The sequence below is a fragment of the Pseudoduganella sp. GW821-FHT05F09 genome, from assembly GCF_059419605.1.
This window is the reverse complement of sequence record NZ_JBWKSD010000008.1, coordinates 250,188-348,218: the sequence shown is the minus strand read 5'-3', so window position 1 is coordinate 348,218 and position 98,031 is coordinate 250,188. Positions and strand designations below refer to the sequence as shown.

The 98,031-nt window shown below is 66.6% G+C and carries 79 protein-coding genes and 1 tRNA gene (1 of these 80 cut by a window edge); 26 read left to right on the top strand and 54 right to left on the bottom strand.

Annotation, left to right across the window (positions count from 1 at the left end):
- The first annotated feature begins 116 nt into the window (after positions 1-116).
- From AC07S4_RS24980 to AC07S4_RS24960, 5 genes are all read left to right on the top strand, one after another.
- Positions 117-806, top strand: a complete 690-nt coding sequence (locus AC07S4_RS24980) for a response regulator transcription factor (RefSeq protein ID WP_494989178.1) — start codon at positions 117-119, stop codon at positions 804-806.
- Positions 793-2,046: a sensor histidine kinase gene (locus AC07S4_RS24975; protein WP_494989177.1), complete on the top strand. Its 1,254-nt coding sequence runs from the start codon at positions 793-795 to the stop codon at positions 2,044-2,046. The genes AC07S4_RS24980 and AC07S4_RS24975 overlap by 14 nt, the downstream gene beginning before the upstream one ends.
- A gap of 94 nt (positions 2,047-2,140) precedes the next feature.
- Positions 2,141-3,778, top strand: coding sequence for a phosphoethanolamine transferase (locus AC07S4_RS24970; protein ID WP_494989176.1), 1,638 nt, complete (start codon positions 2,141-2,143; stop codon positions 3,776-3,778).
- Positions 3,771-4,532: a phosphatase PAP2 family protein gene (locus AC07S4_RS24965; protein ID WP_494989175.1), complete on the top strand. Its 762-nt coding sequence runs from the start codon at positions 3,771-3,773 to the stop codon at positions 4,530-4,532. Before AC07S4_RS24970 ends, AC07S4_RS24965 begins: the two co-directional genes overlap by 8 nt.
- Positions 4,533-4,628: 96 nt before the next feature.
- A complete protein-coding gene (locus AC07S4_RS24960; protein WP_494989174.1) occupies positions 4,629-5,567 on the top strand; it encodes an exopolyphosphatase in 939 nt (312 codons plus the stop codon).
- A 40-nt stretch (positions 5,568-5,607) separates the two neighbouring features.
- Here AC07S4_RS24960 and AC07S4_RS24955 read toward each other — a convergent pair whose 3' ends face one another.
- The gene (locus tag AC07S4_RS24955) at positions 5,608-6,867 is read right to left on the bottom strand and encodes a nitronate monooxygenase (protein WP_494989173.1); all 1,260 of its coding nucleotides are present in this window, start codon (positions 6,865-6,867) and stop codon (positions 5,608-5,610) included.
- Between the two features lie 94 nt (positions 6,868-6,961).
- Entirely contained in the window at positions 6,962-7,447 is a 486-nt protein-coding gene (locus AC07S4_RS24950) for a YajQ family cyclic di-GMP-binding protein (RefSeq protein WP_025595779.1), read from the bottom strand.
- Positions 7,448-7,598: 151 nt separating this feature from the next.
- Between AC07S4_RS24950 and murB the strand changes: the two genes are divergently transcribed.
- On the top strand, positions 7,599-8,627 hold the full coding sequence (gene murB / locus AC07S4_RS24945; RefSeq protein WP_494989172.1) for a UDP-N-acetylmuramate dehydrogenase: 1,029 nt from the start codon (positions 7,599-7,601) through the stop codon (positions 8,625-8,627).
- Here the strand turns inward: murB and AC07S4_RS24940 are convergent.
- From AC07S4_RS24940 to argF, 11 genes are all read right to left on the bottom strand, one after another.
- Positions 8,624-9,652: a diguanylate cyclase gene (locus AC07S4_RS24940; protein ID WP_494989171.1), complete on the bottom strand. Its 1,029-nt coding sequence runs from the start codon at positions 9,650-9,652 to the stop codon at positions 8,624-8,626. The two genes, murB and AC07S4_RS24940, sit on opposite strands and share 4 nt — an antisense overlap.
- A gap of 17 nt (positions 9,653-9,669) precedes the next feature.
- Positions 9,670-10,692, bottom strand: a complete 1,023-nt coding sequence (gene cheB / locus AC07S4_RS24935; protein ID WP_494989170.1) for a chemotaxis-specific protein-glutamate methyltransferase CheB — start codon at positions 10,690-10,692, stop codon at positions 9,670-9,672.
- The gene (locus AC07S4_RS24930; protein ID WP_494989169.1) at positions 10,689-12,995 is read right to left on the bottom strand and encodes a hybrid sensor histidine kinase/response regulator; all 2,307 of its coding nucleotides are present in this window, start codon (positions 12,993-12,995) and stop codon (positions 10,689-10,691) included. Before AC07S4_RS24930 ends, cheB begins: the two co-directional genes overlap by 4 nt.
- Positions 12,992-13,678, bottom strand: a complete 687-nt coding sequence (locus AC07S4_RS24925; protein WP_494989168.1) for a chemotaxis protein CheW — start codon at positions 13,676-13,678, stop codon at positions 12,992-12,994. The genes AC07S4_RS24930 and AC07S4_RS24925 overlap by 4 nt, the downstream gene beginning before the upstream one ends.
- The gene (locus tag AC07S4_RS24920) at positions 13,675-15,009 is read right to left on the bottom strand and encodes a CheR family methyltransferase (RefSeq protein ID WP_494989167.1); all 1,335 of its coding nucleotides are present in this window, start codon (positions 15,007-15,009) and stop codon (positions 13,675-13,677) included. Before AC07S4_RS24920 ends, AC07S4_RS24925 begins: the two co-directional genes overlap by 4 nt.
- Positions 15,006-15,470, bottom strand: a complete 465-nt coding sequence (locus AC07S4_RS24915; protein WP_494989166.1) for a chemotaxis protein CheW — start codon at positions 15,468-15,470, stop codon at positions 15,006-15,008. The genes AC07S4_RS24920 and AC07S4_RS24915 overlap by 4 nt, the downstream gene beginning before the upstream one ends.
- Positions 15,471-15,480: 10 nt before the next feature.
- Positions 15,481-17,301 (bottom strand): methyl-accepting chemotaxis protein, encoded by a 1,821-nt coding sequence (locus AC07S4_RS24910; protein WP_494989165.1) that lies wholly within the window; start codon positions 17,299-17,301, stop codon positions 15,481-15,483.
- 79 nt (positions 17,302-17,380) lie between these two features.
- Positions 17,381-19,213, bottom strand: a complete 1,833-nt coding sequence (locus AC07S4_RS24905) for a methyl-accepting chemotaxis protein (RefSeq protein ID WP_494989164.1) — start codon at positions 19,211-19,213, stop codon at positions 17,381-17,383.
- A gap of 47 nt (positions 19,214-19,260) precedes the next feature.
- Positions 19,261-21,072: a methyl-accepting chemotaxis protein gene (locus tag AC07S4_RS24900; RefSeq protein ID WP_494989163.1), complete on the bottom strand. Its 1,812-nt coding sequence runs from the start codon at positions 21,070-21,072 to the stop codon at positions 19,261-19,263.
- Between the two features lie 96 nt (positions 21,073-21,168).
- Complete coding sequence (locus AC07S4_RS24895; RefSeq protein ID WP_494989162.1) at positions 21,169-22,401, bottom strand: argininosuccinate synthase; 1,233 nt, start codon at positions 22,399-22,401, stop codon at positions 21,169-21,171.
- Between the two features lie 43 nt (positions 22,402-22,444).
- The gene (gene argF, locus AC07S4_RS24890; protein ID WP_161074867.1) at positions 22,445-23,371 is read right to left on the bottom strand and encodes an ornithine carbamoyltransferase; all 927 of its coding nucleotides are present in this window, start codon (positions 23,369-23,371) and stop codon (positions 22,445-22,447) included.
- Positions 23,372-23,634: 263 nt separating this feature from the next.
- Here argF and AC07S4_RS24885 point away from each other — a divergent pair, with 263 nt between their 5' ends.
- Complete coding sequence (locus AC07S4_RS24885; RefSeq protein WP_494989161.1) at positions 23,635-24,960, top strand: DUF4214 domain-containing protein; 1,326 nt, start codon at positions 23,635-23,637, stop codon at positions 24,958-24,960.
- Between the two features lie 87 nt (positions 24,961-25,047).
- Here the strand turns inward: AC07S4_RS24885 and AC07S4_RS24880 are convergent, their stop codons facing one another.
- The 6 genes from AC07S4_RS24880 to AC07S4_RS24855 form a co-directional block, all read right to left on the bottom strand.
- On the bottom strand, positions 25,048-25,677 hold the full coding sequence (locus tag AC07S4_RS24880) for a PEP-CTERM sorting domain-containing protein (protein ID WP_494989160.1): 630 nt from the start codon (positions 25,675-25,677) through the stop codon (positions 25,048-25,050).
- 8 nt (positions 25,678-25,685) lie between these two features.
- Positions 25,686-27,131: a pectate lyase family protein gene (locus tag AC07S4_RS24875; RefSeq protein ID WP_494989159.1), complete on the bottom strand. Its 1,446-nt coding sequence runs from the start codon at positions 27,129-27,131 to the stop codon at positions 25,686-25,688.
- Between the two features lie 316 nt (positions 27,132-27,447).
- A complete protein-coding gene (locus AC07S4_RS24870) occupies positions 27,448-30,288 on the bottom strand; it encodes an ATP-binding protein (RefSeq protein ID WP_494989158.1) in 2,841 nt (946 codons plus the stop codon).
- A 96-nt stretch (positions 30,289-30,384) separates the two neighbouring features.
- On the bottom strand, positions 30,385-31,317 hold the full coding sequence (rsgA, locus tag AC07S4_RS24865) for a ribosome small subunit-dependent GTPase A (RefSeq protein WP_494989157.1): 933 nt from the start codon (positions 31,315-31,317) through the stop codon (positions 30,385-30,387).
- Positions 31,314-31,667 carry a 4a-hydroxytetrahydrobiopterin dehydratase gene (locus AC07S4_RS24860; protein ID WP_494989156.1) on the bottom strand — a complete coding sequence of 118 codons (354 nt, stop codon included), beginning with the start codon at positions 31,665-31,667 and terminating at the stop codon, positions 31,314-31,316. Before AC07S4_RS24860 ends, rsgA begins: the two co-directional genes overlap by 4 nt.
- Before the next feature lie 11 nt (positions 31,668-31,678).
- Positions 31,679-32,947, bottom strand: coding sequence for a M48 family metallopeptidase (locus AC07S4_RS24855; protein ID WP_494989155.1), 1,269 nt, complete (start codon positions 32,945-32,947; stop codon positions 31,679-31,681).
- A gap of 47 nt (positions 32,948-32,994) precedes the next feature.
- Between AC07S4_RS24855 and orn the strand changes: the two genes are divergently transcribed.
- Both orn and AC07S4_RS24845 read left to right on the top strand, forming a co-directional pair.
- The gene (gene orn, locus AC07S4_RS24850; RefSeq protein ID WP_494989154.1) at positions 32,995-33,579 is read left to right on the top strand and encodes an oligoribonuclease; all 585 of its coding nucleotides are present in this window, start codon (positions 32,995-32,997) and stop codon (positions 33,577-33,579) included.
- Positions 33,580-33,586: 7 nt separating this feature from the next.
- A complete protein-coding gene (locus tag AC07S4_RS24845) occupies positions 33,587-34,045 on the top strand; it encodes a heme-degrading domain-containing protein (RefSeq protein ID WP_494989153.1) in 459 nt (152 codons plus the stop codon).
- On the opposite strand, the gene AC07S4_RS24840 is transcribed toward AC07S4_RS24845, so the two are convergent.
- The 4 genes from AC07S4_RS24840 to AC07S4_RS24825 all read right to left on the bottom strand — a co-directional run bounded on the left by AC07S4_RS24840 (position 34,042) and on the right by AC07S4_RS24825 (position 38,769).
- Entirely contained in the window at positions 34,042-34,446 is a 405-nt protein-coding gene (locus tag AC07S4_RS24840) for a hypothetical protein (protein WP_494989152.1), read from the bottom strand. The two genes, AC07S4_RS24845 and AC07S4_RS24840, sit on opposite strands and share 4 nt — an antisense overlap.
- Positions 34,447-34,645: 199 nt before the next feature.
- Positions 34,646-36,022, bottom strand: coding sequence for a DUF1501 domain-containing protein (locus tag AC07S4_RS24835; protein WP_494989151.1), 1,377 nt, complete (start codon positions 36,020-36,022; stop codon positions 34,646-34,648).
- 14 nt (positions 36,023-36,036) lie between these two features.
- Complete coding sequence (locus AC07S4_RS24830; protein ID WP_494989150.1) at positions 36,037-37,896, bottom strand: DUF1800 domain-containing protein; 1,860 nt, start codon at positions 37,894-37,896, stop codon at positions 36,037-36,039.
- A 174-nt stretch (positions 37,897-38,070) separates the two neighbouring features.
- On the bottom strand, positions 38,071-38,769 hold the full coding sequence (locus tag AC07S4_RS24825; protein WP_161074854.1) for a UPF0149 family protein: 699 nt from the start codon (positions 38,767-38,769) through the stop codon (positions 38,071-38,073).
- 81 nt (positions 38,770-38,850) lie between these two features.
- Here AC07S4_RS24825 and AC07S4_RS24820 point away from each other — a divergent pair, with 81 nt between their 5' ends.
- Both AC07S4_RS24820 and AC07S4_RS24815 read left to right on the top strand, forming a co-directional pair.
- Positions 38,851-39,855, top strand: a complete 1,005-nt coding sequence (locus tag AC07S4_RS24820) for a serine/threonine protein kinase (RefSeq protein WP_494989149.1) — start codon at positions 38,851-38,853, stop codon at positions 39,853-39,855.
- Between the two features lie 233 nt (positions 39,856-40,088).
- Complete coding sequence (locus AC07S4_RS24815) at positions 40,089-42,317, top strand: coiled-coil domain-containing protein (protein ID WP_494989182.1); 2,229 nt, start codon at positions 40,089-40,091, stop codon at positions 42,315-42,317.
- Between the two features lie 39 nt (positions 42,318-42,356).
- On the opposite strand, the gene AC07S4_RS24810 is transcribed toward AC07S4_RS24815, so the two are convergent.
- On the bottom strand, positions 42,357-42,731 hold the full coding sequence (locus AC07S4_RS24810; RefSeq protein WP_494989148.1) for a DUF8785 domain-containing protein: 375 nt from the start codon (positions 42,729-42,731) through the stop codon (positions 42,357-42,359).
- Positions 42,732-42,767: 36 nt separating this feature from the next.
- Positions 42,768-43,799, bottom strand: a complete 1,032-nt coding sequence (locus AC07S4_RS24805; protein ID WP_494989147.1) for a DUF475 domain-containing protein — start codon at positions 43,797-43,799, stop codon at positions 42,768-42,770.
- Positions 43,800-43,900: 101 nt separating this feature from the next.
- Here AC07S4_RS24805 and AC07S4_RS24800 point away from each other — a divergent pair, with 101 nt between their 5' ends.
- The 4 genes from AC07S4_RS24800 to AC07S4_RS24785 all read left to right on the top strand — a co-directional run bounded on the left by AC07S4_RS24800 (position 43,901) and on the right by AC07S4_RS24785 (position 50,456).
- Complete coding sequence (locus AC07S4_RS24800) at positions 43,901-44,320, top strand: divergent PAP2 family protein (RefSeq protein ID WP_494989146.1); 420 nt, start codon at positions 43,901-43,903, stop codon at positions 44,318-44,320.
- A 159-nt stretch (positions 44,321-44,479) separates the two neighbouring features.
- On the top strand, positions 44,480-45,664 hold the full coding sequence (locus AC07S4_RS24795; RefSeq protein WP_494989145.1) for an efflux RND transporter periplasmic adaptor subunit: 1,185 nt from the start codon (positions 44,480-44,482) through the stop codon (positions 45,662-45,664).
- Between the two features lie 3 nt (positions 45,665-45,667).
- On the top strand, positions 45,668-48,880 hold the full coding sequence (locus tag AC07S4_RS24790; RefSeq protein ID WP_494989144.1) for an efflux RND transporter permease subunit: 3,213 nt from the start codon (positions 45,668-45,670) through the stop codon (positions 48,878-48,880).
- Positions 48,881-49,043: 163 nt separating this feature from the next.
- A complete protein-coding gene (locus AC07S4_RS24785) occupies positions 49,044-50,456 on the top strand; it encodes an OmpP1/FadL family transporter (RefSeq protein ID WP_494989143.1) in 1,413 nt (470 codons plus the stop codon).
- Between the two features lie 61 nt (positions 50,457-50,517).
- On the opposite strand, the gene AC07S4_RS24780 is transcribed toward AC07S4_RS24785, so the two are convergent.
- The 14 genes from AC07S4_RS24780 to AC07S4_RS24715 all read right to left on the bottom strand — a co-directional run bounded on the left by AC07S4_RS24780 (position 50,518) and on the right by AC07S4_RS24715 (position 70,909).
- Entirely contained in the window at positions 50,518-50,844 is a 327-nt protein-coding gene (locus tag AC07S4_RS24780) for a hypothetical protein (protein WP_494989142.1), read from the bottom strand.
- Positions 50,845-50,939: 95 nt separating this feature from the next.
- A complete protein-coding gene (locus tag AC07S4_RS24775) occupies positions 50,940-51,872 on the bottom strand; it encodes an NAD(P)H-hydrate dehydratase (protein WP_494989141.1) in 933 nt (310 codons plus the stop codon).
- A 28-nt stretch (positions 51,873-51,900) separates the two neighbouring features.
- Positions 51,901-52,662 (bottom strand): histidine phosphatase family protein, encoded by a 762-nt coding sequence (locus AC07S4_RS24770; protein WP_494989140.1) that lies wholly within the window; start codon positions 52,660-52,662, stop codon positions 51,901-51,903.
- Between the two features lie 67 nt (positions 52,663-52,729).
- Entirely contained in the window at positions 52,730-54,142 is a 1,413-nt protein-coding gene (locus AC07S4_RS24765) for an L-cystine transporter (protein WP_494989139.1), read from the bottom strand.
- Positions 54,143-54,274: 132 nt separating this feature from the next.
- Entirely contained in the window at positions 54,275-55,612 is a 1,338-nt protein-coding gene (locus AC07S4_RS24760) for a sensor histidine kinase (RefSeq protein WP_494989138.1), read from the bottom strand.
- Positions 55,609-57,021 carry a sigma-54-dependent transcriptional regulator gene (locus tag AC07S4_RS24755; RefSeq protein WP_494989137.1) on the bottom strand — a complete coding sequence of 471 codons (1,413 nt, stop codon included), beginning with the start codon at positions 57,019-57,021 and terminating at the stop codon, positions 55,609-55,611. Before AC07S4_RS24755 ends, AC07S4_RS24760 begins: the two co-directional genes overlap by 4 nt.
- 10 nt (positions 57,022-57,031) lie before the next feature.
- Entirely contained in the window at positions 57,032-58,240 is a 1,209-nt protein-coding gene (locus tag AC07S4_RS24750; RefSeq protein WP_494989136.1) for an ABC transporter permease, read from the bottom strand.
- Positions 58,240-59,478, bottom strand: a complete 1,239-nt coding sequence (locus AC07S4_RS24745) for an ABC transporter permease (RefSeq protein ID WP_494989135.1) — start codon at positions 59,476-59,478, stop codon at positions 58,240-58,242. The genes AC07S4_RS24750 and AC07S4_RS24745 overlap by 1 nt, the downstream gene beginning before the upstream one ends.
- A 9-nt stretch (positions 59,479-59,487) precedes the next feature.
- Complete coding sequence (locus AC07S4_RS24740; protein WP_494989134.1) at positions 59,488-60,153, bottom strand: ABC transporter ATP-binding protein; 666 nt, start codon at positions 60,151-60,153, stop codon at positions 59,488-59,490.
- Between the two features lie 32 nt (positions 60,154-60,185).
- On the bottom strand, positions 60,186-61,433 hold the full coding sequence (locus AC07S4_RS24735) for an efflux RND transporter periplasmic adaptor subunit (protein WP_494989133.1): 1,248 nt from the start codon (positions 61,431-61,433) through the stop codon (positions 60,186-60,188).
- Between the two features lie 186 nt (positions 61,434-61,619).
- Positions 61,620-64,394 carry a DUF4214 domain-containing protein gene (locus AC07S4_RS24730; protein ID WP_494989132.1) on the bottom strand — a complete coding sequence of 925 codons (2,775 nt, stop codon included), beginning with the start codon at positions 64,392-64,394 and terminating at the stop codon, positions 61,620-61,622.
- A 55-nt stretch (positions 64,395-64,449) separates the two neighbouring features.
- Entirely contained in the window at positions 64,450-66,012 is a 1,563-nt protein-coding gene (locus AC07S4_RS24725; protein WP_494989131.1) for an ATP-binding response regulator, read from the bottom strand.
- A complete protein-coding gene (locus AC07S4_RS24720) occupies positions 66,009-67,148 on the bottom strand; it encodes a response regulator (RefSeq protein ID WP_494989130.1) in 1,140 nt (379 codons plus the stop codon). The genes AC07S4_RS24725 and AC07S4_RS24720 overlap by 4 nt, the downstream gene beginning before the upstream one ends.
- Complete coding sequence (locus tag AC07S4_RS24715; protein ID WP_494989129.1) at positions 67,145-70,909, bottom strand: response regulator; 3,765 nt, start codon at positions 70,907-70,909, stop codon at positions 67,145-67,147. Before AC07S4_RS24715 ends, AC07S4_RS24720 begins: the two co-directional genes overlap by 4 nt.
- 123 nt (positions 70,910-71,032) lie before the next feature.
- Here AC07S4_RS24715 and AC07S4_RS24710 point away from each other — a divergent pair, with 123 nt between their 5' ends.
- Positions 71,033-74,137: a diguanylate cyclase gene (locus AC07S4_RS24710; RefSeq protein ID WP_494989128.1), complete on the top strand. Its 3,105-nt coding sequence runs from the start codon at positions 71,033-71,035 to the stop codon at positions 74,135-74,137.
- Positions 74,138-74,155: 18 nt separating this feature from the next.
- Here the strand turns inward: AC07S4_RS24710 and sigJ are convergent, their stop codons facing one another.
- The gene (gene sigJ, locus AC07S4_RS24705; protein ID WP_494989127.1) at positions 74,156-75,043 is read right to left on the bottom strand and encodes an RNA polymerase sigma factor SigJ; all 888 of its coding nucleotides are present in this window, start codon (positions 75,041-75,043) and stop codon (positions 74,156-74,158) included.
- A gap of 167 nt (positions 75,044-75,210) precedes the next feature.
- Between sigJ and AC07S4_RS24700 the strand changes: the two genes are divergently transcribed.
- Together AC07S4_RS24700 and AC07S4_RS24695 are read left to right on the top strand one after the other, a co-directional pair.
- Positions 75,211-76,119 carry a helix-turn-helix transcriptional regulator gene (locus tag AC07S4_RS24700; RefSeq protein WP_494989126.1) on the top strand — a complete coding sequence of 303 codons (909 nt, stop codon included), beginning with the start codon at positions 75,211-75,213 and terminating at the stop codon, positions 76,117-76,119.
- A 93-nt stretch (positions 76,120-76,212) separates the two neighbouring features.
- Positions 76,213-76,647 carry a hypothetical protein gene (locus AC07S4_RS24695; protein ID WP_494989125.1) on the top strand — a complete coding sequence of 145 codons (435 nt, stop codon included), beginning with the start codon at positions 76,213-76,215 and terminating at the stop codon, positions 76,645-76,647.
- Between the two features lie 28 nt (positions 76,648-76,675).
- Here AC07S4_RS24695 and ypfJ read toward each other — a convergent pair whose 3' ends face one another.
- Positions 76,676-77,563 carry a KPN_02809 family neutral zinc metallopeptidase gene (gene ypfJ / locus AC07S4_RS24690; protein WP_494989124.1) on the bottom strand — a complete coding sequence of 296 codons (888 nt, stop codon included), beginning with the start codon at positions 77,561-77,563 and terminating at the stop codon, positions 76,676-76,678.
- Between the two features lie 39 nt (positions 77,564-77,602).
- Entirely contained in the window at positions 77,603-78,520 is a 918-nt protein-coding gene (locus AC07S4_RS24685) for a GGDEF domain-containing protein (RefSeq protein WP_494989123.1), read from the bottom strand.
- Between the two features lie 144 nt (positions 78,521-78,664).
- Here AC07S4_RS24685 and AC07S4_RS24680 point away from each other — a divergent pair, with 144 nt between their 5' ends.
- Complete coding sequence (locus tag AC07S4_RS24680; protein WP_494989122.1) at positions 78,665-79,204, top strand: PEP-CTERM sorting domain-containing protein; 540 nt, start codon at positions 78,665-78,667, stop codon at positions 79,202-79,204.
- Here AC07S4_RS24680 and AC07S4_RS24675 read toward each other — a convergent pair.
- Positions 79,192-79,494 (bottom strand): YciI-like protein, encoded by a 303-nt coding sequence (locus AC07S4_RS24675; protein ID WP_494989121.1) that lies wholly within the window; start codon positions 79,492-79,494, stop codon positions 79,192-79,194. The genes AC07S4_RS24680 and AC07S4_RS24675 overlap by 13 nt on opposite strands.
- Before the next feature lie 102 nt (positions 79,495-79,596).
- Between AC07S4_RS24675 and AC07S4_RS24670 the strand changes: the two genes are divergently transcribed.
- Positions 79,597-80,304, top strand: a complete 708-nt coding sequence (locus tag AC07S4_RS24670) for a DNA alkylation repair protein (RefSeq protein WP_494989120.1) — start codon at positions 79,597-79,599, stop codon at positions 80,302-80,304.
- 28 nt (positions 80,305-80,332) lie between these two features.
- Here AC07S4_RS24670 and AC07S4_RS24665 read toward each other — a convergent pair whose 3' ends face one another.
- The 5 genes from AC07S4_RS24665 to AC07S4_RS24645 form a co-directional block, all read right to left on the bottom strand.
- On the bottom strand, positions 80,333-80,761 hold the full coding sequence (locus tag AC07S4_RS24665) for an STY0301 family protein (RefSeq protein WP_494989119.1): 429 nt from the start codon (positions 80,759-80,761) through the stop codon (positions 80,333-80,335).
- Positions 80,762-80,764: 3 nt separating this feature from the next.
- The gene (locus tag AC07S4_RS24660; protein ID WP_494989118.1) at positions 80,765-81,181 is read right to left on the bottom strand and encodes a BPSL0067 family protein; all 417 of its coding nucleotides are present in this window, start codon (positions 81,179-81,181) and stop codon (positions 80,765-80,767) included.
- A gap of 50 nt (positions 81,182-81,231) precedes the next feature.
- The gene (locus AC07S4_RS24655) at positions 81,232-81,612 is read right to left on the bottom strand and encodes an Hcp family type VI secretion system effector (RefSeq protein ID WP_494989117.1); all 381 of its coding nucleotides are present in this window, start codon (positions 81,610-81,612) and stop codon (positions 81,232-81,234) included.
- A gap of 200 nt (positions 81,613-81,812) precedes the next feature.
- Positions 81,813-81,888: transfer RNA gene (locus AC07S4_RS24650), tRNA-Lys, on the bottom strand.
- A 50-nt stretch (positions 81,889-81,938) separates the two neighbouring features.
- Positions 81,939-82,544, bottom strand: a complete 606-nt coding sequence (locus tag AC07S4_RS24645; RefSeq protein WP_494989116.1) for an IMPACT family protein — start codon at positions 82,542-82,544, stop codon at positions 81,939-81,941.
- 55 nt (positions 82,545-82,599) lie between these two features.
- On the opposite strand from AC07S4_RS24645, the gene AC07S4_RS24640 reads away from it, so the two are divergent.
- Positions 82,600-84,558, top strand: coding sequence for a helicase-related protein (locus tag AC07S4_RS24640; RefSeq protein WP_494989115.1), 1,959 nt, complete (start codon positions 82,600-82,602; stop codon positions 84,556-84,558).
- A gap of 7 nt (positions 84,559-84,565) precedes the next feature.
- Here AC07S4_RS24640 and AC07S4_RS24635 read toward each other — a convergent pair whose 3' ends face one another.
- The gene (locus tag AC07S4_RS24635) at positions 84,566-87,883 is read right to left on the bottom strand and encodes a DUF4450 domain-containing protein (protein WP_494989114.1); all 3,318 of its coding nucleotides are present in this window, start codon (positions 87,881-87,883) and stop codon (positions 84,566-84,568) included.
- 273 nt (positions 87,884-88,156) lie between these two features.
- On the opposite strand from AC07S4_RS24635, the gene AC07S4_RS24630 reads away from it, so the two are divergent.
- A complete protein-coding gene (locus tag AC07S4_RS24630) occupies positions 88,157-88,591 on the top strand; it encodes a hypothetical protein (protein ID WP_494989113.1) in 435 nt (144 codons plus the stop codon).
- Positions 88,592-88,595: 4 nt separating this feature from the next.
- Here AC07S4_RS24630 and AC07S4_RS24625 read toward each other — a convergent pair whose 3' ends face one another.
- Entirely contained in the window at positions 88,596-89,321 is a 726-nt protein-coding gene (locus AC07S4_RS24625) for a substrate-binding periplasmic protein (protein ID WP_494989112.1), read from the bottom strand.
- Between the two features lie 181 nt (positions 89,322-89,502).
- Between AC07S4_RS24625 and AC07S4_RS24620 the strand changes: the two genes are divergently transcribed.
- Positions 89,503-92,463: a ligand-binding sensor domain-containing diguanylate cyclase gene (locus AC07S4_RS24620; RefSeq protein ID WP_494989111.1), complete on the top strand. Its 2,961-nt coding sequence runs from the start codon at positions 89,503-89,505 to the stop codon at positions 92,461-92,463.
- 4 nt (positions 92,464-92,467) lie between these two features.
- Here the strand turns inward: AC07S4_RS24620 and AC07S4_RS24615 are convergent, their stop codons facing one another.
- Positions 92,468-93,058 carry a hypothetical protein gene (locus AC07S4_RS24615; RefSeq protein WP_494989110.1) on the bottom strand — a complete coding sequence of 197 codons (591 nt, stop codon included), beginning with the start codon at positions 93,056-93,058 and terminating at the stop codon, positions 92,468-92,470.
- A gap of 131 nt (positions 93,059-93,189) precedes the next feature.
- On the opposite strand from AC07S4_RS24615, the gene AC07S4_RS24610 reads away from it, so the two are divergent.
- A complete protein-coding gene (locus tag AC07S4_RS24610) occupies positions 93,190-94,731 on the top strand; it encodes a helicase HerA-like C-terminal domain-containing protein (RefSeq protein ID WP_494989109.1) in 1,542 nt (513 codons plus the stop codon).
- 116 nt (positions 94,732-94,847) lie between these two features.
- On the opposite strand, the gene AC07S4_RS24605 is transcribed toward AC07S4_RS24610, so the two are convergent.
- Positions 94,848-95,051, bottom strand: coding sequence for a hypothetical protein (locus AC07S4_RS24605; RefSeq protein WP_494989108.1), 204 nt, complete (start codon positions 95,049-95,051; stop codon positions 94,848-94,850).
- A gap of 10 nt (positions 95,052-95,061) precedes the next feature.
- Between AC07S4_RS24605 and AC07S4_RS24600 the strand changes: the two genes are divergently transcribed.
- Together AC07S4_RS24600 and AC07S4_RS24595 are read left to right on the top strand one after the other, a co-directional pair.
- Entirely contained in the window at positions 95,062-95,748 is a 687-nt protein-coding gene (locus AC07S4_RS24600; protein WP_494989107.1) for a nucleotidyl transferase AbiEii/AbiGii toxin family protein, read from the top strand.
- Positions 95,749-95,860: 112 nt separating this feature from the next.
- Positions 95,861-96,550: a pentapeptide repeat-containing protein gene (locus AC07S4_RS24595; RefSeq protein WP_494989106.1), complete on the top strand. Its 690-nt coding sequence runs from the start codon at positions 95,861-95,863 to the stop codon at positions 96,548-96,550.
- Between the two features lie 8 nt (positions 96,551-96,558).
- Here AC07S4_RS24595 and AC07S4_RS24590 read toward each other — a convergent pair whose 3' ends face one another.
- On the bottom strand, positions 96,559-97,032 hold the full coding sequence (locus AC07S4_RS24590; protein ID WP_494989105.1) for a DUF6130 family protein: 474 nt from the start codon (positions 97,030-97,032) through the stop codon (positions 96,559-96,561).
- An 84-nt stretch (positions 97,033-97,116) separates the two neighbouring features.
- Positions 97,117-98,031, bottom strand: partial view of an AraC family transcriptional regulator gene (locus tag AC07S4_RS24585; RefSeq protein WP_494989104.1) — the 3' portion only. The gene runs 30 nt beyond the window's last position; only the last 915 of its 945 coding nucleotides appear in the window; its start codon lies beyond the right edge, outside the window; it ends in the stop codon at positions 97,117-97,119.

Sequence of the window (98,031 nt, the reverse complement as noted above, 5' to 3'; positions counted from 1 at the left end):
CGCCGATGATAGTGCTGCAACCAGTGTGAAAGTAGGTTATCGTCAGGCTAGTTATATAGAAAAACCCCGTCAGGTGACCCTGGCGGGGTTTTTCGCATTTGGAAGTAAAATACGGCATGCGCCTGCTCATCATTGAAGACAATCCCGACATTGTCGCCAACCTGTACGAATTCTTCGAGCCCAAAGGCTATGTGCTGGACTCCGCCGTCAACGGCTATGCAGGGCTGGGCCTGGCGTCGCAGAACCGCTACGACGCGGTGGTGCTGGACGTGATGCTGCCCGGCCTGAACGGCGTGGAGCTGTGCCAGAAGCTGCGCGGTGAACTGAACGACTCCACGCCGGTGCTGATGCTGACCGCACGCGACACCCTGGCGGACAAGGTGGTCGGCTTCGACGCCGGCGCCGACGATTACCTGGTCAAGCCCTTCTCCCTGGTGGAGCTGGACGTGCGCCTGAAAGCCCTGGTGCGGCGCGCCAAGGGCAGCCATGCGGCGGCGCCCGTGCTGCGCGTGGGCGACCTGACTTTCGATACCAGCACCTATACCGCCACGCGCGCCGGCCGCCCGCTGGTGCTGACCAAGACCGGCTATGTGCTGCTGCGCTGCCTGATGCGCGAAGCGCCGCGCCTGGTGCCGCGCGAGACGCTGGAGCAGGAAGTCTGGGGCGAGGACAGGCCCGACAGCGACGCGCTGCGCACCCACTTGCACGCGCTGCGCCAGGCGCTGGACAAACCCTACCCCTTCGCCATGCTGCGCACCGTGCCCGGCATAGGCTACAAACTGGTGAGCCACGATGAAACCGTTTAACTCCCTGCGGCGCCGTATCGTCATTGCCTACACCACCTACGCCTTCGGCTTTGTGCTGTTTTTTGCACTGATCGCCGCGTTCGCGGTGGAGGGCATCGAGGAGCACCTGGTCGACAACCGCCTGCGCCAGGTGGCGGCCTGGGCCGCGCCGCGCGCGGCAGGCATGCTGCCGGTGGAAATGCCCGCCGGACTGAGCTTCCACCGCGGCGCGGATATTCCCACTTCGCTGCGCGGCCTGCCGCCCGGGGTGCAGGAAAAAACCGTGGATGGCGTGGGCCTGCATATCCTGGCCGGGCACGACGCCCTGGGCGAGTACGTGGCGGTCGATCATGAAAGCGACTACGAAAAAGTGGAGCTGGCGGTGTATTCCCTGTTTGCCATCGGCTTCCTGGGTTTCCTGCTGTTTTCCTATTTCCTGGGCGGTTATGTGGCGCGCCGCCTGGTCACGCCTATCATGGATATGGCGGAGGCGGTCAGTTCCGATCAGCCCAATGTATCGCTGGAAGGGCGCAGGGACGAGCTGGGCATACTGGCGCGCGCTTACGCCGCCCATACCGCCCAGCTGCGCGATGTGCTGGAGCGCGAGCGCTTCTTCACCGGCGACGTCAGCCACGAATTGCGCAGTCCGCTCACCGTCATCATGGGCGCTGCGGAAGTGCTGATGGCGCAAGGCGAGGGCAGCGCGGGCTACGCGGCGGCGGCGCGCATTTACCGTGCGGCGCAGGAAGCCGCCGAATGCGTAACGGTGCTGCTGCTGCTGGCGCGCGCGCCGCAGCTGGATGCGCAGGCGCAGGTCGATGTCGGCCAGGTGGCGCGCGGCGAGACCGAGCGCCACCTGCACCTGGTGGCGGCAAAGCCGGTGCAGCTCGCGTTTGAAGGCGGCGAGGACTTTACGGTGCGCGCGCCGCGCGAGCTGTGCATGAGCGCGATAGGCAACCTGGTGCGCAACGCCTGCCAGTACACCGACAGCGGCACGGTGACGGTGCGCATGGGGCGCAACAGCGTCAGCGTGGAAGACACGGGACCGGGTTTGCCCGCCGCCGTGCGCGCCGCGCTTGGAGGGCAGGCGCACGGCGCGGCGGTCGACGCGGGCGCGGGCAGCGGTTCGTCCGGCACAGGCCTGGGACTGGCCCTGGTGCGCCGCATTTGCAGCTATCTGGGCGCCAGCCTGGCGCTCGAGGACCGGCCCGGCGGCGGCAGCATCTTCGTCATCCGCTTTACGCCGGCAGCCTCGATTTAGCGCGATTTCACAATTTCCTAACGCGCGGTTGACGCGGCCTTGACCGGCCGCTGGCTATAGTGGCGTACGCTTTGCCTATCTGCCTGGAAACCGAGTGACCGTTAAATTTGCCCCGCGCCTGAGTGCGCCCTTGTTCACGCTGGCCGCATCCTTTTTCCTGGTGGCCGCCTATAACTACAGTTTCTGGCAACGCTTCCTGCTAGCCACAGGCGGCTTCAGCGTCGCCAATCTGCCCTTGCTGGGGGCCACCTTCCTGCTGCTGGTGCTTCTATTCAATGCCTGCCTGAGCCTGGTCAATTTCCGCTTTGTCATCAAGCCCGTGGTCATCGTGCTGCTGCTGGCCACGTCGGCCGCGACCTACTTCATGAACCAGTACGGCACGCAGATCGACAAGGCCATGATCCAGAACGTGGTGGAAACCGATGTGCGCGAAGCCGGCGAACTGTTCAGCCTGAAGATGCTGCTGACCATAGGCCTGCTGGGCGTGCTGCCCGCCGTGCTGGTGGCGCGCACCAGGCTGACCTTCGCGCCGCGCGGACGCCACCTGCTCACCAGCGCCGGCATCGTGACCGGCTCGCTGCTGCTGGTGGCCGGCATCCTGATGCTGTTCTTCAAGACCTATGCGCCGGCCATACGCGAGCACCGCGAACTGCGCTTCCTGCTCACGCCGACCAATTATATCCAGGCCACCAACGGTTACCTGAGGCAGAAATGGGCCAAGCCACAAGTGGTGGCGCCGCTGGGACGCGACGCGGCCAAGGGCGTGACCTGGGCCGGCCAGGCGCGCCGCACCGTCACCGTGCTGGTGGTGGGCGAGACTGCGCGCGCCATGAATTTCTCGCTCAACCAATATGGCCGCAATACCAATCCGCTGCTGTCGCAGCAGGCTGGCCTGATCAATTTCAGCAATGTGTCCTCCTGCGGCACGGCCACCGCCGTTTCCGTGCCCTGCGTGTTCTCCGCGCTGGGCCGCGAGAATTATTCCGATACCAAGGCCCAGGGCCAGGAAGGCCTGCTCGACGTGCTCAAGCACGCCGGCTTCGACGTGCTGTGGCGCGACAATAACTCCGGCTGCAAGGGCACTTGCGCGCGCGTGGAGTACGAGGACTGGTCGGAACCGGTGGCGGGCGACCCGCTGTGCAACAGCGAAGAGTGCTACGACGAGAAGCTGCTCGAGCGCCTGCCCGAACTGATACGCAAGCCGGGCAAGGACCTGGTCATTGTGCTGCACCAGAAGGGCAGCCACGGCCCGGCCTATGCCAAGCGCTATCCGGCCAACTTCGGCAAGTTCGGCCCGGTGTGCAATACCAATGAGCTGGAAAAATGCACCCAGGAGCAGATTACCGCCGCCTACGACAACACCATCCTGTACACCGATTACTTCCTGGACAAGCTCATCAAGCTGCTGCAGCAGAGCAACGCGGTGGACGGCGTGGACACCGGCATGGTGTATTTCTCCGACCACGGCGAATCGCTGGGCGAGAAGAATATGTACCTGCACGGCGCGCCCTACATTATTTCGCCGCCTGAGCAGCGCCGCATTCCGATGATGATGTGGTTCTCGGACGCCTATGCGGAGCGCTTCAAGATCGACCGCCGCTGCCTGGCCGCCCGCGCCAGCCAGCCGTTCTCGCACGACAATGTGTTCCACTCCGTGCTGGGCATGCTGGACGTGAGCACGGCCGTCTACAATCCCGCGTTCGACATGTTCAACGCCTGCACCCATGGATAACAACCTGGTCAGCTGGTCCGTACTGCGGCGCGCGGCCTGGCTGCTGGCCGGGTCGGCGCTGTTGATATTGCTGATCGGCATGGGCAATATCGACCTGCTGCTGGCCGACCTGATGTTCGACTTCCACGTGCATGAATTCCCCTGGCAGCACGTCTGGCTGACCGAGGCGTTCGGCCATGGCACGCTGAAAACCATGCTGACCGTGCTGGGCGCGCTGCCGATTGCGGCCTGCGTCTGGGATCTGTGGCGCGCCGCGCGCCGCCGCCGCGCGCTGCCGGACTGGTGGCGCCTGCGGATGCGGCTGATGTCGCTGTGCGTGATCCTGATCCCGCTGGTCACTTCGCTGTTGAAACGCGCCAGCCGCTCGCATTGCCCGTGGGACCTGGAACGCTATGGCGGCTACCAGCCGTATTACCGCCTGCTCGAGCATATGCCGGGCTGGGTGGAGGCGGGCCACTGCCTGCCGGGCGGGCATGCGTCCAGCGCCCTGTGGCTGGTGGGACTGGCCGTGTTCTGGCTGCCTCACAATCCGCGCAAAGCGGCCGACGTGGCGTTGTCCGCGCTGGCCTTCGGCGCTGCCGTGGGCTGGATGCAACAGATGCGCGGCGCCCACTTCCTCACCCATACGCTGTGGTCGGTGTGGATCGCATGCGCGGTGCTGGCCGCCTTGCTGGCCGCGAACAAAGCCCTGCGCGCGGCACGGCGCGGCGCAGCCGAGACAGAAAATACCGCCTCCGGCCAGGCCCCCGCATAAGTACTGGGCAAGCCGGGGAGTTGAGTTGTATTATTCATCATTGCATCTTTTCCCATAGGATGCGCTGGTGAATGTCACTCTACGAAAAGGTATCCCATGTCAGCTGAAGCAAAAAAATTTCGCCTCGTAACCCGCAGCGACTTTGACGGCCTGGTGTGCGCTGTGCTCTTGAAACACCTGGACATGATCGACGATATCCTGTTTGTCCACCCCAAGGACATGCAAGACGGCAAGATTGCGATCAGTGACAAGGACATCACGACCAATCTGCCCTATGTGGCCGGGGCGCATCTGGCCTTCGACCACCATCTGTCCGAAACCATCCGCAATACCGGCGAACGCAGCAACCACATCATCCATCCGGAGGCGCCGTCGGCTGCGCGCGTGGTGTACGACTACTACGGCGGCCTGAAAGCCTTCCCGGCGTCGTGGGAGGGCATGATGGCGGCGGTGGACAAGGGCGATTCGGCCCAGTTCAACCGCGAGGAAGTGCTCAATCCGGAAGGCTGGGACCTGCTCAATTTCCTGATGGATGCGCGCACCGGCCTGGGCCGCTTCCGCGAGTTCCGCATCTCGAACTACAACCTGATGATGGACCTGATCGACTACTGCAAAAACCATACGATCGAACAGATCATGGAATTGCCGGACGTGAAGGAACGCAAGGAGCTGTACTTCGAGCACAGCGAGAAGTGCAAGGACCAGATCAAGCGCTGCTCCACCATCCATAAAAACCTGGTGGTGCTGGACCTGCGCAATGAGGAAACCATTTACGCGGGCAACCGCTTCATCATCTACGCCATGTATCCGGAGACCAATATCTCCATCCATGTGCTGTGGGGCCTGAAGAACCAGAACACCGTGTTTGCCACCGGCAAGTCGATCCTGAACCGCACGTCCAAGACCAATATCGGCGCGCTGATGCTGGAATACGGCGGCGGCGGGCATGAGAACGCCGGCACCTGCCAGGTGGACAATGAACGTTCGGAAGACGTGCTGGGTGCGCTGATCGCGCGCATTACGCACGAGGGCTGAGTGCCCCGGATGTGAAAAAGGCGCCTGGGGCGCCTTTTTTTTATGCTTCTTTTTCCGGCAGGGCGACTTCGTTGCCCGTGCTGAACTGGTAGTCCTTGAAGACGTGCTCGGCGGTGAGCAGCTGGTAAGTGCCGTCTTCCTTCTTGTGCGTGGTGTCCTTCAGGCGGTAGGTGTAGTGGCCGCAGGTCCAGCAGTTGAAGTTGCGCATGTGGGTGCACAAGCAGGTCTTGTCCATCACCGAAATGCCCTTGTCGCTGCCGCCGTTGGCGGTGACTTCGCGGTTGTAGGCATTGATGTAGGAGCAGTTGCCGGTGGCGTCCAGCAGGTAGCCGTAGGACTCGCAGCCCGGACGGATGCCGGCGCCGATGGCGGGCGTGTTCTTCAGCATGCGCATCGGGTAGCCGGTCGGCGACACGCCGTTGACGATGATGTCTTCCTCGCTGGCCTTGTAGTATTCCTGCTTGACCTTGTCCGGCAGGCCGCATTCCTTGGTCACCGTGAAGCGCGTGGCCACCTGCACGCCGGCCGCGCCCGCTTCCAGGAAGGACACGGCGTCGCCGCCGGTGAACACGCCGCCCGCCGCGATGACGGGAATGGCCAGGTTCTCGCCCTTCAGGTATGCCAGCACCTCGGCCACGATGGTGTGCAGGTCATAGTTTTTCCAGTCTTCCATGCCGAAGCCCAGGTGGCCGCCGGCCAGCGGGCCTTCCACGATCACGTAGTCCGGGGCGCGGTCCAGCTTGGCGTTCTTGCGCAGGAAGATCTGCAGCGCGCGCACCGAGGACACGATGATGCCCAGCTTGGCTTCACGGAAGCGCGGGTTGTCCGCCATCAGCGCGAAGGAGCCGAAGTGCAGGCCGGCCGACAGGGTGATGCCGTCGATGCCCGCGTCCAGCGCCGCGTTCAGGCGGGTGCGCAGGGTTTCCTTGGGGCCGTTCATGGTCAGCTTTTCCATGCAGTTCACGAAGATCAGGCCGGGGCCTTGCTTCGCCGCCATGGTGGCGCCGATGTGGCGGCGCTGCGCGTCGGCCAGGCGTTCGAGGTCGAACTGCACCACGGCCTTGTCCATATTGAAGATGTTGTACTTGTAGAGCTTGGTCTTGTCCTTGACGAAGGTGGTGTCGAACTTGCGGTCCGACACGTCTTCCACCATGGCGTCCGAAATATGGCCGATGCCGCCCAGGCGCGCCGCCTCCAGCGCCAGCTCGGACGTGGAAATGTCCACCCCCATGCCGCCTATCATGATGGGTACGTATTCCTTGTCGCCGAAGCGCAGGCGGAAGTCGTCTACTCGTTTCATCTGCAGTCCTTAACTACGTGGCGCCGCCGGGCCGGAACGGCCCGCGGCAGGGTGCGGCATGCGCACCGGGTCGGGATGTGGTGGCTGGGGTCGCTTAGTCGCGGAAGTTGTTGAATTCCAGCGGGGTGTCTTTGACTTCCTTGCGCAGCATGGCCATGGCGGCTTGCAGGTCGTCGCGCTTGGCGCCGGTCACGCGCACGGATTCGCCCTGGATGCTGGCCTGCACCTTCATCTTGCTGTCCTTGATGATGCGGGTGATTTTCTTGGCCGCTTCGGTTTCCAGGCCGTTCTTGATCTTGATGACCTGCTTGACCTTGTCGCCGCCGATTTTCTCGATCTTGCCTTCGTCCAGGAAGCGCACATCCACGTTGCGCTTGCCCAGCTTGTTGATCAGCACGTCCTTGACCTGGGTCAGCTGGAAGTCCGAATCGGCGTAGGCGGTCAGTTCGGCTTCTTTTTGTTCGACATTGGCGCTGCTGCCCTTGAAGTCGAAACGGGTGGTGATTTCTTTCTTTGCCTGATCGACGGCGTTGCGCACTTCGATCATATCGGCTTCGGAGACTACATCAAACGACGGCATGTTACTTTCCTTTAGTTAGTGCGGTGGGCGCGTGCTGCAGCGCCGCGTAAAAAGATGTGCCATTTTAACGGACAACGGACCGAACGCTCGGTCGTTTTTGACGCGATTTTCCCACTTTCACACTATAATCCCCCAAAATACTTACACGCCTATGCACTCGAACCCAGCCCTCAGCCACGACTACTCCCTCCGTTCGCTTAACACTTTCGGCATAGACGCCAAGGCGGCGAACTATTTGCGGGTGGCGTCGGCGGAACAGCTGCAGGCCGCGCTGGCCGATCCGGCGCTGGCCGCGCTGCCGCGTCTGGTGCTCGGCGGCGGCAGCAATCTGCTGCTGACGGGCGATTTTTCCGGCCTGGTGCTGCATATCGCCATCCAGGGCCGCAAGGTGCTGGAGGGCACGGCCACGCACCACCACGTGCGCGCGGCGGCCGGCGAGAACTGGCACCAGTTCGTGCAGTGGACCTTGTCGCACGGGCTGGACGGGCTGGAAAACCTGTCGCTGATCCCCGGCACCGTGGGCGCGGCGCCCATCCAGAACATAGGCGCTTACGGCGCCGAGACCAAGGACTTTTTCCATAGCCTGACCGCATACGATCCGGCCAGCAGCGCACTGCTGGAAATGAGCGCGGCCGACTGCCGCTTCGGCTACCGCGACAGCGTGTTCAAGCAGGAAGCGCAGCGCGGCCTCATTATCGTGGACGTGACGTTCGCGCTGCCGCGCGCCTGGCAGCCCAATCTGCGCTACGCCGAGCTGGCGCAGGCGCTGGAGGAGCAGGGCGTGGATGCGCCCAGCGCGCAGCAGGTGGCCGATGCGGTCATCGCCGTGCGGCGGCGCAAGCTGCCGGACCCGGCCGATATCGGCAATGCGGGCAGTTTTTTCAAGAATCCGGTGGTCAGCGGCGCGCAGTGCGAACGGCTGCTGGCGCAGTTTCCGGCGCTGGTGCACCACCGCCAGGCCGACGGCAGCGAGAAGCTGGCGGCCGGCTGGCTGATCGACCAGTGCGGCTGGAAAGGCCGCAGTCTGGGCGCGGCGGGCGTGTATGAGAAGCAGGCGCTGGTGCTGGTGAACCGGGGCGGCGCCAGCGGCGCCGACGTGCAGCGCCTGGCGCAGGCGATACAGGCGGACGTGGAGACGCGCTTCGGCGTGCGCCTGGAGCCGGAGCCGGTGTTCGTCTAAGCCTTGGCGGCTAAGGCGGACACGACGCGGTTGCGGCCGGCCTTCTTGGCCGCGTACAGCGCGCGGTCGGCGCTTTCTATCAGCTGTTCGATGCTGGAGTGCGGCGACGGCACCACGCTGGCCACGCCGATCGACATGGTCACCACGCCGAACGGCGCCGCTTGCGGACTCTCGATGGCCAGCTTTTCCAGGTGCTGCACGCAGGAATTGGCCAGCTTGAGCGCGCCTTCCAGCATGGTGTCGGGCAGCACGATGGCGAACTCCTCGCCGCCGTAGCGCGCGGCCAGGTCGGCCGGGCGCTTCAAGTGCTCGGTCAGCACGGCGGCCGTCTTCTTCAGGCACAGGTCGCCGCTCAGGTGGCCGAAGCTGTCGTTGTAGATCTTGAAGAAATCCACGTCGCACAGCAGCAGCGACAGCGGCTGGCGCTCGCGCTGGCCGCGCTGCCATTCCACCGCCATGTACTCGTCGAAGCGGCGCCGGTTGGCGATGCCAGTCAGGCCGTCCAGCGCGGCCAGCTTTTGCAGCTCGATATTGGCGTCGGCCAGGTTCTTCTGGCTCTCGCGCAGGAAGCGGAAGGCCTGGTCGCGCTGCAGGCGGCTGATGTGCGCGGCCGAGTGGTAGCGCACGCGCGCCAGCAGCTCCAGCTTGTCCGGCAGCTTGACCATGTAGTCGTTGGCGCCCACGGCAAAGCTGTGCGCTTTCAGTTTGGGGTCGTCCTTGGCCGACAGCACGATCACCGGCACGTTGCGCACCAGTTCGTCCTCGCGGTAGGACTGGATCAGCGCGAAGCCGTCCACCGACGGCATCACCAGGTCCTGCAGGATCACGGTGGGCTGCAGCTGGCCGGCGGTCTGCTGCGCCAGCGTGGCGTCGGTCACGTAGTGGAACTCGATGTCCTGCTGGTCGCTCAGCATGCGGCGCACCGCTTCCACGATGATCAGCTGGTCATCCACCAGCAGCACGCGCACCTTGAAGATGGTGAGGGCCGGTTCCAGTTCGGCTGGAACGGAAAAGCTTTCGGACATTGATGCTCTCTAGGTTGCTAGCCCCGGCTGCCGGTGGTGCTGCGCAGCATGGGGCCGATTTTATCTAACGGCAGTATCAGCTGCGCCGCGTCCAGCTCGGCCGCCGCGCGCGGCATGCCGTACACCGCGCTGCTGGCCTGGTCCTGCGCGATGGTGGTGTGGCCCGCGCGGCGCATTTCCAGCAGGCCCTCGGCGCCGTCGCGGCCCATGCCGGTCAACAGCACACCCACCGCTTCGCCGCGCCAATGCTGCGCCACGCAGCGGAAAAACACGTCCACCGAAGGCCGGTAGGCATAGTCCTTCGGTGTGGCATCGTAACCCAAGCGGTAGTCTTTATCCAGTACCAGATGGTCGTTGCTCTTGGCGATAAGGACGGTGCCGGGCGCCAGTTCGTCGCCGTGCTCGATGGCGCGCACCGGCATCTGCAGCTGCTCGCCCAGCCACTTGGCGAAGTGCTCGGCGAAGTTTTCGTCGATGTGCTGCACCACCACGATGGCGCAGCCGGGCGGCGGCAGCCAGCCGGCCAGGATCTTGGACACCGCCAGCGGCCCGCCGGTGGACGCGCCTATGGCCACCAGTTTGGTGGTTTTCGCTTCCCGGCGTTCGGGCGCGGCCGCGCTGCGCGGCAGCATGGCCTGGCTGCCGCCGCTGTGGCGTATCAGCTTGTCCATGGTCTTGATCTTGGCCAGCAGCTCCACCGCGCCGTCGGCCTTCCCCTGCAGCATGGGGGTGGCGGTCACATCGAGCGCGCCGGCGCCCAGCGCGCGGAATACCTGGTTGACGTTGTCCTGCGGGCGCCCGGTCACCACCAGGATGGCGCAGGGGCTTTGCTCCATGATCTGGCGGGTGGCCTCCACGCCGTCCAGTTCCGGCATGTTCAGGTCCATCAGCACCAGGTCGGGCCGGTTTTCGGCGCACATGCGCACCGCCTCGCTGCCGGTGCGGGCTATCCACAGTACCTGGTGCTCGCTGGTGCTGGCCACCACGCGGCGCAGCGCTTCGGCCGCCATGGCGACGTCGTTGGCTATGGCGATTTTCATTTGTGCGCATCCCCTATCAGGTCGGCCACCGCGTCCAGCAGGGTCTCGTCGTGGAAGCTGCCCTTGGTCAGATAGTAGTCCGCTCCGGCGGCCATGCCGCGCGCCCGGTCTTCCGGACGGTCTTTGTAGGAGACGATCATGACGGGCAGCTTGTGCAGGTGCAGGTCTTTCTTGATCAGGTTGACCAGTTCTATGCCGTCCATGCGCGGCATGTCGACGTCGGTGATGACCAGGTCGTATTCGCCGCTGCGCACCACGTTCCAGCCGTCGATGCCGTCGATGGCGATGTCGACGTCGAAGCCGCGCCCGACCAGCAGCTTGCGCTCCATTTCGCGCACCGTGAGCGAGTCGTCCACCACCAGGATGCGCTTCATGCGGCGTTTCTCGCCGCCGGCGCCGCGCGCCAGCTGGTGCAGGCCGCCCTCGTGCAGCAGCTTGTCGATCGACAGCAGCAGGTCGGGCACGTCCAGTATCAGCACCGGTTCGCCGTCGTCGAGCAGGGCGGCGGCGGAGATGTCGCGCATTTTGCCGAAGATGGGGTCGATGGCTTGCACCGCCAGGCTTTGCTCGCCGCGTATCGCGTCCACCACCATGGCGTAGCGGCGCGCGCCGCTGCCGATCAGCACCACGGGCAGTTCGGCGGCGGTGGCGCTGCTGTCGCCCAGCTCCAGCACCTGCGCCGCCGACACCAGCCCCAGGTGCTCGCCGCCGTGCTCGAAGAACTGCTTGTTTTCCAGCGTGTGGATATCGGCCTGCGCCACCTTGATCACGCGCTCGACCTTGACGATGGGGACGGCGTAGGCCTCGCCCTTGATGTCGACCACCAGCGCGCGCACGATCGATTGCGTCAGCGGCAGCGTGATATAGCTGCGGAAGCCCACGCCCTGTTCGGACTCCAGCCGCACGGTGCCGTTCTGCTGGCGCATCACGTCGTGCACGATGTCCAGGCCCACGCCGCGCCCGGAAATCTCGGTGGTGTTTTCCTTCAGGCTGAACGCGGGCAGGAACAGGAATTCGAGCAGCTCGGCCTGAGACATGGCGGCCGCCATGGCGGCGCTGGCCATCTTGCGCTCGACCACGGTGCGGCGGATTTTTTCCAGGTCCACGCCGCGCCCGTCGTCGCTGATCTCGATGCTGAGCATGCCGGCCCGGTGGCGCGCTTCCAGCACGATGGAGCCGCAGGCCGGTTTGCCCAGCGCCACGCGCTCGGCGGGCGGCTCCATGCCGTGGTCGATGGCGTTGCGCAGCATGTGGTTGAGCGGGCTTTCGATCTTGGCCAGGATGTCACGGTCGACCAGCGTGTCTTCGCCGTCGATGCGCAGCTGGACGTCCTTGCCCAGGCTGCGCGCCAGGTCGCGCACCATGCGCGGGAAGTGCTGCACGCCGTCGCGGAAGGGACGCATGCGCAGCGCCAGCACTTCGTCCACCATGTTTTGCGACACCGTGAGCAGGCGGCGTTCCCAGTTTTCGAAGTCGGTGATCTGCTCCAGCACGAATTGCTTGAGCGGCTGGGCCTTTTGCAGCGCCAGCAGGGATTTCTCCTTCAGGCCGGCGTCGGCGCTGCCGGACACCGCTTCGTGCAGCTGCTCGATCACCGTGAACAGGCTGGCCTGGTTGCGCTTGAAGCGCTGCATGGCCTGCAGGAAGGGATGCATCTGGTGCGCGTTGATGCGCGATTCGCTGGCCAGCGACAGCAGGCGGTCGAAGTTCTGCGCGGTCTTCATCGGCGCCATGCCGCGCGCGCCGGGGACGGGTGCGGCTTCCTCCGGCTCGGCCAGCAGGGCGGCGACGTCGGCCGGCGTCGGGATGGCGGGCGCGGGGGCGGCGGCAGGCTGGGACGGCGGCGGCGGGGGAGGCGGCGGGCTGTAGCTCTCCAGCGGCTCGGGCAGGAAGGCGATGGAGGCGATGCTGTCCATGGTCTGCCGGATCTGCGTTCCGTTGGCGGCCAGCCACGGCGCCACGCCGTTGTCGTCCAGGCGCGAGACCTGCAATATCAGGTCCACGCCGGCCAGCAGCACGTCCACGCGGTTGGGCGTGAGTTTCAGCTTGCCGTTCTGGGCGGCGACGAAGGCGTCCTCCATGCCGTGCGCCAGCTGCACCACCACGTCCAGGCCCACGATGGCGGCCGCGCCCTTGATCGAGTGCGCCGCGCGCATCATCGCTTCCACCGCGCCGGCGTCGCCGCCGTGGCGCTCCATGGCCAGCAGGCCGTCGGTCAGGATCACGGTCTGCGCGTCCGCCTCCATGCGGAACAGCTCCTGCATGGAGAACTGGCTCAGGTCGCCGTTATGGTCTTGGCTCATCGCAGTGTCCTCGCCAGCTGGTAGCCGAGCAGGCCGGCGTCAAGGCAGCCGATCTGCATGCCGTCGTGGCTGACCACGCCGGTCAGGTAGCGCGACAGGCCTTTGTTGATGGTGGCGGCGGGCGTTTGCACGCTGGCCGCCGCGTAGCGCAGCAGGCCATGCAGGTCCGCCACGGGCAGCGCGTAGGGCTGGCCTTCCCACTGCACCAGCAGCAGGCGGGCGAAGGTGTGGCGGCCGGTGCGCACTTCGGTTTCCGCTTCGTCGATGTCGAGCAACGCGCCGAGCGCAATGCAGGGATAGAGCTTGCCGCCCACATTGACCACGCCGGCCAGGCCGCGCGCATTGCGGTGGGGCAGGCGGTGCGGCTTGGCCTGCGGCGCCACCGACAGGAAGGCGGAGGTGGGCAGCGACAGCCATTCGCGGCCGATGCGGAACACCAGGCAGGAGTTGTCGAGCTGCGCGCTGTCGTCCGCCGGCTTGCGGAAATGGGCGGCCCATTCTTCCTTGTAGGCGGCGTCCACGGGGCGCTGCAGATTGCGCTGGGCGGCGCCGGCGTAGACGTCGCAGTTGCGGCAGTGGACGAATTGCTGCAGTTTTTCGCAGCTATGGTCGCCGGAGACGCCGATGCGGTTCCAGCAGTCGTGGATGCCCTGGATGGTTGGTGCGGCGGTGGTGGTGGTCATGGTTCAGCTCTCGCGGTGCCGGCGTTTTGCTGGCGCTGGTAGATGCGGGCCGCGCGCGCCTTGAGCGTGGCGGCGCCGCTGCTATTGCCGGACTGCTCGGCCAGCAGGGCCAGGTGGCATAAGGCTTCGTAATGGTCGGGCCGCAGGTAGATGCAGCGGCGCCAGTGTTCTTCCGCTTGCGCGGCCTGCCCGGCGTGCTCGCTCAGCATGCCGAGGATGAAGTAGGCTTCGGCGGTTTCGGGCGCGCGCGCCAGCACTGCGCGGCAGGCTGCGGCGGCGTCCTTGTTCTCGCCGCGGTCGGCCAGCTTGCGCGCCTGCGCCAGCAGGTCCGCGGCGGATGGGGCTGTGGCCTTGAACGCTGCGCCGGCCTGGTCGCGTCCCGCTGTGGGCACGGGCGCTGCGGCGCGCGCGGCTGCGGACGTTGCAACAAGTGCCGCGGTGCGGTTGGCCTTGCGCCGTTCGGCCTCGAAAGCCGGCCGCGCGGCGGGCGGCGGCAGGCGCAGGTCCATGGGCGAGCGCGGCGGCGCAAGGCCGGTCTTGGGCGCGGCCGTGGGCGCGGGCTGGTTATCCTTTTTCAGGCCGAAGGCTTGCCGGTGCTGCAGCGGCGTGAAGCCGTGCTGCGTGAACGACGGCACTTCAGCGTAGCCCGCGAACAGGATGCCGTCGTCCGCCAGCAGCGCGGACAGGCGTTCAATGGCGGCCTTGGTGGTCGGCTTGTCGAAGTAGATCAGCAGGTTGCGGCAGAAGATGATGTCGTAGCGGCGCCCGCCCGGATCGAGCTCCAGCAGGTTGCCCTGGCTGAAGCGCACCTGCGCGCGTATGGCTTCGGCTATCAGGTATTCATCCTTGCCAAGGCTGGTGAAGAAGCGGTCGCGGAAGGCCAGGTCCTGCGCGCGGAAGGCGTTGCGGCCATACACACCGCTGCGCGCGCGCGCCACGCAGCCGGGGCTCAGGTCATAGGCCTCGATGCTGAAGGCGCTGCGCGGCACGCCCGCGTCGCACAAGGCCATGGCCATGGAGTAGGGCTCCTCGCCGCCTGCGCAGGGGACGGACAGGATGCGCACCGGGCGCAGCGACGCACCCTGGCGCGCCATCCGCTCCTGCACGAACTCCACCGCCACATGGAAGGCCTGCGCATCGCGGAACAGCCACGACTCGGGCACCACCACCAGCTCAACCAGCTCGGTCAGCTCGGCCGGACACAGCTTGGCCAGGTACTCTTCGCGGTTGACTTCCCCGGTCAGCGCCATGCGCTCGCGGATGGCGCGGTCGGCCGCCGTCTTGGAGACGGTCAGGCCGGTCACCCGGCGCAGCATGGCCTGGGCGCTCATGGCGCGGCGTCCCCTGCCTGGGCCTGGAACAGCGTTGCGCGCAGGTCGGCCGGCAGCAAGCGGGCCAGCTCCACCAGCTGCACCATGCCGTCGCCGTCGCCCGCCACCTGGCCCAGGAAGGGCGCGGCCTGCACGCCGCTGCCGGCCAGCGCGCGTTCGTCCACCTCCTGCACGCCCAGCACCCGTTCGGCCAGCAGGCCAAGCGCATGCACGCCGCCTTCGGGGCTGACGTAGTCCACCACCACGATGCGGGTGTCGACGTGTTCAGCGCTGGCGGCGCCGCCGCCCAGGCGGGCCAGGTCGATCACCGGCACGGCGAGGCCGTGCAGATTCATCAGCCCGGCCACGGCCTGCGGCGCCAGCGGCAGGCGCTTGAGCTCCATCAGCGGCAGCACGCGCTGCACCGCGCCCAGGCGCAGCCCGTAGCGGTCCTGGCCGATGTGGAATACCAGCAGTTTCATCGCGTCCGCCTCAGACCGCGACGGCGAAGGTGGCCACGCTGGCCTGCAGGTCGCCGGCCGCGTACTGCAGCTGGTGCACCGCTTCGCTGGTGGCCCTGAGCGATTCGACGGTCTGCTGGGTGGCGTCGTTCAGCTGCATCATGGTCTCGGTGATCTGCTGCGCGCCCACGGCCTGCGACTGCATGCCCTGCAGCACGGCGTCGAACTGCGGCGCCAGCTTCTGCACCTGGTCCATCACGCCGGACAGCTGGTCCGTCACCTGGCGCACCTCGCCCACGCTGCGGCGCACCTCCTCGGAGAATTTGTCCATGCCCATCACGCTGGCCGACACCGCCGACTGCATCTCCTTGAGCATCTGCTCGATGTCCCAGGTCGAGACCGAGGTCTGGTCGGCCAGGCGGCGGATCTCGGTGGCCACCACCGAGAAGCCGCGCCCCGCCTCGCCGGCCTTCTCGGCTTCGATGGCCGCGTTCAGCGACAGGATGTTGGTCTGGTCGGCCACCTTGGTGATGGTGGTGAGCACGCTGTTGATGTTGCTGGCCTTCTCGGACAGGGCGGCCAGCTTGGCGCTGATGGAGTCGGTGGCGGAGACCATGTGCTGCATGGTCTCGTCCATGCGTTTCAGGTTGTCCTGCGCCTCGGCGGTGGCGCTGGTGGTGTAGTCCGCCACGGCGGTGGCGCCTTCCATGGTCTTGAGCAGCTGCGACGTGTTGGCCGAGATTTCCTTGGTGGTGCTGAGTACCTCCACGCTGGTCTGGGCCTGTTCCACGCCGGTGGCTTCCTGCTGCTTGGCCGAGGCGGCGATTTCGGTGGCCGAGGTGGTGACCTGGATGCCGGCCTTCTGGATGTTGTTGAGCAGGACGCGCAGATTGTCGAACATCTTCGACAGGCCGTGGCCCAGCTGGCCGATGGCGTCCGTCCCGCCCACCGTCACCTGGGCGGTCAGGTCGCCCGAGGCGGCCTTGCTCACCACTTCCAGCAGCGAGTCCACCTGGGCTTTGAGCAGATTGGTGTCGGCCAGTTCCCTGGCCTGGTTATCCTGGATGGCCTGCGCCATGCGGTTGAATTCCGTGCTGACCTGGCCCAGTTCGTCGCCGGAGATGACGGCCGCGCGCGCCGACTGTTCGCCGGCGGCGATGCGGCCGACCGCCTGGGTCAGGCTGTTGAGCGGCGAGAGCAGGGCGTTTGACAGCATCCAGGCGATCGCCACGCCCAGCGCGATACAGGCCGCGCCGCCGGCCGACAGCACCAGCACCATGGAGCGCTGCAGGTCGGCGGAGTTTTGCGTGCGCGCCGCCAGCAGGCGGTTTTCCTCGGCCGACGCCGCGTCCAGTTCCTTGTGCACGGCGCTGATTACCGGGCTGCCTTGCTTGAGCTGCGACTGCGGGGCGCGGCCAATGGCGTCCGCCGCGCCGGGCGCGTCGCCCAATTCCTGGCGGCGCGCGAGCTGTACTTCCACCACGTCCTTGACCCAGGTGTCGATCAGCGCGCGCACGCGTTTCAGGCGCTCGGCCTGGGCCGGATTGTCGGCGGTGAGCGCCTGCAGTTTTTGCATGGCGACCGGCATGTCGGCCAGCTCCCCTTTGACGCGCTCGAGCCGCGCCGCGTCGCCGGTCAGGTAGTAGCCGCGTGTTTCATTCTGCGCTTCCAGGATGTCGTTGCTGACGGCGTCGATGGCCAGCAGCACTTCCATCGTGTGCCTGTCCCAGCCATTGGCCTCGGACAGGCGCGAAAAATTGTTGTATGCCACCAGGAGCAGCGCCATGATGATCGCCAGTATGGCGGCAAAGCCGAAATACAGTTTCTTCTTGATACTCAGGTCTTTGAGCATGTCTGTTCCATGGTTCGGTAGCAATGTGTCATTCTGCCATGCCGGGCTTGCGGATGGCGGGGAAACTGTGGCTAAGCGGTCACGCCGCTAGCGCTGGCCGGGCTGCGACGTCGAAGCGGCTGACGCTCGCTTGCAGATCGCCAGCCGCGTATTGCAGCTGCAGCACCGCCTCGCTGGTCGAGCGCAGCGAGGCCACGCTTTGCTGGGTGGCGTCGTTCAGCTGCATCATGGTCTCGCTGATCTGCTGCGCGCCCACGGCCTGCGACTGCATGCCTTGCAGCACGGCGTCGAACTGCGGCGCCAGTTTCCGCACCTGGTCCATCACGCCGGACAGCTGGTCCGTCACCTGGCGCACCTCGCCCACGCTGCGGCGCACCTCCTCGGAGAATTTGTCCATGCCCATCACGCTGGCCGACACCGCCGACTGCATCTCCTTGAGCATCTGCTCGATGTCCCAGGTCGATACCGAGGTCTGGTCCGCCAGGCGGCGGATCTCGGTGGCCACCACCGAGAAGCCGCGTCCCGCCTCGCCGGCCTTCTCGGCTTCGATGGCCGCGTTCAGCGACAGGATGTTGGTCTGGTCGGCCACCTTGGTGATGGTGGTGAGCACGCTGTTGATGTTGCTGGCCTTCTCGGACAGGGCGGCCAGCTTGGCGCTGATGGAGTCGGTGGCCGAGACCATGTGCTGCATGGTCTGGTCCATGCGTTTCAGGTTGTCCTGCGCTTCGGCGGTGGCGCTGGTGGTGTAGTCCGCCACGGCGGTGGCGTTTTCCATGGCTTGCAGCAGCTGCGTGGTGTTGGCCGAGATTTCCCTGGTGGTGCTGAGCACCTCCACGCTGGTCTGGGCCTGTTCCACGCCGGTGGCTTCCTGCTGGCGCGAAGCAGCCGCGATTTCGGTGGCGGAGGTGGTGACCATGATGCCGGCTTTCTGCACATTGCCCAGCAGGGCGCGCAGGTCGCCCAGCATGGCTTCCAGACCGTGGCCCAGGCGGCCGATGGCGTCGTCGCCGCCGACGGTGGTGTGGACGGTGAGGTCGCCGGCGGCGGCTTTGTTCACCACTTCCAGCAGCGAGTCCACCTTGGATTTGAGCAGGCGCGTGTCCGCCAGCTCGCGCGCCGTGTTGTCTTCGATGGCCTGCGCCATGCGGTTGAATTCCAGCGTGACCTGGCCCAGTTCATCGCCGGAGACCACCTCCGCGCGCGCCGACTGCTCGCCCGCCGCGATGCGGCCCACCGCCTGCGACAGGGCGTTCACCGGCGCCATCAGCGTGCGGGTGAGCTGCCAGCCCACCGCCGCCGCCAGCGCCACGCATAGCGCGCCGCCGCCGGCCAGCAGCAGCGCCAGCGTGTTTTGCAGCGATTCGGTTTGCGCTGCGCGTTCGGTCTTCAGGCGCTGCTCCTCGGCGGTGGCGGCGGCGATCAGTTCACGGATGGCCGCCACCGTGGCGCGGCTGTTGCCGACTTCCGGCTGTTTGGCGGTGGCGTCCGCGCTGCCCAGTTCGCGCCGCTTGGCCACCAGCGGCTCGATGGCGGTGGCGATCCATTGCCGCACCAGCCGGTCCAGCTGCTGCATGCGCTGCTGCTGGTCCGGGTTGTTGCGCGTGAGCGCCGTCACGTCGGCGATGTGTTCGTGGATGCCCGCCATGCCGGTTTGCGGCAGCGTGTAGCTGGTGTCGCTGCCGTTCAGCAGGAAGCCGCGCGCCTGGATCTGGATGGTCTGGATGGCCTGCGTGACCTGGTCTATCTTCAGCAGCACTTCCATGGTGTGGTTGTCCAGATCACTGGCCTGCGACAAGCGCGCGAGATTGTAATAAGCGCCGCCGAGCAGCAGCAGGATGATGGCGATGATCGCGCTCAGGCCAAGCTGCAGCTTGCGCTTGATACTGGTCTTGGAAATGCTGGTCGTGTTCAATCTGGTCTTCCGCAGTAGGGGCTGCGGAATTATAGGCTATCCTCTTGCTAGAGATTGACGGCGAACGAAGAGACGCTGCTTTGCAGCCCGTCGGCCGCGTATTGCAGCTGCTGCACCGCCTCGCTGGTGCTGCGCAGCGATTCCACGCTTTGCTGGGTGGCGTCGTTCAGCTGCATCATGGTCTCGCTGATCTGCTGCGCGCCCACGGCCTGCGACTGCATCCCTTGCAGCACGGCGTCGAACTGCGGCGCCAGCTTCCGCACCTGGTCCATCACGCCGGACAGCTGGTCCGTCACCTGGCGCACCTCGCCCACGCTGCGGCGCACCTCCTCGGAGAATTTGTCCATGCCCATTACGCTGGCCGACACCGCCGACTGCATCTCCTTGAGCATCTGCTCGATGTCCCAGGTCGACACCGAGGTCTGGTCCGCCAGGCGGCGGATCTCGGTGGCCACCACCGAGAAGCCGCGCCCCGCCTCGCCGGCCTTCTCTGCTTCGATGGCGGCGTTCAGCGACAGGATGTTGGTCTGGTCGGCCACCTTGGTGATGGTGGTGAGCACGCTGTTGATGTTGCTGGCCTTCTCGGACAGGGCGGCCAGCTTGGCGCTGATGGAGTCGGTGGCGGAGACCATGTGCTGCATGGTCTCGTCCATGCGTTTCAGGTTGTCCTGCGCCTCTGCGGTGGCGCTGGTGGTGTAGTCCGCCACGGCGGTGGCGCCCTCCATGGTCTTGAGCAGCTGCGACGTGTTGGCCGAGATTTCCTTGGTGGTGCTGAGCACCTCCACGCTGGTCTGCGCCTGTTCCACGCCGGTGGCTTCCTGCTGCTTGGCCGAGGCGGCGATTTCGGTGGCCGAGGTGGTGACCTGGATGCCGGCCTTCTGCACGTTGTTGAGCAGCGTGCGCAGGTTGTCGAACATGGTGGCCAGGCCGTGCGCCAGCTGGCCGATGGCGTCGCCGCCGGTCACGCTGACCTTGCCGGTGAGGTCGCCCGAGGCGGCTTTGCTCACCACTTCCAGCAGCGAGTCCACCTTGGCTTTGAGCAGATTGGTGTCGGCCAGCTCCCTGGCCTGGCTGTCCTGGATGGCCTGCGCCATGCGGTTGAACTCCGTGCCGACCTGGCCCAGTTCATCGTTCGAGACCACGGCCACGCGGGCCGACTGCTCGCCGGATGCGATGCGGCCTGTGGTCTGCATCAGCAGGTTCAGGGGCGTGAGCAGGGCGCGCAGCAGCAGCCAGGCGACGGCGATGGCCAGCAGCACCACCAGCGCGCCGCCGCCGCCCATCAGCCAGGTCTGCGCCTGCTGAAGATCGCGCGCCTCGGACGAGCGCTGCGCCAGCAGGCGGTTTTCCTCGGCGCTCAGGTCGGCCAGCAGCTTGCGCACGTCGGCGATGATCTTGGCGCCATTGAGCACGTCCGCCGCCGTCGCCACCTGCTGCGACACGCCGGCCTGCTTGTTCAATTCCCGCCGCTTGTCGAGCAGGGGATGGATGATGTTCTGCACCCAGTCCTCGGCCATGGGGCCGAGCTTCTTCACGCGCTCCTGCTGCTGCGGATTGTCGCTGGTCAGCGCCAGGGCGCGCGCCACGTGGCGGCGCATGGATTCTTCTTCTTTGGGGATGATCTGCACCAGGCTCTCGTTCCCGGTCAGCATGAAGCCGCGCGTGGAATTCTGGATCTGCAGCACGGAGTTGGCGATCTGGTCGGCCTCCAGCAGCACTTCCAGCGTGTGGCGGTCCCACGCGTTGGCTTCCGATAGCTGTTGGAACTGGCGGTAGGACAGGCCCAGTAGTATCAACAGCACCGCGACGATGGCGGCCAGGCCGCCGGCCAGTTTGGTTTTAATGCGCAAGTCGTTCATGTGTTTTCTCCGCTGCCGATATGGCAATGTAGCATTGCCGCCGGAGAAAGCACAACGGGCCGCACAAGGCGGCCCGCTGACTGTGGCTTTACGGTATTACTGGCCGCGCTTCAGGCGGGCGTTGGCGGCGATGCGCATGCGCAGCGCGTTCAGCTTGATGAAGCCGCCGGCGTCGGCCTGGTTGTAGGCGCCGCCGTCTTCGTCGAAGGTCGCGATGTTCATGTCGAACAGCGAATCGGTCTTCGAGTCGCGCGACACGACGATCACATTGCCCTTGTACAGCTTGACGCGTACCCAGCCGTTCACGGTGGCCTGGGTGTGGTCGATCAGGGTCTGGATCGCGACGCGCTCTGGCGCCCACCAGTAGCCGTTGTAGATCATCGACGCGTAGCGCGGCATCAGGTCGTCCTTCAGGTGGGCCACTTCGCGGTCCAGCGTGATGGATTCGATGGCGCGGTGCGCCTTGAGCATGATGGTGCCGCCCGGGGTTTCGTAGCAGCCGCGCGACTTCATGCCGACGTAGCGGTTTTCCACCAGGTCCAGGCGGCCGATGCCGTGCTTGCCGCCCAGGCGGTTCAGTTCCGTCAGCACGGTGGCCGGCGACATGCGCACGCCGTTCAGGGCCACGATGTCGCCCTTTTCGTATTCGATGTCCAGGTACTCGGCCTGGTCGGGAGCCGCTTCCGGGCTCACGCTCCAGCGCCACATCGATTCCTCGGCTTCGGCGCTTGGATTTTCCAGGTGGCGGCCTTCGAAGGAGATGTGCAGCAGGTTGGCGTCCATCGAGTACGGCGCGCCGCCGTTCTTGTGCTTCATGTCGATGGCGATGCCGGCGTCTTCCGCGTACTTCAGCAGTTTTTCACGCGACAGCAGGTCCCACTCGCGCCATGGCGCGATCACTTTGACGCCTGGCTTCAGCGCATAGGCGCCCAGCTCGAAGCGCACCTGGTCGTTGCCCTTGCCGGTGGCGCCGTGCGAGATGGCGTCGGCGCCGGTCTCGTTGGCGATCTCGATCAGGCGCTTGGCGATCAGCGGACGCGCGATCGACGTGCCCAGCAGGTATTCGCCTTCGTACACGGTGTTGGCGCGGAACATAGGGAACACGAAGTCGCGCACGAATTCTTCGCGCACGTCGTCGATGTAGATGTTCTCAGGCTTGATGCCGAACTTCAGCGCCTTGGCGCGTGCCGGTTCCAGTTCCTCGCCCTGGCCCAGGTCGGCCGTGAAGGTGACGATTTCGCACTGGTAGTTATCCTGCAGCCACTTCAGGATCACGGAGGTGTCCAGGCCGCCCGAGTAGGCGAGGACTACTTTTTTGATGTCGCTCATGGTCGTTCCATTCTTGGTCAAAATTAGAATTCGTTGTTGCCGCTTACTTGCCGTCCAGGCGGCCCAGCAGCAGGTACTCGATCAGCGCCTTCTGGATATGCAGGCGGTTCTCGGCTTCGTCCCACACTACCGATTGCGGGCCGTCGATCACGTCGGCCGACACTTCTTCGCCGCGGTGCGCCGGCAGGCAGTGCATGAACAGCGCGTCCGGCTTGGCGCGCGCCATCTTGGCCGAGTCGACGATCCAGCCGTCGAAGGCCTTCAGGCGGGCCGCGTTCTCGTCCTCGTAGCCCATGCTGGTCCACACGTCGGTGTTGACCAGGTCCGCGCCTTCGCAGGCGTCGGACGGGTTGGCGAAGAAGGTGTAGCGGTCGGTGGACACCAGCGACATGTCCATGTCGTAGCCCTTGGGCGTGGACACGTTGACGTGGAAGCCGAATACCTCGGCCGCCTGCAGCCAGGAGTACAGCATATTGTTGGCGTCGCCGACCCAGGCCACGGTCTTGCCGGCGATGGAGCCGCGGTGCTCGTAGTAGGTGAAGATGTCGGCGAACACCTGGCAGGGGTGGTGCTCGTTGGTCAGGCCGTTAATCACCGGCACGCGCGAATGGGCGGCGAAACGCTCGATGATGTCCTGGCCGAAGGTGCGCACCATCAGCACGTCGCACATGCGCGACATGACCTGGCCGGCGTCTTCCACCGGCTCGCCGCGGCCCAGCTGGGAGTCGCGCGTGTTCAGGTAGATGGCGGCGCCGCCCAGCTGGTGCATGCCGGCCTCGAAGGAGAGGCGGGTGCGGGTCGAGTTCTTGTCGAACACCATCACCAGCGTGCGGTCGACCAGCGGGTGGTAGATCTCGTAGTTCTTGAATTTGCGCTTGATGACGTGGGCGCGTTCGATCACGTATTCGTATTCATCCAACGACAAGTCGGAAAACTGCAGGTAGTGCCGAATCGGTTTTTGGGTAGACATAGTGACAACGATTTGTTGGGCTGGCAGGGGCGGGGGTGCCGGAAACGCCAGCTTAGCAAAACATTATACGGCTAAATTCGGGCTATAGCGATGTGGCTGGCTTAACTGGCCGGCTGCGGGCCGGATGGCGGCTGCCGGGGCGCGATACACAAGCGGTGCCGGCGGCGTTTGGCCTGCAATGTGACTCTGGTCACAATGATTGGCTATCCAATCTGCTAACTTTTGTCTTATTGCAATGAAAACAATTTCCCTAAAGGATTTATATGGGCCAGTACGCCGTCGAACTGCAAAAGCTGTACGTTGCCTATTTCAGCCGTCCCGCCGATCCGGTTGGGCTGCAGTACTGGGAGATCAATCTGGAGAGCGGCGCAATGACACTGGATTCGGTGGCCAAGGCGTTTGGCGGCTCCAAGGAGTACCAGACCGGATTTGCCGGCCTGACCATCGCGCAGCGCATCGAAATTATTTACGAGAACCTGTTCGGCCGCTCCGCCGATGCGCCGGGTTTGCTGTACTGGAGCACGCTGGTGGCCAATGGCGCCATATCGCTGGACGTGGCTGCCCGGCAGATTGTCCAGGGCGCGCAGGGCAGCGATCTGGTTGCCTTCAACAGCAAGGTTGCCGCCGCCGGGGCGTTCGTGGGCGCCCTGATGCATACGGAGGGCGGTATCGCTTCTTACAACGGCATCGTTGCCAATTACGCCGGCGAGAATTTCCTGGCTGGCATCAACGGGGCTGAAACGCTGGCTGCTGCGATTGCGCCGGCCGCGCTGGAGGCGACGATGCGCCAAGTGGCCAACGTCGGCCCGGTAGTGCCGACCTCGCGCGTTGCACAAGCCGCCGCCGCCGCCGCCAATGCCGACGCGGCCGCCAAGCTGGCCGCCGTTGCGCTTGCCGAAGGTGCTGTGGCCAGCACCGCTGCCGCAGTCAAAGCCGCAGCCGACAAGGCTGCAATGACGTCCGCCCCGGATACGCTGGCCGCCTACAACACCGCAGTGACAGCCGCCGCGACCGCAGCGGCCGGCCAGGCGCATGCCGACAAAGTGCTGGCCGTGTCGGTGGCGGATTACCAGGCGGCCCTGGCAGGCGTCGATGCGTCGGCGACAGCGCTTGCCCTGGCGCGTATTTTTGCCGCAACGGACGGCGTTGCCGCTGCCGCGCTGGCAGTGGCAAGCAGCGCCGCCGCAGTGAGTGCCGCTGACGCAGCGCACAGTCTGGCCGTCAGCGACGACGCCGCTGTGCCCATTGCGGCCGGCCTGGCCAGTGCAGCCGCCGCCGCTGCGGCCAGTGCGTCGCTTGCGGCTGTCAAGGCCGCCACCAAAGCCGTTGCCGCCGCCAAGATCTTTACCGAAACCGCCAAGCACACGACGCAGGCAAGCGACGATGAGGCCGCTGCCGTTTTCACGGCCGAAGCCGCCGCCCTGAGCAAGGCGGCAAGCGGCGCAACGGCGGAGGTTCCGAATGCCAGTGTTGACGGGGCCTTGATGGCGCACGGCGGGGCCGGCCATGAAGGCTACGGAGGAGCCGGGCTGCTGATCAAACTTACCGGTTTGAATGAGATGGACGGCCACGCATACAGCATATTTTAGGTGGCCTGAATTTCGTGATTCTGTTCGCCATGGCGGGATGCCGCGCGCAGCGCCAAAGCGCTGGCGCGCGGCATGTCCGGCTGTGGGTCAGTGCTGCTTGCGGCGGCGCAGGGCGCCTGCGGCCACCAGGCCCAGGCTGAGCAGCGCCAGGCTGCCCGGCTCCGGCACGCTGGCGGCGGCCGCCGCTGCGCTGGCGTTCACGCGCAAGCCCATGCCCAGATCCAGGTCGGCCGCGTCGTACCACTGGCCGCCTTGCAGCAGCGCGTAGCGGTTCAGCGGCTGGGCGGCCCAGCCGGGCATGCTGGCCTGGCTGGCGGCGCTGTAGCTGGAGCTGAACACCACCCAGTAGGCGCCCGGTCCCACGGCCCAGTCCAGCGCCGAGGCGCCGGTCCAGGCCAGCGCGCCGGCCGCCGTGGCGATGCTGGCCGTGCGCAGCGCGCTGCCGGGGATGAAGCCGCCGTCGCCGTCCTCCACGCTGTTGAACAGGCTGATGCCGACCGTGCCCGCGTCCGTGCTGAAGTAGCCCTGGATGCTGTCTATGGTCATGGCCTCCAGCAGCGAGAACTGGCCGGCGTAGGAGTGGCCGCTGTTGAAGGCCCAGCCCGCCCCCACGGCGTTCGACGGGGTGCCGGTGTTGACCACCACGGTGGCCTGCGCCGTGGCGGAGACGAACGCCAGCGCCATCGCCAGCGTGCTTGCCCAATGTTTGAATCGCATGGCTGTCCTTACTTCAGTTTGCCGGCGCCGGCAGCGGCGGGCACGGCGGTGAGGGCGGAGGTGGCGGTTTGCAGCGCGTACAGATACGGCGGCGTCCACAGGTTGGCGGCGGCGGGCGGGGCGTAGCCGCACTGGCCGTCCACCGCGTTGGTGCCGGCCTTGTCGCTGGTGAAGATGTGGCCGGACGAGCGGAAGCCGATGAAGTCCTTGCCCTTGATGGCTTTGCCGCAGAACTCGGTCAGCTTCAGGCCGGTGATGTTGTAGTAGTTATTCTCCAGCAGCATATTGGAGCGGTAGCGCGCGTCGGTGCCGCTGGCGAACTTGATGTCGGCGTTGGTGGTGGACACGCTGCCGGTGATCAGGTTGTTGAACAGGTGCACCTGGCCGTAGCGGTTCAGCGGCAGGCGGGTGGTGGCGCCGTCCCACCAGTTGCCGCTGAAGGTCACGTGCAGGCGGCCTTCGTCGCTCCAGGCGCGGCCGGAGTCGCCGTTGCCCACCAGCGTGGTCTTGTGGTGCTTGTTGAACACGCTGTTCGAGATGGTCACGTAGTCGCTGCCGCGCACCACGTCGAGCGCGCCGTCGTGGCGGGTCTTGAAGGTGCCGGTGGCCATGGACTCGGGCGTGTCGCCGTCGCTCATGGTGATGTGGTCCAGGTAGATGTTCTGCGCGCGCGAGACGGTCACGCCGTCCGCGTAGGCGTTGGCCGAGTCCTCCGGGTTAACGTCCCACGGCGTGTCGATCACCAGGTTGCGCACGATGACGTTGCGGGTCCAGGTTGGATAGTCGTCGCCGTCCTTGCCGGCGGCGATCCAGTTCTTGAAGTCGGTCTCCTCGCTGCCGCCGGGCGTGAGCGCCAGCTCGCCGCCTATCAGCAGCGCCGTGCCGGTGATGCGCGCCGGCCGGCCCTGGGCGTCGTTGATGCCCACCAGCGTGGTGTTGGACGGAATGCTGATGGAGCCGCCGTATTTCTGGTCGGCGTAGCTGGTGTACTCGCGGAACACGGTGTTGTTCTCGCTCCAGCGCAGGTCGATATGGCCGATCACGCGGATGATCTTGGCGTCGTTGCCGGCCTCGTTGATGGCGGCCACCAGCTGCTGGCCGTTGTACACGGTGTAGACGCGGTTGGCGGTGGCGGCGCTGCCGCCGGTGACCAGCACTTTGCCTTTGCGCGACCAGCTGTGCCAGCCGGTGGCGGGCGCGGTCTGGCGTTCGAAGGTGAGCACGCCGCCGGTGGGGTCGCCGCTGGCGAATTGCCAGACCGGCAGCGCGGGCGCGGCCATGTAGCTGGCCGGATCGTGCAGGCCGTCGACCAGCACCGGGGCCGAGTAGTTGCGCACGCCGTATTGGGCGGTTTGCAGTGGAGTGCTGGCGCCGGTCAGGCTGGCGGCGTCGATGGTGGCGGCGTGCGCCGACGAGGCCAGCAGAATGCCGGCCGCGAACAGGGTAGATTTCAAGGTTGGTCTCCGTTTATAAGTATGTACGGTCCGTACCCGCGTGACTGCGCCTTGCCTGGGGCAATAGCAAAAGAAACGGGAGGGTAAGGAAAACTTCCAGCATTGCGGCCGCTTGTCTCTGCGAGCGGACCGCCGCGCTGATGCAGGCACCTTGCGTACCTGCTGCCTTTGCAAAGAGGGCGGGGAGCCGAGTTTGCTCAGGTTGGGACCGCCGCCCGCGCCGGTAGGCGCATCGCAGTGGTCAGGCCAATCCTACGTCGGCGCGGAAAATTATGCAATAGTCAACGCGGGCACTGTGGTTTGTATGCCGCGCGCGTCAGTGGTAGATGGCCACCGGCCCGGTGTCGTCCGGCAGCGGTGCGGTCAGCGGCAGGTCCAGCGTGAAGCTGGTGCCGGCCGGGCTGCTGTTCACGCTGATCTGGCCGCCCAGCAGGGAGGTGACGATGTTGTAGCTGATCGACAGCCCCAGGCCGCTGCCGCCCTGGCCCAGCTTGGTGGTGAAGAAGGGATCGAAGATGCGCGACTGGTGCTCGGCCGGGATGCCGCCGCCGTCGTCGCTGAACACCACCAATGCGCGGCCTTCGACCGGCGTGCCGGCGCTGAGCCGCATGCGGCCGTGCGAGCGGCCTTCAAAGGCGTGCAGCAGGGCGTTGTTGATGAAGTTGGCCAGCACCTGGCCGAAGGGGCCGGGATAGCTGTCCATGGCCAGCGCGTCCGGGATGTCGTATTCGATGCTGTGGTTGGCGTTGCGGATGCGGTTCATCATGGTGGCCACCACCTCGTGCACCACCTGCTGCAGGTTGAACATGCGGCGCTGCTCGGTGGTGCGGTCCACCGCCACCTGCTTGAAGCTGTTCACCAGGTCGGCCGCGCTGGTGAGGCCGCGCATCACCAGTTCGGACGCCTTCTGCGCGTCGGCCACATAGGCGGCCAGCTCGGAGCGGCGCAGGCCGGGGCCGTTCAGCTGCTGCTCGATCTCGGCGGTCTTCTGCTGCAAGGTGCTGGCGATCAGCAGGCTGTTGCCGATGGGCGTGTTCAGTTCGTGCGCCACGCCCGCCATCAGCGAGCCGAGCGCGGCCAGCTTTTCCTGCGACACCAGCTGGGTCTGCGCGTCCTGCAGCTGGCGGTAGGCTTGCGCGTTGTCGAGCGCGATGGCGCCATACGCGCACAGGGTGCGGAAGATCAGCCGCTCGCGCTCGCCGAAGGCGTTCACGGCCAGCGACTGCACCGTCATCACGCCCAGCGCGCGCTCGCCCACCAGCAGCGGCACGTACAGCGCGCTGTGGTTGGGGCAGGTGCCGGGGATGACGAAGCTGTCGGCGGCGCTGGCCAGGTCTTCCACATACACTTCGCGCCGTTCGTTCAGGCTGCGCACCGAGAAGGAATGCGGGTGGGACAGCGGTATCACATTGGTGGCCAGCGCGCGGCCGCCTTCCACGCCGAAGGCGCGCGTGAGCGACTGGGCCGCCGCGTCGTACAGATAGATGGCGAAGGTGTGCGCCTGCAGCAGCGCCGCCACGTGCCGGTCCAGCGCCTGGAACACGGCGGCCGCGTCCAGGTGGATGGTGATGTCGCGGCCGATGGCCGACAGGCGCTCCAGCATGGCGCTGGTCTGCTGCAGCACTTCGGCGCGGCGCGCTTCGGACGCGGCCAGTTCGCGGTGGTGCAGGCCCTCGGCGCGCGCGTGCTCGGTCTGGTGGTGCACCTGCATGGCCACGGCGCGGTTGGTCGCTTCCTGGCTGTGGGTCTTGTCGCGCGCGGCGCTGGCGGCCACCGCCATCTGGTAGGCCTGCTGGTAGCTGCCGGCGCGGGCGTATTCGCGCGCCAGCGCGTCCAGCAGGTCGCCCGGCACGGTGTAGCCGGCGATGGTGGAGGCCAGCGCCAGGGCCTGGTGCAGATAGTGCAGCGTGGCGTTGAGTTCGGTCATGCCCTGCGGGCTGGGCAGCGCATGGCGGCTGTGCAGCAGCGACAGCACGCGCAGCGCGGTGATCTGGTGGTGCGCGTTGCGCTGTTCGCCGGCCAGGCGCACCGCCTCCTGGGCTGCGCGCAGCGCTTCCTCCGGCCGCTCCAGGCCGGACAGCGCGTGCGCCTGGCCGCGCCGCGCCACGGTCTGGAAGTCGGCCTGCTGCAGCGCGTCGGCGCGGCCCTCCAGGCGGACGAAGGCGTCCAGCGCGGCGGCGTAGTCGCCCCGGTCCAGCGACAGGTCGCCCAGGTATTGCAGCGCGATGGCGTAGCTGCGCGCGCCCGACAGCGGCGCCAGGATGGCCAGCGCCTCCTGCAGCAGCTCCTCCGCCGCGTCCAGGCGGCCCAGGCGGCGCATGGTGTCGGCCGTGTGCATCAGGCAGGCGCCCACGCTGCGCGGCCAGCCGGTGGGGCGCGCCAGGTCCAGCGCGCACTGCATCCATTCCAGCGCGGCGTGGTGGTCGTTCAGGTTGGTGAAGTCCTCGCCGATATTGGTGGCCGAGGTGATGGCCGCGCGCAGCTGCCCGGTGGCCAGCGCGCTTTCATAGCTGCGGATGTAGTGGCTGGCGGCGCTGCCGAAGTCGCTCGACAGGCTGGCCGCCACGCCCAGGTAGTCGTGGCGCCAGGCGGCGTAGGCGGCGGGGCAGGCCAGCGCTTCCGGCTCCGGCGCCAGGCGCGCGTTCCAGCCGGCCGCGCTGTGCGGGTCGCGCAGGATGGCCCAGCGCGCGGTGGCCGCTTCGATGATGCGCTGGCGCTGGCGGTCCCGCGCTTTCTCGGCGGCGGCCATGGCCAGCGCCAGTTCGGCGTCGCGCCGCGCGTGGTCGCCCCGGTCGATGGCGATCCAGGCCTGCAGCCAGTGCGCGTCCGCGCAGCCGGCGTGCTCGTCCAGGGCGCACAGCTGCTCGAAAGCCAGCTGGGCGGCCGTTTCCGCCGCGTCCAGCGCGCCGCGCAGCCACAGCACTTCGGCCTGCGCCAGGTGCATGCGGGCGGCCAGGGCGGTGCGGGCGGGCGCGTCCAGGGTGGTTTCGGGCAGCAGGGCCAGCGCTTCGGCGGCCAGCGCGTCGGCGCGCGCACTGTCGCGCTGGCGCAGATGCCAGGCCAGCGGCAGCAGGACGGGCAGGCGCGCCACGCCGCGCAGGGGCAGTAGTGCTACCTCCCATTGCGCAACGTCATCCTCGACTGCGAACATGTCCATGGTCTTGCCCCTGATTTGACACTACCCGCTAATCATGCTCCAGAGCATCGAAAGGCGCAATCGACTTTTTAGGTAACTGCCAAGTAAATTGTTTTTTTAATACAGGGTTTGCGCCGATTCGTGCAGCAGCTGGCCGTACAGCTCGTGCCGCAGCTTGGCGATTTCGCCGGCCTTGACCGCGTCCAGTATCGGGCATTGCGGCTCGATCAGGTGGCGGCAGTTGTAATACTTGCAACCGCCCAGATAGGGCTTGAAGTCGCGGAAGGCGCGCTCCAGCATGCCTTCGCTCAGATGGTAGAGGCCGAATTCCTGGAAGCCGGGCGAGTCGATGATGGACGTGTCCGGCCCCAGGTCGGGCATGCTGTACAGGCGGGTGAAGGTGGTGGTGTGCTTGCCGGTGTCCAGCGCGGCCGAAATTTCGCGCACGGCGATGTCGGCGCCCGGCACCAGCAGGTTGATCAGCGAGGACTTGCCCATGCCGGACTGGCCGATCAGGATGGACGAGTTGCCTTTCAGTAAAGGCTGCAGGGTGGCGACCGCATGTTCGGGATTGCCCTTGGCCGACACTTCATGCACCGGGTAGCCCAGCTTGGAATACATCTTCAGGCGCTCGCGGGTGCGCTCCAGCGATTCGGTCACGTCCACCTTGTTCAGGATCAGGTGGATTTCAATGCCGGCCGCTTCGGCCGCCACGGTGGCGCGCGAGACCAGGTCGTCCGTGTAGCCGGGCTCGGTGGCCACGACGATGAACAGCTGGCTCACATTGGCCGCCAGCAGCTTGGACTTGTACTGGTCCGAGCGGTACAGCAGCGTTTTGCGTTCGGTGATCTCGTCGATGACGGCCTGGTCGGCCGAGGTGGCGGTCAGCTTGACGATATCGCCCACGGCCACATTGGTTTTTTTGCCGCGCGTGACGCATTGCACGCGCTCGCCGTTCACTTCGGCCAGGTAATGGCGGCCGTGGGCGGCGATGATGACGCCGGTCATCTGGCCGGGCTTGCTGGCATGCGCCTTGGTGGATGGCTTCATGCGCGCTCCGCCAGTGCGTCCGCCTTGGCGGCGCAGATGAAGTCGTTGAGCGAGAGGCCGCCCTGGCCCTGGTTGACGGAATGGGTGTCGTAGCGGGCGATGCAGCGGTTATAGGTCACAGTCAGTTCCGGGTGGTGGTCTTCGGCGTGCGTGATGTAGGCCAGCGCGTTGACGAAGGCCAGCGTTTCATAGTAGTCGGCGAAGCGGAATTCGCGCAGCAGCTTGCCGTTTTCCAGGCGCCACTGCGGCAGCAGGGCGGCCAGGCGCTGGGCCTCGGCCGCGTCCAGCGCGTCCTTGGCGGGGGCGCAGTGCAGCGCGAGCAGGTCCTGGGCGTGGGCGATGGTGGTCATGGTGGCTGTCCTCACTGGGCCGCCAGGTTCAGCTGGCGGATGCGCACGCTGGCCGGCGGGTGGGAATCGTAGAAGGCCGAGTGCAGCGGGTCGGGCGTCAGGGTGGAGGCATTGTCCTCGTACATTTTCACCAGCGCCGACACCAGGTCGCGCGCGTCGGTGTGCTTGGCGGCGAAGGCGTCCGCCTCGAATTCGTGCTTGCGCGAGCTGAGCGAAGTGAGCGGGCCGAGCAGGAAGGTGAATACCGGCAGCGCCAGCGCGAACAGCAGCAGCGCCATGGCGTTGTTGCTTTCGCCGGCCAGCAGCAGCGGGTCTACGCCCAGGCCGGTGTAGAACCACAGCTGGTTTTTTAGCCAGCCCAGCAGCGCCAAAAAGGCCAGCGAGATGGCGAACATCATGGCGATGCGCTTGATGATGTGCTTGAGCTTGAAGTGCCCGAGTTCGTGCGCCAGCACCGCCTCGATTTCCTGCGGCGCCAGGCGCGACAGCAGGGTGTCGAAGAACACGATGCGCTTGTTGGCGCCGAAGCCGGAGAAGTAGGCGTTGCCGTGCGCGCTGCGCTTGGAGCCGTCCATCACGAACAGGCCCTTGGAGGCGAAGCCGACGCGCTGCATCAGGCCCTCGATGCGCGACTTCAGCGACTCGTCGGCCAGCGGCGTGAACTTGTTGAACAGCGGCGCGATCACGGTGGGGAACAGCACCATCATCAGCAGCTGGAAGCCGCTCCACACGCACCAGGCGTACAGCCACCACAGGCCGCCGCTCTTTTCCATCAGCGTCAGCACCACCCACACCAGCGGCAGGCCGATGGCGGCGCCCAGGGCGATGCCCTTGACCATGTCGGCGAAGAACAGGCCGCGGCTCATCTTGTTAAAACCGAAACGCTGCTCCAGGCCGAACTGTTTGTAGTAGTCGAAGGGCAGGTCGATCAGGCCGGAAATGGCGGCGTAGGCCACCAGCAGGCCGATCTGGTAAGCCATGCCGGGGCCGGCCAGCTTGTACACCTCCACCGACAGCCACTGCAGGCCGCCCAGCAGCGTGAAGCCGACCAGCACGGCGGCGTTGACCGCCACGCCCAGCATGCCGAACTTGGTGCGGGCGATGGTGTAGTCGGCCGCCTTCTGGTGGGCGGCGAGGGGGATTTTTTCGGCGAATTCGGGCGGCACGGCGTTGCGGTGCGCCAGCACGTGGCGGATATGGCGCGAGGCCAGCCAGAAGCGCGCGGCCAGTGTCAGGACGAGGAAAGATACGAACAAAATCGAAAACGCGTGTGAATACATTCTATGCCTGTGAGAAAATGGCGGATTGTTTAGGCCAAGAGAGAATTATGTCACAAGCGACCGAAATCCCAACTACTACTCCGCAAGAGCGTCCGAATGAGACCAATCTGGTGTGGGTGGACATGGAAATGACGGGCCTGGAGCCGGAAACCGACCGCATTATCGAAGTGGCCATCATCGTCACCGACATGCATCTGAATTTCCTGGCCGAAGGCCCGGTGTTTGCCATCCACCAGACCGATGAAACGCTGGACAAGATGGACAACTGGAACAAGGGCACCCACGGCCGTTCCGGCCTGACCGAGCGCGTGAAGGCGTCCACCATCACCGAAGCGTATGCAGAAGCGGAGCTGATCGCCTTCCTGAAGAAGTGGGTTCCAGCCGGCAAAGCGCCGATGTGCGGCAACACCATCGGCCAGGACCGCCGCTTCATGGTGAAGTATATGCCCAAGCTGGAAGCGTTCTTCCACTACCGCAATATCGACGTGTCCACGCTGAAAGAACTGTGCAAGCGCTGGAAGCCGGAGATCGTCGGCGGCTTCAAGAAGCACCAGAAGCACACCGCGCTGGCCGACATCGTCGAGTCCATCGAGGAACTGAAGTACTACCGCGAGCACTTCATCAAGCTGTAAGGACGCCATGGACGCCGACCTGCTTGCGACCCTGGCGCGCCAGGAACAGGAACTGCAATTTTCCGCCTTCAGCAACGACACGGCGCTGGCGCTGGGCTTGAGCCTGGTGGGGGCGGCCAAGGCCAAGGGCAAGGCCATCACGGTGAACATCACGCGCAATGGGCAGGTGCTGTTCCATCACGCCATGGACGGCGCCAGCGCCGACCAGGCGGAGTGGATACGGCGCAAGAACAATGTGGTGAACCGTTTCGGCCGCAGCTCGTTCTACGTGGGTAGCGAGCACAAGCTGCGCGGCGTGGACTTCGAGGCGATTTCCTACCTCGACAGCAAGGACTACGCGGCGCACGGCGGCGCGTTCCCCCTCATTATCAAGGGCGTGGGCGTGGTGGGCACCATCACCGTGTCCGGGCTGCCGCAAGCGGAAGACCACGCGCTGGCGGTGGAAGCCATCCGCGCCATGATCTAGTCGCTGGACACTTCCAGCAGTGCTTCGATAAAGTTGTTTTCCCCGAAGTCCTCCAAGGCCGGGTATTCGCCCGCCTTGGTGGCGATTTTCCAGTCTGCGGCCAGGTCGGGCAGCACAAAGCGCACGATGCCGCGATGTCCTTCCAGGTCCAGGCGTCCCCCGCCGTTGTCGAGCATGACGCCGATGGGGCGCAGCAGCACGTGCTGGCGCCCCAGGCTGATGCCCATGGTACGGGTGGTGTAGGTGCCCAGCAGCTCCTCGGTCAGCACCAGCGCGTGGAAGTCGTACTTCACCTGGCCCTTCTCGGCATAGCGCGCCAGCCACAGCTGCACCTGGCCGTAAAAGCCATCGATACGCGCCAGCCACTGCTGCTTGCGCTGCTGATAGTCGTCGTGCCCCATAGCTAGCCCGTTCGAAGTCGCTCCTTATTCATTGTATGCCGTCCCACGCCGTCCATGGCGCGCACTACCCGCAAACAAAAGACCCGATCCCATTGCACCACTCCGGGGGGCGGCCACTCCGGGGTCAGTTCCGTCATCGCGTCATGCCTGAAAGCATGACGCGATGACGGAACTGACCCCGGTTTAGGGATCCCGGCTTTTAGTCCATGAAGCCGAGGTCTTTTAGGGCGAAGTTGGCGAGCTCGTTTTTGAAGACTTGCGTCTCGAGCATGGCGTCGTCGGCGCCGAACCAGCGGCCCAGGGTGGCGCCGTATTGCTGGTTGGAGATCTGCGGTATCCAGACGCCGCGCCCGGTGGCGTCGTCCTTGCCGCCCAGCGTGAAATCGGGGAACTGGCCGTACAGGCCGCCCTTGACGGCGCCGCCGACGATCAGGTGGTGGTTGCCCCAGCCGTGGTCGGTGCCGCCGCTGTTGGGCTGCAGGCTGCGGCCGAAGTCGGACAGCGTGAACGTCGTCACTTGCTGCTGCGCGCCGATCTCGGCCAGCGCCAGCTGGAACGCCGCCAGCGATTGCGATACCTGGCGCAGCATGTCGAACTGCTGGTAGGCCTGGCCGCCGTGCGTGTCGAAGCCGCCTTGCGAGACGAAATAAACCTGCCTTCCCGGCCCCTGCGTGGAGCGCAGGCGGATCAGCTGCGCCACGGTCTTGAGCTGCTGCGCGAGCCCGTAGCCGGGGAAGGTGGTGGCCAGCGCGCCGCCGCCGGTGGCCGCTTTCAGGTCGGACACCAGTTCCATGCCGTTGAGCAGCGTGCGGTTGGCGGTGGCGGCCATCATATTCGGGTTGTTGGCCGACAGCAGCGCCACCAGCGCGGCGCGGCGCTTGTCCGCTTCGGCTTGCGGCCAGAAATTCATGCCGGCCAGGTTGAGCTGGCCGTTGGCGGGGATGAGGTTGCCGTGCGTTTTGGCACCTTCGATGAACAGGCCGCCGCCACCCAGCGCCACCGCGTCCAGGTCGCCGCCTGTACCCAGCAGGTCGACTAGGCGGCCACCCCAGCCGGTGCCGGCCAGCGATGGCGTGCCGGCCTGGTTCTGCAGTTGCTGGTCCGGATGCGAGAACAGCTGCGGCGGCACCGCCACGCCGGACTGGTATTGCGCCTTGCTCAGCGGCTGGCGCAGGCTGCCCACGTTGAGCACGGCGGCCACCTGGCCCTGGCCGTACAGGGCGTCCAGCTCCGGCATGCCGTAGTGGAAGGCGAAGGGCTGCTCCACCGTCTCCGCCACCGCCTGCAGGCGGGTGCTGCGCTCAGCCACCAGGGTCTTGCTGGCGACCGACAGCGCCAGGCCGTGGCTGCCGCGTATCGCGTTGTATTTGCCGTAGCGCACGCTGTCCAGCGGCACGATCATATTGTTGCCGTCGTTGCCGCCGAACATGTACAAGCACACCAGCGCCTTGTAGTCGCCGACGGCGGCCTGGGCGGGGCGGGCGCTCAGCAGGCCCAGGCTGGACAGGGCGCCCAGCATGCCGGCTTGCGCGCCGAGTCCGAGGAAGCCGCGGCGCGACAGGTTGTTATTGCTCATGATGGTGTCCTCGCTTATTGCTGCACTGCGAATTCGGCAGTGATGGCGGTCAGGTAGAGCGCGGTCAGGGCGCGCTGGGTCTTGTCGGTGGTGGCGCTGACGGAGCCGGCGATGGCGCTGCGCGCGGCGGGCGACATGCGCCCTTGCAGCAGCTTGGCGTCCACCAGGTTCATCAGCGCGGTCACGTCGCCCGCCACGCTCACGTAGGGGGCGATATTGATGGCCACCATACCCTTGTATTCGCCGGACAGGAAGCGGTACAGGAAGTTGGCGCGCGCCACGGCCAGCGCCGGGGCGTAGACCTGGAACTCGGGACCGAACTGGCCCGGCGCGCCGGGCAGGCCGGTCATCGGCGAGTAGAAGTTGAACACGCTGGGCGCGTTCAGCAGCTTCTGGCCCAGCTGCGAGTATTCCCAGAAGGCGTTGTTGGGATTGACTACGGTGGCGTCCAGCGCGCGGAACAGGCTCAGGGAGTGCAGCACGGGGTCTTTCAGCTTGCCCTGGCTGGCGCTGGGGGTATCCTGGCGCGCTTCGGCGTCGGTCAGCACGGCCGTCAGCGTGGCCTTGAGGTCGCCGCGTCCGGCCGGGCCGCTGGCGAACACATTGGCCACGCGCTCGATGTAGGCGGGGCTGGGGTTGCTGGTGGTGAAGGCGCGGATCAGCCGCGTGGCGATGAAGGGCGGCAGGTTGGGGTGGTTGAACAGGTTTTCCATCACGGCGTCGAAGTCCTGCACGGTGCTGCGGCCGGCCGGCAGCACTACGCCTTGCAGCAGCGTCTTGCTGCCCTTGTCGTGCAGGCGCTCGCGCGGCTCCAGCGGGCCGCTGAACTTTTCCCAGTTTGCGCCGGTGGTGCTCGTACCGGTGTAGGTCCAGCCGCTCAGCGCGCGCGAGATGTCGGCGATGCGTTCCTGGCTGTAGCTGGGGATGGGATCGCCGTTGCGGTCGGTCTGCACGCTGCCGTCCTGGTTCAGCATGACGGGGCCGATGGTGAACAGCTGCATCACTTCGCGCGCGTAGTTTTCATTCGGCGCGGGCGCTTTGCTGTTGGCCAGGTCCAGGTATTTGCCCATGGACGGGTTGAGCGTCATTTCGCGCAGCAGGGTGTTGAAGTTGCCGAAGGCGTTGGCCGACAGGGTGGCCAGCCAGGGCTGCATTTCGTTGGCGTAGGGGTTTTTGTCGGCGGAGACCACGAACAGCTGGGACAGCGCGAAGATCATGCGCTGGCGCAGCTGGTCCTGGCCGCCGGCCATATTGTTGAACCAGGTGGTGCGCAGCACGTTCATGTCTTCCGTTACGGGCATGGCGCTGGCGGGCAGCTCGAACTGCTGCGCCAGCCAGGCGGCCTGGCCCAGGGATTTGACTTTGGCGATGTCGGCCGTGGTGGGGCCGAAGGTGGCTTGCTCGAGCAGGCGCGCGGCGGCCACGGTGGCCGGGTCGATGGCGGGCTGGGCGCCCAGCGGCGGAACTGGCGTGGGGGGAGGCGTGGGAGTGGGCGTTGGGGCCGGAGTGGGCGTCTGCGTGGGGGCTGTGGCGCCTGTCTTGAGCGTCAGCGTGGTGGTGGCGCTCAGCTTGTCCGCCGTGGCGGTGGTGCCGGTAATGGTGATGATGCGGTTGGCCGGCATGGCGGCGGGCGCCTTGTATTCGCCGTTCTGCGAGTTTAGCGTGCCGAACGTGGCGTTGCCGCCGGCGATGCCGTTCACCGTAAAGTTCATGAAGGTGCCGGCGCCGTCGACCTTGCCCACGAACCAGACTTTGCTGCCCAGGGCAACTTCGCCCTTGGCCGTGTGTTCCAGCGTAGCGGTGGCGGCCCAGCTGCTGGCAGCCAGGCTGATCAGGCAGACCGCCGCCCAGCCCCGGCATAGTAATCGCTGCATGGAATTCTCCTTGTTGTTGGATGTTTATTTCCAATCAGCAAGTCGTGTGCCATGCAAAATGTCACGTCGATGTGACAATTTTTGGCCGCTACCATCACGCCGGGCGACAAAAATTGTCAGTCCGGTGGACGGCGTGGCAAAAAGTGTCAGCGCGCCGCAGTGGCGCGCGGGGGATTATTCGGCGCCGTTTTCCGCGCCGTGGCACTTCTTGTACTTCTTGCCGCTGCCGCAAGGGCAGTCGTCGTTGCGGCCGACTTTGGGTTCGTCGCGCACCAGCGTGGCTACCGGCGCTTTGCGGCGCGGCACCCAGAACTTGTGGATGGCCGGCAGGTTGGCTTCCAGTTCCTGGCCCAGCTTGTGCGCCTTGACCGGATCTTCCACCAGCGGCAGTTCGTCTTCTTCGATCTCGTCCGCGCCCAGCAGGTAGATAGGACGCATCAGGTCGCCCACTTCCGAATCCCAGATCGCATCCCACGAGCCCGGACGCAGTTCCATGCCTTCCCAGAAGCCCCAGCACCAGGCTTCGGCGTCGATCAGGGTCTGGCCTTCCACTTCGTGCTCCACGAACAGCGGTTCGAATTCTTTCGGCGCCACTTCGAACGTCACCAGCACTTCGTTCATGAAGCGCATGATGAGGTTGACGATGCGCTCTTCTTCCTTGGCGTTCTTGAACTTGGGCGCATCCTTGCCGTCCGGACCCCAGACGCGCGACAGCCATTCGTTGGGCATGATCGGCTCGGGGCCGATGGCGATGGCGGTCAGGTAGCCGTGCAGGTGATCCATGGTCATGGAGTCTTCCGGGCTGCGGTCCGACAGCAGGAAGTTGTCCAGTTCGTCGAATTCTTTTTCGCTCAGAGGCTGATCGAGTTGCATATGCTTAATCCTTCTTGTTTGAAGCCGCCAGTATACGCTGCGGCGCAATGTTACGGGCGGAAGAATGCTGCGGCGCTTACAATGGCAGCCATGACTACCGATAACCCAGACACCGTCCATCCCTACGCCGCCCTCGGCCCAGACTGCGTGCTCGACGCGCTCGACAGCATCGGCCTGTACGGCGATGGCCGCCTGCTGGCGCTCAACAGCTATGAAAACCGGGTTTACCAGGTGGGCATAGAAGACAGCCAGCCGCTGGTGGCCAAGTTCTACCGCCCGGGCCGCTGGAGCGACGCCGCCATCCTGGAGGAGCACGCCTTTGTGGCCGAATTGGCCGGGCGCGAGATCCCGGTGGTGCCGGCGCTGGCCGTCAACGGCAGGACCTTGCATGAATACCAAGGCTACCGCTTCTCGGTGTTCCCGCGCCACGGCGGCCGCGCGCCGGAACTGGGCGACCCGGCGGTGCTGGAGTGGACCGGGCGCTTTATCGCCCGCATCCACGAGGCGGGCAAGCTGGCGGCCTACAAGGAGCGTCCGGCGATCGATCCGGTCACCTTCGGCGCCGAGCCGCGCGACTATCTGCTGGCCAACAACTTCATCCCGCCCGAGCTGCTGGCGGCCTGGAGCAGCGTGGCTGAGCAGGCGCTGGACGGCGTGCGGCGCTGCTATGACAGGGCGGGGGACGTGGCCACGCTGCGCCTGCACGGCGATTGCCATGGAGGCAATGTGCTGTGGACCGACGCCGGCCCGCACTTCGTGGACTTCGACGACAGCCGCATGGGTCCGGCCATCCAGGACCTCTGGATGATGCTGTCCGGCGAGCGCCACGAGCAGGTGCGCCAGATGGGCGACATCCTGGCCGGCTACGAGGACTTCTGCGACTTCGACAGCCGCGAAATGCACCTGGTGGAAGCGCTGCGCACCCTGCGCCTGATCCACTATTCGGCCTGGATTGCGCGCCGCTGGGACGACCCGGCCTTCCCGGCCGCCTTCCCCTGGTTTAACACCCAGCGCTACTGGCAGGACCGCATCCTGGAGCTGCGCGAGCAGATCGCGCTGATGGACGAGGCGCCGCTGCCGGTCTAAAACGCTAATTGAGGGGTAAACCGCCCCTTGCTCGTGGCATGTTCCGCAAAGCAACTGTCTGATAATGGTGACTCGGAAATCCCGAATCACCCGTCGACCTAGCGAGAACCACCATGCAAGCACAACTGGCACAGCCCTTCGAAGCAGCGATAGACGCAGCAACTCCTGCCCAAGCTGCCCCTGTTCCCGCGCTGCTGTCGCAAGAGTCCGCTGAGCCTGCACCGCGCGGCGCCATGGACATGAACGCCATCAAGGAAGCCATCGCCCGGGTGGAAGCCGAAGCCAAGGCCAACTGCGCCGCCGAGAGCCGCGCCCACGCCGAAGCCCGCGCCCGCGCCCTGGCCGACGACCGCGCCGCCATCGACGCCGCCGCCGCCGCCGCCGCCCAGCAAAGCGCGCAAGTGGCCGAGGAAGCCATTGCCGCCAACCGCGAACGCCTGGAAAGCCTGCGCGCCGCCGCGCAAGCCAGCGTGGCGCGCCTGGAAGCGGTCAAGATGGAAACCGCCGAGCTGCGCGCCCGCGCCGAGGCCGACACCCAGATCCGCCTGGCCGCCGAACAGCGCGCCCGCGCCGAAGAAGAGAGCCGCAAGCGCGCCTCCGAGCAGATCGCCACCGAATCCGAACTGGCCGAGCAGGCCGCGCGCGCCGCCGACGATCTGACCGTGCAAACCGAGCAAGCCCGCAAGCAGGCCGCCGAGCGCCTGGCCGCCGTGCAGGCCGCGCGCGAAGAAATGGTGGGCATCGCCTCCGCGGACGCCCGCCTGGCCACGCTGGCCCGCGAGCGCGAGCGCCATGCCCACGGCGCCCGCCAGACCGCCGACGCGCTGGCCACCGCCGAAGCCGAAGCGCTGGAACTGACCGTGCAGCGCGAGCGCGCCGACCAGATCGCGCTGGAAGCCGCCTTCAACCGCGCCGCCGCCGAAGCGCGCGCGCTGGAAGAAGCCCGCGCGCTGGCCCACCTGGAACAGGAGCGCGAATCCATCGCCCTGGCCAAGGCCGAATCCGAACGCAGCGCCGCGCAGTCGCTGCACCTGCGCTTGCAGACCGAAAAAGAAATCCGCGACGCCGCCCTGCAGCGCGAGCGCCTGGAAGCGGTGGCCGCCGCCAGCGCCCAAGCCCGCCGCGACGCGGACGCCAGCATCATCAGCGCCACCGAAGCGCGCATCGAAGTGGACCGCCAGCTGCGCGCCGTGGCGCTGGTGCGCTTCGAAGCCGAGCAGCAGGCCGAAATGGAAACGCTGGCCAAGGTGGAAGCCGAATCGCAGGCGCTGGAGCAGGCCCGCCTGCGCCAGATCGCCGAACAGGCCGCCGCCGAAGCCGCCCGCGCCGACAGCCTGGAGCAGCAGCGCGCCGCGCAGCTGGCCAATGAACGCGCTTCGCTGTCGCGCGCCGCCGTGGAGCTGGCCGCAGCGCAGAACGCCGCCGAGCAGGCCGAAGTGGCCACGCTGAGCGCCCATGTGGATGCGCAGCAGACCGCCACCGCGCTGGCCGAGGAAAACGCCGCCCGCGCGGCCGACCTGCTGGCTGCGGAACAAAAACGCGCCGCCGCCGAGCAGCAGGCCATCGCCGCGCTGAAGCAGCGCCTGGAAGCGGAAGAAACCGCCGCCGCCGCCGCCCAGATGCGCGCGGCCGCCGAAGAGCAGCAGGCCGAAGCGCTGCGCCAGCAGCAAGCCGCCGACGAGCGCCTGGCCGCCGCCGCCGGCGAGGAAGCCGCCGCCATGCAGCTGATGGCCGAGCAGACCGCCGTGGAAGCGGAGCAGAAGGCCGCCGCCGCGCAGGCCATCACCGCGCAGGCCCGCCTGGCGGTGGAACTGAGCGCCGTGCACGTAGAGCGCGCTGCGGTGGAGCAGGAAAAAGCCGCCAAGGCTGCAGAGCTGCTGAAGGCTGAACAGGAATTTGTCGACACCGAGCGCCAGTCGCTGGCGCTGATCGAGCAGAAGCTGACCCAGCAGCGCCTGGCCAATGCGGCCGAGCAGCGCGCCGCCAAGGCGATTGAAAGCCGTCTGGAATCGGAGAAGGCCGCCACTGCGGCGCTGCGCGCGCAGGCGGATGCGGAGCAGGAGCTGGCCGAGCTGGCACGCCAGCATGAACTGGCCGTGCAGGCAGCAGCCAAGGCGGTGCAGGACAAGGCGGATGAGCAGAAGGCGCTGGTCGAAGCGGCGCAGGCGCATGCAGCGATGCAGCGCAAAGTGGCCGACACCACGCAGGCCATGACGGCGGCCAAGCACAAGGCGCTGGAACTGGAAACCCGCCGCCAGCATGCCGCGCAGAATGCGCTGAATGCGATCGAGGAAAAAGTGGCGGTGGAGGTGGCGCAGACCGCGCTGGTGGAAGAGAACGCATTCGCCGCCACGCTGGCTGCGGCCCGCGCGCGCGCCGAGCACGAGCAGTCGGAAACCATGGCGCGCGATGTGATCGGGCGGCTGAAGGATACGGCCGGCGCCGTGTGGCGCGGACGCTGATGCCTGGCGGGTTACGCGCTGCGCGCTAACCCGCCTTTTTTATTGCGCCGGAACTTGCAGCTTTTCGGCGTAGTACTCGGTTTCGCCGAAGCAGGAGGTCGGCACGCCCTTGTGCTGGGCGTAGCTGAGCAGGATGCGCTTGCCGGTGGCTTCGGACATGCGCTTGGCCAGCTCCGGATCGCGCACGCTGAACTGGAACTTCTCAGGGATGGCGCCCGGCATCGACGTCAGCAGCAGCTCGCCTTCCCAGGTCTTGCAGACCCAGCCGCGCTTGGAGAACTTCTGCAAATAGCCGGCCCGCTCGCCTTCCGAGTAGGACACGCTGAGCGTAATCCACACGTAGGCGGCGAACAGCAGTCCGGCGCCCAGCACGAGCGCTACCAGGATGAGTTTGATGCGGGATGAAGTAATCATGTGTTTTGCTGATGTGGTGGCAATCTTGCGATCTTATCATTCCCCGGCCATGCGGCGGCGGTATCGCACCGACGACCAGAGCGACACCACGATAAACGCCACCCCGGACAGCCCCGTGAACCATTCCGGAATATGGTATTTCACGCTGGCCAGCATGATCAGCGCCAGGATGCCGATGGCGTAGTGGGCGCCGTGTTCCAGGAACACGAACTCGTCCAGCGTGCCCTTGTGCACCAGGTAGACCGTCATGGAGCGCACGAACATGGCGCCGATGGCCAGTCCGAGCATGATGATGACCACGTCCGAGGTGATGGCGAAGGCGCCGATCACGCCGTCGAAGCTGAACGAGGCGTCCAGCACTTCCAGGTACATAAAGCCGCCTATGCCGCCCTTGGCCAGCGCCACGCCGGTGGACGGGTCGTGTTCCTCGTCTTCCAGCAGGCTGCTGATCCAGTCCACCGCCACGTACACCGCCACCCCGATCACGCCCGAGGTCAGCACGCTGAACTTCTTCGCTTCCGGCACCAGGCCCACGCAGGCCAGTATGCCCAGCAGGGCCAGCAGGATGGCCAGGCCGCTGGTGCCCAGCGCGCCCAGCTTTTCCTCGATCCAGCCCAGCCAGTGCAGTTCTTTTTCCTCGTCGAACAGGAAGTTGAGGAAAACCAGCAGCAGGAAGGCGCCGCCGAAGGCCGCCACCTCGGCGTGCACGCCGGTCAGGTAGCGCGAGTACTCGTCCGGGGTGTCCAGCGCCATGGTCCACACGTCGCCCAGGCCCAGGCCGGTGGCGAAAGAGACGATCAGCAGCGGGAACAGCAGCCGCATGCCGAACACGGCGACGATGATGCCCACCGTCAGGAAGAGCTTTTGCCAGAAGGCGTTCCAGTCCTTGAGCACCGCCGCGTTGACCACCGCGTTGTCGAACGAGAGCGAGACTTCCATCACGCCCAGCACGGCGGTAATCCATAGCGCGGTCAGCATGCCGCTGGCGCCGCCCCGGCTATAGCCCCACCAGCCGGCCAGGGCCATCAGCACGACGCTGACCAGGATGGATATTCTGAAGTGTTTCATGTGGCTCCTTTGCAATGTTAGCGTGCCGATTTTAGCTGGTTTGCTTCCGTCGGCCACGTCCATTCTGCGATAATGGTCAGATTGCCATAAAGGAATTATCAATGGATCTCGCTTATCTGCTTACTCCCGTCATCACCTGGGCCGCCGTCGGACCGATCAAATTCTTGATCAGCAGCGCGCGCAACCGGCGCTGGGCCTTCAACCTGGTCGGCAATGGCGGTTTCCCGAGCAACCACAGCTCGGTGGTGACGGCGATGGCGACCCTGATCGCGCTGCGCGAGGGCATGGGCCATCCGGCCTTCGGCGTGGCCGTCACGCTGTGCTTTATCGTCATGATCGACGCCAACAGCCTGCGCCAGCACGTGGGACGCCAGGCCAAGGCCATCAACCGCATCGCCAAGGACGACGGCGCCCACACCTGGCTGCGCGAGCGCATGGGCCACACGCTGGTGGAAATCGGCGGCGGCATCGCCACCGGCATCGCCATGGGACACCTGATGTTTGCCCTGTTTGCCCGTTAATCCTGGCAGCCGTTTTTTGCAGTTCGCCCCCGTTATTTGCATTTCAGTCGCGTATTCCGGCGTTCCGTCTTTCCCCGATTGACCCGGCAGCGCAGTTAACCGATACTGCGCAGCTTGTAGTTTTGTAAATTCAGCATCCTTTATACTCGGAGACACTTTATGTTGCGCAAAACCATCTTGGCGCTCGCCGTCGCATCAGCCCTGGTCGCCTGCGGCAAGCCTGGCAAGGAACCTGAGAAAGACGCCAGCGCCTCAGCCACGGCCAAGGCCGGCGACAAGGCCGGCGACAAGAAGGCCCCGGCCACGCTGATCGCGGCGCCCGAGGATCTTGTGAAGGTGGAGACCAACGCGCTGGCGTCCGGCCCCGTCATCACCGGTTCGGTGCAGCCCGAGCGCAAGGCGGACCTGCGCGCCGAGGTGAGCGCGATTGTGCTCCAGGTAATGAAGGAAAACGGCGAATCCGTGAAAAAGGGCGACCTGCTGGTGCGCCTGGACGACACCTCGATCCGCGACGGCCTGAATTCGGCCGACGAGGCCATGCGCGCCTCCAGCCAGTCGCTGGAGCAGGCCACCCGCATGCTGGAGCGCCAGAAAACCCTGCGCGCCTCCGGCATGACCTCGGCCCAGGCGCTGGAGGATGCTGAAATCCGCCGCAACAACGCCCAGAGCGACCTGGCCGCCGCCAAGACGCGCACCGTCACCGCCCGCCAGCAGCTGCACCGCACCGAGGTGCGCGCGCCGTTCGACGGCATCGTCAGCGAGCGCAAGGTGTCGAACGGCGACACGGCCCAGATCGGCAAGGAACTGATCAAGGTGATCGATCCCACCTCCATGCGCTTCGAGGGCCTGGTTTCGGCCGACAAGATCGGCGTGGTGAAAGTGGGCCAGCAGGTGGTGTTCCGCATCAACGGCTACCCGGGCCAGAGCTTCAACGGCAAGGTCAAGCGCGTCGATCCGGCCGCCAATCCGGTCACCCGCCAGGTGGAGGTGCTGGTGGACTTCACCGAAAAATCGCAATCGCGCGTGGCCGGCCTGTACGCCGAAGGCCGCGTGGAAGCCGAAACGACCTCCACCCTGATGATGCCGAGCTCGGCCCTTGTGCTGAACGGCGACAACAGCTACACCTGGCGCGTCAAGGACCGGACCCTGGTGAAAACCCCGGTCACGCTGGGTGTGCGCGACGACCGCAGCGGCAACTGGCAGGTCAAATCCGGCCTGGCCAGCGGCGACGTGGTGATGCGCACGCCGGGCTCGAACTTCAAGGACGGCCAGAAGGTCGAGCTGTCGGCGCCGAAAGCGGTCGCCTCGGCTTCGGCCCCTGCCGACGGCAGCAAAGGAAACTAATCCATGTTCTTATCCGATTTCAGTATCAAGCGGCCCATCGCCACCATCGTGATCATTATCGCGCTGATGTGCCTGGGCCTGATGGCCCTGTCCAAGCTGCGCGTCAACCAGCGTCCGGACGTGGAAGTGCCGATGATCTTCGTCACCGTGCCGTATCCGGGCGCCTCGCCCGAGACGGTGGAGCGCGAGATCATCAACCGCCTGGAAAAATCGCTGCAGAGCATCACCGGCGTGACGGAAACGGTCAGCACCGCGTCCGAAGGTCAGGCGCGCATCCAGATGAAGTTCACCTTCAGCAAGAACCTGATCGAAGCGACCGACGAGATCCGCAACTCGATCGCCTCGGTGCGCTACAAGCTGCCGACCGAGATGCGCGAGCCGGTGGTGCAGCGGCTGGACCTGTCGGCCGAGCCCATCATGCAGATGTCGGTGTCGTCCAAGACCCAAAGCCACGCGGTGATTTCGCGCCTGGCCGAGGACCAGCTGGCGGACCGCTTCCGCGCCATCGACGGCGTGTCCACGGTGACCGTCAACGGTTCGCTGCGGCGCGAGCTGAGCGTGCTGCTGCGCGCCGAGAAGCTGCGCGAATACAATGTGTCGGTGGGCGACGTCACCAATGCGCTGCGCATGCAGAACACCAATGCGCCGGTGGGCAAGGTGCGCGGTTCGCTGGATGAAAAGAGCATCCGCCTGGTCGGCCGCATCGAGCGTCCGGAAGACTTCCAGGCCGTGGTGGTCAAGCGCCGCGGCGACGAGATCATCCGCCTGGGCCAGCTGGCCACGATTGAAGACGGCTTCGCCGAAATCAACAACGTCAGCCAGCGCTCCGGCAAGCCCAATGTGGGCATTTCGGTCACCCGCTCGCGCGACGCGTCCACCGTCAAGGTGGCCAACGCGATCCGCGAGATGGTCAAGACCGTCAACAAGGAACTGCCGCAAGGCACGGAAATCGAAGTCACGCAGGACGGCGGCGAGGAGTCGGAAAGCAATCTGAACAACGTGATCGAATCGCTGGTGTTCGGCGCCGTGCTGACCATTTTCGTGGTGTACGCCTTCCTGAACTCCTGGCGCTCGACCTTGATTACCGCGCTGTCGCTGCCGACCTCGGTGATCGCGGCCTTTATCGCGGTCTGGCTGTGCGGCTTCACGCTGAACTTCATGACGCTGCTCGGCCTGTCGCTGGCGATCGGCGTGCTGATCGATGACGCCATCGTGGTGCGGGAAAACATCGTGCGCCATATGCAGATGGGCTCGGACCGCCGCAAGGCCGCGCTGGAAGGCACGGCCGAGATCGGCCTGGCCGTGGCGGCCACCACCTTCTCCATCATGGCCGTGTTCATTCCGGTGGCGGTGATGCCGGGCGTGTCGGGCGAATGGTTCCGTCCCTTCGCGCTGACCGTGACCTGCTCGGTGATGGTGTCGCTGTTCATCTCCTTCACGCTGGACCCCATGCTGTCGGCCTTCTGGGGCGACCCGCCTGACCACCACACCGCGCCGAAGAAGGGCCTGAGCAAGGTGCTGGCCCGCTTCAACGACTGGTTCGACCACCAGGCCGACCGCTACGGCAAGGTGATTGGCTGGGCGCTGCACCACCGCCGCTGGATGACCGCGATCGCGCTGCTGACCTTTGTCGGCGCCATCGTGCTGCACGCCAAGTTCGGCGGCTCGAGCTTCCTGCCGCAGTCGGACTACGGCACCATCATGATCGACGTGCGCACGCCGTCCTCGAGCAGCCTGGACTACTCGCGCCTGAAGCTGGAAAAAGCGGCGGAAATCGCGCGCAGCCTGCCTGAGAATCCGAAGACCAATGCCTATATCAATCTGAGCGGCGGCCGTGTGTATGTGGACCTGGGCAAGAAGAAGGAGCGCAAGCGTTCCGCCGCCGAGGCCGCGGCCGAGCTGCGCACCAAGCTGAGCGGCCTGGTGGGCGCCGAGTTCGTGGTGCTGGACGATTTGAGCAACGGCAACCGCAAGCCTATCCAGGTGGAGTTCACCGGCGCGGACACCCGCAAGCTGATGGCCATCACCAGCGCCTATATGGACAAGCTGCGCCAGGTGCCGGGCGCGGTGGACGTCGGCCTGTCCGAGCAGGATCCCAAGGACGAGCTGCAGATCGAGCTGGACCGCGGCCTGGCCAACTCCATGGGCATTTCGGCGGGCGACGCGGCGCAAGCGCTGCGGGTGGCCTTCGCCGGCATCGAAGTGGGCGACTGGGTCGACCCGACCGGCGAATCGCGCGACGTGGCGGTGCGCCTGCATCCGGAAGACCGCACCGGCTCCGAGAACATCGAGCGCCTGCCGATCGCCGTGACCGGCACGGCGCAGATGGTGCCGCTGGACCAGATCGCCCGCGTCACCATGGGCAAAGGCCCGGCCACCATCACCCACAAGGATGGCAAGCGCTTGATTTCGGTCTCGGCCAATGCGCAGGGCCGCTCGGTGGGCGAAGTGACCTCCGACGCCATGAAGCTGGCCAAGGAGATCGACTTCCCGCCGGGCTACGGCCTGTCGCTGGGCGGCGCCGGCAAGGACCAGAAAGAGCTGTTCACGGAAATGACCATCGCGCTGGTGGCCGGTATCGGCCTGATGTATCTGATCCTGGTGATGCAGTTCGGCTCCTTCACCGCGCCTATCGCCGTGATGCTGTCGCTGCCGCTGTCGCTGATCGGCGTGGTGCTGGCGCTGCTGCTCACCAAGGGCACGCTGAACCTGATGAGCTTTATCGGCATCATCATGCTGATGGGCCTGGTGGCCAAGAACGCCATCCTGCTGCTGGATGCGGCCCGCAAGCGCGAGGAAGAGGGCTACGGCCGCGAGGACGCGCTGATGCACGCCGGCCGCATGCGTCTGCGCCCCATCCTGATGACCACCTTTGCGCTGATCGCGGGCATGTTCCCGGTCGCGCTGGGCCTGGGCGAGGGCGGCGAGTTCTACCGTCCGCTGGCGGTCGCCATTATCGGCGGCACCATCACCTCGACCATCCTGACGCTGCTGGTGGTGCCGACCTTCTATGACAGCATCGAGATCGCGCGCGACCGCGCCGTGGCCAAATATGGCCGCCGCGCACTGCGCTGGCCTACGCTGGTGGCCTTCCTGGTGACCTTCATCGAAGCGCTGCTGACGCTGACCTTCATCCGCCTGGTCTACCGCGCCCTGAAATGGGTGGTGCTCAAGCTGACGGGGCGTGGCGGCCCCAGCCTGAAGCCAGCCGCGTAAGGCCGGACTTCTCCAGAAAGGGACCCCAGGCGGGTCCCTTTCTTATTGGCGCTGCCTATTGGTTGCTTCACAAATGTAGTATGCTACGCCCCCCGCCCGGCGCCGGCTGGCCGCTGCCGGGATATGACAATAGCAACTACATAGTAAAAAGCAGAGACCCGCCTTGAAATCCAAACACCTGACCCTGATCGTGGCCGCCGCACTGGCCGCCATGTCCACCTCCGCCCTGGCTTCCGGCTACCGCTTCGGCTCCCAGAGCGTGGCCGCGCAAGGCACGGCCGACGCCAACGCCGCCGAAGCCGACGACGCGAGCGCGCTGTACTACAACCCGGCCGGCATGAGCCGTCTGCAAGGCCAGAACTTCAGCGCCGGCGCCACCGCCGTGGTGCCGCATTCGACCTATAACGACACCGGCTCCAAGCGCTTCACCGGCACCAGCAGCGGCGGCACCGCCACCGACGGCTACGCGCCGGATGTGGTCGTGGCGCCCTCGCTGTACTACACCAAGCAGATCAACAGCCAGTGGAGCGCCGGCCTGGGCATGTTCGTACCATACGGCACCAAGCTGAACTACGGCGACAACTGGACCGGCCGCTACGCGCTGACCAATATCAAGCTGGAAGCCATCGCGCTCAACCCGTCGGCGTCGTTCAAGCTGAATGAGCAGCACTCCTTCGGTTTCGGCCTGACGGCCGAGTTCATGAAGGCCGAACTGGGCCAGGCCGTGGACGTGCCGGGCACCGTGGCCGCGCTGGCGGGCACCCCGAACAGCGCCGCACTGGTCAAGCAGATCATGGCGCTGGGCGGCAACCCGGCCGCGCTGGCGGCGGTCAAGGATGGCCGTGGCGAGAACGACGGCAAGGACTGGGGCTACGGCTTCAACCTCGGCTATATGTTCCAGCTGGACAAGGACACCCGCTTCGGCATCGCCTACCGTTCGTCGATCTCGCACAAGCTGAAAGGCTCGACCGTGTGGGACTTCTCCAACGTGACCACGGACGCGGTGGTGAACAAGGTGCTGGCCGCCAGCTCGCGCAAGGTGAATTCGGCCGCCCTGGTGGCGCTGCGCACGCCGGAGACGCTGTCGGTGAACGGCTTCCACCAGATCAACGCGCGCTGGGCCGCCATGGGCGACGTCACCTGGACCCGCCATGACCGCATGGGCGACCTGCACATCCAGTTCCCCGGCACTAACGAGGGCGACGAAGTGATCCGCCAGCAATGGAAGAACAGCGTGCGCGTATCGCTGGGCGCCAACTACAAGTACGACGACAAGCTGACGCTGCGCGGCGGCGTTGCCTACGACCAGACCCCGGTGAACAGCGACGAACTGCGCCACCCGGCGCTGCCGGACAGCGACCGCAACCAGTTCTCTGTGGGCGCCAACTATAAGCTGTCGCCGCGTTCGTCGATCGACCTGGCGTACAGCTTCCTGGACTTCAAGGACGGCAACACCAACTACCGCAACAACTGCTCGCCGCTGACCGCGGGCTGCACCGGCAACGGTGAAACCACGCGCGGCACGTACCAGACCCATCTGCAATTGCTGGGTGTGGCGTACAACTACCAGTTCTAAGCCGGCATGGCGGGTTAGCGGCAAAGCTGCGTAACCCGCCAGGCGCAGCCGCGCCATCGCCTCAGTATTGCTGTTTCGCCGGCGGCGTGTCCTTGCTGCCGCTGCCCGTGGTGCCGGACGTCCCCGACGTGCCACTGCTGGGCGGCTGCGTGGGGGCGGGCGGCGTGGCGTTCGGGTCGGTCGGAGTGGTAGGCGCCGGCATCGTGGTGTCCGGCGTCGTGGCTGGCGCAGGGGTGGGTGCAGCAGCCGGCGGCGTCGTGGCCGGGGTGGTGGCGCTGTCCGTGGTGCCGGTACTGGTACCGGTGTCCGCGGTGCGGTTTTTGCAGCCCGCCAGTGTACCGGCGGCGAGGATTGCGCTCAGCAGCAGCGCGGTGCTAGATACTTTCATGGTGTTTCCTTTCACGGTGAGATGTTTCCAAGAATGCTCGCCAGAGTAAGTCCCATTGCTTTGATACGTATGCGGTACAAAGGTTCCCGCTTGTTTTACGCGGGCGCCAGCGTGCGCAGCAGCGCCGGCACTTCCGCCGAAATTTCCCGCGCCAGATAGCCCAGCAGGCCATAGCGCAGCGCCAGCTGTTCGCCGGCCGCCGCGTGCAGCGCCACGCCCCAGGCCGCTGCTTGCTCCAGCACACAGCCGCGCGCCGCCAGCCCGGCGATGATGCCGGCCAGCGCGTCGCCCGATCCTGAAATGGCCAGGCCGATATTGCCGCCCATGTGTTCCCACAGCTGCCCATCCGGCGCAGCGATCACCGTCAGCGGCCCCTTCAGCGCCACCACGGCGTTCCAGCGCGCCGCGCAGCGCTGCGCCACGCTGTGCGGCTCGGCCTGCACCGCCTGCCGCGACAGGCCGCACAGGTGCGCCAGTTCGCCCGCATGCGGCGTCAGCAGCACCGGTTCGCTAAAGCGGAAGTGTTCGCTGTCCACCGGCTCTGCCAGCAAATGCGGTTCGGCGGGCGGCCGCAGCAGTTCCATGGCGCCGGCGTCCAGTATCACCTTGCAGCCCGCGCAGCGCGGCAGCAGCGCCCGCACCAGCTCGGCGCTGGCCGCCTCGTCCTGCATGCCGGGGCCGATCAGCAGCGCGTCCGCCCGGTGCGCCAGTTCCCCCAGCTTGCGCGCCGCTTCGATGGAGAAGCCGCCGCCGGCCGTTTCCGCCAGCCCGATCACGCGCGCCTCGGGCAGGGCGGTCGCCACCTGCGCCGCCGTGCTGGCGGCCGTGGCCAGCGTCAGCTTGCCGGCGCCCGCGCGCAGCGCCGCCGTGGCCGCCAGCAATGCGGCGCCCGGCATCTCGCGCGAGCCGGCCACGATCAGCACGTGGCCGCGCACTTCCTTGTCGCTGTCGAAATTGGGCATGGGCAGCGGCCATTCGCGCAGCGTGCGCAGGCTGATGTCGATGGCGTCGCGGTGGCTGCTGGGCATGATGGCTCCCTGGATGGCGCGCTGGCGCTCAGGACTTGGGCGCGGCGGGCACGTCCGGCTTGGCGGTCACCGGCGTGCCGCTGTCTTCCAGCGGCGCCACGAAGTTGGCCGCCTGCAGCACCAGCTTGCCGTGCTTGCCCGCCGCCGGGTCGAACAGATAGGAGGTCACGCCGCAGTTGGGCACGTCCGCCTGGCGGTCCACCGCCAGGATCTCGGCCTCGTCCATGCGCTCCAGCAGGTAGCGGAAGCAGTTCACGATCACTTGGTGGGCGACGATGAGCACGCGCTCGCCCCGGTATTCGCGGGTGATGGTGTCGAGCACGCTGCGCAGGCGCAGGATGACGTCGCACCAGCTTTCGCCGCCCGGCGGACGGAAATAGAATTTGCCCACGTGCTGGCGCTGCTCGGCCAGCTCGGGGAATTTGTCGGCGATGCCCAGCGGCGTGAGCCGGTCCAGTATGCCGAATTCCTTTTCGCGCAGGCGCTCGTCGGCGATGACCGTCAGGCGCGCGCGGCCCAGCTGTTCAATGACGGCGGCGGCGGTGCCGCTGGCGCGCACATAGGGGGAGTGCAGCACCACCTCGGGCTGCTGCGTTGCGGGCAGGGCGCCGAACCAGGCCGCCAGCGCGCGCGACTGGCGCTGGCCCAGTTCGGACAGCGGCACGTCGACATCCCGGTGGGCGATGTCGATCAGAAACTGAGACGCTGCTTCGGCCGCTTCGCGCGCCACATTGCCCGCGCTCTGTCCATGCCGCACCAGCCATATCTGCTGGGGCCACTTTTGTTCCATGCCGCCGCTCCGGTAAAGTCGTGCGGCCCATGCTAGACGAATTTACCAAAGCGCGGCGCAAGCGTGCTTAGGCCGCTTTGCTGTCCTGCCCGGCGTCGCTTTCCTCGCCCAGTTCGGCGTTGCCGTTGAACACGGCCATATCGGTTTCGCCCAGCACGCGGCTGGTGACGGCGCCGGCCGTGACGGAACCGCTGACGTTGAGCGCGGTGCGGCCCATGTCGATCAGCGGTTCGATGGAAATGAGCAGGCCAGCCAGCGCCACCGGCAAATTCATGGACGACAGCACGATCAGCGCCGCGAAGGTGGCGCCGCCGCCCACGCCGGCCACGCCCACCGAGCCGATGGCGATAATGGCCAGCAGCGGCGCGATGAAGGCCGCCGTGAACGGGTCCACGCCCACGGTGGGGGCGATCATCACCGCCAGCATGGCCGGGTAGATGCCGGCGCAGCCGTTCTGGCCTATGGTGGCGCCGAACGAGGCCGCAAAGTTGGCTACGCCTTCGGAGGTGCCGAGGCGGCGCGTTTGGGTCTGCACGCTCATGGGGATGGCGCCGGCGCTGCTGCGCGAGGTGAAGGCGAAGGCCAGCAGCGGGAAGATCTTCTGCACGTAGCGCAGCGGGTTCAGGCCGGCCGCCGACACCAGCGCCAGGTGCACGCAGAACATGAGCAGCAGCGCGCTGTAGGAGGCCAGCACGAAGCTGATCAGCTTGAGGATGTCGGCATAGCTGGAGCTGGCCACCAGCACCGCCATCAGTGCGTACACGCCGTAGGGCGTCAGGCGCAGCACCAGCGTGACCATGCGCATCACGATGGCGTGCGCCACCTTGATGAAGTGGTCGAAGGAGGCGAACAGCTCCGGCTTCTTGTCGTGGATGCCGATGGCCGAGATGCCGATAAAGATGGAGAAGATCACCACCGCGATGGTGGAGGTCTTGCGCCCGCCGGTCAGGTCCAGGAAGGGATTGGCGGGGATGAAGCTGATCAGCATGCCGGGCAGGTTGATGGCCTGCGCATCGCCCAGCTTGCCTTGCAGGTAGGCGCCGCGCGCCGCTTCGGCCGCGTTGGCGGTGATGCCGACGGCGCTCAGGCCGAACACCTTGGCCATCAGGATGCCGATGCCGGCCGCCACGATGGTGGTGGCGATCAGCGTGCCTATGGTCAGCGCGCTGATCTTGCCCAGCGAGGACGCGTTCCTGAGCTTGAGGATGGCGCCGATGATGGACACCATAATCAGCGGCATGATTATCATCTGCAGCAGCTTCACGTAGCCGGTGCCGATGATGTCCAGGTAGTCGGTGGTGGTTTTCAGTTCCGGGCTGGCCGCGCCGTAGATCGCTTGCAGGCCGGCGCCCAGCAGCACGCCCAGGCCGAGGCCGCTGAATACGCGCACGGTGAAACTGGCGTGCTTGCGCTGCTGGGTAATCATGAAGGCCAGCAGCGCGAGCGCCACCGCCAGATTGAGTATTACATTGATTGCCATGGGCCGGCCTTATAAGGAAAAACAATAAGCCGGGCCATTTTAATGGCAAATCCTGAGGCTTGCGCGGCAGTGGCCGGCTACGCTATGGAATATTTACGGCTATCCATATCTGTTTTTCGTTGGAAATCCACCTCAGGCCGGCGCAAGCCAGATATCGAAACTGGTCTCGCCGGCGCCGGTGGAGGCCAGCTTGTGCGCGTAGCCGTGGCGGTTCAGCACTTCGCGCGCAAACAGCAGGCCTATGCCCTGGCCGCCTTTCTTGGTGGTGAAGAAGGGCGTGAACAGCTGGCTGGCCGGCACGCCGCCCAGCCGGTCGCCCGAGTCGGCGATGCTCAGGCGCGCGCCACCTTCGGCCGCCGTCAGCGACAGGTGGACGTGGCCGCTTTGCAGCCCCTGTTCCTGCATGGCCGCTTCCACCGCCTCCATGGCGTTCTTGACGAGGTTGAGCAGGGCCTGCTCCATGAGCTGGCTGTCCATGGGCAGCAGCGGCACCTCGTCGCGCCGCGTCCACGCCAGCGCAATGCCCCGGCTGCGGCAGGGCTCGCGGTACAGGCCGACGATGTCGTCCAGGATGGCGCCGATGGCGGCGGGGCGCAGCTCGGGCGCCGGCATCTTCACCACGCGGGTGAAGCGTTCGATGAACTCGCCCAGCCGCACATTGCGCCTCTTGACCGCTACGATGGCGGTGCTGAAGTCCTCCGCGTCGCGCTCGGCCAGCTGGCTGCGGTAGTACAGCAGCGACTCCAGCACGGAGGCGGTGGCGGCCACCGTGTTGTTCACCTCGTGGCCCAGCACGCGTATCATTTTTTCATAGGTGGCGTGTTCGGAGTCCGCCAGCTCGGCCGTCAGTTCGTCTATCAGCAGGAAGTGGCGCGCGAAGCCCCGGTCGTAGAACTGGCCGCGCTGGCCACGGTAGCGGCGGCCGTCCTGGTCGCTCAACAAGCGGCTCTCGCCCGGCGGCAGCGCGTCCAGCTGCTCCAGCAGGCTGCGGCTGCGCAGCGGGCTGCCTTCCGGCGCGTTGAGGCCGAGCAGGGCGCTGGCGCTGGCGTTGGCCAGGCTGATGCGGCCGTCGAAGTCGTACACCACGACCGCGCTGGGCGTGGCTTCGAGCAGGCGGTCGAGAAAACCCTGCTGCTCGCCCAGGCGCAGGCGTTCCTGGTAGAGCGCGTCCAGCATGCCGTTGAACAGCTTGAGCAGCTCGCCCAGTTCGCCCTGTTCCGTGCCGGCGGCGCTACGCAGGCGGGCGGCGTAGTCCTGGTCTTGCAGCAGGCCCTGGAAGCGCTGGGTGTAGGCCAGCGGCTCCAGCGCCTGGCGTATCAGGCGCAAGCCCAGCGCCCAGCTGGCCAGCAGCGCGGCCTCCAGGCCGATGAACACCAGCGGCTGCGCGCGGTAGTGCAGCAGCACCACCGCCAGCAGCAGCAGGTGCAGCATGGCGAGGTAGAGCTGCAGGCGGCGCCGCAAGCCCATCATATGCTTCCGCCGTCCGCATCGCCCGGCGCGCTGCCCATGCCGTGCCGTTCGAGGCGGCGGTACAGGGCGTTGCGGCTCAGCCCCAGCGCCTTGGACACGCGCGAGATATTGCCCTGGTGCTGCTCCATCGCCTTTTCTATCATGTGGCGTTCAACCTGTTCCAGCGTCATGCCGTCCACGTCCAGGCCGGAGCCGCGCGCGGCGGCGGCGTCGCGCTGCTCGGCGTCCACGAAGTCCGCCTGCGCCAGCACGCGTTTGCCGGACAGCAGCATGGTGCGCTCCAGCGTCTGCTTCAGCTGGCGGATGTTGCCGGGCCAAGGCTGGGCGCCCAGCCAGTCCAGCGCGGACTGCGCCAGGCTGACGTCGGCCAGGCCGTAGCTGGCCGCCACTTCGGCCGTGATGTGGCGTGCCAGCAGCGCAATGTCGCTGCGGCGTTCGCGCAGCGGCGGCAGGCGCAGCGTGATGAGGTTGAGCCGGTAGTACAGATCCTCGCGGAACTCGCCGGACGCCACCTGTTCCGCCAGCTCGCGGTTGGTGGCGGACACCACTCGCATGTCCGCCTGTTCGCTGCGGCTGGCGCCCACCGGCAGGTAGCTCTGGTCCTGCAGCACGCGCAGCAGCTTCACCTGGCCGGCGCGGTCCAGCTCACCGATTTCGTCCATGAACAGCGTGCTGCCGTGCGCCGCCGCCACATGGCCCTTGCGGTCGGCCTTGGCGTCGGTGAAGGCGCCGCGCACGTGGCCGAACATTTCGCTCTCGAACAGCGAGGGCGTGATGGCGCCCATATTGATCTTCACCGGCGCCTGCGCGGCGCGCGGGCTGTTGCGGTGGATGGCGTCGGCGATGAGCTCCTTGCCGCAGCCGCTCTCGCCCAGGATCAGCACCGGTGCGCGCGTGGCCGCCACCTGGCCCACGGTGGCCAGCAGCTTGAGCAGGGCGGGGTGCTCGCCGACGATGCCGCGAAAGTCGAACTGGCGGTCCAGCGCGGCGCGCGTGGGGGCGGCGGGCGGGGTGCTGGGCTGCGCCAGCTCCAGCGTGGCGCGTATCAGCTCCACCAGCTGCGCGTTGTCCCACGGCTTGGTGAAGAAGTTGGCCGCGCCGGCCTGCATGCCTTTCACCGCCAGCGCAATCGAGCCCCAGGCCGTCATCAGCAGCACCGGCATGGCTGGATGCTGCTGGCGGATGCGGCCCAGCAGCGCCAGGCCTTCCTCTCCGCTGGTCTGCAGCGAGAAGTTCATGTCCTGCAGCACCAGGTCAAACGGTTCGGCGGCCAGCAGCGCCAGGGCCTGGCGCGGGTCGTCGCAGCTGTGCGGATCGAGGCCGGACTGCTTGAGCAGCAGGGCCAGCGAGACCAGCACGGCGCTGTCGTCGTCGATAATGAGGATGCGGGGCTTGCGTGATGATTCCATTGATACCGTTCTATTCGTAATGCAGTGCGTCGGTGGGGCTCAGGCGGCTGGCGCGCCAGCCGGGGTATAGCGAGCAAAGCAAGGATAGCAGATAGATAATCAGCATCGCCAGTGCCGCCGCCACCAGGAATACCGGCCAGTCCAGGCTGGCGCCCAGCGCGCCGGTGAGCGGCAGCTGCACCAGCAGCGCCAGGCCGGCCAGCATGGCCACGCTGCTGAGCAGGAACTGCTCGGCGATGATCTGGCGGCAGATGTCGCCGGCGTTGGCGCCCACGGCGCGGCGCAGGCCGATCTCGGGGATGCGCCGCGTGGTGTTCTGCCACAGCACGCCGAACAGGCCGAAGGCCACCATCAGCAGCAGGAAGGCCGCCACCACCGACAGCACCATCAGCGGCGCCATGTCCATCTTGTGCTTGCTGGCGCGCAGGTCGTTCAGCGGCGCCACCGTGTACGACCAGTTGCCGCGCACGCCCTTGAGCTGGCGCTGCAAGGAGGCCTCGAAAGCGCGCGGCGTGTCCGGCTTCAGGCGCAGCAGGATGGTGCGCAGGCCGTGCACGGTGCCGCCCGGGCCGTAGCGCAGGAACATGAAATTGGCCGGCGTGCCGAACTCGCCGCCGCGCCGGTAGTCTTCCACCACGCCGCGCACGCGGTAGCGCTCCGGCTCGGCCGAGGTGCTGGTGCTGGTGATGAAGGTCTTGCCGATGGCCGCGCGCACCGCGTCCGGCCCCGGGAACAGCGCCTCGGCGAAGCGGCGGTTGAGTACCACCGCGCCGGCGGCGCCGTCGTCCGCAGCGGAGTACCAGTCGCCGGCCTCCAGCGACATGCCCAGCACGGAGAAGGCCTCGTCGCTCGCTTCCATGAAGGAGGCGGGCATGGTAGGCCCGCCCGGAACCTGGAAGGTGCTGCGCATGTCCGAGTTCTGGAAGGGTGCGAAGGTGGTGAAGGCCGCCTGCTCCACTTCCGGCATGGCTTCCAGCACGCGCCGGAACTGGCCGCGCAGCGCTTCATCGTCCTTCTGCGCCTCGTCCTTGCCGGTCTGGATGGTGACCGCCCACACGCTGGCGTGCTGGAAGCCCAGCGGCATGCGGTACAGCTGCCAGCTGCGCGCGGCGAAGGCGGCGATGGCGAACACCAGCACGAAGGCCAGCAGGATTTCCAGCGTCAGCATCAGGTTGCGCGACTTGCGCTTCCAGATCAGTTTCAGCAAATGGCGCAGCATCAGGCGGCTCCCTTCAGGGCGTGGACAGGATCGAGGCGGGACATTTTCCAGGCCGGCGCCACGCCGGACAGCAGTCCGAACACGATGGTGACCAGCAGGCCGTAGGCAAACACGGTGAAGTTCAATTGCACTTTCAGGTAGGGGATGAGGGCGGACGCTTCCAGCCATGCCAGCACGCCCCAGGTGCACAGCAGGCTGAGCGCGCCGCCGGCCAGGCACAGCAGCACGTTCTCCAGCAGCAGCTGGCCGGCCAGCTGGGCGCTGGTGGCGCCGAAGGCCTTGCGCACGCCGATCTCGCTGCTGCGCTCCATGATGCGGCCCATGTTCAGGTTCACCAGGTTCAGCGCGGGCAGCAGCATGAACAGCAGCATCAGCACGCTGATCACCGCCAGCACGGTGGCCGAGCCGGAATCGGCGCCTTCGCTTTGCGTGACCATGCGCGAGAACAGCCCCAGCTTGGTGTCGGCCCAGAAGCGGGCCGAGTTCCACTCGCGCGGATCGTCGAACTGCACGCCGCGGGCGATGCGCTCCACTTCCTGCCGGATCAGCGGCAGGTCGGCTTCGCTGCGGCCCAGCAGCAGCGCGGTGAATTCGCCGGACATCTGCGTGCGGTATGCGCTGGAAGGGAAGGTGGTGATGGGCGCCCAGATGTCGGACAGCGCGTTCAGGTGCAGCGCGTCCTCCACCACGCCGACCACCTCGAACACCTGGCCGCCGGCGTTGATCTTTTGCCCCACGGCGGCGGCGCCCGGGAACAGCTTGCGTGCGCTCGATTCGTTGATGACCGCCGCCATGCGGCCCTGCGCCATGTCGTCCGCGTTCAGCACGCGCCCGGCCAGCACCTTGAAGTCCAGGATCTGCCAGTATTCGGCGTCCGCACGGCGCAGCAGCAGCTGGCTGACGCGGTCGCCCTGGTAGACCGAGACGTCCTCCGGGCCGGTGACGGCGGACACCAGCTGGGCGGACTTCATCGGCTTCAGGTATGTTTCGATCAGCTTGTAGCCCAGCGGGCTGCGGCGCACCTTGTGCTCGCCCGTGAGGCGCGACTCCAGCATGTGCACTTGCAGGTAGCGGTTGCTGCGGCCTTCCACGCCGCTGGGCTGGAAGGCGTTTTGCAGCAGCGCCGTCACCACCAGCAGCACCACCAGCGTGAGCATGATGCAGGCCAGGTTGATGGCGGTGAACAGCTTGCGCCGCATGAAGACCTTGAAGGCCGTGAGCAGATAGTTGCGCAGCATGCGGCCTCCTTACGCGACCAGCTGGCCGTCGAACACGCGCACGATGCGGTTGGCGCGGCGCGCCTCCGTTTCGTCGTGCGTCACCATCACCACGGTGGTGCCCTCGGCGTTCAGCTTGAGCAGGATGTCCATCACTTCCGCGCCCATCTTGCTATCGAGGTTGCCGGTCGGCTCGTCGGCCAGCAGCACCTGCGGCCGGCCCACGATGGCGCGCGCAATCGCCACGCGCTGCTGCTGCCCGCCGGAGAGCTGGTTGGGATAATGCTCCATGCGCGCGCCCAGTCCCACCTTCTCCAGCGCCTCGCGCGCCAGGCGCTTGCGCTCGGCCGCCGTGATGCTGGCGCGGTAGAGCAGCGGCAGTTCCACGTTGTCGATCACGCGCAGGTCGCCGATCAGGTGGAAGTTCTGGAAGATGAAGCCGAAGGTGCGGTTGCGCAGCGTGGCCACGTCCTTGTCGCGGTAGGACTTCACCGGCGCGCCGCCAACGCGGATGGCGCCCGCGCCAGGCCGGTCCAGCAGGCCGATCAGGTTGAGCAGGGTGCTCTTGCCGCAGCCGCTGGGCCCCATGATGCAGACGAATTCGGCCTCCTTCACGTGCAGGTCGATATCCTTCAGCGCCAGCGTTTCCACCTTGTCGGTCTGGTAGGTCTTGCTTACTTTTTCCAGCTGTATCATGGTGTGCTCCTTATTGTTGAATTATTGTCGAATTATTGTTCAATGCGGATGCTGTCGAGTTCCTTGTAGCGGCTGACGTCGGAAATGATGACGCGCTCGCCCGCCTGCGCGCCGCCCGCGATCTCCACCGCCTTGCCGTCGCTGGCGCCGATGTCGAGCATGGCCTTGCGCGCCGTGCCGCCGCGCAGCACGAACACCGCCTGCCGGCCCTTGCCGTTGAAGGCCGGGCCGCTGTCGGCCACCAGCACATTGGTTTTCTGTTCGGTGACGATGTTGACGTCCACGCGCAGCTTGTTGCGCAGCAGGGCGTGGCTGGGCTGCTCCAGCGCCACCAGCAGCTTGACGGTGCCGTTCTGGATCTCCGGCAGGATGGTGTGCACGCGGCCCGCCAGCAGCTGCTTGCCCTGTTCCACGCGCACGGCTTGGCCGGGGCTGAGCAGGCGCGTATGGAAGTCGGACAGCGTGGCCTCCACGCGGTAGTGGCCCAGGTCGGACACCTTGGCCACCAGCTGGCCCACGGCGACGGCGGCGCCTTCTTCGGCCGCGAGGGAGGTCAGCATGCCGGCGAAGGGCGCGCGCACCTGCGTCTGCGCCAGCAGGATACGCTGCTGGTCCAGCTGCTTCTGCAGGATGGACTTCTGCAGCCGCGCGCCTTCCACGCCGCTGGCGGTGCTGCGGCGGTTGTCTTCTATCAGTTCCTTCTGCTGGCGCAGCTGCACCTCGGTGCGCTGCACGTTCAGTTCCGCCGTCAGCATGTCCTCGCCGGAGACCGCGCCCGCGGCGCGCAGCGTGGCGTAGCGTTCGCGCTTGGCGCGCGTGCTTTGCAGGTCCAACTCCAGCAGCTCGATGGCGCTGGCGTACTGCTTGCGTTTCTGGTCCATGTCCAGCGTCAGGCCGAGGATGCGGTTGTCCTGCTGCGCGATCTGCTCGCGGACGGCGTCCAGCGCCAGGCGCACGCTGCGGTCGTCCAGCTCCAGCAGCAGCTCGCCGGCCGCCACTTGCTGCCCGAGCTTGGCGTGCACCTTGGCCACGCGGCTCTGGATGGGGCTGGGCACCAGTTCCTCGTGTTCCGGCACCACCACGCCGGCGGCGCTGACGGTATTGGCGATGCTGCCGCGCCGGATCTCGGCCACGGCGATATCGTTCATGCTGACGCTCGGGCCGGCCGCGCGGTTGATGCCCCACGCGGCGGCGCAGGCCAGGGCCAGCGCGGCGGCTGCCGCAGCCAGCGTGCGGCGCCGGCGGCGGCGGATGATGTCGGGGGGAAGTGCAGTGTCCATGGGGCGGCGTTGAGCATAAGAATGCAGCTTCCTTTGCAAAGGCCGTGCCAGGGGTGGGGCAGCGGGGAAATCGCCGTTTAAACAAGGGCTTGCGTGCGCATCACAGCGCCGCGCGCAGGCCCGCCGCTACGGGGGATTGCCCGTAAGGGGGCAGCACTGCCCGGATCCGGGCAGTGCATGGGCAGGTCAGCCGAACGGCGTGTAATCGAAGCCGTTGCCTATGATGGTCAGCAAGGCGGCCTGGTTTTCGGGGCTCTCGCTGAAGGCGGCCAGGACCTCGGCGCGCGCGCTGCCGCCGTGCAGGATGCCCAGCCAGTACGCCAGGCCGCCGCTGTCGGGCGCGCGGTGCAGCACATTGCTGTACATGCTGGTGAGGAAGGCCTGGTCGGTGGGGGCGGCGCCGTACAGCGCCTGCGCTTCGGCGCTGGACAGGAAGTCCTGTGCGATGCCGGCCAGCGTGCCGCCATGGTCCAGGCGCTCCATCCAGTAGCCCAGGCCGGCCTTGTCCGGCGTGCGGTTCAGCGCGGCCTGGTACATGCGGTATGCCTGCCCGCCGTTGCCGTCGATGTCCAGGGCCACGCTGGCGTCGCGGAATTTCAGGCGCTCCACGCCGGTCAGGGTGTCGCCGGGCAGCTCGGTGGTGTTGCCCGAGGTGACCTTGGTTTCCGTTGCCTTGCGTTCCAGCAGGTAGTATTTGCGGTTGTCGTCAAACACGACGGTGTCGATGCCGGCGCCGCCGTCGATGCGCTTGCCGGTGCCGCTGCCGGCCAGGAAGTCGTTGCCGCTGGTGCTGGCCGCCACCACGGGGGCCGTGGTGAAGTGGTACTGGCTCGTGCCGGGGAAGGCGTTGCCGGCCAGGTCGAGTATGCTGCCGGCGGGCATATCGACGAAATAGGTCTGGCCCGGCTGCAGCGCGGTCCACGGGTCGAGCAGCAGCAGGCCGTCCAGCAGGCGCAGGCCGCTGTAGTCGGTGCTTTTCCAGGACTGGATTACGGCGCCGTCCTGGCCGAGCAGGCGGATCTCGCCGCTGCCCAGGCGGATGGATTCGTTGAATTCGATGCCAATGCTGGCGGTGGGGCTGGCGTAGCGCGCGCCGTTGCCGGGACTGAGTCCGGTCAGCACCGGCGCCGTCTTGTCCGCCGTGACGTCGGTCATGCTCAGGAAGTAGCTGCCGGTGATATGGTTTTTCGGGGATTCGCTGTACGGATAGGGGCCGGGGCGCACGGCCAGATAGAGGTCTTCGTCCTTGAGCGCGATAAAGCCGTAGTAGGCGCCGTCCAGGCCGCCCATCGGGGTGAGCCAGTCCATCGCCGCGCCGTGGTGCAGCTCCACGGTGGACTTGTTGCCCGTCATGGCCAGCGTGCCGCCGTTGCCCACGCCGTCCAGGCGGACTATGTACTTGTTGCCGGCGGTGACCTTGAGCTTGAACCAGTCCGAATCGCCCCGGTAGTTGATGGCGCCGCCAACCCGGGCGGCGCCGGCCGCCAGCACGCCGGTGGTGGCGCTGCTGGACGCGTAGTCGTCCGCCGCCGGCACCGTGGCGGTGAGCGTGTAGGCGATCTCGCGCTGGCTGTTGCCGCTGGCCGCCGTGACGTAGTAGTCGCCGGTGTAGCTGGCGGTATAGGACAGGTAGCCGGAAAACTCGGGGGCGGTGTGGGATACCAGGCCGTTGGCCGTTCCTTCGGCGTCGGCGCCGCTCAGCGTTAGCCACGACATGTTTGCGGCCGTGCCGGCCTTCAGTTCGAACAGATAAGTGGTGCCCGCCTGGACGGCGACCTTGAACACGTCCTTGTCGCCGCCGTACTGGGTCTTGCCGTCGACGGCGCTGCCGGCCAGCAGCGAGCCTGCGCTGGCGTTCGTGTCCCCATAATCGTCCGGCATCCCTTCCTTGGCGGCGACCTGGTAGCGCCCGGGTGCGCCTGTCGTGTCGGTGGCTTGCAGGTAGTAGGTGCCGGATTTCTCGGGAACGTAGGAGATCAGCAAGGGGCTGCTGGTCGACACCTGGCCGGCGTCGGTGGCCAGCACATTGCCGCTGGCGTCCATCAGCTGCAGTTCGCCGCGCGGGAAGAAGCGGTCGTATGTGTTGGAGAGGGTAAGCCAGTAGGTCTTGCCCGCCACCAGCTCCACCGAGAACCAGTCGCGGTCAAAGGTCGCTTCCATGATGCCGTCCCTGGCCTGGCCCACCGTCAGCGCGCCGGCCTTGGCGGCAGTGGCGCCGAAGTCGTCTTCCGGCTTGCTCAGCTTGAGCGTGTAGTCGCCGGTATGGCCGGTGCTGTTGCTGGCGGCGGCGGAGATGTAGTAGGTCCCCGCCTTGGTGCTGCTGAAAGAAAAGGCCGTGCCGCCATAGGTGACGTTGCTCATGATGTATTCACCGTCCGGTCCGAGCACGCGGATCAGGCCGGGGGCGCTGCCGTTGGTGCCGCTGGAGCCCCAGTCCGGCGTAACAGCATAGGTGGTGCCCGCTTCCAGCACGGCTGCATAGGTGTCGATGTCGGGCAGGGCTTCGAATTTTCCGGTGAGCTTCTTGTCCAGCTCGAGGATGCCGGCAGTGGCCGGCGTGTTGCCCACGTCGCCCGCCGGCAAGGTGGCGGCGCGCAAGGTGTAGTCCACCGCCAGCGTGGTGGCCAGGTTGCCCCGCACGCCGACGTAGTAGTCGCCGCTGACGGCGGGGGTGAAGGTGGCGATGGAGCCGGCCCAGGTCTTGCGGATGGTGGCGGCGGCGGTGTTGCCTGCGGCGTCGTAGACGTCCAGGAAGACGGAGCTGTCGCTGTCCCGCGTGCTGCTGGTGTGGGCGGCTTCGAAAGAGTAGGCGGTGCCGGCGGTCAAGCGGATTTTGAACCAGTCGGCGTCGGTCCAGACTTCATTGGTGCCGGTGGAAATGCTGCCGAGCTGCAGTTTGCCGGCGGTGGTGATGGATGCTGCGTAGTCGTCGCTGGCCATGAAGCTATTGCCCTGATGCATTAAAAATGCATTGTAGCAATATTCTTCGTGGCCAATTCTCGCGCATTGTCACACTTCAGGCAGCGCGCGGCAGCGATAGCGCCAGGGTGGTGCTGTTCCGGTCGTCGTCCGTGCTCATGGCCAGGCTGCCGCCTTGCGCTTCGGCCAGCAGCCGGGCCGAGTAGGTGCCGATGCCGCTGCCGCCTTGTTTGCCGAAGGAGGCGTAGCGCTCAAAGAAGCGCTCGCACATGGCGGCGGGCACGGCGCCGCTGTTGTCTATGGTGACCAGCAGGGGGCTGCCGTCGTGCAGCTTGATGGCCACCTGGCCGCCCGGCACGGCGGCGGCGGCTTCGCAGGCGTTCTTCACCAGGTTGTGCAAAATGGCCAGGCATAGCGTGGCGTCGCCCAGCGCGTGGCCGGCGCCGGCGGGGGCGTCCACGGTAATGGCGACATTGCTGCCTGCGCAGGCGGCGCGCGTGGCGTGCGCCACCTTGTGCAGCGCTGCGGACAGGTCCAGCGGCTCGGCCACCAGCTGGAAGGTGCCGGTTTCTATCATGAACAGGTCGGCCGAGAGCTTGACGGTGTCCAGCGCCTGCTGCGCCGTGGCGGCGATGAGCTGGGCTTGCAGCGCGTGGTCGGCGCCGGTTGGGGCGGCAGACGGATTTGCGAGCTGCTGCGCCAGTTGCTGCGCCAGTCCGAGCACGCCGGCCAGCGGGCCTTTGATGTCGTGCCGCAGCATGCGTTCCACGTCTTCCCGCAGGCGCGCCGTTTCCAGCAGCGCGTCGTATTCCGCCTGGCGCTGCAGGTGCACGGCGATGTAGCGCATGAAGTTGTTGACGCGCAGCTGCAGCACGTCCGGGTCCACCGGTTTGCTGACGAAATCGACCGCGCCCAGCGTCAGGCCGCGCCGGCGCGCCGCTTCGTCGGTCAGCGCGGTGACGAAGATGATGGGGATGTGCGCGCTGCCCGGATGCTCGCGCATGCGCTGCGCCACTTCGAAGCCGTCCATGCCGGGCATCATCACGTCCAGCAGCACCAGGTCGGGCGGATTGTCCGAGCTGCACATGGCCAGCGCCTTGGGGCCGTTGTGCGCCACGCGCACGCGGTACTGGCCTTCGAACAGGTCCGCGATCAGGCGCAGGTTTTCCGGCGTGTCGTCCACCACCAGCAGGGTGGGCTGCGGTGGCGCCGCCTGGCTTTGCGGACGGGCCGCCGCAGCGGCGGATGCTGGAGGCGTTGCGGCGCCGGGCAGGCGCACGCGGCGGCTCAGCGCGCCGGCGATCTTGTCTTCCAGGCGCTGGCGCGTGTAGGGCTTGACCAGCAGGTCGGACACGCCGCTGGTGATGGCTTGCGCAATGCGGTCGCGGTCCGCTTCCGCTGTGACCATCACCATGGGAATGCCGGCCAGCTTTTCGTCGGCGCGGATATGGCGCAGCAGTTCCAGGCCGTCCATCAGCGGCATGTTCCAGTCCGACAGCACCAGGTCGATGGGACGGCTTTGCAGCAGGCGCAAGGCGTCCGCGCCGTTGCTGGCGGTCTGCACGTCGAGCGCGCCCAGCGCGCGCAGCTGGTTGGCCGTGATCTGGCACATGGCGGGAACGTCGTCCACCACCAGGAAGTTGAGTTTTTCGAAGTTCATTGCGCTTGGGGTTTCAGGTCTTCATCACTGTCGATGTAGCGGTCGGCGATGGCTTTGCATTCGGCTTCCAGCGCCACGAAGGCGTCCAGGATGTCGGGATCGAAGTGGCTGCCGCGTCCTTCGCGCATCAGCGCCACGGCCTGCGCGTGCGGCATCGTTTCCTTGTAGACGCGGCGCGAGATCAGCGCATCATACACGTCGGCCACCGCCATCAGCCGGGCGGACAAGGGGATGGCGTCGCCGGCCAGGCCCTCGGGGTAGCCGCTGCCGTCCCACTTTTCCTGGTGCGAGTAGGCGATCTCCTTGGCGCAGCTGAGGAAGGGCACGTCCACGCCCAGGCGCTGCTCGGCGTGCAGGATGGCGTTGCGTCCCAGCGCGCAGTGGGTCTTCATGACTTCCCATTCGTCCGGCCCGAAGCGGCCGGGTTTCAGCAGGATGCGGTCCGGTATGCCGACCTTGCCGATGTCGTGCAGCGGCGCGGACTTGAACAGCACGTCGATGTAGGCGGGCGTGAGTTCGGCCTCGAAGCGCGGGTGGTGGCGCAGATGGTCGGCCAGCAGCTTCACGTACCACTGCGTGCGCAGGATGTGGTTGCCGGTGTCGTTGTCGCGCGTTTCGGCCAGCGAGGCCATGGTGAGGATGGTGACGTCCTGCAGCGCGCTCACTTCGCCGGTGCGGCGTTCCACTTCCTGCTCCAGGTAGGCGTTCTTGTCGCGCAGGAAGTCGGACGAGGCTTTCAGCGTCAGGTGGGTGCGCACCCGCGCCAGCACGATGGGCGGGCTGATAGGCTTGGTGATGTAGTCCACCGCGCCCAGCTTGAAGCCGAGCTGCTCGTCCCGGGTTTCGGATTTCGCGGTCAGGAAGATGACGGGGATGGCGGCGGTGAGCGGGTCGGCCTTGAGCTGGCGGCACACTTCGTAGCCGTCCATTTCCGGCATCATGATGTCGAGCAGGATCAGGTCGGGCTGCGCGGCGCCCATTGCGCCGTGGGCGATCTTCAGCGCCTTGGCGCCGTTCGGGGCCACCTTGACGGTGTAGTCGCCCGACAGCAGGCCGCTCATCAGCGAGAGGTTGTCGGGCGTGTCGTCCACCACGAGGATGATGGGTTTGCGTGGAAAACCGGTGGATGGGGTCATGACTGCACTTCCTCAAGAACGGCCAGCGCCGTTTCAAAGTCGAACTGGCCGATAGCTTGCTGAAGGCGGCGGATGTGGTGGGGGTAGGCGCTGGCCAGCAGCGCCTGGTGTTCAAGCAGCACGCGTTCGGCCTGGGCGTCGTCGTCGGCCAGCAGGCGCACCAGCTGGGCGTGGACCTCGTCGCGCAGGGCGGTGTCGATGGCGGGCGGCGTGCCCGCACCTGCCGCATCCGTCGCGGCGGCGGATTCCGGGGGCAGGGCGGCGGCGATGGCGGCCAGCTGCGCGGCCAGCTCCTGCGCCAGCGCGGCTTGCAGCTCGCCGGTGGCGCCGCCCGCGCTGATGGCGTGCTCCAGTTCCGCCGCGGCTTGCTGCAGGGCGTCGGCGCCGATATTGCCGGCCAGGCCTTTGAGGGTGTGGGCCATGCGCTCGGCGTCACCGTTATCGCCGACGGCGATGGCGGCGGCGATGCGCGCGTCCGCGCCCGACTGGTTGGCGACAAAGCCGCGCAGCATGGCCAGGTAGCGCGGCCGCTTGCCCAGCACGCGGCGCAGGCCGGCCTGCATGTCCAGTCCGGGAATGGCGGCGGGCAGGCCGCCATCGTCTTCGGCCGACGCATCGGGTGGCGCTGCCGCCGCCGGTGCTGGCGCGTCATTGCCGGCCGCGTGGCGCGGTGGTATCCAGCGCAGCAGGGCGCGCCACAGTTCGTCCGGCTCGATGGGCTTGCTGACGAAATCGGCCATGCCGGCCGCCAGGCATTGTTCGCGGTCGCTCTGCATGGCGTTGGCGGTCATGGCGACGACGGGCAGCGCGTCCAGCTCGGGCATGGCGCGCAGCCTGCGGGTGGCTTCGATACCGTCCATTTCCGGCATCTGCATGTCCATCAGCACGATGTCGTAGCGCTCCTTGCGCACCATCTCCAGCACCGCCAGCCCGTTGCCGGCCACGTCCACCAGCAGCCCGGCGTCGAGCAGCAATTCGGTCGCCACCTGCTGGTTCAGTTCATTGTCCTCAGCCAGCAGCACGCGCGCGCCGGCGATGCTGGCCAGCGCCTCGGCGGTGGACTGCAGCAGCGGCAAGCCCGCCAGGCTCGCGTTGTCGGCGGCGTCTTCGTATTCGCCGTCGAGCAGGCGTATCAGGGTGTTCAGCAGCACCGAGGCGTTGACCGGCTTGATCAGCACGTCCTCGATGCCGGCTGCGCGCGCCTGGGCCAGCACTTCCTCGCGGCCGAAGGCGGTCACCATGGCCAGGCGCGGCGGATGTTCCAGCTGCAGTTCGCGAGCCAGGGCCTGCAGCGCGGCGGCGGTTTCCGGGCCGTTCATGCCGGGCATCTGCCAGTCCAGCAGCACCACGTCGAACGCGTCCGCCGTGCCGGCCGTGGCGCGCACGCGCTCCAGCGCTTCGGGGCCGGAGGCCACGGCGCTGGCGGCAAAGCGCATCGACTCCAGTATGCCGGTCAGCACGGCGCGCGCGCTGTCGTTGTCGTCCACCACCAGGATGCGGCGGCCGCGCAGGTCCGGGTGCGGCAGCAGCACGCGGCGCTCGCCTGTGCCTATCGCCAGGCTGGCGGTGAACCAGAAGGTGGAGCCCTTGCCATGCTCGCTCTCCACGCCCACCGCGCCGCCCATCAGCTCCGCCAGTTTTTTGGAGATGGCCAGGCCCAGGCCTGTGCCGCCGTATTTGCGGGTGGTGGAGGAGTCGGCCTGCTGGAAGCTCTGGAACAGCTGCGCCATCTGCTCCGGGGTGAGGCCGATGCCGGTGTCGCGCACGGCGAAGCGCAGCAGCACCTTGCCGGCGGCGCTGGCCTGCACGCGCACGATGATGTCCACCTCGCCGCGCTCGGTGAACTTGACGGCGTTGTTGGCGTAGTTGATGAGGATCTGGCCCAGGCGCAGCGGGTCGCCCACCAGGCTGTCCGGCACGTCGCCGGCGACGTCGAACACCAGCTCCAGGCCTTTGGCGGCGATCTTTTCAGCGATCACCGTGCTGACGTTCTCCAGCACCTGGGCCAGTTCGAAGGGCGTGTGCTCGACCTGCAGCTTGTCGGCCTCGATCTTGGAGAAGTCCAGGATGTCGTTGATGATGCCCAGCAGGTGCTGGCCGGCGCGCTGGATCTTCTGCACATAGTCGTGCTGGCGCGGCGTGAGGCCGGTCTTCAGCGCCAGGTGGCTCATGCCGATGATGGCGTTCATGGGGGTGCGGATTTCGTGGCTCATATTGGCCAGGAACATGGACTTGCTGCGCGTGGCGTCCTCCGCCGCCTGCTTGGCCGCGCCCAGCGCCTGCGCCGCAATGTGCTCGGCGGTGACGTCGGCCAGGTAGCCGTTCCACACGTCCTGGCCGTCCGGCTGGCGCGCGCAACTGCAGTGCAGCTCCACCCAGCGCGTGCCCAGGTGGCCGTTGCCGCCGCCCGCGTGGCCGCCGCCAAAAGCCAGCCGGCGGTGCAGCGGCAGCTGGTGCAGCGCCGCTTCGGACACTTGCGACAGCAGCCCGCCCGCGCCGTCCCGGCCGTCCGGGTCCAGCAGCGAGAACAGCACGCTGCCATTGGCCAGCACGTCGTTGGCCTGCAGGCCGGTGATGGCGGTAATGGCCGGGCTCATGAAGTTGAACGCCGGCTTGCCGTCCAGGCCGACGCGGAACTGGTACACCGCCACCGGCAGGTTGTTGGTGATTTCGCGCATGCGCTTCTCGTTCTCGAAGCGCAGCCGGCGCGTGGTTTCCTGCTGGCGCTGGCGGCCGGTGACCACCAGTGCCAGCAGCCACATGGCCAGCAGCGCCACGGCGGCCGCCGCCAGGTCGCGCCACAGCGGCAGCCAGGCGTTGCGGTCCTGCAGGCGCAGCACGCGCCAGTGGCCGCCGCTGTCGTCCGGCCAGTTCAGCTGCGCCGAGGCGACCGCGTGGAAGGAGCCGTTCAGCCATACCGCGCCGCTATCCGGATTGAAGGGCAGGTGCTCGGGGCCGTCGTCGTCGAACAGGGTGCCGAACTGCTTGCCGCGCACCAGTTCCTCGCGCCGCTCCACGCTCACTTGCCCGGCCAGCTTGAGCAGCCAGGGCGCGCGGTTGCTGGCGAAGACCACGCCGTCCGGCGACAGCAGCAGCACCGGGTCGCTGGTGCTGTCGAGCAGGCGGTCGATGTCGGCCACCGGCATCTTGACGGCGTAGGCGCCGGTGATGGGCGTGTCGCGGCTGTTGCCGCCGTGGACAGGGGCGGCGAAATACAGGCCGCGCTCGTGCGAGGTGCCGCCGATGGCGGGGTAGACCGTGGCCTGTCCGGCCAGCGCGCGCCGCACGTAAGGGCGGAACGCCAGGTTGCGCCCCAGGCCGGTGGCCTTGCCTTCCCGGTTCAGATAGGCCAGCGTGGTGCCGTCGCCGGAGACCACGAAGACGTTGTCGGCGCCGTACTGGTCGATGATGGCGGCGAAGTCGGCGTGGATCTCGTTGGAGTCGAAGGCCAGGCTGCCGTTCAGCAGCTGCTTGATGCTGGATTCGACCAGGCCCATCAGGATAGCGCCGCCGATGACCTTGTTCTCGCTGCTTTCGCCCTGCACGCGGGCGGCCAGTTCGGTGGTGGCGGCGGCCAATTCGCTGCGGTGCTGCTGGAACACCAGCTGGCGCTGCGCCAGCACGCACGCCGCCGCCATGGCTAGCGCCAGCGCGGCCCAGCGGAACGCGGCGTTGCGCGGCCGCAGCGTCCGCTGCAGCAGCTTGCGGAGGCCGGTGCGCGGCTGTTGCTCCGGTGAGAGGGGCGGATGGGGGGCGTTCATGGCGGCTGGATTTGCTTTACTTGAGGAAAGTATAACGAAAATTCAACCCGGTGGGAGGATGGCGACATTTATATGTCAGGCTGTTGCTTGACTGAAAGCTCTATGCTTATACTGGGTCCGACCATGAAATTCGCCCTTACCCTCCTTGCGCTCCTGCTGGCCGCCGCCAGCCCGCTCCCGGCTGCCGCTGCGCCGCAGGCGCTGGCTTTCAAGCGCATCGACACGCTGGGTTCGGACGCGCAGTCCATCGTCTCCATGCTGCAGGACCGGCAGGGTTTCGTCTGGATAGGCACCATAGAGGGCGGCTTGTTCCGCTACGACGGCCGCCAGTCGGTGCACTACCAGAACGACCCGCTCGACCCGCGCAGCCTGCCGGGCGGGCGCATTGCCGCGCTGTACAACGACGAGCAGGGCCGCATCTGGGCCGGCACCGACGAGGGCCTGGTGCGCTACGACCCGGCCAGCAACGGCTTTATCCGCTACGTGCCGGACTCGGGGCCGAAGAATTACCGCATCGTGCGCCGCATCATCAACGACGGCGCCGGCGGCATGTGGCTGGCCACCTGGGGCGGTTTGCAGCGCTTCGACCCGAAAACGGGCCGCTTCAAGATCTACCAGCACGACCCGGCGCGGCCGGACAGCCTGGCGCACAACGACATCAACGCCTTGACGATGGACGCCAAGGGCGGCGTCTGGGCCGGCACCTGGCCGGGCGGCCTGGACTACCTGGCGCCGGGCAGCGAGAGCTTTGTGCACTACCGCGTGGACGACGAGGCCGCGCCCAGCGTGAAGGGCAACGACGTGCGCGCGCTGCACGCGGACAGCGCCGGCAAGCTGTGGATAGGCACGGACGACGGCCTGGTGGTGTGGAAGGCCGGCGAGCCGTGGACAACGCGGCGCCGCCTGCCGCAGCAGACCGGCCGCGTGACCCATATGGACGAGGACCTGAGCGGCGACCTGTGGATCAGCACCCGCACCGCCGGCGTATGGCGCTGGGACCGCGAAACCGGGGACTTCCAGGTCTACCAGCGGCGCGCGGAGGACAGCCACAGCCTGTCCACCAACGCCATCAACCTGACCATGCACGACCGCACGGGCACGCTGTGGGTGGGCACCTTCACCGACGGCGTGAGCCGCGCCAACCTGGGCTACCACGGCTTCGAGCGCATCGTGCCGCGCGACGTGGCGCCGGAGGTGTTCAAGGCCAGCAATTTCGTGCGCAGCCTGGGCGCGGCGCCGCAGGGCAAGCTGTGGCTGGGCGTGGACGACGGCCTGGTGCTGTTCGACCCCGCCGAACGCAAGCTGCTGCGCCATTACGCGGCCGATGCGAAGCGGCCCGGCACCCTGAGCAACAACGTGGTCTACAGCCTGTACCAGCAGCCGGGCGGCCCGCTGTGGGCCGGCACCTCGCGCGGCCTGAACCGGCTCGACAAGCTGGACGGTCCCTTCCAGGCCATCCATTTCGGCAGCGGCGCCATCGACTTCATCAACCGCATCGCGCCCGGGCGCGGCGGCCTGCTGTGGCTGGGCACCAGCGCCGGCCTGGTGCGCTACGACATCGCCAGCGGCGCGCACACCGTGCACGCGCACGACCCGTCCGATCCCGGCAGCCGCAGCGTGGACGGCGTGACCACGCTGATGGAAGACAGCGCGGGCCGGGTCTGGACCGGGGAATTCTTCCGCGGCGGGCTGGACGTGCGCGATCCGGAGACCGGCCGCTACACCCGCGTGCCCAGCGACCCGGCGCGCGCCGACACGCTGAGCAGCGACCGCATCAGCTGCCTGCACGAGGACGCCAGCGGCGCCATCTGGGTGGGCACGGCGCGCGGCCTGAACCGCATCCGCTTCCGCGACGGCAAGCTGGAGGTGAAGCGCTACAGCCACAAAGGCAGCGTGGGCACGCAGATGGTGGAAGCGATACAGTCCGACCGCGCCGGCATGCTGTGGGTGACAACTGTTGCGGGCATGTCCAAGCTGGAACCGGTCAGCGAGAACGTCACCAACTACTCGGTGGAGGACGGCCTGACCGAGGGCTTCTACCTGGACGCGTCGGTGCGCGGCAGCGACGGCCGGCTGTATTTCGGCAGCACCAGCGGCATCACCAGCGTCAACCCTGCGATACACAGCAGCGTATCGCGCCCGCCGCAGCTGGCCATTACCGGCATCAGCCTGCTCAACAAGCCGCTGCAGCCGGGCGCGGCGCCGCCCGGCGTCACGCTGGAGGGCAGCCTGACGGCGCCGCAGTCGCTCACCCTGCCGTGGAACGCGGACGTGCTCACCATCGAGTTCGCGGCGCTGCACTACGCCGAGCCCAAACGCAACGGCTACCGCTACAAGCTGGAAGGCTTCGACCAGGACTGGGTGCAGGCCGACGCCAGCCGTCCCGCCGCCACCTACACCAATTTGAACCCGGGCAGCTACCGCTTCCGCCTCATGGGCAGCAACAACAAAGGCCTGGAGAGCAAGGCCGAGGTGACGCTGCCGATCACCATTACGCCGCCGCTATGGCAAACCTGGTGGTTCCGCACGGCGGCGGCGGCGGCGGCCATGTCGCTGCTGGCGCTGCTGTACCGCTGGCGCGTGCGCAGCCTGACCGCGCGCGCCACGCGGCTGGAAAGCATCGTGGCCGAACGCACGCGCGCGCTGCAGGAGTCCAACCAGAAGCTGGCGGCGCTGTCTGCTACGGATGCGCTGACCGGCATCGCCAACCGGCGCAGCTTCGATGACGCGCTGGCGCGCGAATGGCGGCGCGCGGCGCGGCGCGGCGAGCCGCTGGCGGTGGCCATGTTCGACGTGGATTTCTTCAAGCCCTATAACGACCACTATGGCCACGCCGCCGGCGACGACGCCTTGCGCCGCGTGGCGCAGGCGCTGGCGGGAGGCCTGCACCGCGCGGGCGACCTGGTGGCGCGCTACGGCGGCGAGGAGTTCGTCTTTATCGCCCCGGGCGCCTCGCCCGAGGAGGCGCTGCGCATGGCCGACGGCCTGCGGCTGGCCGTGGAGGCGCTGGCGCTGCCGCATGCGCTGTCGGCCTTCAGCCGCGTGACGGCCAGCGTGGGCGTGGCCTCCTTCGTGCCGCCGCAAGGCGCCGCCGTTGACGGTGGCAGGGACGGCGGCAGGGACGGCGGCAAGGATGGCGCCGGCGGCGCGGCGGCGCTGATGCAGGCGGCCGACCAGGCGCTGTACCGCGCCAAGGCGGAAGGCCGCAACCGCAGCGTGCTGGCCTGAGCGCTCAGGCCAGCGCGTTCATATGGTCTGCGGCACGCCGGTCAGCTTGTCCGGATTGCGCACCGCGTAGATGCCGGCGATGAGGCCGTCCACCACCAGGATGGCCTGCGCCGATTCCAGCTTGCCGCCGATATAGCGCAGGAAGCCCGGCTCGCCGTTCAGCATGGCGGTGCGGTATTCCACCTGGCCCGGATACTTGTCCAGCGTGCGGCAGAACAGGCGCGTCACGGCGCCCATGCCGTGGATAATGCGCGGGAAGGACGGCACTTTGCCGCCGCCGTCGCTCACCAGTTCCACATTCGCCGCCAGCAGCGCCTGGATGGCGGCCGCTTGCCCGGTGCGTGCCGCGTCCAGGAATTTGCCCAGCAGGCTGCGGTGCGCGTCGTGGTTTACCCCATAACGCTTCTTGTCCTGCTGCACGCGTTCCTGGGCCCGGTGCACCATCTGGCGGCAGGCCGCTTCGCTTTTGCCCAGCAGCGCCGCCACTTCGCCGTAGTCGTAGTCGAACACCTGGCGCAGCAGGAAGGCGGCGCGTTCGTCCGGCGACAGGCGTTCCAGCACCCACATGAAGGCCACGCCCAGTTCGCCGGCCATTTCCGCCTGCGTTTCCGGCGTGTGCTCGTCCACTTCCACCAGCGGCTCCGGCAGCCACCAGCCGGCATAGGACTCGCGCTCGGCCTTGGCCACGCGCAGGCGGTCGAGCGAGAGCCGGGTGACGATGGTGACCAGCCAGGCCTCGGGCGATTGCAGGGCGGCCTGGTCGCTGCCTTCCCAGCGCAGCCAGGCGTCCTGCACCACGTCCTCGGCGTCGGCGCGCACGCCCAGCATGCGGTAGGCGATCGAGAACAGGCGCGGACGCAGCGCGGAGAAGGCGAGGGCGGACGGGGTGGCGGCGGCTGGTGGCATGGCGGAACGGTGACTGGTGGGATACGCCTATTGTGACATATACGTTTTCAGCGTGGCTGAAGGCGCGGGCCATCATCGATAAAAATACCGATCGTCACATTTCTCGTGGCAATTCGCAGTTCAGCGTCCTAAGCTGCAAGGTGCAGAAAGCAGTAGCAGGAGGCACCATGCAAGAAAAAGAACTGGCTTTGCAATATGACTTGATAGGCCGCTTGTATGAAGCGGCCCTGCATGAAGAACATTGGCCCGGCTTGTGCGAGGATATCGCCGCCGCCATCGGGGCCAATGGGGCCAATGGCGCTAATGGCGCCGGCAGCGCCGCCGCGCTGCTGCAGGCCAGCGCCGGCGCCGTTGCCGCCGTCGCCAGCGAAGACAATAGCTGGATGGGCGTGCTGCAGCCGCACCTGGAACGGGCGCTGAAATTGCGCGACCGCCTGGCGCATAACGACCTGGCCGAGCATTGCAGCGTGGCCGCGCTGGACGCGCTGGCCACGGCGGTGGTGCTGCTGGACGGCAGCCTGACGGTGCTGTACGCGAACGGCGCGGCCGGCTTGGTGTTTGGCGCCGAATCGCCGCTCCAGCTGCGCGGCGCGCGGCTGGCGCAGACCGCCTCGCGCGGCGCGCAAACGCTGGCGCACATGGTGCGGCGTGCGGTGCGCTGCCTGGAGCCGGACAGCCTGGGCGGGCCGGCGCAGGGCACCCAGTCGCTCTGCCTGCCGCGCAGCGGCCGCCTGCCGCTGACGCTGTCCGTGGCGCCGTTCATGCTGGCGGGCGGCGCCGCCGGCGGGCGCGCCTGCGCCATCGTCATGGCGCGCGATCCGGAAGCGGTGACCGCGTCGGCCGCCGTCTTGCAGCAGTTGTTCGAATTGACGCCGGCCGAGGCGGCGGTCAGCTGCGCGCTGGCGGCGGGCGCTTCGCTGGAGGACATCGCCGCCGCCAGCAGCGTGAGCGTGAACACCGTGAAGACCCATTTGCACCGCGTGTACGGCAAGACGTCCACGCGCCGGCAGGGCGAACTGATTGCGCTGATCCACGGTTCCACGGCGACCTTGTTGCCGCCTCATTCAGTCGGATGACGCCAGCGGCAGCATGCCTGCCTACAATGGGTTCGACCGGTGCAGACAGGCCGGCGAGAACCTTAATCCAGTTATCCAGGGATGGTGCATATCATGAAAAAATTACTATTGGCGGCATTGATGGGCGCAGCATGCGTAGGCGCGCTTGCGCAGCAGAGCGATACGGTGACCATCCCGGCGCCGGCGCAAACGATCTCGGCGATCGAGGCGCCCACGCAGCGCGTGTACCTCACTGATATGGAATTCGGCAGCTACAAAGGCGGCTATGATCTGTCGAACGGGCAGGTGCTGACGCTGACGAAGAAAGGCAGCCGGATCTATGCCCAAGTGGGCGACATGGACGAACACCAGGTGGTGGCCGTGGCGCACAATACCTTTGTTGCGCTGGACCAGAAACTGAAGGTGCGCATCGACCTCGATACGGGTGTCGGCAGCGGCATCGGCGGTGAACTGCTGATGGTGGTGCCTGGCCGCAGCGTGGCCGGCCTGCCTGCGCAGGATACGCTGATGCGGGTGGCCTTCCAATAAGCCGGGCGCGCGGCGGCGCCCGGCACGCTTATAGCTGCTGCTGGGCGTCGAAGGTATTGCAGCGGCCGGTGTCGCCGCTTTCCAGGCCGCGCTTGAACCAGCGCACGCGCTGCTCCGAGCTGCCGTGCGTGAAGGAGTCCGGCACCACGCGGCCCTGGGATTGGCGCTGCAGCGCGTCGTCGCCGATGGCGGTGGCGGCGCTCAGCGCCGTTTCCACGTCGCCCTGTTCCAGGATGCTGCGCGAGCGGTTGGCGTGGAAGGCCCACACGCCGGCGAAGCAGTCGGCCTGCAATTCCAGCCGCACCGACAATGCGTTGGCCTGCCGCTCGGTAGCGCGGCGGCGCTGCTGGTCCACCTTGTCCGAAATGCCGGTCACGTGCTGCACGTGGTGGCCCACTTCGTGCGCGATCACATAGGCTTGCGCGAACTCGCCGTTGACGTGGAAGCGTTCCTGCATCAGGCGGTAGAAGCTCAGGTCGATATACACTTGCTGGTCGCCGGGGCAGTAGAAGGGGCCGGTCGCCGACTGGCCGGTGCCGCAGGCCGTATCCGTGCTGCCGCTGAACAGTATCAGCTTGGGCTTGACGTAGCTGCCGCCCTTGGCGCGGAACAGTTCGGTCCACACGTCCTCCGTGTCCGCCAGCACCACCCTGACGAATTTGCTTTGCCGGTCGGCGGCCGGCGCCGCGTGCGAGGGCGCCTGCTGCTGCACCTGCGCCGGCCCGCCGCCACCGCCGCTGAGCAGGCTGAGCATCGTGAGCGGATTCACGCCGAATACATACGAGCCGATCAGGGCCAGCACCACGGTGCCGATGCCGATGGAGCGGCCGCCCAGGCCGAAGCCGCCGCCACCGCCGCCGCCATCGCCGCGCCGGTCCTCAACGTTGTCGCTCTCGCGGTTGCCTTCCCATTTCATGGCGTGCTCCTGTTCTGCAGTCTTATAGGTTTGTAGCCACTATACGCTAGCAATGCGGTTGCGGCCGCCGCGCTTGGCGCGGTACAGTGCGTCGTCCGCACGCTTGAGCACGTCCTCGGCGTGGGCGTCGCCCGGCAGGAACTCGCTCAGGCCGCCGCTGATGGTGGCGCCGCCGCCCACCGCGCCCAGGCGCAGCAAGGCCTCCGCCACGCGCAGGCGCAGCCGTTCGGCGATGGGGGCGGCCTGGTCGCGGGTGGTGTGCGGCATCAGCACCACGAACTCGTCGCCGCCGAAGCGGGCCGGGAAGTCGGTGCTGCGCAGTTCGTCGCGGCAGACATCGGCGGCGGCGCGGATGGCCTTGTCGCCGAACAGATGGCCGAACTGGTCGTTGATGTTTTTAAAGTGGTCGATATCGAAGATCAGCAGCGTGGTCGCGGTGCCGTAGCGCGCGAACACTTGATAATGTTCGGCCAGCGATCCCATCAGCTTGCGCCGGTTGTACAGGCCGGACAGCTCGTCGATTTCGCTGTGCAGGCGCAACTGGGCTTCCAGCTGGTGGCGCGCGGTGATATTGCTGGCCACCCACAGCACCGCGTCCTCGCCGTCGACCTGGAATTCAAGCGCCTGCACGCGGCCCTCGAACCAGCTCGCTTTCAGCGGCGGCCGGTTGCCCTTGTACAGGATGTCGTCGCTGTCCAGGCCGTACTCCACCACGTGCAGGCTGCGCGTGGCCAGCGCCTTGTGGATCTCGCCCACAAACCACTCCGCCTTGGCCGGCACCAGCAGCTCGGCCATGGCTTTACCCGCCAGGAAGCCGATCTCGTCGTAATAACGCACGTCCGCCCCGCCGAAAATAGCCGCGTAGCGGCCGCTGCGGGTCAGCAGGAAGGCCGGGTCGGGCAGGGCTTTCAGGACCGAGGCAATCTCTTGGCTCGACAGGGCAGGCAGGTGCGGCATGGAAAATCCGGGGTCTTGTTTAACTATTATGTAATTTTTGTGCAGCGCCGCAACGGTAGCAGAGGTGTGGCCGTAAGGCAAGATGGCGCCGCCTGCGGCCGGGTTCGCATAGCATGCTGCTAATTCTTGCATTGGAGGCTAGCCATGTCGATCTTGCTAAAGCGCGCGCTCTGCATCCTGCTGCTGGCCTGCGCGGCCGGCGCATCCGCCGGCACGGCCGGGCACAGGGTGGCGCTGCAATATTTTTACCCGGACCTGGACACGCCCACGCGCAGCTACGCGGCCCAACTGGTGGACGGTGACGGCGCGCTGTTCCGCAACGTGGCAGGCGTGTTCGACCTCACCGTGACCGACACGCAAGTTATCGCCAGCAACTTCAACACCAGCGCCATGTGGCTGGGCGGCGCCTTCAACGGTTTCGCCCTGACCGACCTGGACCATGGGTTTTATCTCTTTGCGGCGCTGGGACGGGAAACCAATATGGCGGGCTTTTCGCCAGCCAATGTGTCCTTCAGCGGGAACGTGGCCTATGTCAATTGGCAGGGGCTGTCCTTCGACGAGGACACGCGGGTGGTGCTCTACCTGAGCGCCGTGCCGGAGCCCGCCGCCTGGGTGCTGATGCTGGCGGGCGGCGCGATCCTGCTGCTGGCGCTGCGCCGGGGCGGGGCGTTTCAGGCCGGATAGACGGGCGCGTCGGCCTGCGTGCCAACCACCGTCATCCACGGGCGGATACGCCAGCCGGTCACCAGGCCGTGGACCACATACGGGTCCGCCGCGACAAAGGCCTCCACCACGGCGGGGGAGTCTGCCTTAAACCACAGCATGGCGCCATCGACCGGCTCGGCCAGCGCGCCGCCCAGCTGCAACTCGCCGCGCGCGTGCGACTCCCAGGCCAGCTTCAGGTGCGCCTCCCGCAACTGCGCGCGGCGCTCCATATAGTCTGCCGCATAGTCGTAAAACAGTACGTAATGCATATATTCCCGTTGTAGTAAAGCCGATCAGGAATGCTAACATTTTGCGTCGCTCGGCGCAGGAGCTGCTGGTATCATCGATCGCTACGCGAACGGGAGAGCCGCATGACTGCCGACGAAATTATCGAACAATTGAGGCCGTTGGGCCGCGATTCCTATAAAAACGTGATGTTCAAGCATGGCGTGCCGGAGCCGCTGCTGGGCGTGAAAATCGAGGACTTGAAAGTCTTCCAGAAGAAAATCAAGAAGAACTACCAGCTGGCGCTGGACCTGTACGACAGCGGCATCTACGACGCCCGCTACCTGGCTGGCCTGGTCGCCGACGACCGCGCCATGAGCCGCGCCGACCTGCAGCACCGGGCCGATACCTCCAGCTGTCTGGCCACCAGCGAATACACCGTGGCCTGGGTGGCCAGCGAGAGCCTGCACGGGCGCGAACTGGCGCTGGACTGGATAGACTCCGGGGAAGAAAAAATCGCCACGGCCGGCTGGGCCACCCTGGGCGGCCTGGTGGCGATCACCGAGGACAACAAGCTGGATCTTGAAGAGCTCAAGCGTCTGCTGCTGCGCGTGCAGGAAACCATCCACCAGCAGCCGAACCGAGTGCGCTACGTGATGAACGGCTTTGTGATTGCCGTGGGCTGCTATGTCGCTCCGCTGGCCGCGCTGGCCGAGCAAGTGGGCAAGGCGCTCGGCGCCGTCACCGTCGACATGGACGGCACCGCCTGCAAAGTGCCGTCGGCGCCGGAGTACATAGCCAAGGTCCGGCAGCGCGGCACCCTGGGCAAGAAGCGCAAGACCGTCAAGTGCTGAGCCGGCGCTGGGGATTTTGGAGCCGTACTTACCAAATGCAGCTTATCTCCGGGCGCCTCACGCCTTGTTTGTCCTTTTTGGAAACAACCGTGCATGCCGAAGTGTTGTCAGCTATGCGCTTGGAGAGTATGACCTCGCCACGTTCGCCATAGCGGCAAGCAATCCACTTTCCGCCCTCGATCGTGCCTTCAAGTTCCTCCCAGATATCGCGTGATGCTGTCGAACGGCTTGGCTTGAGAAATCCTTTCCCTGCTGGCGGGCCGAACATGGGCTCGGCGTAACTGAGTCGCAAGCCGGTTCGTGCAAATGGAGTCCAACCTGCAGGAGGATGGGTGATGGAGACAGAGTCAGGCGCTATCTCAGGTGGACATTCGATCAAGTGCTGCGTAGCGGCTGAAGCCGTCAGCGTTACGGAGGTTCCGACCGCCGCAGCGAGGTAGATGTAATAGCGAACCATATCTCACCTCATCTCAATAATGCTGTAGGCGTCGGCATTATTGCTGGCATTTGGCCACGCTCCACTTTTGCGTTGCTTGAGGCCTCTGGAGGGAATAAAGCGAGAGGAAATCGTCGGTTTGTTGTTTTGATCGGCGGGGCGGTCATCTTTCCATTGGTCCATTACCCAGATTCCCTTGATGCCGTGCCGGAGGAAGAATGCCGCGTGGTTGCCTGTTGCGTGGCTAAGATAGTGGCCGTTGACGAACGTGGCGATGGCGGTTCCGGGTTGGATATCCTTGTTGTTCATGACAGCTGCACCAGCTCTCCAGCCTCTATGGTTAGGAGCACCGCCATAGAACTGAACCAGTGCAACGCATTGGGTCGTTCCTACTTTTGCCTTCCCTTCCAAATCAGACACTTTTGAATAGACGTATGCCATTTCAGCCTCCATGCATCAATGTGGACGAAACTGGTGGAGCGGGAAAAGATTCAGGCGATTCCGTTGCTGGAGAGATCCCAGCCGCCTACGGTATTGCCGGCTATGCCGCCGCCTATTCGTTGCTGTATGTATTTCCAGTTCACCTTGGAAAACTTCAGACCGACGTGCTCAGTGAGGATTTCGCCTTCCTCAATGCCTGGGGTGACATGGCCGATCAGGATGTTTTCAAGGTCGATCTCGAAATACTTGACCCGCTCGCCCTGCCCATCCGCACGCATGAATTCGAGCTTGGCCTTAGGGATGGTTTTTCCAGCCGAACATGTCTGTAGCAGCAGCGGAGAGGAGAGGTCCGCAAGCTTGGTTAAGCTGATTTCTGAATGTTCACAGCGTTCGCTGATGCCGTTGATTTGTAAGTACACATCGATTGCCATATTTCCCTCCTGAGTAAACAATAGGACGAGGCCTATTGTTGCTTGGCGGCGAGAAATATTTTGTGCGAAGGATCAAGCGGAGAGGCGGGCGATACTGCGGCATCGCAAGGCCTATTCCATTTTGAGTCGAATGTTTTGCGAGGCGGAAGGAAACAAAAAAAGCCCACGAACCGAAATTCGTGGGCTTCCTTGAGTATTCGTGGTAGGCCGTGCGGGATTCGAACCTGCGACCAACGGATTAAAAGTCCGCTGCTCTACCAGCTGAGCTAACGACCCGAAAGAGGCAGCATTATAGGGCGGCTTGCGCGTTTCGGCAAGCGGGTTTTTTATTCTTCGCTTTCTTCCGGCACGTCCAGCCAGGCGATGCGGCCGCCGCCGGTCTCGGCCAGGCGCGCCGTCAGGGCCACGGCGGCGCTGTCCGGCAGGCTGAAGTCGAAGCGCACCAGGTCGGCGTGCTGCACGCCGTCCAGCCGCGCTTCGGCCAGCTCGATCTCGCGCCGCATCAGCCCTTCCAGCGCATATGGCACTTCGCAGCGCAGCGCGCGCAGTTTGACGATGGCGATCTTCTCCGCGCCCAGCAGCGCCTGCGCCACGCTGTCGGTGTAGGCGCGCACCAGGCCGCCCGCGCCCAGCTTCACGCCGCCGAAGTAGCGCACCACGGTGGCCTGCACGCCTTCCAGGTCCTGGTGGCGCAGCACGTCCAGCATGGGACGGCCGGCGGTGCCGCTGGGTTCGCCGTCGTCCACGGCGGCGGACTGGCCGCCTGCCAGCAGCGCCCAGCAGACGTGGGCCGCGCCCGGATGCTGGGCCCATAATTCCGCCACCACTTTTTGCGCCGACGCGCGGTCCGACATCGGCTGCACGCAGGCGATGAAGCGGCTCTTTTTGATGATCAATTCGTGGTGGACGGCGGTGGTGATGGTCTGCGGCATGGTGCGATTGTACAGGCTTGCTATACTCGGCCTCAACTCAACCTAGCGACACGATATGACCAGCAACACCGAAGAACACGACCTGGGCGACGACGATCTCCTGTGCCAGCAACTGGGCTTGCCCGCCAGGGGCGTGAGCCTGGTGAAGATGGAGGGGCGGGTATTCCTGCGCATCGCCGGCGAGGTGCGGGCGCAGGGCCTGACCGTGCCCTACCAGCTGGTGCCCGCGCAGGGCGTGCTGGCCAAGCCGTCCAAGTGGCGCAAGATGGACAGCGAGGCGCGCAGCGCGCTGCTGCGCGAACGCAGCGGCGACAAGGCGATCCACGACCTGCATGAACAGGCCACCGGCTTCGTGCACGAAATCGCCGCCGCAGCCGAAGATTACGACTTCGACGCGATGACCTTCCTGCACACGCTGGACGACTTGCAGACCTCCCTGATGGCAGGCGAGGTGTTCGACCGCATCCGCCAGCGCCTGGACCACGCCATCGAGCGCCAGACCGAGGAGCGCTACGCCGAACGCACCAAGCAAAGCATCAACCTGGCCGAATACCCGGATTCCTTCGAGGTGGCGCGCCGCCTGCCGCGCCGCTTCGTTGCGCTGCTCGGGCCGACCAATTCCGGCAAGACCCACCGCGCCATCGAAGCGCTGGCGAAGGCGCCGAGCGGCATCTACCTGGCGCCGCTGCGTCTGCTGGCGCTGGAGAACTACGAGCGCCTGCAGGAGTTCAAGCAGCACGGCAAGCCGCTGGCGGTGAGCCTGGTGACGGGCGAGGAGCGCCGCCTGGCCGAAGGCGCCACCCATGTGGCGAGCACGGTGGAGATGCTGGACACGCGCACGCCGGTGGACGTGGCCGTGATCGACGAGATCCAGATGCTGGCGGACCGCGACCGTGGCGCCGCCTGGACCGCAGCCGTGTGCGGCGCGCCGGCGCGCACCGTCTACCTGGTGGGCGCACCGGAAGCGCGCCGCGCCATCGAGGCGCTGGCCGAACGCCTGGAGTGTCCGCTGGAGGTGCATATCCTGAAACGCAAGGCGCCGCTGTCGATGGAGGCCACCTCGGTGCGCAAGGTGCGCAATCTGCGCAAGGGCGACGCGGTGATCGCGTTTTCGCGCCGCGAAGTGCTGATGTGGCGCGACATGGTGACCGAGGCCGGGCTGTCGGTGGCCACCGTGTACGGCAACCTGTCGCCCGAAGTGCGGCGCGCGCAGGCGCAGCGCTTCCGCGAAGGCCAGGCCGACGTGGTGGTGGGCACGGATGCAATCGCCATGGGCCTGAACATGCCGATCTCGCGCATAGTGATGACCACCAGCGTGAAGTACAACGGCTACGAGGAAGAGGAAATCCCGGCCGCGCTGGCGCGCCAGATCGCAGGCAGGGCGGGGCGCTACGGCATCCACGAGGAAGGCCTGGTGGCGGGCTTTGACGACGACACGCACCAGGTGATGCGCTCGCTGCTGAAGGAGAAGCCGGCGCCGCTGAACACCAGCGGCTTCTCGGTGGCGCCCACGCTGGAGCATCTGCACCGCATCGCCTCGGTCACCAGCGAGACCTCGCTGGCCAAGCTGCTCAAGCGCTTCGTGCACAATATCGACGTGCCGGACGGCTTCTTCTATCCGCGCATCACGGAGGACCAGACCAGCCGCGCCGAATGGCTGGACAGCCTGCCGCTGTCGGTGGCGGACAAGTTCACGCTGTCACTGGTGCCGGTGTCGAGCAAGGTGATGTCCCTGCAGCGCGCGTGGGAGCACTGGGCGCTGTCGCTGTCGCGCGCCAAGGCCACGCGCCTGAAGGCGGATGACTTTGCGCTGACCTATCTGTCGCTGCAGGAGGTGGAGGATACCTGCCGCCTGTATTCGGCCTACGCCTGGCTGGGCTACCGCTTGCCGGAATTCTTCCCGGACATCGAGCTGGCGCAGGAGCTGTCGCGCCGCGCGTCCGAACGCGTGGACTCCGTGCTGCAGGACCAGAACGCCGTCAGCCGCAAGCGCCATCCCAAGCGCTGGCGCTGACGGCCGTTTATGGACGCTCCAGCGTCACGCTCATCAGGCCGATCACGCTGTCGTTGCTGAGCGTGCGCAGGGTCAGGCTGCGCAAGGGTTTCTTCGGATCGAGCGAGATGGCGAGCGCCGTCGCTGCGCCGCCGGGAACCACGCCGCCGCTGCTTTGCAGGCGCGCCGCCCCGGTTTTCAGGTCCACGCGCGGCGGCACTGGCTGCGGGCGGCTGAACTGGTAGTCGTCGATGAAGTAGTCCTGCTCGATGGGCCACCAGTTGACAGGGTTGTGCAAGGCCAGCCGGGCGGACGTGCCGTCCGCGTAGTGCACCAGCACTTCGCCGTTGTCGATGCGGCTCTGCATGAAGTTGGTGGAGCCGGCCATCAGCAGCCAGGCCTGGCGCGCCTTGCCCGCCAGCGGGATCTCCACTGACTTCGGATAGTTGTCCCACTGCGAGGTGAAGACGATGTTGTGCGCCTGCGCCCCGGCCGGTGTGGCGAAGGGCACGCCGTTGGGCATGCGCAGCAAGCCGCCGTTGGCCGCTGCCGCCGCGCGCAGGCCGCTGTCGTCTATTTCCGCCGTGGCGTTGACGTGGCCGGCCCAGGCGCCTATGCCTTGCGCCGGCAGCGACAGCGAAACATGGGGCGAGCGTGGGGACTGGTATTTGCCGGGCGCGAAGATGTCCTGCACCTTGTCGTTGAAATAGGGCGCAAGGCTGACGGTTTCCAGGCTTGCGCCGCGCTTGTCCGTGTTCCAGTCCGTTGCGGGCGGCAGCGCGGAAGCACCTGTCGCCGCAGCGTTGGCCGTAGCTGCCGCCACGGTCCTCTGGCCTGCCCACTCGATGGCGATGGCCGTCTCGCGCGCCATGGGTGCTTCGATCAGCAGCGCGGCCTGGCCCAGGGATGCGGGATCGCGCCGCCACGCTGCGGGCGCGCCGTTGACGGTAACGCGCTGCACGCGCTGGTAGGCCTGCGGAATGCGCAGCGTGACGGTGCGGAAGCGCGGCGCGGACTGCGTGACCGTCCACCGTTCGGCCTTGCCGCTGCGGGTGAAGTCCAATCCCAGGTCGGGATGCGCAAGGCGCGCGTGGTTCCATGACGCCGGGAAGCCGGGGCGCACGGTGAGCGTGCCGGCCAGCGCGTCCGGCGCCACGCCGAACAGGCCTTCCACGATGGCGCGCGACATGACGCCTGCCCCGTCGGCGAAGTCGCGCTGGGATTCGCGGCGGTAGGCGTCCAGGTAGTTCATGCTGCCCACGTTGCCGGGCGAGATGCCCATATACATGCTGGCCAGCAGCGCGCTTTTCGCCAGCAGGAAGGCCTCGCCGGCACTGCCGGCCTGCCACAGCGCCAGCGCCGTGTGCAGGTTCTCGCCCATCACCACGTTGTTGATGGACCAGGAGTAGGGCATCCAGTCGCTGGTGGGCAGCACGTGGTAGGCCGCGTCTGCGGGCACGCCCGGCCCGCTGACCGGGATGGGCTTCAGGCGCCGCTTGAGCGCGGCGGCCATGCGCTGCGCTTCCTGCGGCGTGGGCACGCCGGAATCGATGGTGTGATAGAAGCTCCACAGGCCGTAGCTGGGGTGCAGCAGCTGCGCGCCCAGCAGGTCTTTGTATTCGGCGAAAGCGCCTTCCTCCGGCATCCACAGGTGGGCGCGCATGGCTTGCGCTATCAGCTCCGCCTCGCGCTCGTAGGGCTGCGCGTCCTTGCCCAGCAGGCGGGCGATGCGCGCCGCGCTGCGGTTGGCGTACACATTGTAGGCCGATGCGTGGCTGGCGCCGCCGCCGTTGTAATACAGGTCGTCGCTGGCCCAGATGTTGGCGTAGGCTTCGTACAGCGGCAGCCTGGCGGGGCCGAATTCGCGCCGGAACAGTCGGCGCTCCCAGGCCAGGTGGCGCTCTATCACCGGCCACGCGGCGCGCGCATACTCCACGTCGCCGGTCCACAGCAGGTGCCGGAACAGCGCATCCATGAAGACCATATTCATGTCGTAGTGCGAGTTGGACAGGTCGCCGTTGGAGTGCAGGCCGGCCTCGTTGCGCGCCAGGTTGGAGGCGGCGTCCGCGCCGGGCAGCCGGTCCGGGACGGGCTGCGTGTTCTGGCGCGGCGTCCATGCGTCCAGATTGCTGCGCGCGCGGGCGTGCCAGCCCAGCGCGTCCAGCGCATACGGGCCGCGCCAGCCGAGCAGCTTGGTGCGCCAGGCGATGGCGCCGTGCATGATGGCCTGGTCGGCCTCGTCCCACAGCGCGTCGGCGGCGACGTTGAGCGCGCCCACGGCGGCGTTCAAGTAGGGGTCCGGCGTGTCGATGCTGACGGTGCTGCGCAGCGCGGCGAAGTGCTGCTGCGTTTCGGCGAACAGCGCGGGCAGCTGGCTGCGCGCGTATTGCGGGTCGAGCGGGACGGTTTTTTTCGGCGCGGCGGCGGGCTTGCCTGCGGTAACGGCCTTGTATTGGTCGAGGTCTTGCGCGGGCGCGCCGCCCGGCAGGCGCTGCAGCGACAGCAGCAAGGGGGCGTTATTCAGCAGCGGCACGCGGCCAAGGACGATGGGCGAGGCAGTTTCGGCCGGAGCCGGAGCCGCAGGCACAGCGGCGGACTGCGGCGCCAGCAGCGCGGGCAGGGCGTTCCACTGCGCGCCGTCGGCTATGCGCAGCGTGCTGCCGGCCGGCGCCACGCCTGCGATAAGGCCGGCCCTGCTGGCCAGGGTATAGCCCTCGCCGTCCAGCGTGATGCGGTTGCCGCTGGCGTGTTCGGGTTTGAACTGGAAGTATTCACTGATGGGCACTTTCTCGGTGCCGATGTCGCCGTCGCGCACGCCGCGCGCGCCGGTCACGCCGCCGTAGGCCCATACCAGTTCGGCGCCCGCGTCCAGTCCTTGCGCTTCGGTGCGCACGATCAGCCCTTCGGTGCGGGCGTAGGCCAGCGCCACGATGCTGACGACGCCGTTGGGGCCGAAGGCCGGGTCGCGTATCTCGTAGCGCAGTTCGCCGGGACGGTAGCGCGTGATGATGGCGGCGGCCTGGTGCAGCCACACCGCGCCGACGGCGGTGCGCACGGCCAGGCGCAGGTTGCCGCCCCGGCCGGGCAGGTAGAGCAGGAATTCGGGCTTGTCGCCGCCGTCGGCGCGGAAGGCGGTGTTGCCGCCGTAGAGCGAGCGGTTGAAGAACTCGGCGCCGTTGTCGATGACGAAGTCCTGGCCGTCCGGCCGGTAGCGCAGCGCCTGCTGCACGCGGCCTTCCAGATTGGGCCGCAGGCCCCCTGTGGCCGAGGGGCCGGCCCCGGCGGCAAGCCCGGCGGCCTGCGCCAGCAGGGCTGCGGCGAGTGCGTGGCGCACAAAAATTTTCATAGCAACCCCAGCTGTGGATACGCACCAGATGATAGCGGCAGGCGCTTCGGTTGTGCCTGCTTGCCGGATCATCTTTGTGATTGTTGATGCCGGGGCCGCTGAGCAAACCATGCCCGCTTAACTGCATTTCATCCCCGCGAAAATGCCGTTTATCCGAAGTCCGTTGTCTGGCTTGCACGCATTGCATACAGTGTTTGAACCGGCCACAAAACAAGTGTTGGCTGGCCTTGCAACCTTTTTTGAACCGAACGAATACTAAGGATGGGCCTGATCATGAAAAAAATTATTCTGGCAGTGCTGCTGGGGGTGGCGTCTCTGGGCGCCTATGCACAGCAGGCAGACGAGTCGGTGCAGATTCCCGGCCGCGCGCTGAAGATAGAACTGCCAGCCTTGCCGCTGCATATGGACCGTGACCAGAGCGGCGCCTTCCGTGGCAGCTATACGCTGTCCAATGGCCAGATGCTGCATCTGCGCCAGTACGGCAACGCCGGCACGGCGCTGTATGCCGAGATCGACCAGCAAGGCCCGCGCAAACTGGTTGCCGCTTCGCCCAATTCCTTCGTCGCGCTGGACCGTTCCCTGAAGGTGACGCTGGAGCTGAAGCCGGATGGCGACGCCGGCGGCGAAGTGCTGATGCGAATGCCCGCGCAACGCATGGCGGACGGCACGATGAGCCAGGCGAAAGTGGTGTCGGCGACGGTGCGCTAAGCGTTCAATGCGGGCTGGCCGGCGGCATGGGCAGCCCGTAGCTGCGGTAGATGCGGAGCAGGGCGCCGTCCTTGGCCATGTCCTCGTAGGCCTGGCGCCAGGCGCCCGCTTCGTGCTCGCCGAAATCCTTGCCGCCGGCCAGCCACATGTCGGCCGATTCCACCAGCATGCCGGTCTGGAAGCTGGCGGGATTGCGGCCGCTTGCGCGTATCTTTTCCATATTGATGACGTTGCCGCCGTATAGCGCGTCGACGATGCCGCGCTCGACCATGCGCACCATGTCCTCGAGCTTGGTGGCCTGCACGATCTGCGCTTCGCTGAACTGGCGGCTGAGCAGTTGCGCCAGGTTGGGCGAACCGCGCAGCACCACGATGCGCAGCTTGCGGGCCTGCTCCAGCGTGGTGATGGGCTTGTCGCCCTGGCGGTTGATAAAGACGAAATGCTGGGTGTCCAGCTTCACCAGCCAGGTGTATTGCGCTTCGCGCTCGGGCGTGCGGGTCAGCGGCAGGATGGCCGTGTGCGGCGCATGCTGGGCCAGCGCGATGGCGCGTGCCCAGGGGTAGAACGATACCTTGACCGGATTGCCGGCGCGCTTGAGCAATTGCTCCACCACTTCCACATGCAGGCCGGGGCGCTGCGGCTGGCCTTCGATGGCGTAGGGCGGCAGGTCGCCGGTGACGATGTTCAGGCGTGCTGCCTCGTCTGCCCGCGCAGGCAGAGTTCCCAGCATTAGCAGCGCCAGCACAGCACGGCGGAAGGAGAGTCGGCCCACCATCATTCTTTTACTTTCGGTATCTCCGGCATTGGTCCTTCCCATTCTACTGTAGCCGTGCGGCAATGCACCAGGGCATTGTTTTTGTCTCGGCAGCCATGGTACGGTATCATGTTGCGCAATCGACAAAGGAGTTGGTTTGCGTTTCTTATTGGCATGGATTTACGTGGCGGCGCTGCTGGGCGCAGGGCTGGGCGGCGGCGCCGTGGCGGCGCAGCCTGCGGCGCCGCCCGCGACGTTGCCGGCCGTGCTGATGCCGTCCGCGCAGGACAAGGCGCTCAGCCAGTTCCGCCTGGACGGCTGGCAGATAGAGCAGGGCTTGCCGCAGAACGCCGTGTCGGCGCTGGCCCATACCAGCGACGGCTATCTGTGGGTGGGCACGCTGGGCGGGCTGGCCCGCTTCGACGGCGCCCGCTTCACCACCTTCGATGCCTCCGAATTCGCCGACCTGGCGTCCCAGCCGGTGCTGGGGCTGATGCAGGACGCCCAGAAAAATCTGTGGATAGGCCACAACAAAGGCGCGGCCATCTACCGCGACGGCAAGTTCAAACCCATGTTTTCCGCCGGCCAGCTCGGCGACCAGCGCGTGTGGGCGTTTGCGCAGGCGCCGGACGGCGCCGTGTGGGCCGCCACCAGCAACGGGCTGGTGCGCTGGGCCAAAGGCGTGACCAGGTATTACCGCGAGGCCGACGGCCTGCCCACCGACCGTTTGCGCGCACTGGCCTTCGACCGCGACGGCGTGCTGTGGATCGCCAGTTCGGGCGGCGGCCTGGTGTCGTTCTCGGGCGGGCGCTTCACGGTGCTGAACCCGGCCAACGGCTTCCCCCATCTGCAAGTGCGCTCGGTGCTGGCCGATCCGGACGGCGGCGTGTGGGCCGCAACGGCGGGCGGCGGACTGGCGCGCGTGAAGGACGGCAAGATCAAGGTGTACACCGTGGCCGACGGCCTGCCGACCGACCAGCTGACCGGCATCACGCGCGACCGGCACGGCACGCTGTGGATAGGCACCTGGGGCAGCGGCGTGGTGCGCATGGTGGGCGAGCGCTTCAGCGCCATCGCCGCCAGCGGCGGCTTGGCGGGCGACCATATCTGGTCCATCCATACCGACCACGAGGGCAGCGTGTGGGTCGGCACCTGGGTCAGCGGCCTGGTGCGGCTGCGCGACCGCGCCTTCGGCGTGCTGGGCGTGCCGGAAGGGCTGTCGCACGACAATGTACGCTCGGTGCTGCAAGGGCGCAACGGCGTGACCTGGGTGGCCACCGCCGGCGGCGGCCTGAACCGCGTCGACGCGGCCGGCATCACCGTGCTGGGCAAAAAGGACGGCCTGCCCAGCGAGGAAATCTCCAGCCTGATGGAAGACCGCGACGGTGCGCTGTGGATAGGCACGTACACCGGCGGCGCGGCGCGCCTGCTGCAGGGCAAGGTCACCGTGTACGGCACGGCGCAGGGCATGCCCAGTTCGGAAGTGCGGGTGCTGTACCAGGACAGGCAGGGCGTGGTGTGGGCCGGCACGCAGTCCGGCATTGCGCGGCTGGACGGCAAGGTCTTTGCGCCGCTGCGCACGCCTGGGGCGCCGTCCGGCGGCGTGTCGTCCATCCTGCAGGACAAGGACGGCACGCTGTGGTTCGGCACCACCGGCGAAGGCCTGGCGCGCTACCGCGAAGGCGTGTTCAAGATACTGACGGCGGCCGACGGCCTGCTGTCGAACTGGATCATGTCGCTGTACGAGGACAAGGCCGGCAGCTTGTGGATAGGCAGCAATGGCGACGGGCTGAACCGCATGCGCGGCCATCAACTGAGCAGTATCCGTCCCGCCGACGGGCTGTGGGACGGCACCTGCCTGAGCATCCTGGAGGACGGCCAGGGTTATTTCTGGATCAGCGGCAACCGCGGCTTCCACCGCGTGGCGCGCAGCGAGCTGGATGCGTTTGCCGAAGGGCGGCTGGCCAGGGTGAGTTCGGCCGGCTTCGGTCCGGGCGACTCCCTGCGCAGCACCACCTTCGCCGGCGGGCTGCAGCCGACCAGCGCCATGGACGGCTTGGGCAATCTGCTGCTGCCGTCCGCCAAGGGGCTGGTGCTGGTGGACCCGCGCCATCTGCCGGAGAACGGCCAGCCGCCTGCGGTGCGCCTGGAGCGCGTGACGGTGAACGGCGCCGTGCAGCCGCTGGCGGCGCAGCTGGCCTTGCCGCCGGGGCCGGTCACGCTGGCGATCCAGTACCGCGCCGAGACCCTGCTCAACGCCGAGCGGGCGCGCTTCCGCTACCAGATGGAAGGACTGGCGCCGCGCTGGATCGACGCCGGCGAGAACCGGGAAGTGTCGTTCCCGGCGCTGGCGCACGGCAGCTACCGTTTGCGCATCGCCGCCAGCATAGACGGCAAGAGCTGGAGCGAGGGCGGGCCGGTGCTGGCCATTACGGTGCAGCCCTTCTTCTACGAGACCTTCTGGTTCGCGGGACTGATGCTGAGCGCGCTGGCGGCCGGCGTGTACCTGCTGTTCCGTCTGCGCGTGCGCCATCTGCGCGCCCGGCATGCGGAGATGGAGCGCCTGGTGGCGCAAAAGACCGAGGCGCTGAAGCAGGCCAACGAGCATTTGTCGCGCCTGTCCTTTGTCGACGCGCTGACCGGGCTGGCCAACCGCCGCCGCTTTGACGAAGTGCTGGCCGAGGAATGGAAGCGCGCCAGCCGCAGCCGCACGCCGCTGGCGCTGGTGATGGCCGACATCGACAGCTTTAAATCCTATAACGACGCGCTGGGCCACCAGGAGGGCGACCGCTGCCTGGCGGCGGTGGCCAACGTCTTCCTCAACCACGCGCGCCGCGCGGGCGACCTGGCGGCGCGCTATGGCGGCGAAGAATTTGTGCTGCTGATGCCGGGCATGGAGCAAGCAGCCGCGCTGGCCGTCGCCGAAGAACTGCGGGCCGCCTGCGAGGCGCTGGCCATCAGCCATCCCGCCTCGCCGGTCAGCCCGGTGGTGACGCTGAGCCTGGGCGTGACGGTCTGCGTTCCTGCGGACGGCACGTCGATCAACGGCCTCATCCTTGAGGCGGACACGGCGCTTTACCGCGCCAAGAACGAGGGCCGCAACCGCGTGTGCGGCTGAGCCGTCAGGTTTGCTGCAGGTAGGATTTGGCGAACACGCCGATCAGCGTGCACAGCCACAGCACCGCGCCTATCACACACCAGACGATGTTGGCGGTGGTGAGCTGGTCGTTGCCCTGGCCCTGCGCATCGCCGCAGGCGGCGTTGATGTGTTCCTGTGCGGCCAGGTAGCACAAGCTCATCGGCGCAAGGATCAGCAGCGGGCACATGGCTGCAATGGTGGCGCCCACGGTGGACTTGACCAGCTGTTCCAGCATCGCGCTTGCCAGCAGCAGCACAACCAGCTGCCAGGCGGTGCTGCGGTAGTTCCATGGCGCCTGGCCCAGGTCTTCGGCGCGGGCCGTTACCTTGCGCAGCAGCGCATGCACAAAAAAGACCGAGAAAATGGCGCGCGGCACCGGCCACAGGCTGTCGCCGCTGGCGCGCCTGTACTGGTTCCAGTTCTTGAAATGCCAGAACACCTGGTACATGCCGACGGTGGCGAAGAACAGGATCAGGAACTTGCGCTGCGAAACCACGTAAAACGGATGGCCGGCAGTAATGTCATGGATAGGGGTAAGTTCGGCTTTTGGAGGAGCGTAGACGTTGTCGGTCATAGGATAGGATCGAGACTCAAGAAGGGGGAAAGTTTCCACACGGATAGTAACCTGTTGCGTAATGCGCAAAACTATTCAATTGTCACGGCAGAGCGGTATGATGGTTGCTCCAATCACTTGCGAAAATGATCATGCCGACCTCCCTTTTGCTTGCGAAGAATGACCAGCTGGAGCTGGAAATGCTGTCCAGCCTGGTGAACCGCCACGGCTGCATCACCGGAGCCACCGGCACCGGCAAGACGGTCACGCTGCAGAAGATGGCGCAGGCGCTGTCCGAGATCGGCGTGCCGGTGTTTATGGCGGACGTGAAGGGCGACCTGTCCGGCATCGCCAAGCCCGGCGCGCTGAGCGAGAAGATGGGCAAGCGGCTGGCGGCGCTGAAGCTGGACGCGCCGCACTGGGCCGGCTGCCCGGTGACGTTCTGGGACGTGTTCGGCCAGCAGGGCCATCCGGTGCGCGCCACCGTGTCCGACCTGGGACCGCTGCTGCTGGCGCGCATGCTGAACCTGAACGATACGCAGGAAGGCGTGCTGCAGCTGGTGTTCCGCATTGCCGACGACAACGGCCTGCTGCTGCTCGACACCAAGGACCTGCGCGCCATGCTGCAGCACGTGGGCGACCACGCGGCCGACTACAAGACCAGCTACGGCAACATCAGCGCCGCCAGCATAGGCGCCATCCAGCGCGGCCTGATCGCCATCGAGGAGCAGGGCGGCGACCAGTTCTTCGGCGAGCCCATGCTCAATATCGACGACCTGCTGCAAACCGATGCGGCCGGCAAGGGCGTGGTCAACATCCTGTGCGCGGACAAGCTGATGAACGCGCCGCGCCTGTACGCGGTGTTCCTGCTGTGGATGCTGTCCGAATTGTTCGAGCAGCTGCCGGAAGTGGGCGACCTGGACAAGCCCAAGCTGGTGTTCTTCTTCGACGAGGCGCACCTGCTGTTCGCCGAAGCGCCCAAAGCGCTGCTGCAGAAGATTGAACAGGTGGTGCGGCTGATACGCTCCAAGGGCGTGGGCGTGTTCTTCATCACGCAGAACCCGCTCGACATTCCGGACACGGTGCTGGGCCAGCTGGGCAACCGCGTGCAGCACGCGCTGCGCGCCTACACGCCGCGCGACCAGAAGGCGGTGAAGGCTGCCGCCGAAACCTTCCGCCCCAATCCCGCGCTGGACGTGGCGCAGGTGATTACCGAACTGGGCGTGGGCGAGGCGCTGGTGTCCTTCCTGGACGAGAAGGGCACGCCGCAGATCGTGCAGCGCGCCTTCATCCTGCCGCCGGCCAGCCAGCTCGGCCCCATCGATACGGCCGAGCGCAAGGCCGCCATCGACGGCTCCGTGGTGGCGGGCGTCTATGAAAAAACGGTGGACCGCGAGTCGGCCTACGAACAGCTGAACAGCCGCCTGGCCAGCACGGCGCGCACGGGCCAAGACCGGCCCGCCGCCACCACGCGCGGCGATGCGCCGCAGTCCCAGCCGGCGCCGCAGTCCCAGCAAGCTCCGGCCGAAGACAGCTCCATCTTCGGCGACGTGCTGGGCGGCCTGTTCGGCAAGTCCGGCAAGCGCGACACCGCCGTGCAAGCGATGGTGAAATCGGCCGCCCGCAGCATAGGCTCGCAGGTGGGCCGGGAGATCATCCGTGGCGTGCTGGGCTCCATCCTGAAGAAACGCTAGGTCCGGCCGCCGCCAGCGGCCTGATCGGGCAAAAAATCGTCATCGCCCATGGCTCACCGCGCACTTTCCAGTAGAAGCGTTCGTTTGAAAACGCTTACGGCATGGTGCATAATTGATCAATGAAAGCGGCAGCTGACACCTTTGTCATAGGGGACTTGCCCCAGCTCCGACTGATCGCATGGAACCGCAATCCACATGATGCGATCACCGGAGAGGAGGCGTTCGACCTCTACGAAAGGAATTGGCGTTTCGTTGACGAAGCTGCCATGCCCGCTCGGGAGCGCGCTGTCGTTGAACGACTGACTCGCGAATACGGTCATGGCATCTTGCATGTTTGACCGGCCCCATCACCAGCGCATCGCCAAATTCCTCGCCTGCCTCGACGCGGAGTTCCTTGCCCAGTCCGATTGCTATTTCGGTGGCGGAACTGCAATCACCCTGTCTCTGGGCGAGTACCGGGAATCGGCCGATGTCGACTTCCTATGCAGTTCGATAGACGGGTATCGAGCGTTGCGCAATACGATTAGTAGTACATCGCTAGGCGCCATGCTTTCTGGGCCTGTTGAACTGGCGCGTGAAGTGCGCGTGGATCGCTATGGAATTCGAACCTTTGTTCGAGTTGATGGAGTGCCGATAAAATTTGAAATTGTTAGCGAGGGACGGATCAATATTGGCGGTAACATGGATCTCTTGCTTGGTGTTCCGACGCTGGCGCGTGAGGACATGTACGCCGAAAAGCTGCTTGCAAATGCCGACCGGTACGGCGATCTTTCCGCGCTTAGCCGCGACGCCATTGATTTGGCAATGCTAATTGGGCACTGGGGAGCTATTCCCGACGAGGCTTGGACCAAGGCACGCACGCCATACGGCCAAAGTATTGATGCCGCCTACAGCCAAGCTATCCAAAGGCTGAGTGATTCGGATTATTTGGCGTCCTGTTTGAAGAAGTTGCAAATGGCTCCAGCCTGGGCCGGGCGTATACCTGAGTTGTTGCTCAGTTCGTTGCCGCACCGCTAAGACGGCGCACACCGGATTTGCTCAGAAATCCGGCGTTCTGGCTAGACTGGTTAATTTTGCGGGAGGCGCGCATACTCGGCGGCTCCACCTTGCCGTCCAACCAGAACGCCTTATGAATCCGCTCGCCCCTGCCACCACGATATCCGACGCCAGCTTGAGCCGCGAGGAGCTGGAACAGCATCTGGCCCTCTCCGTCCGCCATTTTTCCAACTGCGACTTCAGCGACGTCGACCTGTCGCGCCTGGACCTGCAATCCTGCACCTTCGAGCGCTGCGCGTTCGGCGAGGCGGTGCTGTACGCCTGCAAGCTGTCGCATTCGAAATGGCTGCGTTGCCGCGCCGGCGGGGCGGACTTCGAGGCGGCCGACCTGGTGGACGCGCAATTCCAGGGCTGCGACCTGAACAACACCAAGTGGCGCCGCGCCAAGCTGGCCTCGGCCAGCTATCGCGGCTGCAAGCTGACCGGCGCCTCGTTCGAGGAAGTGTCCCATCTGGGCGCATCGTTCGAGGACTGCCTGCTGGTGGGGGCCGACCTGCGCGGCTTTTCCTTCCGCAAGGCCGAGTTGAAGAACCTGGACTTCTCGGATGCCGACCTGTCCGGCTGCGACTTCCGCGACGCCGTCTTTGAAGGCGGCAGCCTGCGCGACGCCATCCTCAAGCTGTCCCGCTTCGACAACGCCGACCTGCGCAGCGCGGAAATAGGCGGCCTGAAACTGAATGACGCCAAAATGTTCCGTGGCGCCGTCATCTCCCACGCGCAGGCCGCCGCCGTGCTCAGGGAGATGGGCTTGATCGTCGCTTAGCCGAGCAGTCAGTGCGCGTGCTCGCCGGCCCCTTGCTTAGGAGGCACGGTGAAGCTGACCGTCTGGCTGCCGAGGATTTTGTGGCTGGGGTCCGCAATCTCCAGCAGCACTTTGTGCGGGCCTGGCGTGAGGCCAACCAGGATGAGCGGATCGGTGCTGGTATGCGCCCAGGTGCCTTTCCAGTCATCCACCGTGACGTGGATATGGCCAAGGTGGGGCGACACGGCCACGGCCTCCTTGCCGAACACGGGCAGCACGCGCAGATTCTCGGTGCGGTGCTGGATGATGACCACGCCCCTGGCCAGCGCGTCCGGCAGCGGCGCGTAGGCGATCAGCTTGGGCGCCGGCTCGGATTCGAGCGGGATCACGGCGGCGGGACGGCCCGCTTCGGAAGCGGTTTGCGCGCCCGCTGCGGTGCAGAGCGACGCGCCTGCGATGACGGCTGCCGCCGCTGCCAGGTGTTTGAGTAGGCTGGACATCATGTTTCCTTTCATTGCGGGCTGGAGATTCCATTAGACGCCGCCGGTGTCGCTGCAGTTTGTCCGTTTTGCGGCGGGAAAGGCGGATTATGTGTCCATGCGCCGGATGGACACAGAGCGATACAATCGGGAGTAACGGCTGGGCGGCAGACCCACGTGGCGGCTGAACGCGGTGCTGAAGGTGCTCGCCGAACTGTAGCCGACGCGCTCCGCAACCGTGGCCAGTCCCAGGTCCCGCCGCCGCAGCATATCCTTGGCCAGCGCCATGCGCCAGGCAAGCAGATACTCCATGGGCGGCAGTCCCACCGCTTGCGAAAAGCGCTCGAAGAAGGCCGAGCGCGAGAGTGCCGCTGCTTTCGCCAGCTGCGCCACCGTCCATGCGCGCGAGGGCTCTCCGTGCATGGACCGCATGGCCGCTGCCAGCCTTTCGTCGGCCAGTCCGCGCAGCAGTCCGGGCGGCGCATGCTCGGTGGCGGCCAGCCGCAGCGATTCGATCAGCAGCACCTCCACAAAGCGCGCCAGCACAAGCTCGCGGCCCGGCCGGTCTGCTTCCGATTCCTCGCGCAGCAGCCGCACCAGCACCGCCAGCCGTTCCACGCCGCGCACGTGCACCAGCGGCGGCAGCAGCGACACCAGCAATGCCGCATCCGGCGAATCGAAGGCAAAGGCGCCGCCCAGCAGGCGCACCTCGGGCGGGCCGTCCTGCCGGCCGTGGCGCACGTCGGGCTGCGCCGTCCCCGTTGCGGCTTCGGCTGCGGCCGCATCTGGTGCGATGTGCGTGGGCAGGGCGGGTTCAAAGCCGGACATGGTGAAGCCCGGCGTTTCCGGCAGCAGCACGAAGTCTCCCGCCTCCAGCGTGACGGTATCCCGGCCGTCGACAGCCAGCAGGCAGCTTCCTTCCAGCACCGCGCAAAAGCCGGGCTGGCCATATGCCGCGTAGCGCACCGCCCACGCGCCGGCGCCGCTGATGCCTTTCGACAGCACCGCGCGCGGCTGGAACAG

Bases quoted from the DNA above. Each gene is read 5' to 3' on its own strand.
- murB (WP_494989172.1), top strand. From the start codon at position 7,599: ATGCACTCGAACCCAGCCCTCAGCCACGACTACTCCCTCCGTTCGCTT.
- AC07S4_RS24635 (WP_494989114.1), bottom strand. From the start codon at position 87,883: ATGAAAATTTTTGTGCGCCACGCACTCGCCGCAGCCCTGCTGGCGCAG.
- AC07S4_RS24730 (WP_494989132.1), bottom strand. From the start codon at position 64,394: ATGCATCAGGGCAATAGCTTCATGGCCAGCGACGACTACGCAGCATCC.
- AC07S4_RS24820 (WP_494989149.1), top strand. From the start codon at position 38,851: ATGGCAGCCATGACTACCGATAACCCAGACACCGTCCATCCCTACGCC.
- AC07S4_RS24795 (WP_494989145.1), top strand. From the start codon at position 44,480: ATGTTGCGCAAAACCATCTTGGCGCTCGCCGTCGCATCAGCCCTGGTC.
- argF (WP_161074867.1), bottom strand. From the start codon at position 23,371: ATGTCTACCCAAAAACCGATTCGGCACTACCTGCAGTTTTCCGACTTG.
- AC07S4_RS24965 (WP_494989175.1), top strand. From the start codon at position 3,771: ATGGATAACAACCTGGTCAGCTGGTCCGTACTGCGGCGCGCGGCCTGG.
- AC07S4_RS24605 (WP_494989108.1), bottom strand. From the start codon at position 95,051: ATGACCGTATTCGCGAGTCAGTCGTTCAACGACAGCGCGCTCCCGAGC.
- AC07S4_RS24955 (WP_494989173.1), bottom strand. From the start codon at position 6,867: ATGAAACGAGTAGACGACTTCCGCCTGCGCTTCGGCGACAAGGAATAC.
- AC07S4_RS24825 (WP_161074854.1), bottom strand. From the start codon at position 38,769: ATGCAACTCGATCAGCCTCTGAGCGAAAAAGAATTCGACGAACTGGAC.
- AC07S4_RS24900 (WP_494989163.1), bottom strand. From the start codon at position 21,072: ATGAACGACTTGCGCATTAAAACCAAACTGGCCGGCGGCCTGGCCGCC.
- AC07S4_RS24880 (WP_494989160.1), bottom strand. From the start codon at position 25,677: ATGCGATTCAAACATTGGGCAAGCACGCTGGCGATGGCGCTGGCGTTC.
- AC07S4_RS24860 (WP_494989156.1), bottom strand. From the start codon at position 31,667: ATGACCACCATCGCCCACGCCCAGGACCTGCTCGCGCTGCACTGCGCC.
- sigJ (WP_494989127.1), bottom strand. From the start codon at position 75,043: ATGCCACCAGCCGCCGCCACCCCGTCCGCCCTCGCCTTCTCCGCGCTG.
- AC07S4_RS24925 (WP_494989168.1), bottom strand. From the start codon at position 13,678: ATGACCACCACCACCGCCGCACCAACCATCCAGGGCATCCACGACTGC.
- AC07S4_RS24710 (WP_494989128.1), top strand. From the start codon at position 71,033: ATGAAATTCGCCCTTACCCTCCTTGCGCTCCTGCTGGCCGCCGCCAGC.
- AC07S4_RS24725 (WP_494989131.1), bottom strand. From the start codon at position 66,012: ATGAACTTCGAAAAACTCAACTTCCTGGTGGTGGACGACGTTCCCGCC.
- AC07S4_RS24805 (WP_494989147.1), bottom strand. From the start codon at position 43,799: ATGAAACACTTCAGAATATCCATCCTGGTCAGCGTCGTGCTGATGGCC.
- AC07S4_RS24610 (WP_494989109.1), top strand. From the start codon at position 93,190: ATGCCGACCTCCCTTTTGCTTGCGAAGAATGACCAGCTGGAGCTGGAA.
- AC07S4_RS24790 (WP_494989144.1), top strand. From the start codon at position 45,668: ATGTTCTTATCCGATTTCAGTATCAAGCGGCCCATCGCCACCATCGTG.
- orn (WP_494989154.1), top strand. From the start codon at position 32,995: ATGTCACAAGCGACCGAAATCCCAACTACTACTCCGCAAGAGCGTCCG.
- AC07S4_RS24845 (WP_494989153.1), top strand. From the start codon at position 33,587: ATGGACGCCGACCTGCTTGCGACCCTGGCGCGCCAGGAACAGGAACTG.
- AC07S4_RS24885 (WP_494989161.1), top strand. From the start codon at position 23,635: ATGGGCCAGTACGCCGTCGAACTGCAAAAGCTGTACGTTGCCTATTTC.
- cheB (WP_494989170.1), bottom strand. From the start codon at position 10,692: ATGAAAATCGCCATAGCCAACGACGTCGCCATGGCGGCCGAAGCGCTG.
- AC07S4_RS24660 (WP_494989118.1), bottom strand. From the start codon at position 81,181: ATGGCATACGTCTATTCAAAAGTGTCTGATTTGGAAGGGAAGGCAAAA.
- AC07S4_RS24615 (WP_494989110.1), bottom strand. From the start codon at position 93,058: ATGACCGACAACGTCTACGCTCCTCCAAAAGCCGAACTTACCCCTATC.
- AC07S4_RS24855 (WP_494989155.1), bottom strand. From the start codon at position 32,947: ATGTATTCACACGCGTTTTCGATTTTGTTCGTATCTTTCCTCGTCCTG.
- AC07S4_RS24830 (WP_494989150.1), bottom strand. From the start codon at position 37,896: ATGCAGCGATTACTATGCCGGGGCTGGGCGGCGGTCTGCCTGATCAGC.
- AC07S4_RS24835 (WP_494989151.1), bottom strand. From the start codon at position 36,022: ATGAGCAATAACAACCTGTCGCGCCGCGGCTTCCTCGGACTCGGCGCG.
- AC07S4_RS24975 (WP_494989177.1), top strand. From the start codon at position 793: ATGAAACCGTTTAACTCCCTGCGGCGCCGTATCGTCATTGCCTACACC.
- AC07S4_RS24640 (WP_494989115.1), top strand. From the start codon at position 82,600: ATGACCAGCAACACCGAAGAACACGACCTGGGCGACGACGATCTCCTG.
- AC07S4_RS24815 (WP_494989182.1), top strand. From the start codon at position 40,089: ATGGACATGAACGCCATCAAGGAAGCCATCGCCCGGGTGGAAGCCGAA.
- AC07S4_RS24930 (WP_494989169.1), bottom strand. From the start codon at position 12,995: ATGAGCCAAGACCATAACGGCGACCTGAGCCAGTTCTCCATGCAGGAG.
- AC07S4_RS24910 (WP_494989165.1), bottom strand. From the start codon at position 17,301: ATGCTCAAAGACCTGAGTATCAAGAAGAAACTGTATTTCGGCTTTGCC.
- AC07S4_RS24755 (WP_494989137.1), bottom strand. From the start codon at position 57,021: ATGGAATCATCACGCAAGCCCCGCATCCTCATTATCGACGACGACAGC.
- ypfJ (WP_494989124.1), bottom strand. From the start codon at position 77,563: ATGAAATGGGAAGGCAACCGCGAGAGCGACAACGTTGAGGACCGGCGC.
- AC07S4_RS24680 (WP_494989122.1), top strand. From the start codon at position 78,665: ATGTCGATCTTGCTAAAGCGCGCGCTCTGCATCCTGCTGCTGGCCTGC.
- AC07S4_RS24600 (WP_494989107.1), top strand. From the start codon at position 95,062: ATGTTTGACCGGCCCCATCACCAGCGCATCGCCAAATTCCTCGCCTGC.
- AC07S4_RS24980 (WP_494989178.1), top strand. From the start codon at position 117: ATGCGCCTGCTCATCATTGAAGACAATCCCGACATTGTCGCCAACCTG.
- AC07S4_RS24940 (WP_494989171.1), bottom strand. From the start codon at position 9,652: ATGTCCGAAAGCTTTTCCGTTCCAGCCGAACTGGAACCGGCCCTCACC.
- AC07S4_RS24670 (WP_494989120.1), top strand. From the start codon at position 79,597: ATGACTGCCGACGAAATTATCGAACAATTGAGGCCGTTGGGCCGCGAT.
- AC07S4_RS24665 (WP_494989119.1), bottom strand. From the start codon at position 80,761: ATGGTTCGCTATTACATCTACCTCGCTGCGGCGGTCGGAACCTCCGTA.
- AC07S4_RS24740 (WP_494989134.1), bottom strand. From the start codon at position 60,153: ATGATACAGCTGGAAAAAGTAAGCAAGACCTACCAGACCGACAAGGTG.
- AC07S4_RS24765 (WP_494989139.1), bottom strand. From the start codon at position 54,142: ATGGCAATCAATGTAATACTCAATCTGGCGGTGGCGCTCGCGCTGCTG.
- rsgA (WP_494989157.1), bottom strand. From the start codon at position 31,317: ATGAAGCCATCCACCAAGGCGCATGCCAGCAAGCCCGGCCAGATGACC.
- AC07S4_RS24920 (WP_494989167.1), bottom strand. From the start codon at position 15,009: ATGAGCGCCCAGGCCATGCTGCGCCGGGTGACCGGCCTGACCGTCTCC.
- AC07S4_RS24895 (WP_494989162.1), bottom strand. From the start codon at position 22,401: ATGAGCGACATCAAAAAAGTAGTCCTCGCCTACTCGGGCGGCCTGGAC.
- AC07S4_RS24630 (WP_494989113.1), top strand. From the start codon at position 88,157: ATGAAAAAAATTATTCTGGCAGTGCTGCTGGGGGTGGCGTCTCTGGGC.
- AC07S4_RS24685 (WP_494989123.1), bottom strand. From the start codon at position 78,520: ATGCCGCACCTGCCTGCCCTGTCGAGCCAAGAGATTGCCTCGGTCCTG.
- AC07S4_RS24645 (WP_494989116.1), bottom strand. From the start codon at position 82,544: ATGCCGCAGACCATCACCACCGCCGTCCACCACGAATTGATCATCAAA.
- AC07S4_RS24715 (WP_494989129.1), bottom strand. From the start codon at position 70,909: ATGAACGCCCCCCATCCGCCCCTCTCACCGGAGCAACAGCCGCGCACC.
- AC07S4_RS24760 (WP_494989138.1), bottom strand. From the start codon at position 55,612: ATGATGGGCTTGCGGCGCCGCCTGCAGCTCTACCTCGCCATGCTGCAC.
- AC07S4_RS24800 (WP_494989146.1), top strand. From the start codon at position 43,901: ATGGATCTCGCTTATCTGCTTACTCCCGTCATCACCTGGGCCGCCGTC.
- AC07S4_RS24595 (WP_494989106.1), top strand. From the start codon at position 95,861: ATGAATCCGCTCGCCCCTGCCACCACGATATCCGACGCCAGCTTGAGC.
- AC07S4_RS24625 (WP_494989112.1), bottom strand. From the start codon at position 89,321: ATGCTGGGAACTCTGCCTGCGCGGGCAGACGAGGCAGCACGCCTGAAC.
- AC07S4_RS24590 (WP_494989105.1), bottom strand. From the start codon at position 97,032: ATGATGTCCAGCCTACTCAAACACCTGGCAGCGGCGGCAGCCGTCATC.
- AC07S4_RS24695 (WP_494989125.1), top strand. From the start codon at position 76,213: ATGAAAAAATTACTATTGGCGGCATTGATGGGCGCAGCATGCGTAGGC.
- AC07S4_RS24950 (WP_025595779.1), bottom strand. From the start codon at position 7,447: ATGCCGTCGTTTGATGTAGTCTCCGAAGCCGATATGATCGAAGTGCGC.
- AC07S4_RS24915 (WP_494989166.1), bottom strand. From the start codon at position 15,470: ATGAAACTGCTGGTATTCCACATCGGCCAGGACCGCTACGGGCTGCGC.
- AC07S4_RS24735 (WP_494989133.1), bottom strand. From the start codon at position 61,433: ATGGACACTGCACTTCCCCCCGACATCATCCGCCGCCGCCGGCGCCGC.
- AC07S4_RS24745 (WP_494989135.1), bottom strand. From the start codon at position 59,478: ATGCTGCGCAACTATCTGCTCACGGCCTTCAAGGTCTTCATGCGGCGC.
- AC07S4_RS24720 (WP_494989130.1), bottom strand. From the start codon at position 67,148: ATGACCCCATCCACCGGTTTTCCACGCAAACCCATCATCCTCGTGGTG.
- AC07S4_RS24700 (WP_494989126.1), top strand. From the start codon at position 75,211: ATGCAAGAAAAAGAACTGGCTTTGCAATATGACTTGATAGGCCGCTTG.
- AC07S4_RS24810 (WP_494989148.1), bottom strand. From the start codon at position 42,731: ATGATTACTTCATCCCGCATCAAACTCATCCTGGTAGCGCTCGTGCTG.
- AC07S4_RS24840 (WP_494989152.1), bottom strand. From the start codon at position 34,446: ATGGGGCACGACGACTATCAGCAGCGCAAGCAGCAGTGGCTGGCGCGT.
- AC07S4_RS24780 (WP_494989142.1), bottom strand. From the start codon at position 50,844: ATGAAAGTATCTAGCACCGCGCTGCTGCTGAGCGCAATCCTCGCCGCC.
- AC07S4_RS24870 (WP_494989158.1), bottom strand. From the start codon at position 30,288: ATGGACATGTTCGCAGTCGAGGATGACGTTGCGCAATGGGAGGTAGCA.
- AC07S4_RS24675 (WP_494989121.1), bottom strand. From the start codon at position 79,494: ATGCATTACGTACTGTTTTACGACTATGCGGCAGACTATATGGAGCGC.
- AC07S4_RS24960 (WP_494989174.1), top strand. From the start codon at position 4,629: ATGTCAGCTGAAGCAAAAAAATTTCGCCTCGTAACCCGCAGCGACTTT.
- AC07S4_RS24750 (WP_494989136.1), bottom strand. From the start codon at position 58,240: ATGCTGCGCCATTTGCTGAAACTGATCTGGAAGCGCAAGTCGCGCAAC.
- AC07S4_RS24775 (WP_494989141.1), bottom strand. From the start codon at position 51,872: ATGCCCAGCAGCCACCGCGACGCCATCGACATCAGCCTGCGCACGCTG.
- AC07S4_RS24770 (WP_494989140.1), bottom strand. From the start codon at position 52,662: ATGGAACAAAAGTGGCCCCAGCAGATATGGCTGGTGCGGCATGGACAG.
- AC07S4_RS24655 (WP_494989117.1), bottom strand. From the start codon at position 81,612: ATGGCAATCGATGTGTACTTACAAATCAACGGCATCAGCGAACGCTGT.